Source organism: Halalkalicoccus sp. CG83 (assembly GCF_037081715.1).
Classification (GTDB): domain Archaea; phylum Halobacteriota; class Halobacteria; order Halobacteriales; family Halalkalicoccaceae; genus Halalkalicoccus; species Halalkalicoccus ordinarius.
Genome location: NZ_JAZDDH010000001.1, coordinates 2,155,721 through 2,267,579, shown reverse-complemented (window position 1 = coordinate 2,267,579; position 111,859 = coordinate 2,155,721). Strand labels below are relative to the sequence as shown.

The 111,859-nt window shown below is 65.0% G+C and carries 106 protein-coding genes, 1 tRNA gene and 3 pseudogenes; 51 read left to right on the top strand and 59 right to left on the bottom strand.

All coding sequences use genetic code 11. The features are described 5' to 3' along the window. The first annotated feature begins 98 nt into the window (after positions 1 to 98). The 3 genes from V0Z78_RS11765 to V0Z78_RS11755 are packed head-to-tail and all read left to right on the top strand — an operon-like array spanning position 99 to position 3,027. Positions 99 to 488: a response regulator transcription factor gene (locus tag V0Z78_RS11765; protein ID WP_336344825.1), complete on the top strand. Its 390-nt coding sequence runs from the start codon at positions 99 to 101 to the stop codon at positions 486 to 488. Between the two features lie 14 nt (positions 489 to 502). Further along, a complete protein-coding gene (locus V0Z78_RS11760; RefSeq protein WP_336344824.1) occupies positions 503 to 1,618 on the top strand; it encodes a HEAT repeat domain-containing protein in 1,116 nt (371 codons plus the stop codon). After that, positions 1,618 to 3,027 carry a glycosyltransferase family 2 protein gene (locus V0Z78_RS11755; protein WP_336344823.1) on the top strand — a complete coding sequence of 470 codons (1,410 nt, stop codon included), beginning with the start codon at positions 1,618 to 1,620 and terminating at the stop codon, positions 3,025 to 3,027. Before V0Z78_RS11760 ends, V0Z78_RS11755 begins: the two co-directional genes overlap by 1 nt. A gap of 34 nt (positions 3,028 to 3,061) precedes the next feature. Here the strand turns inward: V0Z78_RS11755 and V0Z78_RS11750 are convergent, their stop codons facing one another. Continuing rightward, positions 3,062 to 4,036, bottom strand: coding sequence for a transcription initiation factor IIB (locus tag V0Z78_RS11750; RefSeq protein ID WP_336344822.1), 975 nt, complete (start codon positions 4,034 to 4,036; stop codon positions 3,062 to 3,064). A 241-nt stretch (positions 4,037 to 4,277) separates the two neighbouring features. Beyond that, positions 4,278 to 4,562, bottom strand: coding sequence for a hypothetical protein (locus V0Z78_RS11745; protein WP_336344821.1), 285 nt, complete (start codon positions 4,560 to 4,562; stop codon positions 4,278 to 4,280). Positions 4,563 to 5,165: 603 nt separating this feature from the next. Between V0Z78_RS11745 and V0Z78_RS11740 the strand changes: the two genes are divergently transcribed. Continuing rightward, a complete protein-coding gene (locus tag V0Z78_RS11740) occupies positions 5,166 to 8,072 on the top strand; it encodes a hypothetical protein (protein WP_336344820.1) in 2,907 nt (968 codons plus the stop codon). 208 nt (positions 8,073 to 8,280) lie between these two features. On the opposite strand, the gene V0Z78_RS11735 is transcribed toward V0Z78_RS11740, so the two are convergent. After that, on the bottom strand, positions 8,281 to 8,700 hold the full coding sequence (locus tag V0Z78_RS11735; RefSeq protein WP_336344819.1) for a CoxS/CutS family dehydrogenase iron-sulfur subunit: 420 nt from the start codon (positions 8,698 to 8,700) through the stop codon (positions 8,281 to 8,283). A 398-nt stretch (positions 8,701 to 9,098) separates the two neighbouring features. On the opposite strand from V0Z78_RS11735, the gene V0Z78_RS11730 reads away from it, so the two are divergent. After that, positions 9,099 to 10,718 (top strand): carboxypeptidase regulatory-like domain-containing protein, encoded by a 1,620-nt coding sequence (locus V0Z78_RS11730; protein ID WP_336344818.1) that lies wholly within the window; start codon positions 9,099 to 9,101, stop codon positions 10,716 to 10,718. Positions 10,719 to 11,311: 593 nt separating this feature from the next. Beyond that, entirely contained in the window at positions 11,312 to 13,090 is a 1,779-nt protein-coding gene (locus V0Z78_RS11725) for an asparagine synthase-related protein (protein WP_336344817.1), read from the top strand. A 261-nt stretch (positions 13,091 to 13,351) separates the two neighbouring features. Here V0Z78_RS11725 and V0Z78_RS11720 read toward each other — a convergent pair whose 3' ends face one another. Beyond that, positions 13,352 to 14,302 (bottom strand): dihydrodipicolinate synthase family protein, encoded by a 951-nt coding sequence (locus tag V0Z78_RS11720; protein WP_336344816.1) that lies wholly within the window; start codon positions 14,300 to 14,302, stop codon positions 13,352 to 13,354. Positions 14,303 to 14,794: 492 nt separating this feature from the next. Between V0Z78_RS11720 and V0Z78_RS11715 the strand changes: the two genes are divergently transcribed. After that, positions 14,795 to 15,766 carry a Gfo/Idh/MocA family protein gene (locus V0Z78_RS11715; RefSeq protein ID WP_336344815.1) on the top strand — a complete coding sequence of 324 codons (972 nt, stop codon included), beginning with the start codon at positions 14,795 to 14,797 and terminating at the stop codon, positions 15,764 to 15,766. A 91-nt stretch (positions 15,767 to 15,857) separates the two neighbouring features. On the opposite strand, the gene V0Z78_RS11710 is transcribed toward V0Z78_RS11715, so the two are convergent. The 4 genes from V0Z78_RS11710 to V0Z78_RS11695 all read right to left on the bottom strand — a co-directional run bounded on the left by V0Z78_RS11710 (position 15,858) and on the right by V0Z78_RS11695 (position 20,019). Further along, positions 15,858 to 17,006 carry a GNAT family N-acetyltransferase gene (locus V0Z78_RS11710; protein ID WP_336344814.1) on the bottom strand — a complete coding sequence of 383 codons (1,149 nt, stop codon included), beginning with the start codon at positions 17,004 to 17,006 and terminating at the stop codon, positions 15,858 to 15,860. A 465-nt stretch (positions 17,007 to 17,471) separates the two neighbouring features. Next, on the bottom strand, positions 17,472 to 17,654 hold the full coding sequence (locus V0Z78_RS11705; protein ID WP_336344813.1) for a hypothetical protein: 183 nt from the start codon (positions 17,652 to 17,654) through the stop codon (positions 17,472 to 17,474). 315 nt (positions 17,655 to 17,969) lie between these two features. Then, positions 17,970 to 18,986: an ABC transporter permease gene (locus V0Z78_RS11700; RefSeq protein WP_336344812.1), complete on the bottom strand. Its 1,017-nt coding sequence runs from the start codon at positions 18,984 to 18,986 to the stop codon at positions 17,970 to 17,972. Positions 18,987 to 18,999: 13 nt separating this feature from the next. Continuing rightward, on the bottom strand, positions 19,000 to 20,019 hold the full coding sequence (locus tag V0Z78_RS11695) for an ABC transporter permease (protein WP_336344811.1): 1,020 nt from the start codon (positions 20,017 to 20,019) through the stop codon (positions 19,000 to 19,002). 139 nt (positions 20,020 to 20,158) lie between these two features. Here V0Z78_RS11695 and V0Z78_RS11690 point away from each other — a divergent pair, with 139 nt between their 5' ends. Beyond that, a complete protein-coding gene (locus tag V0Z78_RS11690; RefSeq protein WP_336344810.1) occupies positions 20,159 to 20,392 on the top strand; it encodes a hypothetical protein in 234 nt (77 codons plus the stop codon). Between the two features lie 49 nt (positions 20,393 to 20,441). On the opposite strand, the gene V0Z78_RS11685 is transcribed toward V0Z78_RS11690, so the two are convergent. Both V0Z78_RS11685 and V0Z78_RS11680 read right to left on the bottom strand, forming a co-directional pair. Further along, positions 20,442 to 21,080 carry an ABC transporter ATP-binding protein gene (locus V0Z78_RS11685; protein ID WP_336344809.1) on the bottom strand — a complete coding sequence of 213 codons (639 nt, stop codon included), beginning with the start codon at positions 21,078 to 21,080 and terminating at the stop codon, positions 20,442 to 20,444. A gap of 52 nt (positions 21,081 to 21,132) precedes the next feature. Continuing rightward, entirely contained in the window at positions 21,133 to 22,179 is a 1,047-nt protein-coding gene (locus V0Z78_RS11680; RefSeq protein ID WP_336344808.1) for an NAD-dependent epimerase/dehydratase family protein, read from the bottom strand. A 278-nt stretch (positions 22,180 to 22,457) separates the two neighbouring features. Between V0Z78_RS11680 and V0Z78_RS11675 the strand changes: the two genes are divergently transcribed. Together V0Z78_RS11675 and V0Z78_RS11670 are read left to right on the top strand one after the other, a co-directional pair. Beyond that, positions 22,458 to 23,192, top strand: a complete 735-nt coding sequence (locus V0Z78_RS11675; protein ID WP_336344807.1) for a fumarylacetoacetate hydrolase family protein — start codon at positions 22,458 to 22,460, stop codon at positions 23,190 to 23,192. Beyond that, positions 23,189 to 24,409 carry an aminotransferase class V-fold PLP-dependent enzyme gene (locus tag V0Z78_RS11670; protein ID WP_336344806.1) on the top strand — a complete coding sequence of 407 codons (1,221 nt, stop codon included), beginning with the start codon at positions 23,189 to 23,191 and terminating at the stop codon, positions 24,407 to 24,409. Before V0Z78_RS11675 ends, V0Z78_RS11670 begins: the two co-directional genes overlap by 4 nt. A gap of 12 nt (positions 24,410 to 24,421) precedes the next feature. Here the strand turns inward: V0Z78_RS11670 and V0Z78_RS11665 are convergent, their stop codons facing one another. The 3 genes and pseudogenes from V0Z78_RS11665 to V0Z78_RS19055 all read right to left on the bottom strand — a co-directional run. Next, complete coding sequence (locus V0Z78_RS11665; protein ID WP_336344805.1) at positions 24,422 to 25,243, bottom strand: PIG-L deacetylase family protein; 822 nt, start codon at positions 25,241 to 25,243, stop codon at positions 24,422 to 24,424. A 93-nt stretch (positions 25,244 to 25,336) separates the two neighbouring features. Continuing rightward, entirely contained in the window at positions 25,337 to 26,500 is a 1,164-nt protein-coding gene (locus V0Z78_RS11660; protein WP_336344804.1) for a hypothetical protein, read from the bottom strand. Between the two features lie 17 nt (positions 26,501 to 26,517). Further along, positions 26,518 to 26,697: pseudogene (locus V0Z78_RS19055) on the bottom strand (pyridoxal-phosphate dependent enzyme); the annotation flags it as partial. 185 nt (positions 26,698 to 26,882) lie between these two features. On the opposite strand from V0Z78_RS19055, the gene V0Z78_RS11650 reads away from it, so the two are divergent. Both V0Z78_RS11650 and V0Z78_RS11645 read left to right on the top strand, forming a co-directional pair. After that, a complete protein-coding gene (locus V0Z78_RS11650; protein WP_336344802.1) occupies positions 26,883 to 27,746 on the top strand; it encodes a GNAT family N-acetyltransferase in 864 nt (287 codons plus the stop codon). Positions 27,747 to 28,799: 1,053 nt separating this feature from the next. After that, on the top strand, positions 28,800 to 29,429 hold the full coding sequence (locus V0Z78_RS11645; RefSeq protein ID WP_336344801.1) for a cupin domain-containing protein: 630 nt from the start codon (positions 28,800 to 28,802) through the stop codon (positions 29,427 to 29,429). Positions 29,430 to 29,916: 487 nt separating this feature from the next. Here the strand turns inward: V0Z78_RS11645 and V0Z78_RS11640 are convergent, their stop codons facing one another. Continuing rightward, positions 29,917 to 31,101, bottom strand: coding sequence for a tyrosine-type recombinase/integrase (locus V0Z78_RS11640; RefSeq protein ID WP_336344800.1), 1,185 nt, complete (start codon positions 31,099 to 31,101; stop codon positions 29,917 to 29,919). A gap of 487 nt (positions 31,102 to 31,588) precedes the next feature. Here V0Z78_RS11640 and V0Z78_RS11635 point away from each other — a divergent pair, with 487 nt between their 5' ends. Both V0Z78_RS11635 and V0Z78_RS11630 read left to right on the top strand, forming a co-directional pair. Then, positions 31,589 to 32,206, top strand: a complete 618-nt coding sequence (locus V0Z78_RS11635; protein ID WP_336344799.1) for a hypothetical protein — start codon at positions 31,589 to 31,591, stop codon at positions 32,204 to 32,206. A 295-nt stretch (positions 32,207 to 32,501) separates the two neighbouring features. Further along, a complete protein-coding gene (locus tag V0Z78_RS11630; RefSeq protein WP_336344798.1) occupies positions 32,502 to 32,942 on the top strand; it encodes a hypothetical protein in 441 nt (146 codons plus the stop codon). Positions 32,943 to 33,072: 130 nt separating this feature from the next. On the opposite strand, the gene V0Z78_RS11625 is transcribed toward V0Z78_RS11630, so the two are convergent. From V0Z78_RS11625 to V0Z78_RS11580, 10 genes are all read right to left on the bottom strand, one after another. Next, positions 33,073 to 33,858 (bottom strand): hypothetical protein, encoded by a 786-nt coding sequence (locus V0Z78_RS11625; RefSeq protein ID WP_336344797.1) that lies wholly within the window; start codon positions 33,856 to 33,858, stop codon positions 33,073 to 33,075. A gap of 7 nt (positions 33,859 to 33,865) precedes the next feature. Beyond that, entirely contained in the window at positions 33,866 to 34,948 is a 1,083-nt protein-coding gene (locus tag V0Z78_RS11620) for a hypothetical protein (protein WP_336344796.1), read from the bottom strand. Beyond that, entirely contained in the window at positions 34,945 to 37,167 is a 2,223-nt protein-coding gene (locus V0Z78_RS11615) for a sensor histidine kinase (protein ID WP_336344795.1), read from the bottom strand. The genes V0Z78_RS11620 and V0Z78_RS11615 overlap by 4 nt, the downstream gene beginning before the upstream one ends. A 167-nt stretch (positions 37,168 to 37,334) precedes the next feature. Then, entirely contained in the window at positions 37,335 to 37,748 is a 414-nt protein-coding gene (locus V0Z78_RS11610; RefSeq protein ID WP_336344794.1) for a hypothetical protein, read from the bottom strand. 1 nt (position 37,749) lies between these two features. After that, positions 37,750 to 39,702: an AAA family ATPase gene (locus tag V0Z78_RS11605; RefSeq protein WP_336344793.1), complete on the bottom strand. Its 1,953-nt coding sequence runs from the start codon at positions 39,700 to 39,702 to the stop codon at positions 37,750 to 37,752. A 13-nt stretch (positions 39,703 to 39,715) separates the two neighbouring features. Then, positions 39,716 to 39,901, bottom strand: a complete 186-nt coding sequence (locus V0Z78_RS11600) for a hypothetical protein (protein WP_336344792.1) — start codon at positions 39,899 to 39,901, stop codon at positions 39,716 to 39,718. 2 nt (positions 39,902 to 39,903) lie between these two features. Continuing rightward, positions 39,904 to 42,021 carry a DEAD/DEAH box helicase family protein gene (locus V0Z78_RS11595; RefSeq protein WP_336344791.1) on the bottom strand — a complete coding sequence of 706 codons (2,118 nt, stop codon included), beginning with the start codon at positions 42,019 to 42,021 and terminating at the stop codon, positions 39,904 to 39,906. Positions 42,022 to 42,052: 31 nt separating this feature from the next. Beyond that, positions 42,053 to 44,194, bottom strand: coding sequence for an N-6 DNA methylase (locus tag V0Z78_RS11590; protein WP_336344790.1), 2,142 nt, complete (start codon positions 44,192 to 44,194; stop codon positions 42,053 to 42,055). 440 nt (positions 44,195 to 44,634) lie between these two features. Beyond that, positions 44,635 to 46,269: a DUF7845 domain-containing protein gene (locus tag V0Z78_RS11585; protein ID WP_336344789.1), complete on the bottom strand. Its 1,635-nt coding sequence runs from the start codon at positions 46,267 to 46,269 to the stop codon at positions 44,635 to 44,637. A gap of 577 nt (positions 46,270 to 46,846) precedes the next feature. Continuing rightward, positions 46,847 to 46,918, bottom strand: a tRNA-Ala gene (locus tag V0Z78_RS11580). A 191-nt stretch (positions 46,919 to 47,109) separates the two neighbouring features. Here V0Z78_RS11580 and V0Z78_RS11575 point away from each other — a divergent pair. From V0Z78_RS11575 to V0Z78_RS11555, 5 genes are all read left to right on the top strand, one after another. Beyond that, the gene (locus tag V0Z78_RS11575) at positions 47,110 to 47,574 is read left to right on the top strand and encodes a 30S ribosomal protein S15 (RefSeq protein ID WP_336344788.1); all 465 of its coding nucleotides are present in this window, start codon (positions 47,110 to 47,112) and stop codon (positions 47,572 to 47,574) included. Next, the gene (locus V0Z78_RS11570) at positions 47,574 to 48,683 is read left to right on the top strand and encodes an exonuclease RecJ (RefSeq protein ID WP_336344787.1); all 1,110 of its coding nucleotides are present in this window, start codon (positions 47,574 to 47,576) and stop codon (positions 48,681 to 48,683) included. Before V0Z78_RS11575 ends, V0Z78_RS11570 begins: the two co-directional genes overlap by 1 nt. Next, positions 48,680 to 48,919 (top strand): KEOPS complex subunit Pcc1, encoded by a 240-nt coding sequence (locus V0Z78_RS11565; RefSeq protein WP_336344786.1) that lies wholly within the window; start codon positions 48,680 to 48,682, stop codon positions 48,917 to 48,919. Before V0Z78_RS11570 ends, V0Z78_RS11565 begins: the two co-directional genes overlap by 4 nt. Beyond that, positions 48,916 to 49,563, top strand: coding sequence for a 30S ribosomal protein S3ae (locus tag V0Z78_RS11560; RefSeq protein WP_336344785.1), 648 nt, complete (start codon positions 48,916 to 48,918; stop codon positions 49,561 to 49,563). Before V0Z78_RS11565 ends, V0Z78_RS11560 begins: the two co-directional genes overlap by 4 nt. An 84-nt stretch (positions 49,564 to 49,647) precedes the next feature. Further along, positions 49,648 to 50,079 (top strand): hypothetical protein, encoded by a 432-nt coding sequence (locus tag V0Z78_RS11555; RefSeq protein WP_336344784.1) that lies wholly within the window; start codon positions 49,648 to 49,650, stop codon positions 50,077 to 50,079. A gap of 22 nt (positions 50,080 to 50,101) precedes the next feature. Here V0Z78_RS11555 and V0Z78_RS11550 read toward each other — a convergent pair whose 3' ends face one another. Next, a complete protein-coding gene (locus V0Z78_RS11550) occupies positions 50,102 to 50,515 on the bottom strand; it encodes a plastocyanin/azurin family copper-binding protein (protein WP_336344783.1) in 414 nt (137 codons plus the stop codon). A 101-nt stretch (positions 50,516 to 50,616) separates the two neighbouring features. Here V0Z78_RS11550 and V0Z78_RS11545 point away from each other — a divergent pair, with 101 nt between their 5' ends. From V0Z78_RS11545 to V0Z78_RS11535, 3 genes are read left to right on the top strand one after another with little or no spacing between them, the layout of a single operon-like run. Further along, entirely contained in the window at positions 50,617 to 51,321 is a 705-nt protein-coding gene (locus V0Z78_RS11545) for a protein sorting system archaetidylserine synthase (protein ID WP_409338738.1), read from the top strand. A gap of 24 nt (positions 51,322 to 51,345) precedes the next feature. Beyond that, positions 51,346 to 52,863 (top strand): HEAT repeat domain-containing protein, encoded by a 1,518-nt coding sequence (locus V0Z78_RS11540; protein WP_336344781.1) that lies wholly within the window; start codon positions 51,346 to 51,348, stop codon positions 52,861 to 52,863. Between the two features lie 49 nt (positions 52,864 to 52,912). After that, the gene (locus tag V0Z78_RS11535; RefSeq protein ID WP_336344780.1) at positions 52,913 to 54,544 is read left to right on the top strand and encodes a phospholipase D-like domain-containing protein; all 1,632 of its coding nucleotides are present in this window, start codon (positions 52,913 to 52,915) and stop codon (positions 54,542 to 54,544) included. 373 nt (positions 54,545 to 54,917) lie between these two features. Here V0Z78_RS11535 and V0Z78_RS11530 read toward each other — a convergent pair whose 3' ends face one another. Further along, complete coding sequence (locus V0Z78_RS11530) at positions 54,918 to 56,789, bottom strand: alkaline phosphatase D family protein (RefSeq protein ID WP_336344779.1); 1,872 nt, start codon at positions 56,787 to 56,789, stop codon at positions 54,918 to 54,920. A 400-nt stretch (positions 56,790 to 57,189) separates the two neighbouring features. On the opposite strand from V0Z78_RS11530, the gene V0Z78_RS11525 reads away from it, so the two are divergent. Continuing rightward, entirely contained in the window at positions 57,190 to 58,146 is a 957-nt protein-coding gene (locus V0Z78_RS11525; RefSeq protein WP_336344778.1) for a hypothetical protein, read from the top strand. Positions 58,147 to 58,502: 356 nt separating this feature from the next. Here V0Z78_RS11525 and V0Z78_RS11520 read toward each other — a convergent pair whose 3' ends face one another. The 4 genes from V0Z78_RS11520 to V0Z78_RS11505 all read right to left on the bottom strand — a co-directional run bounded on the left by V0Z78_RS11520 (position 58,503) and on the right by V0Z78_RS11505 (position 62,996). Then, entirely contained in the window at positions 58,503 to 59,297 is a 795-nt protein-coding gene (locus V0Z78_RS11520; protein WP_336344777.1) for an enoyl-CoA hydratase/isomerase family protein, read from the bottom strand. Between the two features lie 152 nt (positions 59,298 to 59,449). Then, positions 59,450 to 59,941 carry a hypothetical protein gene (locus V0Z78_RS11515; RefSeq protein ID WP_336344776.1) on the bottom strand — a complete coding sequence of 164 codons (492 nt, stop codon included), beginning with the start codon at positions 59,939 to 59,941 and terminating at the stop codon, positions 59,450 to 59,452. Between the two features lie 133 nt (positions 59,942 to 60,074). Next, positions 60,075 to 61,037: an esterase/lipase family protein gene (locus V0Z78_RS11510; protein ID WP_336344775.1), complete on the bottom strand. Its 963-nt coding sequence runs from the start codon at positions 61,035 to 61,037 to the stop codon at positions 60,075 to 60,077. A 66-nt stretch (positions 61,038 to 61,103) separates the two neighbouring features. Further along, a complete protein-coding gene (locus tag V0Z78_RS11505) occupies positions 61,104 to 62,996 on the bottom strand; it encodes a DHH family phosphoesterase (protein WP_336344774.1) in 1,893 nt (630 codons plus the stop codon). A 90-nt stretch (positions 62,997 to 63,086) separates the two neighbouring features. Here V0Z78_RS11505 and V0Z78_RS11500 point away from each other — a divergent pair, with 90 nt between their 5' ends. The 5 genes from V0Z78_RS11500 (at position 63,087) to V0Z78_RS11480 (ending at position 65,422) form a co-directional block, all read left to right on the top strand. Beyond that, positions 63,087 to 63,599: a Mov34/MPN/PAD-1 family protein gene (locus V0Z78_RS11500; RefSeq protein ID WP_336344773.1), complete on the top strand. Its 513-nt coding sequence runs from the start codon at positions 63,087 to 63,089 to the stop codon at positions 63,597 to 63,599. Continuing rightward, entirely contained in the window at positions 63,593 to 64,021 is a 429-nt protein-coding gene (locus V0Z78_RS11495) for an adenylyltransferase/cytidyltransferase family protein (protein WP_336344772.1), read from the top strand. Before V0Z78_RS11500 ends, V0Z78_RS11495 begins: the two co-directional genes overlap by 7 nt. Before the next feature lie 263 nt (positions 64,022 to 64,284). Further along, entirely contained in the window at positions 64,285 to 64,581 is a 297-nt protein-coding gene (locus V0Z78_RS11490) for a GYD domain-containing protein (protein ID WP_336344771.1), read from the top strand. A 189-nt stretch (positions 64,582 to 64,770) separates the two neighbouring features. Next, positions 64,771 to 65,112: a DUF7853 family protein gene (locus V0Z78_RS11485; RefSeq protein ID WP_336344770.1), complete on the top strand. Its 342-nt coding sequence runs from the start codon at positions 64,771 to 64,773 to the stop codon at positions 65,110 to 65,112. Positions 65,113 to 65,245: 133 nt separating this feature from the next. Continuing rightward, on the top strand, positions 65,246 to 65,422 hold the full coding sequence (locus tag V0Z78_RS11480) for a hypothetical protein (protein ID WP_336344769.1): 177 nt from the start codon (positions 65,246 to 65,248) through the stop codon (positions 65,420 to 65,422). Here V0Z78_RS11480 and V0Z78_RS11475 read toward each other — a convergent pair. After that, on the bottom strand, positions 65,419 to 66,072 hold the full coding sequence (locus V0Z78_RS11475) for an RNA ligase partner protein (protein WP_336344768.1): 654 nt from the start codon (positions 66,070 to 66,072) through the stop codon (positions 65,419 to 65,421). The two genes, V0Z78_RS11480 and V0Z78_RS11475, sit on opposite strands and share 4 nt — an antisense overlap. 108 nt (positions 66,073 to 66,180) lie before the next feature. Between V0Z78_RS11475 and V0Z78_RS11470 the strand changes: the two genes are divergently transcribed. After that, positions 66,181 to 67,287, top strand: coding sequence for an RNA ligase (locus V0Z78_RS11470; RefSeq protein ID WP_336344767.1), 1,107 nt, complete (start codon positions 66,181 to 66,183; stop codon positions 67,285 to 67,287). A gap of 2 nt (positions 67,288 to 67,289) precedes the next feature. On the opposite strand, the gene purM is transcribed toward V0Z78_RS11470, so the two are convergent. Then, entirely contained in the window at positions 67,290 to 68,264 is a 975-nt protein-coding gene (gene purM, locus V0Z78_RS11465; RefSeq protein WP_336344766.1) for a phosphoribosylformylglycinamidine cyclo-ligase, read from the bottom strand. An 85-nt stretch (positions 68,265 to 68,349) separates the two neighbouring features. Between purM and V0Z78_RS11460 the strand changes: the two genes are divergently transcribed. Both V0Z78_RS11460 and V0Z78_RS11455 read left to right on the top strand, forming a co-directional pair. Further along, a complete protein-coding gene (locus tag V0Z78_RS11460; protein WP_336344765.1) occupies positions 68,350 to 69,303 on the top strand; it encodes a M48 family metallopeptidase in 954 nt (317 codons plus the stop codon). A gap of 129 nt (positions 69,304 to 69,432) precedes the next feature. Further along, positions 69,433 to 69,594 carry a hypothetical protein gene (locus V0Z78_RS11455; RefSeq protein ID WP_336344764.1) on the top strand — a complete coding sequence of 54 codons (162 nt, stop codon included), beginning with the start codon at positions 69,433 to 69,435 and terminating at the stop codon, positions 69,592 to 69,594. An 84-nt stretch (positions 69,595 to 69,678) separates the two neighbouring features. On the opposite strand, the gene V0Z78_RS11450 is transcribed toward V0Z78_RS11455, so the two are convergent. Both V0Z78_RS11450 and V0Z78_RS11445 read right to left on the bottom strand, forming a co-directional pair. Further along, on the bottom strand, positions 69,679 to 70,293 hold the full coding sequence (locus V0Z78_RS11450) for a zinc metalloprotease (protein ID WP_336344763.1): 615 nt from the start codon (positions 70,291 to 70,293) through the stop codon (positions 69,679 to 69,681). Next, positions 70,293 to 71,588, bottom strand: a complete 1,296-nt coding sequence (locus V0Z78_RS11445; RefSeq protein WP_336344762.1) for a TraB/GumN family protein — start codon at positions 71,586 to 71,588, stop codon at positions 70,293 to 70,295. Before V0Z78_RS11445 ends, V0Z78_RS11450 begins: the two co-directional genes overlap by 1 nt. A gap of 111 nt (positions 71,589 to 71,699) precedes the next feature. Between V0Z78_RS11445 and V0Z78_RS11440 the strand changes: the two genes are divergently transcribed. Then, positions 71,700 to 72,683 (top strand): TackOD1 domain-containing metal-binding protein, encoded by a 984-nt coding sequence (locus V0Z78_RS11440; RefSeq protein WP_336344761.1) that lies wholly within the window; start codon positions 71,700 to 71,702, stop codon positions 72,681 to 72,683. A gap of 1 nt (position 72,684) precedes the next feature. On the opposite strand, the gene V0Z78_RS11435 is transcribed toward V0Z78_RS11440, so the two are convergent. Then, positions 72,685 to 73,125, bottom strand: coding sequence for an acyl-CoA thioesterase (locus V0Z78_RS11435; RefSeq protein ID WP_336345183.1), 441 nt, complete (start codon positions 73,123 to 73,125; stop codon positions 72,685 to 72,687). A 149-nt stretch (positions 73,126 to 73,274) separates the two neighbouring features. Between V0Z78_RS11435 and V0Z78_RS11430 the strand changes: the two genes are divergently transcribed. Then, on the top strand, positions 73,275 to 73,733 hold the full coding sequence (locus V0Z78_RS11430; protein WP_336344760.1) for a hypothetical protein: 459 nt from the start codon (positions 73,275 to 73,277) through the stop codon (positions 73,731 to 73,733). A gap of 39 nt (positions 73,734 to 73,772) precedes the next feature. Here V0Z78_RS11430 and V0Z78_RS19220 read toward each other — a convergent pair whose 3' ends face one another. The 4 genes from V0Z78_RS19220 to V0Z78_RS11415 form a co-directional block, all read right to left on the bottom strand. Next, positions 73,773 to 73,916, bottom strand: a complete 144-nt coding sequence (locus V0Z78_RS19220; protein WP_457852010.1) for a DUF7129 domain-containing putative zinc-binding protein — start codon at positions 73,914 to 73,916, stop codon at positions 73,773 to 73,775. A gap of 64 nt (positions 73,917 to 73,980) precedes the next feature. Further along, positions 73,981 to 74,532, bottom strand: coding sequence for a class I SAM-dependent methyltransferase (locus tag V0Z78_RS11425; RefSeq protein ID WP_336344759.1), 552 nt, complete (start codon positions 74,530 to 74,532; stop codon positions 73,981 to 73,983). Between the two features lie 523 nt (positions 74,533 to 75,055). Further along, the gene (locus tag V0Z78_RS11420; RefSeq protein ID WP_336344758.1) at positions 75,056 to 75,400 is read right to left on the bottom strand and encodes a hypothetical protein; all 345 of its coding nucleotides are present in this window, start codon (positions 75,398 to 75,400) and stop codon (positions 75,056 to 75,058) included. A gap of 4 nt (positions 75,401 to 75,404) precedes the next feature. Beyond that, positions 75,405 to 75,626, bottom strand: a complete 222-nt coding sequence (locus tag V0Z78_RS11415; RefSeq protein WP_336344757.1) for a hypothetical protein — start codon at positions 75,624 to 75,626, stop codon at positions 75,405 to 75,407. 102 nt (positions 75,627 to 75,728) lie between these two features. Between V0Z78_RS11415 and V0Z78_RS11410 the strand changes: the two genes are divergently transcribed. The 3 genes from V0Z78_RS11410 to cutA all read left to right on the top strand — a co-directional run bounded on the left by V0Z78_RS11410 (position 75,729) and on the right by cutA (position 76,737). Further along, positions 75,729 to 76,088, top strand: a complete 360-nt coding sequence (locus V0Z78_RS11410) for a cupin domain-containing protein (RefSeq protein ID WP_336344756.1) — start codon at positions 75,729 to 75,731, stop codon at positions 76,086 to 76,088. 153 nt (positions 76,089 to 76,241) lie between these two features. Next, positions 76,242 to 76,427, top strand: coding sequence for an HEWD family protein (locus tag V0Z78_RS11405; RefSeq protein WP_336344755.1), 186 nt, complete (start codon positions 76,242 to 76,244; stop codon positions 76,425 to 76,427). A 4-nt stretch (positions 76,428 to 76,431) separates the two neighbouring features. Beyond that, entirely contained in the window at positions 76,432 to 76,737 is a 306-nt protein-coding gene (gene cutA, locus V0Z78_RS11400; protein WP_336344754.1) for a divalent-cation tolerance protein CutA, read from the top strand. An 80-nt stretch (positions 76,738 to 76,817) separates the two neighbouring features. Here the strand turns inward: cutA and V0Z78_RS11395 are convergent, their stop codons facing one another. Next, positions 76,818 to 77,492 carry a phosphoglycolate phosphatase gene (locus V0Z78_RS11395; protein WP_336344753.1) on the bottom strand — a complete coding sequence of 225 codons (675 nt, stop codon included), beginning with the start codon at positions 77,490 to 77,492 and terminating at the stop codon, positions 76,818 to 76,820. Between the two features lie 91 nt (positions 77,493 to 77,583). Here V0Z78_RS11395 and V0Z78_RS11390 point away from each other — a divergent pair, with 91 nt between their 5' ends. From V0Z78_RS11390 to V0Z78_RS11380, 3 genes are read left to right on the top strand one after another with little or no spacing between them, the layout of a single operon-like run. After that, entirely contained in the window at positions 77,584 to 78,084 is a 501-nt protein-coding gene (locus V0Z78_RS11390) for a hypothetical protein (RefSeq protein ID WP_336344752.1), read from the top strand. Further along, positions 78,077 to 79,657, top strand: coding sequence for a sodium/proline symporter (locus tag V0Z78_RS11385; protein WP_336344751.1), 1,581 nt, complete (start codon positions 78,077 to 78,079; stop codon positions 79,655 to 79,657). The genes V0Z78_RS11390 and V0Z78_RS11385 overlap by 8 nt, the downstream gene beginning before the upstream one ends. Further along, positions 79,654 to 80,112, top strand: coding sequence for a hypothetical protein (locus V0Z78_RS11380; protein WP_336344750.1), 459 nt, complete (start codon positions 79,654 to 79,656; stop codon positions 80,110 to 80,112). Before V0Z78_RS11385 ends, V0Z78_RS11380 begins: the two co-directional genes overlap by 4 nt. Positions 80,113 to 80,131: 19 nt before the next feature. Here V0Z78_RS11380 and V0Z78_RS11375 read toward each other — a convergent pair whose 3' ends face one another. The 3 genes from V0Z78_RS11375 to glpK all read right to left on the bottom strand — a co-directional run bounded on the left by V0Z78_RS11375 (position 80,132) and on the right by glpK (position 83,942). After that, entirely contained in the window at positions 80,132 to 81,292 is a 1,161-nt protein-coding gene (locus V0Z78_RS11375; RefSeq protein ID WP_336344749.1) for a Cdc6/Cdc18 family protein, read from the bottom strand. 76 nt (positions 81,293 to 81,368) lie between these two features. Next, a complete protein-coding gene (locus V0Z78_RS11370; protein WP_336344748.1) occupies positions 81,369 to 82,400 on the bottom strand; it encodes a hypothetical protein in 1,032 nt (343 codons plus the stop codon). Positions 82,401 to 82,403: 3 nt separating this feature from the next. Then, the gene (gene glpK, locus V0Z78_RS11365; RefSeq protein WP_336344747.1) at positions 82,404 to 83,942 is read right to left on the bottom strand and encodes a glycerol kinase GlpK; all 1,539 of its coding nucleotides are present in this window, start codon (positions 83,940 to 83,942) and stop codon (positions 82,404 to 82,406) included. A gap of 260 nt (positions 83,943 to 84,202) precedes the next feature. On the opposite strand from glpK, the gene glpA reads away from it, so the two are divergent. From glpA to V0Z78_RS11350, 3 genes are read left to right on the top strand one after another with little or no spacing between them, the layout of a single operon-like run. Next, positions 84,203 to 86,017 (top strand): anaerobic glycerol-3-phosphate dehydrogenase subunit GlpA, encoded by a 1,815-nt coding sequence (gene glpA, locus V0Z78_RS11360; RefSeq protein WP_336344746.1) that lies wholly within the window; start codon positions 84,203 to 84,205, stop codon positions 86,015 to 86,017. Beyond that, entirely contained in the window at positions 86,007 to 87,287 is a 1,281-nt protein-coding gene (gene glpB / locus V0Z78_RS11355; protein ID WP_336344745.1) for a glycerol-3-phosphate dehydrogenase subunit GlpB, read from the top strand. Before glpA ends, glpB begins: the two co-directional genes overlap by 11 nt. Next, entirely contained in the window at positions 87,280 to 88,566 is a 1,287-nt protein-coding gene (locus V0Z78_RS11350) for an anaerobic glycerol-3-phosphate dehydrogenase subunit C (RefSeq protein WP_336344744.1), read from the top strand. The genes glpB and V0Z78_RS11350 overlap by 8 nt, the downstream gene beginning before the upstream one ends. A gap of 1 nt (position 88,567) precedes the next feature. Here the strand turns inward: V0Z78_RS11350 and V0Z78_RS11345 are convergent, their stop codons facing one another. After that, complete coding sequence (locus V0Z78_RS11345) at positions 88,568 to 88,816, bottom strand: hypothetical protein (protein WP_336344743.1); 249 nt, start codon at positions 88,814 to 88,816, stop codon at positions 88,568 to 88,570. A gap of 46 nt (positions 88,817 to 88,862) precedes the next feature. Next, on the bottom strand, positions 88,863 to 89,807 hold the full coding sequence (locus V0Z78_RS11340) for a DUF368 domain-containing protein (protein WP_336344742.1): 945 nt from the start codon (positions 89,805 to 89,807) through the stop codon (positions 88,863 to 88,865). Between the two features lie 158 nt (positions 89,808 to 89,965). On the opposite strand from V0Z78_RS11340, the gene V0Z78_RS11335 reads away from it, so the two are divergent. Then, positions 89,966 to 90,175 (top strand): ribbon-helix-helix domain-containing protein, encoded by a 210-nt coding sequence (locus V0Z78_RS11335; protein ID WP_336344741.1) that lies wholly within the window; start codon positions 89,966 to 89,968, stop codon positions 90,173 to 90,175. Positions 90,176 to 90,292: 117 nt separating this feature from the next. Here the strand turns inward: V0Z78_RS11335 and V0Z78_RS11330 are convergent, their stop codons facing one another. After that, positions 90,293 to 93,022 carry an oligosaccharyl transferase, archaeosortase A system-associated gene (locus tag V0Z78_RS11330; RefSeq protein WP_336344740.1) on the bottom strand — a complete coding sequence of 910 codons (2,730 nt, stop codon included), beginning with the start codon at positions 93,020 to 93,022 and terminating at the stop codon, positions 90,293 to 90,295. A 136-nt stretch (positions 93,023 to 93,158) separates the two neighbouring features. Here V0Z78_RS11330 and aglG point away from each other — a divergent pair. Both aglG and V0Z78_RS11320 read left to right on the top strand, forming a co-directional pair. Continuing rightward, positions 93,159 to 94,073, top strand: a pseudogene (aglG, locus tag V0Z78_RS11325) (glucosyl-dolichyl phosphate glucuronosyltransferase); the annotation flags it as partial. Beyond that, positions 94,053 to 95,231, top strand: a complete 1,179-nt coding sequence (locus V0Z78_RS11320; protein WP_336345182.1) for a glycosyltransferase — start codon at positions 94,053 to 94,055, stop codon at positions 95,229 to 95,231. The pseudogene aglG and the gene V0Z78_RS11320, both read left to right, overlap by 21 nt. Positions 95,232 to 95,330: 99 nt before the next feature. On the opposite strand, the gene V0Z78_RS11315 is transcribed toward V0Z78_RS11320, so the two are convergent. The 4 genes from V0Z78_RS11315 to V0Z78_RS11300 all read right to left on the bottom strand — a co-directional run bounded on the left by V0Z78_RS11315 (position 95,331) and on the right by V0Z78_RS11300 (position 98,726). Then, positions 95,331 to 95,477, bottom strand: a complete 147-nt coding sequence (locus V0Z78_RS11315; protein ID WP_336344739.1) for a hypothetical protein — start codon at positions 95,475 to 95,477, stop codon at positions 95,331 to 95,333. A 106-nt stretch (positions 95,478 to 95,583) separates the two neighbouring features. Continuing rightward, positions 95,584 to 96,576 carry an NAD-dependent epimerase/dehydratase family protein gene (locus V0Z78_RS11310; RefSeq protein WP_336344738.1) on the bottom strand — a complete coding sequence of 331 codons (993 nt, stop codon included), beginning with the start codon at positions 96,574 to 96,576 and terminating at the stop codon, positions 95,584 to 95,586. Further along, a complete protein-coding gene (locus V0Z78_RS11305; RefSeq protein WP_336344737.1) occupies positions 96,573 to 97,547 on the bottom strand; it encodes an NAD-dependent epimerase/dehydratase family protein in 975 nt (324 codons plus the stop codon). The genes V0Z78_RS11310 and V0Z78_RS11305 overlap by 4 nt, the downstream gene beginning before the upstream one ends. A 3-nt stretch (positions 97,548 to 97,550) precedes the next feature. Next, positions 97,551 to 98,726: an NAD-dependent epimerase/dehydratase family protein gene (locus tag V0Z78_RS11300; RefSeq protein WP_336344736.1), complete on the bottom strand. Its 1,176-nt coding sequence runs from the start codon at positions 98,724 to 98,726 to the stop codon at positions 97,551 to 97,553. 149 nt (positions 98,727 to 98,875) lie between these two features. Between V0Z78_RS11300 and V0Z78_RS11295 the strand changes: the two genes are divergently transcribed. Beyond that, positions 98,876 to 99,907, top strand: coding sequence for a glycosyltransferase family 4 protein (locus V0Z78_RS11295; RefSeq protein ID WP_336344735.1), 1,032 nt, complete (start codon positions 98,876 to 98,878; stop codon positions 99,905 to 99,907). Between the two features lie 71 nt (positions 99,908 to 99,978). Here V0Z78_RS11295 and V0Z78_RS11290 read toward each other — a convergent pair whose 3' ends face one another. Further along, a complete protein-coding gene (locus tag V0Z78_RS11290; protein ID WP_336344734.1) occupies positions 99,979 to 100,710 on the bottom strand; it encodes an FkbM family methyltransferase in 732 nt (243 codons plus the stop codon). A 31-nt stretch (positions 100,711 to 100,741) separates the two neighbouring features. On the opposite strand from V0Z78_RS11290, the gene V0Z78_RS11285 reads away from it, so the two are divergent. Further along, a complete protein-coding gene (locus tag V0Z78_RS11285; RefSeq protein ID WP_336344733.1) occupies positions 100,742 to 102,163 on the top strand; it encodes an oligosaccharide flippase family protein in 1,422 nt (473 codons plus the stop codon). 54 nt (positions 102,164 to 102,217) lie between these two features. Here V0Z78_RS11285 and V0Z78_RS11280 read toward each other — a convergent pair whose 3' ends face one another. From V0Z78_RS11280 to V0Z78_RS11270, 3 genes are read right to left on the bottom strand one after another with little or no spacing between them, the layout of a single operon-like run. Beyond that, positions 102,218 to 103,234 (bottom strand): alkaline phosphatase family protein, encoded by a 1,017-nt coding sequence (locus tag V0Z78_RS11280; RefSeq protein ID WP_336344732.1) that lies wholly within the window; start codon positions 103,232 to 103,234, stop codon positions 102,218 to 102,220. Further along, positions 103,231 to 103,803 (bottom strand): methyltransferase domain-containing protein, encoded by a 573-nt coding sequence (locus V0Z78_RS11275; protein ID WP_336344731.1) that lies wholly within the window; start codon positions 103,801 to 103,803, stop codon positions 103,231 to 103,233. Before V0Z78_RS11275 ends, V0Z78_RS11280 begins: the two co-directional genes overlap by 4 nt. Beyond that, positions 103,800 to 104,591 carry a glycosyltransferase family 2 protein gene (locus V0Z78_RS11270; protein ID WP_336344730.1) on the bottom strand — a complete coding sequence of 264 codons (792 nt, stop codon included), beginning with the start codon at positions 104,589 to 104,591 and terminating at the stop codon, positions 103,800 to 103,802. The genes V0Z78_RS11275 and V0Z78_RS11270 overlap by 4 nt, the downstream gene beginning before the upstream one ends. Before the next feature lie 115 nt (positions 104,592 to 104,706). On the opposite strand from V0Z78_RS11270, the gene aglJ reads away from it, so the two are divergent. Then, entirely contained in the window at positions 104,707 to 105,624 is a 918-nt protein-coding gene (gene aglJ, locus V0Z78_RS11265) for an S-layer glycoprotein N-glycosyltransferase AglJ (protein WP_336344729.1), read from the top strand. Positions 105,625 to 105,651: 27 nt separating this feature from the next. On the opposite strand, the gene V0Z78_RS11260 is transcribed toward aglJ, so the two are convergent. Both V0Z78_RS11260 and V0Z78_RS11255 read right to left on the bottom strand, forming a co-directional pair. After that, the gene (locus tag V0Z78_RS11260) at positions 105,652 to 106,062 is read right to left on the bottom strand and encodes an MPN domain-containing protein (protein WP_336344728.1); all 411 of its coding nucleotides are present in this window, start codon (positions 106,060 to 106,062) and stop codon (positions 105,652 to 105,654) included. Between the two features lie 38 nt (positions 106,063 to 106,100). After that, the gene (locus V0Z78_RS11255; RefSeq protein ID WP_336344727.1) at positions 106,101 to 106,781 is read right to left on the bottom strand and encodes a hypothetical protein; all 681 of its coding nucleotides are present in this window, start codon (positions 106,779 to 106,781) and stop codon (positions 106,101 to 106,103) included. Positions 106,782 to 106,905: 124 nt separating this feature from the next. On the opposite strand from V0Z78_RS11255, the gene V0Z78_RS11250 reads away from it, so the two are divergent. Both V0Z78_RS11250 and V0Z78_RS11245 read left to right on the top strand, forming a co-directional pair. Next, positions 106,906 to 107,583: a VOC family protein gene (locus V0Z78_RS11250; RefSeq protein WP_336344726.1), complete on the top strand. Its 678-nt coding sequence runs from the start codon at positions 106,906 to 106,908 to the stop codon at positions 107,581 to 107,583. A 42-nt stretch (positions 107,584 to 107,625) separates the two neighbouring features. Continuing rightward, a complete protein-coding gene (locus V0Z78_RS11245) occupies positions 107,626 to 108,903 on the top strand; it encodes an MFS transporter (RefSeq protein ID WP_336344725.1) in 1,278 nt (425 codons plus the stop codon). Here V0Z78_RS11245 and V0Z78_RS11240 read toward each other — a convergent pair. The 3 genes and pseudogenes from V0Z78_RS11240 to V0Z78_RS11230 form a co-directional block, all read right to left on the bottom strand. Then, positions 108,873 to 109,200: pseudogene (locus V0Z78_RS11240) on the bottom strand (alanine--glyoxylate aminotransferase family protein); the annotation flags it as partial. The gene V0Z78_RS11245 and the pseudogene V0Z78_RS11240 overlap by 31 nt on opposite strands. 86 nt (positions 109,201 to 109,286) lie before the next feature. Further along, positions 109,287 to 109,580, bottom strand: coding sequence for a DUF5779 family protein (locus V0Z78_RS11235; RefSeq protein ID WP_336344724.1), 294 nt, complete (start codon positions 109,578 to 109,580; stop codon positions 109,287 to 109,289). Between the two features lie 44 nt (positions 109,581 to 109,624). Further along, on the bottom strand, positions 109,625 to 110,077 hold the full coding sequence (locus tag V0Z78_RS11230; protein ID WP_336344723.1) for a ferritin-like domain-containing protein: 453 nt from the start codon (positions 110,075 to 110,077) through the stop codon (positions 109,625 to 109,627). 304 nt (positions 110,078 to 110,381) lie between these two features. Between V0Z78_RS11230 and V0Z78_RS11225 the strand changes: the two genes are divergently transcribed. Next, complete coding sequence (locus tag V0Z78_RS11225; RefSeq protein WP_336345181.1) at positions 110,382 to 111,608, top strand: LeuA family protein; 1,227 nt, start codon at positions 110,382 to 110,384, stop codon at positions 111,606 to 111,608. Positions 111,609 to 111,859: the final 251 nt, after the last annotated feature.

Genomic DNA, 111,859 nt, shown 5'->3' with positions numbered 1-111,859 from the left:
CGACAAGTACGGAGGCTACGACGCGCTCGACGTGCCGTCCCTCGATACCGACTCCGACCGTTCGCCGAAACGCTCCAGCCGACTCCATTCCACCAGACATGACACCCCATGTGCTCATCGCCGAAGACGACGAAGACATCAGTCGGCTGCTGGAGGCGAAGCTACGGAGCGCCGGATTCGAGGTCACCCTGTTCGAGGACGGCGAGGCGTGCTGGACGTATCTAGAGCGACTCGACTCCGTCGACGACGCCCCGCCGGATCTCCTCATTCTCGACGTGATGATGCCCAAGCTCGACGGGTTTCGGATCCTCGGTCGCATCAACGAGAGCGAAACGCTCCGCGATCTGCCGGTGTTGATGCTCACGGCCCGTTCGCGGGAGACCGACGTCGTCCGTGGGCTCGAGCTCGGCGCGACCGATTACGTTGCGAAGCCCTTCAGCGTGAGCGAACTCGCCGCCCGGGCGGACAAGCTGATCGGCCGGCCGTAGCCGTGGCCACCGTGATGCCCGTCGAAACGACGCTCGTCCCGGTTCTGGTCCGGATCGTGTCGGTTCTCGGGCTCCTTCTCGCCTGTATCGGCACGGTGACGATCGGACTCGCCATCGTGCAACACCGTTCGAGGAGGCGAGCCGCGGCGCTTCGGCCCGGGCTCAGATCCGCGCTCGTCGAGCGGCTGTCCGCGGATGAGCCGGCGTGGGACGGGTGGGTCGAACGTCTCTCGGGGCGCGAACGCGCGATCCTGCTCGACCTGGCGGAGGGGCTGCTGCGGAACGTCCGCGGGGTCGAGGGCGCGAAGCTACGGCGGCTCGTCGGCGAACTCGGCGTGGACGAGCGGTGGTTGCGTACCCGTATCGAGTCCGGAGAGCCGGCGGCACAGCACCGGGCGCTGGTGTGGTCGAGACTGCTCGACCACCGGCTTTCGCCCCCCTATCTCCTTGAACACGCCTCGCGACCCCGGCCGATACGGCTCGCGGCGGCTCGAACCCTCTACGGGACGAACGAACCGGCGGCTCTCGACGCTGCTCTCCGGTTGCTCGTGCGCGAGGGGACCGAGCCCCTGTCGCTGTCGGGCATCGATACGCTCTATCGAATCACCAACGACCGACCCGAACACCTCCTCGACGCCGCCCGAAGCGACGCGAACGGGTGGAGCCCCACGCTGCTCGTCCAGGTACTCCGGGTCGTCCGCCGATGCGTCTCCGTCGTCTCCCCGTCGTCCGTGGTCTGGATCGGAGAGCTCCTGGATCACGAGTCCGCCGACGTTCGAACGGCCGCCATCCTCGCGCTCGGCGAGTACGCGTGGCATCCCGACGTTCGCGAGCTGTTCGAGTTCGAGCGGCTGGTGGACGATCCCTCGGCGTCGATCCGCCGTGCGACCTATCTCGCGCTCGACTCGTGTGACGGGACCCGCGAGCGGGAGCTGTTGGCCGATGCGACGCGGAGCGAGGAGGACGACCGGGCACGCCTCATCGCGGTCCGTCTCCTCCATCGACGGAACGGAGATCCCTTCGCCGACCGGGTCGAGGCCCTCGTCCCGGCGACCACTCGCACGCTGGCGTGGGTCGTCGCGGAATCGGAAGTCCAGTCGAACGACGTCCGGCAGGCGGGGACGCCCTGATGGACGTGTTGAACGCGGTTCTGATCGCGTTCGGCGTCTTCGTCCTCGGCTACTTCCTCGTCGTCAACGCGACGTACGCCGTCGTCCATCTGGTTGCCCTCCGAGAGCTCAAAGCGGCGATCGAGGCGAGGACTCTCCAGGAGCCGTATCCGGAGTTCGGCTCCCCGTTCCTGCCCGGCGTCGCCGTCGTCGTCCCCGCGTACGACGAGGCGCCCGTCATCGTCGACAGCGTCCGATCCTTTCTCGATCTCGAGTACCCCGACTGCGAGGTCATCGTCGTCAACGACGGCTCCGAGGACGCGACGCTCGAGCGGCTCGTCGAGGCGTTCGATCTCGAGCGGATCGAGGCCTCACCTCCCTGGGAGCTCCCCTCGGAACCCGTCAACGCTATCTACCGGTCGCCGTGGGCCGATCTGACCGTCATCGACAAGGAGAACGGCGGCAAGGCCGACGCGCTCAACGCCGGCGTGTTCTTCACGGAGAAGCCGCTGTTCTGCGCGGTCGATGCCGATTCGGTGATCGAGCGCGACGCGCTCATGAGCGTCGCGCAGCCGTTTCTCGAGGAGCCCGAACGGACCGTCGCGACCGGCGGGGTCGTCCGCGTCGCGAACGGCTGTTCGATCTCCTCGGGCATCGTCGAGCGGATCGCCCTCTCCCACCACCCCCTGGTCGGGGTGCAGACCGTGGAGTACCTCCGGGCGTTCCTGGCCGGCCGGATGGGACTGAGCCGGCTCGACAGCCTCCTCATCATCTCCGGGGCGTTCGGCATGTTCGACACCGAGACCGTCCGCGAGGTCGGCGGCTATCGCACCGACAGCGTCACCGAGGACATGGAGCTGGTCGTTCGGCTCCATCGACGTCTCAGCGAGTGGGGCCGTGAGTATCGCGTCGTCTTCCTCCCCGAGCCGGTCGTCTGGACGGAGGTGCCGGAGACGGCCGCCGCGTTCAGTCGACAGCGACGTCGATGGAACAGGGGACTGTTCGATACCCTCTTCGAACATCGCGATATGATCGGGAACCCGAAGTACGGGGCCACCGGGACGTTCGCGCTGCCCTTCTTCCTCGTCGTCGAGGCGTTCGGTCCGCTCGTCGAGGGAGCCGGGTACGTCGCGATCCCGATCGCGGTCCTCCTGGGGGTCGTCAACGTCGAGTTTTTCCTCATCTTCCTCCTGCTGGCGATGGCGTTCGGAACGCTCCTGTCGTGGCTGGGCGTGCTGAGCGAGCTGATCGGCTACGGACGGTACGAACGACCCTCGGAGATCGCGAGGCTGTTGCTCTACGGAGTGCTGGAGAACGTCCTCTATCGCCAGTGGCGGACGCTCGTCCTCTGGCGTGGCTTCCTCGAGTTCCTGTGGGGTGCCGAGTCGTGGGGCACCATGGAGCGTGTCGGTTTCGATCGGGACCGATGAGACGACCCGTGGTCGCCTTCGCCGAGTCGGCCCGTCAGGTCCCGTGGATCTCCATGACCTCGATCTGTTCCTGGTAGCGGTTTCGGATGGTGACCTCGGTGACGTGAGCGACGTCGGCGACCTCGCGCTGGGTCTTCTTCTCGTTACACAGAAGCGAGGCGGCGTAGATCGCCGCGGCGGCGTAGCCCGTCGGGGACTTGCCCGAGAGCAGCCCCTCCTCGGCCGTCGTGTCGATGATCTCGTTGGCCTTGGTCCGGACCTCGTCGCTGGCCTCGAGTTCGGAGCAGAATCGGGGAACGAACTGTTTCGGATCGGTCGGCGTGATCTCGAATCCGAGCTCCTGTGAGACGTACCGATAGGTGCGGCCGATCTCCTTCTGCTCGACCCGCGAGACCTCGGCGATCTCCTCGAGGCTGCGCGGGATCCCCTCCCGCCGACAGGCGGCGTACAGACAGCCAGTGGCGACGCCCTCGATCGATCGTCCCCGGATCAGGTCCTCTGAGAGCGCGCGTCGGTACATGACGCTCGCGACCTCGCGTACCGAGCGGGGCACGCCGAGCGCCGAGGCCATCCGGTCGATCTCGCTCAGCGCGAACTGCAGGTTGCGCTCGCCCGCGTCCTTCGTGCGAACGCGCTCCTGCCACTTACGCAGCCGGTTCATCTGCGTGCGCTTCTCGGAGGAGAGCGACCGACCGTAGGCGTCCTGGTTCTTCCAGTCGATGTTGGTGGTCAGTCCCTTATCGTGCATCGTCTGGGTCGTGGGCGCGCCGACCCGGGACTTGCTCTGGCGTTCGGAGTGGTTGAACGCGCGCCACTCCGGGCCGCGATCGATGTTGTCCTCCTCGAGAACCAGGCCGCAGTCGTCACAGACGAGCTCTCCCTGGTCGCTGCTCTTGACCAGGCCGCTCGATTCGCACTCCGGACACACCCGCTCGCCCGTCTTCTTCTGCGCCGTCTGCTCCGTCTCGGACTCACGCTCGCGTTCGCGTTGGCGGGTGGGCTGGCTCATTGACGTTTTAATTATCGTTTCAGAGCTTATTAAGGCCTTGCTCGGGCGTCCACGTCGTTCATGCGCTCTGGTCGACCGACACGGAGGCTGGAGACGGGTCGAGAAGCGTTCTCGACCGTTCGTCCGTGGTCCCGTGGTTACGACCGACGAGAAGGCGTCGGTCTTCGGATCGGCAGGCTACGTAGTCGTCGGAACGGATCGGACGGAACGAGAATGCCAGATCGGGTCGGTCCGCGTCGGTTCAGGCGCACGGCCGTTTGGCGGAGCGAACCCAGACGGTCGCCGTTTGAAGGAGGCCCGACCAGAGTCGGAGGGCGGGGTTGGTCGGGCCATCCGGTCGCCGATCACGTTTCCGTTCAGTGATCCGGGCATCGCAGTCGGGACAGCGGTACTCCAGACTCGTCGCATGCGTGTGGACGACCCAGTCGCCATCGACGGGGCTGGCGTGGTCACAGCGCGGACAGAACAGCACGCTCTTGCGGTCGGGCGGGCCGTCGACGTCGGTCGCGGGGGCGGGTCGGCTCATCGAGTGAACGTAGGGAATCGAGCCGGATAACGGTGCTGAACGGCCCCGATCCGGACGATCGTTCACGAACGACGGATCGTCGCCTGGAAGACGCACGCCCAACGCGCTCGTCGACGGCCGCGGCGAGTTCATCGAGTCGAACCCGGACGTCACGACCGAGCACGGAGGATCGGCCGTCGCAGTGATTCTCTCTCGGACCGATTCCGAGGACTGACGGCCGTGCTCACCGTACCACGATCAGAGAGGGGTCGCGTGAGTAGGCCCGACGTCGTTCCGGAGAGGAACGAACTGAACGGTGAGAAGGAGGATCGATCGGGGAGCCCTCGAACGTGATCACGCGTTCTCGTGGTTTACCGTTTCTCGCTCAACGTCCTTTAACGACATTTCACAAGAGTAAAAACTACTACTGATACTAGAACCATAAGCATGATATATCGAATCTTAGTATCACGACCTAATGGTTGAACATAGTAACAAAAAGCAAAAAACAGCTCCTAACGGAGAAGTACTCGAACCACGACAGTCGAACTCGGAGGGGATGGAGACGGATTCCCGTTCCGTTGTCGCTTACCTCGGGAGTCTACACCACCGGAGGATCATCGGATGAGTTACTCCCCGGAGAACGTTTCCGAGGCCGTCGAGTCCTCCCCGATCGGCGGCGGAAACGGATACGGTGGAGGCCTTCATCCGTCGGACGCCGATACCGAGGTATCGACCGCCGATGGGCTTCTGAGCGCGCTCGACGGCTCCAGCGACGTCATCGCGATCGCGAACGACGCGGTGATCGACCTCACCGGCGAGAACCAGATCGACCTCGGTTCCAAAACCCTCGTCTCCTATCGCGGACGGAACGGACAGGAGGGCGCCCTGATCCGGACCGACAGTCGCGGCTACTACGGCAGGCGGCCGTATACCCTGTTCGATTCGGGAGGGAGTCCGCGCGTATCGGGCCTTCGAATCAGGGGAGCGCGCGCGACCGGCGGGTTCACCCGTTGGGACTACGACGACAACCTCGCTCAGGCCATCCGGCTTCGCGGTCCCGGCGGCGAGATCGACAACTGTGAGCTCTTCGGATGGACCTGGAACACCGTCCACCTCAAGGGTGACGGAGAGGGCACGGTCACCGAAGCGGAGGTCCACCACAATCACATCCACAAGTCCTACCAGCGTGGATACGGCTACGGCATCACCATCAGGCGTGGGTTCGGCGAGATCCACCACAACTACTTCGACGAGACCCGCCACACCATCGCCGGATACGGCTGGTGGAACTCGGGGTTCGTCGTCGAGAACAACGTCTTCGGGCCGCGCCACTACTCCCACCCCATTGACATGCACTGCCTCGAGGAGAACCAAGCTACCGCCCGGGTCGGTGATAATCCGAACGACCCTGACTACGATCTTCGCGCAGGCGGCGAGATGCGGGTCCGCAACAACACCTTCTGCATGGATCGGAGGACCCAGGGCGGAGGGATCAACGCGATCGCGATCCGTGGCGTCCCGTGGGATGGTGTCTGGGTCGAGAACAACCGGTTCGCACACTCCCAGCGGCCACCGTACAACAGCGGCAACGATCAGGAAGGGTTCGCCTGGCGCCAGGTCAACCTCAACCTCTCGGGGTGGGACCCCATCCCGCAGGATGACGAGGGTTATACGCGGAACTGGAACGACGCCGACAACCAGTTCGGTGCACCCGATACGCCCTGGGAATCGGGGTATGGTGCCCCGGTCAACCTCGTCGGAGGGGGTGGCGAGGAGCCGGAGGAAGACGAAGACCAGGAGGACGAAGAGGACGAGGAAGACGAGGAGGAAGAACAGGACGGGCGGGACGTGATCACGGTCTCCGGGGGCGGATCGACGACCTACTACGAATTCGAGTTCAGCGTCGAGGGCGACATCGAGAAGTCGGAGGAGTACGGCGCGACGATCAACTCCTACGACCAGATCAGCGGGTCGACGGTGTCGGGTCGAACCACCAACGAGCCGGATTCGTTCGCTTACACCGGCGAGATCGTCAGTTTCGAGGCCGACGACGGCATCGAGGTGCTGATCAACGGCGAAGAAGTCGATCCCGATACGCTCGGCGAAGACGGAGAGGACGTGGAGGACGTCGTCACGATCAACGGGCAGGGCGAGACGGTCTACTACACGTTCAGCGTCGACGGTAGCGTCGAGAAATCGAACGCGAACGATGCAACGATCAGCGAGTCCGACTCGATCATCGGCTACGACGACTTCGATACGATCGTTACCGGCCGGACGACGAACGAATCCGATTCGTTCGTTCTCGATGGTGAGATCACGAGCTTCAGCACCAGCAGCACCGGCGGTCCCGCCGCGATATCACTGGACGGCGAATCCATCACTCCCGACGAGTTCGGCGAGACGGTGATCACGATCGCCGGTCGGGGGTCGACGGCGCGCTACGAACTCGACTTCAGCGTCAATGCCGATATCGAGAAGTCGGAACGGTACGGCGCAACGATCAACTCCTCCGATCAGGTCAACGGCACGACGGTAACGGGCCAAACCACGAACGAACCCGACTCGTACGTCTTCTCGGGCGCACTAACCGAGTTCGGGGCGGACGAGCGCGTCGACGTGTCGTTCAACGGTCAATCCACCGGCATCTGGATCGAGAGTGATGAACGAGAAGTAGAAGAGGAGGAGGACGAGGAGGACGAGCGGGACGTGATCACGGTCTCCGGCGGCGGATCGACGACCTACTACGAGTTCGAGTTCAGCGTCGACGGCGACGTCGAGAAGTCCGAGGAGTACGGCGCGACGATCAACTCCTACGACCAGGTCAGCGGATCGACGGTATCGGGTCGAACCACCAACGAACCCGATTCGTTTGCTTATACTGGCGAGATCGTCAGTTTCGAGGCCGACGACGGTATCGAGGTGCGGATCAACGGCGAATCGGTCGATCCCGACACGCTCGGCGAGGACGAGGAAGACGAGGAGGACGAGGAGGACGTCGTCACGATCAACGGACGGGGCGAGACCGTCTACTACACGTTCAGCGTCGACGGTGACGTCGAGAAATCGAACGCGAACGATGCAACGATCAGCGAGTCCGACTCGATCATCGGCTACGACGACTTCGATACGATCGTTACCGGCCGGACGACGAACGAATCCGATTCGTTCGTCCTCGATGGTGAGATCACGAGCTTCAGCACCAGCAGCACCGGAGCCCCCGGTGACATCTCGATCAACGGTGATTCGGTCGATCCCGACGAGTTCGGCGAGACGGTGATCACGATCGCCGGTCGGGGGTCGACGGCGCGCTACGAGTTCGAGGTCAGGGTGGACGGCGACATCGAGAAGTCGACCGCGTACGGTGCGACGATCAACTCCTACGACCAGGTCAGCGGATCGACGGTGTCGGGTCGAACCACCGATGCACCCGACTCGTACGTCTTCTCGGGCGCACTGACCGAGTTCAACGCGGACGAACCCGTCGACGTGTCGTTCAACGGCCAATCCACCGGCATCTGGATCTAGCGTCCCGACCGTCCGCCGGACCGACTACCGCATCGATCGGACGTTATTCGAGTAACGGGACGGACGGTTCCGTTCCGAAGGAGTAGTCGACGGAGCGACTACCGGAGCGTTCATGCGAACGTACGATCGCCGTTCCGTCGGTCGTGACATCCGCGGTTCCCATCGTCGCTGATCCGTTTCCGAAGTTCTCGGAGGCTCGGTGGTCGTTCTACGGATCGATCTCGTTGGTGACGTACATGGGAACGTAGACTTCCTGGCCCGTCTCGTCTCGGACGATCGTTTCGGTCTTGTTCTGCCAGCCCTCCTTTTCCAGCGTTATCTCGGGAGAGTCGTCACTGGTCTCGAAGGTGACGCTTCCCGAGTCGTCCGTCGTCTTTCGTTCGTTCTCGTACTCCACGTGACAGTCGTCCAGCGGTCCGTCGATCTCGAAGCCGATCACGTTGATGACGAGAGCATCGCCCTCCGATTCCGCCGCCGTTTCGTCGGGTGCCGCGCTGGAAGCACCCGGCATCGCGAGCAGGCTCGCGCCGGCAGTGCCGGTCAGGAGGACGTCCCGTCTTGAGACTCGAAGGTCTGAATCCTCTCGTGAGGAACTAACTGTCTGAGTGGTATCTTCTGCGGAGTTCATCCGGTTCCTGCTATAGCCGTTTCGCCACCGCAATATACGTTCTGAAGTAGATGGATTAAATATAGTATCAATAGCATTTGAACTAGATAGGTTGTGCTCAGATATCGTCCCTGAACGGGACGCCATCCGGACGATCGGGTGACGGATCGGATTCGGTCTCTTGTTGAATGGAGAGACGACACGACGAACCACCGGGACGGTAGTCCGGTCACTCAACTCCGACCGATCGAGAGGCCGAGCATCGTCTCCTCCGTTCGGTACCCGAATCCGGTCGCCGATTTTCCGAGTCCCATGTGAATACTTTCATATTACCCTAGCCAAAATCTATTTTTCATACGTTGATCAGTAATATGGGAAGAAGAACGCGACCAAAGCCGCGGACGATCGTACTCTTAGTGGTGATCGGCTGTGTCCTCCTCGCCGGTTGTTCCGGGCTGGGCGGCGACGGCTCTCCGGAAGAAGACAACGAGACCACCGGAGCCGAAGAGGTGAACAACACGACCGCGGACCCGGCGGGGGCGAACGAGACGACCAACGCCTCCGAAGGGACCAACGAGACCGTCGACGACGACCGAGCAGACCAGCCGGATACCGGTGACGGCGGCGAGGCGAACGAGAGCGAACCGGATGTAGACGCGAGTCCGACACCGGAGGACGACTCCGGGACAGACGAGAGTAGCGAGACTGACGAGAACACGACGGACTCCGACGGAACGGACGAAACGGACGAGTCCAACGAGGGTAACGGGACCGACGGTACCGAGGAACCGAACGATTCCACCGAGACCGGCGACCCCGATTGGACGGACGAGACCGACTCACCGACTGACGAGGGTGAGGACGCCTCCCAGAGCGATGGGAACGAGGGCGCCACGGACACGGACGAGGCGGACGAGTCGGATAGTACGGATGGGACCGACATCTCGGGTAACGCTGACGAGTCCGACGCCTCCAGCAGTACGGACGGAACCGACGAGTCCGATGCGACTGGCGACTCGGACGGGACGACCGAGACCGACGAGTCGGACAGTACCGACGAGACCGGTGATTCGGACGGCACCGAAGGCTCCGACGATTCAGAGACCAGTAGCGAACCCGCTGAGCCGGATCAGACCGGCGAGTCGGACGAAACGGGTGACACCGACGAGTCGGACAGCACTGACGAAGCCGGCGACCCGGGTACTGACGATTCCGACGACTCGGATACCACCGATGAAGCCGACGAGTCGGACAGCACCGACGAACCCGTTGAGTCGGAGGACTCCGACGACTCGAATACCACCGACGAGTCGGACAGCACTGACGAAGCCGGCGAAACCGAGGAGTACGCGAGCCCCGACGAGATCCGCATCGACGAGGTAACCCACATGGAAAGCGACGCCGATCTCGATCGGGATCGGATAACGGTTACCAACACAAACGACGAACTCGCGCTTCCGATCGGTGGCTGGGAGGTCGTGAGCGAGGGGACCGATCAGCGCGTCACCATCCAGGAGGGAACCGTCCTCGAACCGGGAGAGACCCGGACGATCTCGCTCGGAAACGGGGAGAAGGTGCTCAACCCGGACGGGGGAGTCGCTCAACTCTACGATGCTGACGGGAACCACGTCGGCTCCTGGGATCACGTGGGCTCGCCGAGTCATCCACCCGACGCGTCCAGTGATCCGGCCGAAGTGAACGCCGGAGACGAGGAGGGACACCTCCAGCTCGAGATCGTCGATGCGGAGAGCGGCGAGGGCGTCGAGGGTGCAGAAGTCGCCGTCGAGAACGGCGAGACGGTGCTGACCGGCTCCAGCGATGGCGCAGGAGTAGTGACGATCCGTGAGGTTCCGTACGGAGAGTACGAACTGACGGTCGAACACGAGCAGTACGCGACCCATTCGGAGACGGTCACCATCGACGAAGCGGGAACCGAGATGACTCGCGAATTGGAGGCCTCCGGGGAATCGGCGGCTACCATCCGGACGGGAGCTACCGGCACGACCGGTAACACGGCCTCGGTACCACGGTTGGTCTAAACGAGCAGCCCTCCCCGTCATCGATCCCGACCTCGGGGATCTCGAACGGTGGCGGTCAGCTGTTCGTTGTGAGACTGCTTACATCGATACGACTCCTACCGCTGGCCCGAGAGGGGTTCTGGAGGTCCTACCGGAGAGCTCCACCCACACGAAGGTCACAGTTCCCTCCCGACAACCGATCTCCGGATTCGATCGACGTATCGAACGTCAAGAGAGCGGAGCCCGGTAAGGACGTATGGCGGACCGTCGTTACGTGTCTTCGGACGTGTGACCCTGTGAGTCGAGGAAAGACGGGGCTCTACTCTCGCGTAGCGATTCACTATTCTCGGAGCGATATGATAAAGGTAATATGACTTCGAGCACGGATATAATCGCAAGACTGCGTCGACTTATTTCGTTTACCATCCGTTAGATATATACGGTCAGTGCAGCAAGACCGAGTAGATCCGCTCTGTCGATCACGCCGTTCGAGCATTGAAACGGCTCCCAAACGGACTGTAACAGCCGAGAACTCCATGGCAGTATATCACTCCTTGAGACGCTCGCTGGGCCGACACGAGAGCGACGGCCGTTCCCGTCCTTCTCGGTCGTCGATGCACACCAACAAGGAGTTGTTCGGCGTGTTCGGCGATCGCGCTGAATTCGACCGACTGCGTCCGGACCAGGCGTTCGACGTCGTCGTCGACGGCGAGTGGAGTACGATCGGAATTCGGGACCCACACGTCGGCGTCCCCGGACGCAGTGCCGTCGCTACCGACGAACACAACGCCTGCGTCGTCTGGGGCGAGGCGCACGTTCCTGAGGTCGACACGCCCAACGTCGCCCGATGGGTGCTCGATCGATGTGCCGATCGTGGAGTAGAGGCAGTTTCGGCGTTGAGCGGCTCCTATCTCGTGTTCCTCGAGTACGGGGGGGACGCTCGTCTCATCTCTGATCCGATTCGTTCGTGGGAGTGTTTCTACACCGACGACCCTGGAAGTCGCGTGTTCGGGACCGACGCGGCCGCGGTCGCTCGACTCCTCGACGACCCGTCGATCCAGCGCCGTGCGCTCACCGAGTTCCTGCACATCGGAACCGTCCTCGGCGATAGAACGCTGTTCACCGAATTGCATCGCGTCCCGTTCGACGGAGGGATAACCGGCTCCGACACCGAATCGTATCAGCGGTTCGTCTACGACCCTCGATCGTTCGACTATGCCGCAGAACTGTCGGCCCGTCTTCAGCGAGCGATCGACCGGCGTGCTCACTATCCCGGACGAAAGGGCCTACTGCTGTCAGCCGGATACGACTCCCGCACGCTCTTGGCGTGTCTCCCCGACATCGACCATTGCTACAGCATCGGGATAGCGGACAGTCGCGAGATGCGGGTTGCCAGACGGATCGCTGCCCAGTACGAGACTGCCCATACCGTCCTGGAACCGAACGGCCGCTATCTCCTTCCGACGGTGGACAAAGTACGGTACTCCCAGACGACCAAGGAGTCGCTCCACATCCATCACGCTGGCTACACCGACGAAATCGATGTCGATACGATCTATCACGGGCTGCTCTACGATACGTTGTTCAGAGGCTACTACAACACGCCAAGTAGCACGACCGTTCTCGGAAAGCGGATCCCGCTTCGCAAGCGCAGTCGACCGGACGATCTGGTCGGAACGATACTGGACCAGTTGCGAGACGTCACGGACGACGATGCGCTCGTTGCACGTGCCAGCGACGTCTTTGCGGAACTCGAGGGTGCAGACGCCAGGGCGATCATTCGCGATAGCGTGGCGGACGAACTCGAGAGCTGTGTGGCGCGAGCCGACTCGATCTACAACCAGATGGCGCTCTTCGCCGTCCGCAATCAACCCGCGAAGGCATCCCGGACCCACCTCGCCGACAACTATCTCGAAGCGCTCGTCGCAGCCGACGCCGAGCTCCTCTCGTGGCATCTCCAGACACCACCGGAACACCGGTCGACGGAGACGTTCCTGCGGGCGATGCGTCGACTCGATTCCACCATCCTCCAGCATCCTCCCCCGGACCGACCACACGATAGACATACGCTGAACCAGCTCGAACGGTTCGCTCGACGCAAGCTTCCCTACGTCGAAGCGTTCGAACACGCGTGGCCTGATCGTGACTCGCACTACGACGAGTGTCGTCTGGATGAGCGGTTGTTTCCCGACACGCCGTCGGTCCACCAGCTTCCGACCCGGGAGAAGCTACGCATAAACGATGCACAGCAGTGGATCCAGTGGGTCAGGAAGCAGGACGACGCTACTCGGTCGGTTCGTCCGACGAACGGCCGTGCTCCGTATCACCCGCGCAGTCTCCTACGCGTGATTCGGAACGTCGTTCGAGGGACTCCGCCCTCTTCCCTGCTGTAGTAGTCCTTCGGCCATGGTCTTCGAGAAGGATCGCTCGCGGGTGGCCGTCGAAAGAACGCCGTGAACACGAGAGACATCAAAGTCGTTCTCGAATAGAGGCGGAGACAAATGGACGATCAACTACGTAATAAATGGATCCAAATGTCATTTACTACTATACAACAACCGTAGCTGTGGACGAGATATCATCGGGTGACGAAGTGCATGTGTTGAACTTCCCCGTTCCGGGTCTGGCTGATCGGACATCGGTCCGAGTTCGTGCTACTCCGTTCTGACGGCCGTATCGGACGCGATCCTGGCGTTTTCGATCGCTGAGACGTGATCGACGACGCGGTCTCGGTCTTCGGCGGAGAGGGCGACCAGCGGCTCGCGTACCGGTCCACCGTACAGCCCTTGGCGATCCAGACCGGCCTTCACCGACGGGACGTTCTTCGCGGAGCCGAACGGGGCGCCCCCGCCGTCCTCCTCCCGGAGGTCCTCGAGCGGCCGGAGGACGGTCCGGATTCGCCCGGCCCGTTGCCAGTCCTCCGCGGAGAGGGCCTGATCGAGTGCCAGCACGGGGTGGGGAACGAAGTTACCGATCCCGGTGGTGAACCCCTCGGCTCCCTCGAGAGCGTACGCCGGCGCGAACCGCTCGGCGACGCCGTTCAGCCAGACGACGTCCCCAGGGACGTTCTCGACCAGCGCCGAGAACGTCTTCACGTCGTTGATCGCGTACTTCACCGCGACGACGCTCTCCAGCGATGCGACGCTACTGAGGACGCGTTCCGTGAGCAACGGGCCACGCTTGTAAACCACGATCCCGAGTCCCGTCGCGGAGGCGAGCGTCTCGTAGTAGTCGATCAGACCCTCCTCGTGGAGGTAGGTGTGTCGCGGGTACATGATCATCCCCGCGTCCGCACCCGCAGCCTCGTAAGCCTCGAGGAGGTCGACCGCGGTCTTCGTACTCCCGCCGGCACCGCCGATCACCGTCGCGTCGGCGGGCAGGGCGTCGACCGTCGCCTCGACGACTCCCACCCGCTCGCTCGTCGAGAGCGAGTAGTACTCCCCTGTGTTCCCACACGGAATGAAGACGCGAGCACCCGCGTCGTACAGCGTTCGAACGTTCGATTCGATCGCGTCGTACCGGACCTGGCTCCCGTCGTCGGTGAACGGGGTGGTCGTCGTGAACGCGACGGTTCGGAGCTTCTCACGTAACGCATCGTAGGTCATCGGCGGCACCCTCGTTCACTCGCGACACCGGGTCATTACGTTTCTGGCAGAACTGCTCGACTCGGGTTCTCCCTCGACGGTCCCGACGGCGAGACGGCCGTCTCCTGGGACGGGATACGGGCCGACGAGCGACGCCACGTGGCCGGCCGCTGGGACGGCCGGGAGCGCCTCACGCTCGCGGTCGACGGCCGATCGGTCGACGACGCCCGCTTCGACGGGTCGATCGAATTGGGACCGAGTGGGCCGGCTGGACGCTGTTGAAGGGACGGTACCTCTTCGAAAGCGGGTACGACGGGATCGTCGAGGACGTTCGGCTCTCCGATCGGCCGCTCTCGGCGGCGGAGCTACGACTCCGCTCCGAGTGACGACGAACGCCGACGTCGAGGGACCTCGTTGTGGACCTCCGTCCCGAATTACATTCAAATAATATAGACTAAAATATAAAGCTTTGTTGCCGAAGCATACAAGTGGCGTTTCCCCGGAGTAGCGGGTATGAACGTCGGATTCATCGGGGCCGGGAAGATGGCCAGTACGTTGATGCAGAAGGTCGACGAGAGCGACCACGCGACGATCACCGGCGTCTGCGACGTCGACGAGGAGGCCGCCCGGAGGGCCGCCGACCCGCGCGGGGCGTCGGCGTACACGGATCACGCAACGCTCTACGAGGCGGAGCCGCTGGATGCGGTGTTCGTCGCCATCCCGCCGTTCGCGTACGACGACCAGGTGACGCTCGCCGCCGAGCGCGGGATCGACGTCTTCGTCGAGAAACCGGTCGCGTTGGAGTGCGGACGGGGCCGAGAGACGCTGGCAGCGATCGAGAGCGCCGGGATCGTCACCGGCACGGGCTACGTCTTTCGTTACGACGCGATCACGGAGCGAGCCATCGAACTGCTCGCCGACCGCGAAATCAGCATGCTCGTCGGGCGCTACTGGAGCGGACTGCTCGCGAGTTCGTGGGGAAGCACGCTCGAGCTCTCCGGCGGCGAGATCGTCACTCGAACGACCCACCTGTACGACCTGGTTCGGTATCTCGGCGGCGACGTCGACCGCGTCACGGCCGCGAGCACCGATCGCCCCGGTACGCCGGAGATCGACTACCCGGCCGCGACGACGGCCACGTTGACCCACGAGAACGGCATCGTCAGTACGGTCTCCTCGGCGGTGACGTCGCCGAAGTGGACGGCCGAACTCGACGTCGTCGGTGACGACGTTCACCTGCTGCTGGACTACACGACCCAGGAGCTCTCCGGCACGATCGACGACGAGGGGATCGACCTCGACCTCTCGACCGATCGGTACGGCCGCGAGGTCGAGAACTTCCTCGAGGCCGTCGACCGAAACGATCCCGGTCACGTCCGTTCCGATTACGCGGACGCGATCCGGACGCTGTCGCTCAACTGGACCGTCATCGACGCGGCCGAGTCGGGGGCGGTCGCGACCGTCGGCGAGACCCCCCGTTCGTGAGCTGGCGGATCGACGTTGGGAACGCACGGCGCTCTCGTCCGTAAACGAGCCCCGAGACGAACCCGGTGCTGGCGGTCCCACGGTCGGCGACTCAGATCGTCTCGGTTCGCCAGAAGTAGTACTCCAGCGGGAGAACGGTCCGCATGAACGGTCGTGAGCGTCTGACCGGCCAGCACGCATCGGGCGAACCGAAGAGAAGCCGGGTCATCGTCGATCGATCCAGCGTCACGTCCGGCTCTCGAGTCGTCCGTTCGACGCGAACGCCGGCGTCATCGTAGCGTATCGTCGCCGCCTCCGTCGTGGACGACTCGTCGATCGCGAGCGTCACCGACCCGGAGACGGTACCGAAGTCGTCGACCACCGTCGACCACCGATCCGCGAGCAACGGTTCGTACGCCTTGAGGGTCCCGGGGAGGTCGAGGACGTTGAGCTTTCGATGGGGGAGGGTCTCCCAGCCGGTCGCCACGTCACAGAACAGCGAGACGAGCGGATGGTGGGGATGGGCGTACACCTCTAGTTCGGTGGCCGACTCGAGAACGGCTGCCAGCAGCGTCGCTACCCCCTCCCGCGAACCGCCGAACTCGACCACCGAGGCGGGATCCGTTCCGCGGTAGGAGAGATACGCCGGCCGGTCGCCGTCGGCGATGAGCGTCTCGAGGTCCTGCTGATCGAACAGCCGTTCGTACCGCCGGCGGTCGCGGACCACGCGGTAGCGTTCGCGCTCGTGAATCTCCGTTATCGGTTCGAGATCCGGCGGACCTCGATACCGACGAACCGTCGCAGTCCCGACGGGTTCCACGCCGAACGAGCGGTCCGTGATCCGGTATCGGTCCTCTCGACCGGCGTTCTCCCAACCGAACCGCCCGTAGCCGAGACGATCGCCCTCGAGCTCCACGAGGGGGACGTCCCGGGAATCAAGGCGGTCGAGCCAGAACTCGAGCAGTCGTTTCATGTACCCGCTGGCGCGGTGGTCGGGATCCGTCGCGACGCCGGCGATACCCGGACACTTTACGGTCGCGCCACCGGCCCGAAGCGTGGCCGGAACGCAGGCGACGTGGCTCACCACCGCGCCGTCGCGTTTGACGATCGCGTGTCGATCGGGCCGTGTCTCGTCGAAGCAGTGGGGCATGCGCCGCTCCAGGCCGCCACGGTCGAAACCGAAACAGCGCTCCGTGAGCGTCATGGTCTCGCGGAACTCCTCCGACCGAGCCAGTCGCGGACCGTCGATCGCTGAACTCACGCCGGTGGTACTCACCGGGATCACAACACCGTTTCGGCCCCTCGGCCGCGTTCGGACCGATCCCGCGGCGCGGACGGCCGGCGACCGTCACCACTGACTCGGAAACTCGACCGTTTCGCGCGTACGTCGTTCGCTCGCGCCTTCGTGCGGCCCGGCTGATATCCTGGCCCCGTTCCAGACCGCTCTACCCGACCCCTCTCCTCGAACGTCACGCACCCCCACGACTCGATCGGAACCCGACCGCTCCGCCGAGTACGCCCGCCGTTAGTTACGAACGCCGGTCGAATCCACGGGTCGGAAGGACTGATCGACGGTGCGGCGGCCCGCGACGGTCCCGGGTCGGACGGTTACGAGTGTACGTCTGTAATGAGCGAGTTCCTCGTCGTCGGTATTCGACGCCACTGGCGGGAGACGTAACCGAACGGTCGTTCGGGTTTGAGCGTTCGAAACGCCGTAGGCGTCGGTTCACTGGTTGCGTCGCAGTACCGCCAGAACGGCGTAGGTCGTCGCCGAGACGAAGACGACGGTCGAACCGTAGATGCCGAACATTCCCGCGACGGCACCCTCCGCCAGAAGGGCCCCGGCGCCGATCAGGGCGACGCCGAGCAACACACCCAGCAGCGGTGTCGAGTCTCGTACGGTCTCCATCCGCTGTACGACTCTGGACGAGGTCCCATGTGTTTCGTCGGTTGTCTCCATTGACATCGGAATTCACCCGACGTTGGCGTGACGAACGTATAAACTTTCACCTATTTAACTATAGAATATAGTCGAGCGAGCGGCCCGTTTGACCGCCCCAACGGCGCCACACCGGACCACGAGCGTCCTACGATGTTCGAATCGAGGGAGGCCGTGGTGTCGAACGGGAGACGATCGGCTCCCTCTCGTGATCCGGGTCCGATCACCTTCCCCTACGGGTGTGAAGAGGAACGTGGATCACGCGGTGTGCACCGCCGGACCGATTCAGTTCGGGAGGTCCTCGCTGTCGTCGACGGTCTTGGAGTGGCGGGCCCGCAGCCGAGGGTTGAACACCTTATCGAGTCCCTGCGACAGCAGGACCAGCGCGAACGAGAGGAGGACGAGCGCCGCCATCGGTGGGTAGAGCCAGTGTGCGGCCCGCGCCGGGTTCGAGAGGGCGCCGCCGGTCGCGTACGCGTCGTTCATCATCACGCCCCAGTTCACCTCCGAGTACGGCAGGAACCCGAGGAAATACAGCGCGACGGACGCGAAGATCACGCCTCGGGCGGCCTGTGCGGAGTTGATGAGTATGTAGGGCATGAGCGGCGGGATGATGTCCTTCTGCAGGATCGACGGGGTCGAGACGCCCATCGAGCGGGCCGCCTCGACGTACGACTCCTCGCGGAGCGTCAGCACCTGTGATCGGATCGTTCGCGCCAGCCCGGGCCAGCTGTCGATGGCGAGGATCACTCCGACCTCGAAGGGGTCACTGGGCTGGTAGATCGCGGCCAGTACGACGACCAGCGGGAGACCCGGAATCACCATCAGGATGTCGGAGATCAGCATCAGGACGTAGTCGGTGGCTCCGCCCTTGTACCCCGCGACCGTCCCGACGACGACCGCGACGCCGGCAGCGAAGATCGCACCGGCAAGGCCCATCTTGAGCACCGCGGGCGTCGCGTGGACGAGCTGTTTGTGGATCGGACGACCCATGTTGTCGGTGCCCAGCGGGTACTCCATCGACTGGAACCAGGTCATGTAGGTCTCCGCCTCGTTGATCGACGCCTGGGGGACGACCTGGACGCCGACGGTCCCCACGAGGACGAAGAGTCCCAGGACGATGATGCCGAATCGGGTTCGCCAGTCGGTCCAGGCGATGCGAGCCTGCGTCAGGAAGTATCGGTCGATCGTTCGGGAGTAGCGTTCCCAGCCCGACGCCGGAGACGCCGTCGACTCCGACATCCCCGTCAGGAAGTCGGGGGTCGACCCGCCGTCAGTCCGTTTCTCGTTGGTGTCGTTCATGGTTCTCTTTCCCTCAGTATGACTCCTGGTCGCCGGTTCCGGCCCGCGGATCGATCATTCCGTACGTCATGTCGGCGATCAGCACACCGAGGATGGTGATCGTCGAGAAGAAGACGAGCAGTCCCATCAGGAGGGGATAGTCCCGTTGGGAGAGCGCCTCGAACGTGTACCATCCGATTCCGGGATAGGTGTAGATCTGCTCCATGATGATCGAACTGCTGAAGATGGCCGCGATGCCGATCATGAAGCTCGTATAGAGGGGAAGGATCGCGTTTCGACCCACGTATCGGATCGCGATGCGGTTGTCGCTCAGACCACGGAGCCGGGCGACGCGGAGGTAGTTCTCGCCCATGATACGGATACAGTTCCCCCGCATGGCCAGCGCGGACCCGCCGAACCCGACGATGATCCCCGACGCGATCGGAAGCGCCGAGTGGTGGAGCACGCTCAGCATGAACGGGAGGTTGAAGCCGGGCGTCGTCGTGGGATCGAACCGACCGCGCGTCGGGAACCACTCCAGCTGGAAGCCGAGAAACGAGAGCATCAGAATCGCTCCGACGTAGTAGGGAACCGAGTTCAGGAGGGTCGCGCCGATCGAGGCGACGTTGTCGAAGTACGACCCCTCCTTGTAGGCCATGAGCGCTCCCAACAGGATGTTGGCGGTGAAGCCGATGAGCAGTCCGTAGACGCTCACGAAGATCGACCACGGCATCGCTCGAAAGAGGATGTCGAACACCGGCTCGTTCCGCCAGATCGAGACGCCGAAGTCCTGGTAGACGATGACGTTCACCATGTACTCGTAGTAGGCGACGTGGATCGGCTGGTTCGGGTCGACGTTCGTCCGCAGTTCGATGAGGCGGTCGATCTGGTCGACGTTGACGTTCTGTCCCTGCTGGACGGCGTCCTGTATCATCTGGTTGCGCATGATCTCGATCGGCCCGCCCGGCATGAGACGATACAACGCGAACGTTATGGTCACGACGCAGAACAGCGTGATGATCGCCTGCCCTATTCGTTTCACATAGTAGTTCATGAGGTGAAGATTGCGTTAATTACTATAAGTCTTCGGCTGATTATTAGTGCGTGGTGACGACTCGGACCGCCCGTCGAACGCGCCGTCTCCTCGCCTCGCCCGAACGCTTATGCGGCTGTCCTCGGTCTGCTCCCGCACGATGGGAACCTCCTTCAGGCAGGCACTCGGCGAGGAGATCTGTGCCCACAAACCCCAGTTGGTCCTCGGCGTCGCGGTGACGGTCGTTCTGCTCGTCCTCTCGTTCGTCTCGCTCCTGGTCGTCGGTCCCTCGAGTCCGACGTACGTCATCGTGGTGTTGAACATCGTGACCCTAAGCTGTGTCGTGGGCGTCTTCTCGGCGGCGATCGTCCTCTGCAGTCGGCGGGGTCACTGACCCACGATACGCTTCGACGGCGCTTCGAACGACGATCCGGGAACCGGACTCATTCCGGCAACGGCTCGCTATTCCAGTACTCGTGGTCCCGCTCCGCTCGGAAACACGCCACCTTCGAGTCCTCTCGATCGGCCGACCGTAGCCGCGGGGTCGTTCCCGTACACACCTCCCGAGCCTTCGGACACCGGGTGTGGAACCGACAGCCGCTCGGAGGGTTCTTCGGGTCCGGGATGTCGATTTTCCGCATCGGAACCTCCATGGTTGCCTCCCTCGCGGCGTCCGGATCCATCACCGGCGTGGCCCAGCGGAGCACCTTCGTGTAGGGATGTCTCGGGTTCCGGATGATCTCCTCGGCGGTGCCGATCTCCACCAGCTTTCCGAGGTACATGATTCCGATGCGCCCCCCGACCTTCCCCGCGAAGTAGTACGCGTTCGCGAGGTCGTGAGAGATGAAGAGGTACGACGTGTCGAACGCCCGCTGCAGGTCGTGCATCAGGTCCATCATCTCGATGCGCAGGGAGACGTCCAGTGCGCCGAAACGGTGTGGAGACGAGCGCCCGACCCGGCAGTGCAATCCGGGGAGAGGGTCAGCAGCCCGAGCAGTGACCGCTCGCCGCCCGGAACCCTCGTCGTGGACGGAAGCGATAGCCGCTGGGATCCACCCAGTCGCGGACAGTGAGAAGCGCATCGGATCGTCGAACGTCGATGGAACGTCACGAAACGCCGCCGACGAGCGTCCCTCAGAACGCCCCGTCGCGGACGTGGAACTTCGTCGGTTTTCCGATCGTGGTGCCTCCCCGTTCGACCCACGACGCCACGAGGTCGACGACCCGTTCTGCCGGCACCTTCGGCTCCCCGAAGAGCTCGTGACAGCGGCCGGCGTCGTTGAGCAGCGCCGTCTCCGCCGGTTCGTCCTTGAACGTCACGTCACGGTCGAACGCCTCGGCGAACCGCTCGGCGAGACGACGCACCGAGAGGACGTCTGCTCCCGTCATGTTCAGTATCTCCGCCGGCGAGTCCGCCAGCTCCAGCGACCGGAAGCAGATCGAGTTGGCGTCGCCCTGCCAGATCACGTTGACGTGTCCCATCTCGAGCGGAACCGGCTCCTCGGCGTAGACCCGCTTCGCGAGGTCGATCAGGACCCCGTAGCGTAGCTCGACGGCGTAGTTCAGCCGCAGCAGACACGAGGGCGTCCCGTTCTCCTTCGCGAAGTGCTGGAGGACGCGTTCGCGCCCCAGACACGACTGTGCGTACTCGCCGACCGGCCCCGTCGGATCGGTCTCGGTGGATCCCGCCGAATCGACGGGGACCGGCGGGTAGACGTTGCCGGTCGACAATGCGACGATCCGCGAGTCGTCGAACCGGCTGGCCACCCGTCCCGGGAGGTAGGAGTTGATCGCCCACGTCCTCGGCTCCTGGCCGGTGGTTCCGAACTTCATGCCGACCATGTAGATCACGTTCTCGCACTCGGGCAGGGCGGCGAGTGCGTCGTCGTCCATGAGGTCCGCCCGTATCGTCTCGGCTCCCGCAGATCGGAGGTCGGCCTCCACCGAGGAGTCGGAGTATCGCGAGACCGCGTACACCGTCGTGTCGGCGTCCGCCTCCCGAACCGCGCGCAGGACCCGCTTGCACAGCGTCGGCCCCATCTTCCCGGCGGCACCCAGGATCATGACGTCTCCGTCGAGCTGCCGGGCGAACTCGACGTCCTCCGGGTACGGATCCGAGAGCGCGTCCTCCAGTTGCTCCTCGGTCGAGATCGGTTCCGTGCGGATGTCTTTATATTTCATATGTTTCGGTCGAGTATTCAACCCGGATCGGGAGTACAGTGAGATCCGACATAAGGCTGTTGCCCCCTCGAGGACTCGGCGAGACGGAAGCCGTACCGGGCGCGTGACCGACCTCGGAGCGAGAACAGGGGACGGTTCGAGTACCGCCGGAGCTCCACCGTCCTTCCGAGCCGACGGCCATCGAGCCATCGGAGGGCGTGGAGTCCCCGCGTCGTTGTTATCAGCGGAGTGTCTAGTGACCGAAAGAGCGTTAACGCCCGGGGGATTCCCGAGTGCCAATGCGAACCGTGCGATTTACCGATCAGACGGGGTACGTCCGGCGTGGCGAGTGGACCGATAACGGCATCGTCGTGAACGACGCGACGTACGACCCCGCGAGCGTGGACGTCCTCCCGCCGTGTGAACCGACGAAGATCGTCTGTCAGGCGGGCGGCTACATGGACCACCGCGAGGAGTCCGGTCTCGACGACAGACCCGAGCGCCCGGAGCTGTTCCTGAAGACGCCGAACTGCGTCGTCGCCCACGGCGACGCCATCGAACTGCCGCCAGGGAGGGAACGCGTCGAGTTCGAGGCGGAGTTCGGCATCGTCATCGGCGAGCAGTGTCGGGCGGTGTCCGAGGAGGACGCGATGGACGTCGTCGCCGGCTACACGTGCGTCAACGATATCTCGAACCGTGACGACCAGGAGCAGGAGCGCAACTGGGTCCGTGGAAAGGCCTTCGACGCCTCACTGCCGATGGGACCGGTCGTCGCGACGCCCGACGAGGTTCCCGAGGACGCGACCCTCTCCCTCAGACTGAACGGCGAGACGAGACAGGAGACCACCCGCGAGCACATGATCTTCTCGGTCCCCGAACTGGTCGCCGACGTGACGGAGCTGATCACGCTCGAGCCCGGCGACGTCGTCGCCACCGGCACGCCGTTCGGTCCCGACGAGCTCGGCGAGGGCGACGTCGTGGAGGTCGAGTTCGAGGGCGTTGGCGTCCTCGAGAACCGTGTGACGACCCGATGACGGCGAGCCGAGAGACGATCTACGACGAACTCGGCGTCCCCTCGGTGATCAACGCGACCGGCACCAAGACCCGGATCGGCGGCACGCTCATCCGCGAGGAGGCCCTCGAGGCGATGAACCGCGCCGCGGAGGCGTTCGTCCGCCTCTCGGACCTGCAGGCGGCGGCCTCAGAGCGTATCGCCGAAGTGACCGGCGCCGAGGCGGGCTACGTCACCAACGGCGCGAGCTCCGCGCTCGTGCTCGGGACGGCCGCGTGCATCGCCGGCGACGACCTCGAGGTCATGGCGCGACTGCCCGACACCGACGGGATCCCCAGCGAGGTGGTCATGCCGCGAACCCACCGAAACGGCTACGATCACGCGATTCGGGTCGCCGGCGCCGAGATCGTCGACGTGGGCGGGAACGACCACCACCTCGGTACCGGCTCGGAGAACACGGAACCGTGGGAGCTCGAGGCGGCGATTACCGAGGAGACGGTCGCCGTCGCCTACATGGAGAAACCCTTCACGCGGCCACCGCTGTCGGCGGTCGTCGAGATCGCCCACGCACACGACGTGCCGGTGATCGTCGACGCCGCCGCCGAGTTACCGCCGACGGAGAACCTCTCGCGCTTCGTCGAGCAGGGCGCGGATCTCGTCGCGTTCAGCGGCGGGAAGGCCATTCGGGGTCCGCAGTCCTCGGGCATCCTCGCGGGGCGCGAGGAGCTGATCCGATCCGTCGCGCGCCAGCACCTCGACATGCACGCTTCCGAGCCGGTGTACGACCCGCCGGAGTCGCTCGTCGCCATCGACGAACTGCCCGGCGTCCCCCGACAGGGCCTCGGTCGGTCGATGAAGATCGGCAAGGAGGAACTGGTGGGTCTCATCGCCGCGCTCGACGCGTTCGCCGAACAGGACGACGAGGCCGTCCTCGCGGAGTGGCACGACCGCGCCGAGCGGATCGCCGCCGCCCTCGAGACCGTCGACGGCCTGGAGGTCGAGCTAGCGAACGCGGGGAAGACCGACGCCGTCTCGACGGTCGTCGTGGGGGTCGACGAGGAGCGATCGGCGATCGATACCGTCGAACTCGTCTCGAACCTCCGCCGGGAGAGCCCGCGCGTGTTCGTGGGTGCCGACGACGTCCACCGGTCGTGCTTCACGATCAACCCGCGCTGTCTCCTCGACGAGCAGGTCGAGTACGTGGTCGAACGCATCGCCGCACACGTCGATCCGGAGTAGGCGAATCGAGGACTAGAACGAGAACAGGTCGTCGGCGAGCGCCGGCGTGAGCTCACCGCCGTACTCCGAGATCTCGAACGCCTCGGCGTACTCGATCGCGTGACCGCGGTCCTTGCCGTAGCGGTCGACCAGCCGATCGCGGAACCGGTCGGCCGTGCTTCGCATCTCCTCGAGCCCCGAGATCGGGTCCGTCGCCAGCCAGTCGCGTCGCTCCTCGGGATCGTCGGGAACCGCGTCGAGTTCGCCCTCGGTGTACGGTAGCCACTCGTACATCTGGGACTCGTGGCAGTCGAGCATGTCGTACTTCCGCTCGACCATCGCCTCGCCGATCGGAACGAGCACGTCGGGCGTGAACGGGTAGGGCCGCTCGAACGCGTCGGAGAGGTAGGCGAAGACTGGGTTCGACTCGAGCGCCGGCACGTCGGGACGGACGGCCGGAACGGTGACCATGTACGCCGCGTCGCGAACGAGCCGCGACGTGTAGCGGTGATCGGGGTGGTAGTCGTTCGTCCGGTGGGTGAGGACGACGTCGGGGTCGTACTCGCGGATCAGCCGGATGACCCGTTCGCGGTTTTCGAGCGTCGGTTCGAGACGTCCATCAGGGGTATCGAGGATCCGATACTCGATGCCGGCCACCTCGGCGGCGGCCGCCGCCTCCCGCCGCCGCCGGTCGACGAGTTCCGGGCCGTATCGTTCGTGGTGTCCTCCGCGTCCATCGGTCATCGAGACGAACCGGACGTCGTGTCCGGCGTCGGCACACGAGCAGGCGAGTCCGCCGGCCCGGATGTCGGGATCGTCAGGGTGTGCGCCGATGACCAGCAGCCGACGAGACATAGGTGCCGGACTACGACGGACGATGAAAGTCTTCCGACCGACGGGATCGAAGCGGGCTTCGAGGGCCCGGTCGGAGAACGGAATGAAGGCCCGTCAGGCGAAGAGGTCGGCCAGCCACCCGAGATGCGTCTCGCTCGCCAGCGAGTGGTGGTAGAGGGCGATCGTCCCGTCGGTGGTCGAACGGACCGCGCTGACGAGCTCCTCCAACCGTTCGCGCCGATCGACGACGGCGGGATCGAGCGTGAGCCCGGCGTCGACCGGGAGATCGACGGCACGCTCGAGCGCCGTGAGCCGCTCGCGAACGAGGTCCGGATCGGAGACGTAACAGAGGCCGGTCACTCGGTCGAGGTGCGACTCGAGCGCGTCGGTCCGCACGCCCGATAGCGAGAGTTTCGGCGGCGTCGATCCGTACGCCTCCTCGACGTAGTAGTTGAGCGGCGTCGACCCCGAGGCGTCGGCGAGCCGTTCGAGCAGCCGTTCGACGACGGCCGCCCTGAAGTCGAGGAGCTCACTCACTAGCGGTTCGGTCTCGCGGAGTTCGTCGGGCGAGGGCGTCGAAGCCGTCGGGTCCGCGAACGACCGCCGGAGGAGCTCTCGGACGCGTCTCCGCGCCCGCTCGAACTCGACCGGATGGGACTCCGAGGCCGCTCGACAGCCGCCACAGAAACACTGCGAGAGCAGAAGCGTCTCGGTATCGGTCGTCGCTACCTGGCGTTTGTCGTGACCGAACGCCGAACCGTGGCCGTGAAGGACGCTCGGAAACCCGACCGACTCGAGGTGGATCTCGTCGACGTTTCGCTCGTGGATCGAACCGACGACGGCGGCGAAGTAGTCCCGCACCTCGGGACGGGAGGGACAGAGCGAGTGGTCGTGCGCGTCGCCGAACGCGCTCTCGATGCGGTAATCGGGGTTGGTCGCTCCGAGTCGCGTGTTGTGCAGACAGACCGTCCACGCGTTGACGGCCAGTCCGTGATCGCGAGCGCCGTCGACGATCGCCGCCAGCGGATCGTCCCACGAGCCGACGCGGTTCGTCGACGGCACGATAGGGATCCCGTCGAACGCATCATCGGGCTCGAAGTAACAGCCGCCGCCGTACGCGCGAAACAGGTCGTCGGGAGACCGGGGCTGCATCGATCGGACGGAGTGGTAGTGGCTAGCCACGTTCAGCCCGTCGATCCCGCAGTCGACGATCCGCTCGCAGGCGTCGTCGATCCCCTCGTTGTGTAGCGTCCACGGATACGTCCACAGCGTCGGCATGTTCCGTCCGATCGACGAGCGGCGCCATAAGTCTCGTCGGCCTGCACACCGACGATCCGCACGTTCGGTCGCGTCTCGGCGAGCGCCGCCGCGACCCCGTCGATCAGCCCGCCGCCGATCGGTACGACGACCGCGTCCACGTCCGGGACGTCCTCCACGAGTTCGAGCCCCAGCGTTCTCTGACCGGCGACGATCGGATGGGTCTCGTCCTCCTGGGTACCGTCCGAATCCACCGAACGTGGGCGAAGGACCGATCGCGGAAGCGGACACGCTCGCCGAGGGTCAGGCCAGGAGGCAGACGCTCCGAGGAAGCGCGACGAACGAGACCGCGGAGCGGCCAGCAGAGCTATGAGTCGCCCTGTGGAACCGACCGTCGATCGAGATGCTCGACGTACGGCCACTGACCGCGGACGACCTCGACGCTGCACGAGGCCTGTCGACCCAGGCCGGCTGGAATCAGATAGCAGCCGATTGGAAGCGGTTTCTGCGGCTGTCCCCGACGGGCTGTTTCGCCGGCGTCGTCGACGACGAGGTGGTCGCGACGACGGCCGTGATCACGTACGGCACCGACGTCAGCTGGATCGGCATGGTGCTCGTCGATGAACGCCACCGGGGTCAGGGGTACGGGAGTCGGATCTTCGAGCGCGGCCTGGAGTACGCCGAACGGAAGGGAGGCAGCGTCATCGGTCTCGACGCGACCCACCTCGGAGAGCCGATCTACCGGAACTACGGCTTCGAACCCGTCGAGCCCGTGTCTCGGTGGCAGGGCACGCTTCGTCGAGCCGAGCGTCCGGCCGAGGATCGAGCCGGCCCGGAGCGAATCGAGCGGATCTCGGCGGAGGACGTCGACCCCGTCCGTGGCTTCGATCGCGAACGGGTGGGTGTGGATCGGAGCGTGCTGCTCCGGGAACTGCTCGAGGAACCCGACGTCTACGGGTACGTCGCACGCGAATCGACGGCGATCACGGGCTATGCGGTCGTTCGTCCGGGCCGAACCGACCGGCAGATCGGCCCGGTCGTGGCCGGGCGAGCGGAGACCGTCGACTCCCTGCTTCGTGCCGTCGGGGCGGACTTCGACGGGGAGGACGTCATCGTCGACGCACCGGACCGGACCGTCGTCTCCGACTCGCTCGAGAGGGTCGGACTCACACGGGATCGGGAGTTAGTCCGTATGACCTATCCACGGCCCGAATCGGCACTCAGTACTGACGCCGTCTACGCGCTTCTCGACTTCGCGTTCGGCTGATTTGCCGTTGCGGACACCGAGCGAGTGCAACGAGAAACGTGTCGATATCGCTGTCTCCATATTGAAATCCCCCGGGTGGGTGACCAGCAGTTAATGGATGCCCGTTTTCGTACTTGGTCGGATGCGCACCGAGCGGGAACGAGGTACGACCGCAGACGGAGCAAGGTATGGCGGGATGACGATCCACGAGGTCACTCCTGTGGAAGAAACAACTATAGAGCCTGGTGTGCTATGGTCACACATGGCCACTGAACAACAGCCCCGATCCCGGTGTCTGACCTGCGGGTTCCAGGCCGATTCAGGTGGAGACGAGTGGCTTTCGGTTGACGTGCCGAAGCTGGGCCAGCTAACCCAATGCCCCGAATGCGAGAGCACTGACATCGTTACAGGGGTATCGATTCGATAGGAGTAGTCGGTGCATCGGACGGCACGACGGGTTTAGCTTTTCGGTAACCACTCCTCGGAGAGTGCAGCCGCCTCCTCACGGGTTTCCGAACCACGCTCGTATCCGTTGGAGGTGATTCTCCATTCATTCCGTTATACCAGATGTTGTACCATCTACGCATCAATTCACACGAAATTCGCTCCGTTCAATTCTGATCGTGACAGCCACCTGATTTGACGGTTTCCGGTATCAGATATTCAGTCCTACTAGCCAGCGCTCGTTCCCGACGAAAAGGATCCACCGTCTACGGTCGAAATCAGACCGCCTCGATTCATCAGAAGCTCGTACTGCCGAGAAATATAACACCCATCGAAGAGGTCAGGAAAGGCGTACTGAAGAGGTAGCGCGTATTCAGTAGCACCAATACCCACTCACAAAGAAGTGGTGATCGGTTGGTACAGAGAAAAGGACACAAGGGCATTACCATGGTATATTATACCATAACTATATCTATGATTGGGTTGACAATACATGCGTGGTGGGGGAGAAGCAGCGACTGGGACTCGCTGAGCGGGTTCTCCTACACATCGCAATGAAGACCGGTCTCAGTGACCGAATCGCTTCTCCCTTGAAAAGGGACTAAGCACGGAGCGAAAGTTTAGAAGACAATGACAGAAGACGATCCATTAGGAAAGCGATCTGAGAATCGTATCGAGACCCTATACGGCGTAAGTCGCCGCACCATCATGAAGGCGGCCGGCGTAGTTGCCCTGGGTGGCGGAGCGCTAACCGGGACCGCAGCCGCCGCCCAACATGAAGACGACGATGACGACGTCGACATCGATGACGAGTACGGAGACGTGGAGGACGAAGAACCCGAGGTTGACGAACCCGATGGCTTCGAGGTTGACGTGATTGCCCCACATGCACCGTTTCCCGATGAGCTGGCGGCGACGTTTGACCTCACGTTTGCCGACGATAGTGATGAGTGTCCCATCGTCGTCGAATTGGACGATGCGTCAACCGTTATCGTCGCCGAGGTGACCTGGACGGAGGGTGGAACGTCTGGTTGGCACCGGCACCCAGGGGTCGTCATCGTCAACGTGGTCGAGGGTGAAATCGAGGTCACGTGGGAACATGATTGTGTCCCTCGTACCTACTCGGCGGGCGAGTCGTTCTTCGATCCTGGAGAGATCCACATCGCAGACAGTGACGACGGAGCGGTGGCCTATGCGACCTTCTTAGGTATCCCCGATGGGGAACCCGCAACGGAGTGGGTCGAGCCGGTCGACTGTTGACGGTTCGACTCCCTTATTATTCGTGCTGCTTGAGTAGCCTCGAACGCGAGCGGTAGGCAGTGGTCATCGCTGCAGACGTCCTCTATTCAACACGCGGTTCCTGACAGGGGGTAGATCACAGTTCGTAGCGTTACTTCCCTCTACAGCGAACACATCAACCCCATACGATTTGGTTCGAGGGCTGGACGACACGGGAAGCGCAGCAAGAGAAGGTCGCGACATCGATTGGATGACAGTTGTCACGAAGAGAGGGAAACCCTTGCAGAAAATTCGTATTTCTACGAGCTAAAACGCCAATCTATCGCTCTTGTAGGAGTGAACCCTCTATGAAAAACAGGCCGTATAACGTGGCTATCGCTATGCCGTCTACGGGATGGCGGAGAACGCGCGAAGCGCATGGACTCGCCGGGGCTACGTCAATACGAGTGCCTGCCGAGGCTACGGTAGAACGTTCACCGTGCTGCAGTGGAGTGGAGTTCGCCATTGTCTACGCTCCCTCGATAAAGTCGCGACGAATCTGCATCTTCTCGCGCTCGGTACGCTCATCGTAGTGTAGATCAAGAACATCCTTCGAGACGTTCGCGCGATCTGAAACCACCTCTTGAGGCGTTCCCTCGCGCAGATGGTTCGTAATGGATCCGCGCCGGATCCCATGCGGCGATCGCGAGGATGGGCACCCGGCTCGCTTCCCGTGCGTTCGTACCTCGCAAGTGTCGGGATCGCGGTCGTGGGGACACTCGCCCATCTCGCATGGTTGGGTGACCCGGTAGACCGTCTCGCGGATCGCGCCCTCGCGCAGATGGTTCGTAATGGATCCGCGCCGGATCCCATGCGGCGATCGCGAGGATGGGCACCCGGCTCGCTTCCCGTGCGTTCGTACCTCGCAAGTGTCGGGATCGCGGTCGTGGGGACACTCGCCCATCTCGCATGGTTGGGTGACCCGGTAGACCGTCTCGCGGATCGCGCCCTCGCTCAGCCGTCCCTGCGAGCTGCTGATGAGCGGTCGCCGTCCGTGCTCATCAGTCACCTTCTCTCTGCTGTGGTCGAGGTAGTCCTCGATCACGTCGCAGTAGTGCGGCCCGACAGCAATCGACCGTTCGGCCGCCTGCTTGTTCTTGAGGGGCGTCCCCGTCTCCGGCCGGTGCCGGAGGTCAAGACACATTGCGTCCGGATCGAAGTCTCCAACATCGAATGCGCGGAGACTCCCTAATCGGATACCCGTGTGCCAGAGGATCGCGACGAGGACGTGATCCCGACTCGCATAGGCAAACCGATCGAGGTGGCCAAGAATCGTCTCGGCACGATCGGTCGCGAGGTGTTCATCGCGGGCTTCGTCTATCGGATCAATCTCAGGGAGATGCACCCGCTCGCGCAGCCCCGGTTCGACGGCGTCGATCGCCGCGCAGAATTCGAGGAACACGCGGAGCGTCTGCAACTCGCCGCGGAGCGTGACAGTCTTGATGTCCTCGTTGCGCCACACTCGAAACCGATGGAGATCGCGTCCGGTAAGCGGATTCAGGTTGTCTATCTCGTGCTTGTCGCAGAACTCAAGAAACTGCGAGAGGCGATACCGGTGGTTCTGCAGCGACTTCTCAGTGAGTTCGGGGTCGCGTTCGGCCAGATACCACTCCACTGCCTCGGCAGGCGCCGTGGGTTCGAGGCCGTCGTTCATAGCACCCCGTCGGTAGCGTGTCCGCGCATTAGGGAAAGTACTTCGCCGATCGTCGGTACTCATGCAATCAAGTCACCTCCGACGACCTGGATTGCGGTTGACCGGGCGCAGGGAGTAAGAGTATTCAACCACGGGAGTCTACATCCCAGTAGAAGGCCTACTCCAGCGCCTTCGTCCGTGCGATTCACTTTGACCGCGATAGGAGCGAAGTCCTGCCAGACTCGTGCGCTCCCGCGGTCATTTGTCCAATTATTTTTCAGTGACATCATTGTCTATCAGATTATATGCCTCAATCTTGCCGGCCGGAATACTCCTCAAGCAGTGCGTTGATTGCTGCCTCGTAGTGTGGGTGACCTTCTGCATCCCGGTAGTCTGCGAGTCGGTCCCGCGTGTCGGGCGTAACTGGCCCGATCGTCGTGCCGGCAATGGGCATACTCCTTCCTATGAGGTCGGTAAATATATATCCCCTGGGTTCGCTATAGCGAACATGCCTGACGAGAACGGAGAGATACCATTTCGAACTTTTGGTGAAGCATACCATGACTCACCCGCATCAGTACTTACGCCAGCACAACGGGAGTATTTTTTCGGGGAGCGTGACCTCACCGGCAGTAGTGAACGTGCCTTGCTCAGACGAATCCGCCATCGGATCAGGGCGGCGTCTTGGGACTTCTTGTTGCTGGTCCATACGTTCCCCCACAAAGAGATGGAGAAAATCCGAACCGATGACGAAGATCGAGTAGAGCCATTACACTCCTTAGCTGGATTTTTATATGCTGCACAACCCGAGAATCCACTCATCGCTTCAGATCTTGTAAAGGATGGTCCAGGCACTGAAGCCGAGTCTCCCGACCGACGTGCTCAGCGGCTGCAAGGGACTATCTCTCGTGGTATAGAACAAGCAATATCAAGTCGCGAGGGTGTAGAAGCAGATGTTGACGTGTCCATTACCGTAGACCGGGGGGAAGACCTCGAATCACTTGCAGAAGGCGATTTGAGCCGTCTTTCTCGTGATCAACTCGACCTCCTGCTTCACTCCGGAACTATTAGTAAGAAAGAATATGGTGATGCCAATGCCCGGCGGCTTGAACGAACCTTCGAATAATCAATGAGAGCCGGCCAGGATACGCCAAATAGAGGATATAGAACAAGAGAACGTAGACATTCTATTGAAATTCCTATAAGTAGAATCCGTGTTCAGGAGTGCGCTTAGTCGGCGCGCCTACTGGTGCCCCTCTGTGCGCGCCGCATGAGGGAGGGATCCTGTTTTAGACCCAGCAGGTTTTATCGAGAAACGGGGTCAAACCGATGTTACTTGTCGATATCGTCCATTAACTCCCCCCAAATTCGTCGAAAGACAGATGGTTCTCCCGAGATTAGAAACAAACACTTCAGACACCATGCCAGCACCTGAAGGTAATGACTTTGCGAAGGGGAATGCAGGTGGTGGAGCGCCGTCTGAGAACCAGAATGCGATGAAACACGGCCTGTATAGCCAGCCCGATAATCTCCTTGAGTACCTCGAACGCGAGGAGCCCGAGAACTACCAGTGGGTCCAAGCGAAGTTCGAGAGCTATCTTGAGGACGCCCCATTCGAAGATGGGACCGCCAAGGCCAACAAACTCCTTGAAATCTGCGTCTCGGAATACGCCGTGTGGCGAGCGCGAGGGATCCAAGTCCGTAATGGGATTGTGAAGAAAACTCACACTAAGAGCAGCGACGGTGAACTCATTGAGATTGAGGTAGAACGACCTGAGAATCAGCCTGTCAACAGAATCGACCGACAGATCATGAGTGAACTGAACAATTTGGATGTTTTCGATAAATCAGATAACGTCTAAGTTGATGCTAACAAGCATCAGGACATGAATGCTGAAGAGTCTTCTAATACTATTTTGCAGTGGAAACTGAATCAGATCGTATGATCTTTTCTATTAATACGGAGACTCATATTGATCGTTGTATATTGTACTATCGATCAGTGCATCGTACATTAATGATGGCCTCAGGAACGTGAGGTCCCCCATCGGCATGGACGTACCACCACTCCGGAATCATCTCATTCCCGGCTTGGGGATTCGGATCGAAACACCATTTCGGAAACGTCGGAAGATCCCGCAAGAACTCTAACACTTTATTTGGCCACGTCGCGTTCTCTCCCTGCTCGTGATCCTTAATAATTAGATAGAGGATACCGGCGAAATCCATCGGCGGAGACGGAATACGCGGGAAATCCGGGTGTTCGCCCGCTATCTCGTTCGCATTCATAACCTCGTACTCCTCGCTGAGCATTCCTGGATCGATCGCTGTCGGATCATACTGCACGTGGAAAATCGGATGCCGTGCGTCCGGCTCTGCCTCGAAGTCGTAGTGCATTCCCTGTTTGATCTCAGCCCGGAACCGGCCATCGGCTTGCCGGTTGCCTTGCCTCCGGATATACGAGACCCGCGTGGTTGACTTCCCGATCTCATACCGGAGACCACCATCGTATTCTCGACCATGGATAAGTAGCTCCGGCTGGAAACAGACATCGCACAGGTCATCAGACCTGTCCCGCCGGTACTGCAGTTCACTGATCTTGAAATAACCCGGGATCTCGACTCGAACATCTCCGTCATCCAACATGACCTGGATATCGTCGGAGTTCCCCTCGGCTTTCACGCCTTGCGAACTCTGGAACATATCCCAGAACGACCCGTAGGCTTGCTTAATCTGATATAAGTCCTCACTCTCCAGATTGACGGGTTCTCTAGACATTGTAGGGTTAGCTCAGCGTCCAGGGTTCCAGTCTGGCAAGCTCATCCCGCGAAATTCGCGAACGGGTAGCACCCATCGGGATCCATCCTTCAGGATTCTTCGAATGCTCCTCGCACACTGGTTCTTCTTTGATTATACAGTAATACCGGGCGCCACCGTGGTTTTCCGATTCACCGTCGTGACAGATTGCCCGCCCGATTTCTGGCAACTTCAATCGCTCGAAGATGACCTGACCTAGCGGCATCTCCGTATCATCTTCAGTCATATGCAATGCCCGAATTTCGTCGATCTTCGGCGTCCACCACCACCGACCGAGCTCTGCAAACGGGCCGTTGTACAGGGCATCGTTGAACGGCTCTTGGTACTGCGGGTCTTCGCGTAATGCGTCGTGGTCGACATCCAAGTAAGCAGCCAGAGCGACCGAGTTGAGCAGGGCGCCCGGGAACTCGAGGAGTTCGTTGCGGATCCAGTACCCTAGATGGGTGGTCGACCGGCGGATGAGAGCGTCCTGGTCCATGTTCGGGCCACCGCCCATCAATGCACCGGGATTCCCCCATGAATACTGGTCCAGTTTTCCACGGACATTGCGTGGCGCATCCAGAATCTCCGGTATGGCTGGCCGGGACTCGTTTCCAAGCGCTTCGGCCAACGAGTGCCTAATCTGGTCAAATCCTTTGGCGATGTTCGCCGCGTCGCGAGCGACCTCCTCCGCACCCTTGCTGGGATTGATCTTGATCCGGTCCTCCTCGTATTCCTGTACCTGCAGTCTGTCCTCGGGCGTGGAGTTGATACGGTGGTAGATACAGAGTGGTAGATCGTGGTCTTCACAGAGCTGCCGTACGTGTTCCCGCCGGATTTGGTTATACGCCACTGTCAAATCATAGTCAAGGATGATGAGTAAAGGAAAATGTGGGTCTTTGACCCGATCTTCTAGTTCATGTAGGACTTCGTTCGATTCTATCGGCATATCATGGTTGAACCGTTCGAGCGTCAGTCCGTCCGGCAATGTCCTTTCGAGGGGTGCCCGGATCTCCTCGTAATTATCGTCTCGGTCTTCAAACACCAGGACCCGGTCGTCGAATGCTGTCATCGTGGTAACCTCACCTCGAACGCAGTTTCAAATCCGTTCGGTGGCTCAACCAAGGCGATTTCGCCGCCAGCGCGTTCAATTACCTGTTGCACGATGTATAGACCGAGCCCTGTGCCAACACTCGTCGGTCCTTCCACGTTAGTTGTTGAATACATTGGCTCGAAGATCCGGGTCCGTTCCTCTTCTGAGATGCCGACGCCGTTATCGATTACCCGAATCTTGTGCCAGTTACTAGTGTTCTCAGCTTCGAACCGTACATGACGACCATCGTCCCCGATTCCGTCCTCTACGACGGCTTTGATAGCGTTAGTATATAGGTTGATCAGAACGCCGGTGTAGAGCCCGACGTTCACTTCGGGCGTCTCCAGCCCGAACGGAATCGCGTTCTCTACCTCGATTCTGCGTTGATCGGTATACCGTTCGAAGTTCTCGATAATCTTGGTAACCTGCGGCTTTGGCTGGAACTGAGAGTCCTCGCCCTCCGAAATCTGCTGGAGGAACATCTTCGCATAGCGTAGATGGTTTTCGAAATCTTCGACCGCTTGCTCTGTCTGCTCGATCCGCTCCTGAAACTCGTCGCTCCGGTTCTCTGAGGGGACCTGCTTCCAACGATCCAGCATATCTCGGGCCGAATCCAGGATCAGGGTCGTCTCGTGACTCATGAACGCGGATACGACACCGAGCAGGTTCATCGACTCGACGGCTTCCCGTGCCTCTTTCTGGGCTTCGTGGGTCTCCTCCACCTGAGACTCGATGTCCTCAACCTGGTAGAGCAACTCCTCCCGCGCAGATTCCTCGATATCGTCGCTTTCCTGGACGTAATCCCTGGTCGAATCGATCACCGACTTCGTCTCGTCCTTTTTTTCCTTGGCTTTCTCCGTCTTCTGCTTTTGTTGTTCGAGCCGGTCGATTACCCCGAGGATTTCGAGGCTGCCCCGCGTGATGTCGACGAGTTGTTCGTAGGCGTCGTTCTCGACGAATCCCTGTCGGTCCATCGCCGGCATAAGCCGGTCTTTCAACATCGCGCTGGCAGCTTCCTGGGACCGGTAACTGGAGACTTGGACCGCGCCGAGAAGCTGGCTTTTTCGCGGCAGCTGCAGCATGGCCTGGCTTTCAGAGATTTCTCGGTCACCTTCCGGAAACAACGCCTTGGTGACAGGTGACTCCCAGTTCCGGGCGCGTCGGGCCTGCGACTGGGAGAGACCGAGCCAGTCGTTGCCTTGGTCTCCATACGGTGGCATACGAAAGTTGTTGTCGACGACGCGGACGCCGCCGTTATCTCTTAGCCAGCTACGGGCTTTTCGTCCGTCGGCGGTCCTCATCTCAGCTAATACGCCTTTCCGGTTTGGTATCCACCGGATTTCGCCGTCGATGTCGCCGACGAGATTCTCATCGAGTTCATATTTGTAGGTGCGGAACTCGCCATCCTTGTAGTCATACTCATAGGTTAGCGTGTTGTGGTCGATGCTGATCTCGATCTTGGCGACGTACCGGTCGTAAATCTCCTGTGCCACGCTGGTTCGCGGTGAGCCTTTGCCAGGCGGGGCGAAGTAGACGTTGAAGCCGGGGTCTTCATCGCCGCTTCCCTCAATTTCTGAGGGTGAGGATTCGTACGGGGCCGAGACGATGTCAAGTACCTTGTCCGAGACTTCTTTGAGTTCCTTGTCGGTCCAGTCGTCCTGTAGATCGGAGATCTGGAGGGTTGTTCCTTCCTCTTCTGCGGTTGCGTCGACCTCGATCCGGTAGCGGATTTCCATTTCCTGGAGTCCGGTCCCGCTTTCAAACTCTTCCCAATCGAAATTGGCGACGAGGCGGCGGTACTCGTCAGCGTCTTCGTCATAAGCGACGGTCCGGAGTTCGAGGAACAGTCCGAGATTCCGTACGGCGAACCGGCCGACACCTTTAGAACCCTGGACTTCTCGGCCGTATCGCCGTGATTCGGGGTTTCTATCCCGGTTCGAGGTGGCAATGGTCATCCAGAAGTCCTCGAATTCCGCCTCGGTCATTCCGTGGCCGTCGTCTTTGATAACGAGTTCGTTGTCATCGTTTTCGAGCCAGATGTTGCATCGTGTTGCGTCAGCATCGTAGGCGTTCTTGATAAGTTCGGCGAGGGCAACGTGGCGGGTGGCGATCAGACGTTCTCCCAGCTCTGACAGGAGTTGGCTGTCGCTGGAGAATCGCGTTTGCTCCTGCTTGATGATTTGCTGGGACTCAGACATGGTAGTTGCGTAGTCTACGATGGCCGTAGCTAATAAATATTGTAGTCGGCCGTTCGAGGGTAGACTCACCAGATAGCGAAGTGGTTGTCACAGCAAGAACTAGATATCCAACTGCCGAACATCGACAGCCAATCAGAACGGAACGAATAGCAGTAACACGCCCTCAGTCAGAGTTCAGCGCCGGAAATTTCGTCCGACAGATACTGCTCGTAGTCGAAGTATCCGTTCTCCTCGATCTCTTCCGAGATCACTTGCAATCCGCCCTCGAAATATTGTATCATCGCCTCCTGCAGCCTATTCGCATCCCGATCTGGATGCCGGATCTCAATTAACGTCTTCAGCGCATCGTACGGATCGACCGACTCCGTCGACGTCCGATATGGATCTGGCCCACTCGACTCCCGCATCTCCTCCTCAGCAATCCCGACTGCGATCGCCGCATCTACAACCCGGCCAGTATTGATGCTCACGTCCTCGCCCTGAAACTCTTCGAAGATATCCTTCCGAACGGTCTCCCAGGCATCCCGACTGGCACGGATCGTGAACCCGCCTTCGATATCGTCGAAACTCCCGTTCGGCATCCTACTTCACCTCCAGTTTCGAATTCATCTCTGCATCTGGCCGGATCCGATAGTGCTTTCCGATATCTGCTTTGATCGCCGGCCGCAGCTTCTGCAGCTCCGCGTCCGTCACGAGCAGGATCAATCCTTCATCCAACGTGGTGAAGAAGTCACCCTGTGCCTTACTGTTCTGCAGGTCAAGCCGGCCAGCCACCGTGTCAAAGACGATTGTGGTCGAATACTTAGCCCACTCGTTCAATCCAAAAATAAAACTCAGGGCTGTGAGTTGGGCCTCACCGGCGGACGGCGGTCGGTCGTCCATTGCTTTGCGTTCCCCGCCTTGCTTGATTAGCTCCAGCACGAAGGAATCCTCATCCCCGGGTTCGCCCCGGAAATCGATACCCTCGTACCGGCCCTTGATGAACTCCGACTGCGACACCTGCTTGAACACCGCGTTCATCTCCTCCTTGATGTTATCGCGTTTCTGCTGGATGTGCTCGTGGCGGATCGCGTCGAGATGGTCGATCGCCATCTCGGCCGCTTTGATCTTCGCCCGGATCCGCTTATACGCCTGTTCGCCGTCCTTTCGCTGCTTCTCATTTCGCTTCTGCTCGATTTCGTCGTCCAGTTCTTGGATGCGTCCACGGACCTCGTCCCACTCCTCGTCGAGATTCTCCTGCTTTCGGTTCAGACTCCGCAGCATCTCTTCGTATTGCTCCTTTTGCCCTTCCTGCGGCCGGCCACCGTACTCCTGCAACAGTTCGTCCTGTTCCTGCTCTTTCGTCCGGATTTCCTCCCGGAGTTCTTGCACCCGGTTGGCCGCCTTGACCGGGGAGACATCCGGTCGCGGCGCATTTGCCAGCCGCCGATGCTTCTCTCGGCAGTCCGTAATCCTCCGCGTCAGCTCTACCTCCGACTCCTCAATTTCGTCTTTGAAACTGACATCAGGAACATCCTGGACGTGGTCGTTTCCGCAGATCGGGCACTCACCTTCCTTCTGAACCTGCTGCTGCAGTCGTTGGACGAGATCTTGTTTCTGGAGCGTCGACCGCAACTCCTCGTAGTGTTCCTCCTGTTCCCGCAGCTGCTCTTGCGCTTCTTCTATCGGCCTGGACAGGATGCCGACATGGATCTCCTCCCAAGACTCCTTCATCTGCTCTGCGGTCTCACGCTGTTCGCGTTCCAGATCTCGGATCTCCTCGTCGTACGTATTCAGCTCCTCAATCAACTCCTCGTTGTATTGCTCCAGTTCCTCTCGGGTCTCTTCAATATTGTCCGCAACCTCTTGCCTTTCTTCGCGCAGTTCCTCGCGGCGCTCCCGGAGCTCGCGGCGTTCCCCCCGCAAATCACTGATACGGTCGTCAAGTTCGCTGCGCTCATCACGCTCGTTTTCGATCCGGTCACGTTCCGGCTCGTACCGATCCTTGATCAGTGACTGCAGATCCTCACGGGCATTGATGATTGCCTCGTGTTTCAGAACCGTCTCGATGTCCTCCTTTACCTCAACCCCGGTGTCGTCATCGATCAGGTTCTGGATCATCTCACCGTCCAGAAAGAAGAAATCCTTCAGTTGCTCGGGCAGCAGGTCACGGATGTATTCGTCCGCATTCTCGCCTTCCCGTCGGGTAGCACCGTCGATGATCAGCACCCGTTTCTCATGAGCTTCCTTGCGGTTATGGTTGAACCGATCTATCTCTCGGTGAAGGATGTGATCGCGGCCCTCCTCTTCGAACTTGATCCGGACACCCATCCGCTCGTTGCCTTCTTCCCGGGCGGTTTCGTTCCAGTTCGTCTTGTAGTTCGTAGTCGGGCCTTCACCGCCGTACAGCCCCCACTGGACTGCCCGATGGAAGCTGGTCTTTCCAGCGCCTTGTGGTCCCTCAATGATGTGGATATGGCCGTCCGCATCAGTCAAATCGACTTCGGCTGCCCGGTACGGCCGGAAATTGGTGATTTCGATATGGCGAAGCTGCATCGACAATACCTCGCTAAATATCCTCAGCGTCGTTGAGGTACTCCTCAATATATTCGTCCATCTGGTCCAATTTACCGTACCGTGGTTGCTGGATCTTGTCGACCTGCCAGTCCAATATATTTTTCAGAAGATTCTGTTCGCTCATATCGGTGATTTTCTCGTCAATAAGACGCTCTAGATCCGGGTCTATACTGGGCATAATTATTGGTACATCGCTAATGCATTTTGTAACCTAATAAGCGTCAGGTCATTATATTCCCAATTATACGCTTCCTCGTTCATCCGCCGTACCCGGTTGATCTCTTTCTTGATCAATCCGATTTCGTAGCCTGAGAGTTTAGCATCGCTGCTTTCCAGCAGTTCCCGTGGAACCGGTAGTGTGACGAAATCGTGGATGACCGCTTTCCGACCATCTCCGGACTTGCGGAGCACCCGTCCGCGGCGCTGAACCGCTTCGCGTTCTGACAGTGAATTTGCCACCAGGATGGCAGAATCGCATTCCGGGACGTCCACTCCTTCCGTTAGGACGTCGATCGACGCTAAGGTATCAATTGTCCCGTTCTCGAAATCTTCCCGGAAGTTATCACGGTCCTCCGACGACAGATTCCCGAAAAACAGTCCGACGCGACGTGTGGAGTTTTCGTCGATCGCACGTTTGATTCGCCGCGCATGTGCCCTGGTATTGCAGAAGACCATCGTCTTCTCCCCAACATCATCAATCACGTCGGCAACGATCGGGTCTTTCGCCGCTGCTTCCTTCGCGATGTTCGCCCGCTTCATAATCTTCCCGCGGAGCGGCTGGTGCTGGTCCGCCGTCTCCAGCAGCGGCTGGTCGTCGTAGTCCCGATTCTTCTGGTACATGTTCATGATCTGTTGCGACAGTTTGAGGTACTCGTCGCGTTCGTACCCGGTCAGGGACACAACGTGGATGTAGTACCGGTACTCGCTCAGCACCTCGTAGTCATGGATCGCCTCCTCTAGCGTGATCACATCCCGCACCGACCCGAAATAGGACTCAATGAACTGGTCACCCTCATCATCCCGTTCCGGTGTCGCGCTCAGTCCGAGGCGGCCGCCGGCCGCGTTGAACCCACTTAGTGCTTCACGTCGTTGTTCCGCTCCCATATTATGAACCTCGTCAGCAATGAGGATCCGCTCTCTTGGTGCAGTGTGGTCTTCCACGATATCGAACAGGTCACGCATTGTCGTCGGATGCATCGTCGAGACCGCGACCAGCGCTGCCGACTGCTCCGAAACCAACGCCTGGTAGAGCAGTTTCCGCCAGCTCGGGTTCTCGCCGACACACCGGATGACCCGGGACTCAGGGAAGAACTGCCCGACGTTATCCCGGCTGTCCCACTGCTCCACCAAGTCCGTGGTCGGTGCCAAGACAATGACGACGCTGTCCGTGTCTGCGATGTCTCGTGTTGCAAATAGGGAAGTCCACGTCTTTCCCGCGCCCGTCGCGTGCTCCAGCAGGATCCGGTTTCCGTTCTCTTTGAACCGGTCTATCGCCTGCTGCTGATAGTCGTACGGGTCAGGCAGCTCTCCATCACTGTCGGCGTCCTCATTACCCCGAAACTCCTCGTTGATTTCGGCCACGACTGCTTCCCAGTCTGGTTCAGAAGCAGGCTTGTACTGGAGGAGGTCTTGTTCGATCGCCTCCGGCAGTTCGATTACTATCGAGTCCGGGGCATTGTCACGCCACAGCTGCTCGAACTCCTCCCGATGACTGGCAACCCGCCGCTGCTCATCCCATTCCTCGTCTGCGTTCGCCACCCAGTTCCGGTTGACGCTGATTGACTCCCGGTTTCGACGTAATGCCTTGAACGACTCGTTCGGCGAGCCCACGATCGAGATACTGTCGCCGTCGGTATCCGTGAACACGGCCATCTTCTGGTGCCACGCACCGTACTCGTTGCCACGGACATTCCCGTCCTCGTCACGGACCGCCCCGAGCTTGAACTCGAGATATCCTTCGGCGACCAGCCAGGCTAACGCTTCCAAGACCGCGTCCGAGTGCCCGTCTTGGACGGCATCCCAGTTGATCGCATCAACCAGAACATCATCGGCCTGCCCACGTTCGATCGCGTCCACGTCCTCTTCGAACAGCTCGACCCCCGTCATGATCCGCACCACGCCGCCATTGTCGACGAAGGTCTCCAGTCCGTTCGCGAAAATCGAGAACACTGCAGAGCTAAAGTCACCAGTGATGCGGTCATACTGGATACTGCTCTCCAGCGCCGGAATGAACACGTCCTGCAGATGATCACGGTGACCGGGATAATATCCGTCCCATTGTCGATCGCGAAGCCCCATCTAATCGCGCTTATATTCGATATGTGGGGTCTTAATCAGTTCCCCGCCGCGGCAGATCCAGCATCTGCTGTCCGGGACTGATTACCTCAATCACCTTTTCGTCAAGTTCCCGTATCACCGCCTCAACATCACTGTCCTCATTGCGCGACGCCTCACACAGGTCCCGGAACTTCTGAGACAGCGTCATCGCCTCGCTTGTGGAGAGGTCGTTGGGATCGACTACTGGAAGATCTTTCAGCTCGTCCGGCTCGATCTTGTGCAGGCCACGAGAATAGGTGCGGCCACTCCGTTTGGCGATTTCGTTCGCCACACTACTGTTCAGATAGGCAAGCAGGGCTTCGACCTGCCAGTCCTCGTAACCATCGAGGAAGACGTTGTGTAGATTGTTGAGGCTGACCACACCGGCTTTGTTGTAGATGAATCGGAATCCATCTTTGCTCATGTACGTGACTAGAACCGATGCTGGATCCCGCTGGTCGACGACGTACCAAGGCGACCGATTCTGCGCCAGATAACTATCGGCGGCTCCGACATCCTCACCGTGCTTGAGATAGTCCTGTAGTTCCGGATTGTCAACGTTGATGATCGGTTCCCTGTCCTCATCATAACAGTATAGCAACCACGCCTCATCACCGTCACGCAGCCATTGCCGCCAGTCCTCGTATTCCTGGAGATCGTAACCAGAGACGCCCTGCATCCGCCGGATCAATGGGACAAGATACTTTTCGTCAAGCCCCCATTCGTCGACCTCGTCTTGTGTCAGGCAGAAGTAATCGTTCTTCCCAGTCGCGATCCCGCGCTTGATATCGGCGATTTCCCGGAACGATTTCAACCCGGGAATGGCGTCGACTGATTGGGGGTTCAGGTACTCGGTCCAGTTGTACTCGGCCACGAGCTCCTGCTGAGCGACCTGATTTACAAACCCGTATGACGTCTCGCCCTGCACGCCACCGGCTACCGCGTCAAACAGACGTTCGGCATCCGGCCATTCCTCGGCTTGTACGAATGTTGTCGTGCAGTCGCTCTCCCCGCCGTCGCGTTTCTCCAAGAACGTGATGCACGGATCCGTGTCGGCATCCTCGAACACCGGAATATCACTATCCAGTAGGATCATGCCGTGGATATCGAAATGGTTTAGCAGAAACGTCCGCAGGGTGATACCGTAGTTCGTTTCTAGGAACCGAGCCGGAGTGACGAACGCCATCCGGCCGCTGTCACTTAGGAACTGCGTCGCGTGGACGAAGAAGTAGTGATACATCGGCGCTTTCTGTGGGATTTCCATCGCGGCCTCGGCTGCGGCGATCCGGTTGATCCGGTTCTTCTCTTTACTACACAATTCATGGCTGCGAGAGTACGGCGGGTTGGAGACGACGGCATCCATCTTCGGGAGGATCTTCGGGTTCTTTTGATCGATCCGCTGTGCTTGACCTTCCGCTAGAATGTCTATAAAATTGTCCTGAATAAAATTTGGTGATCCCTCGCCGTTGGTGAGTTTCAACGCCGTCGACGACATCACGACTGCCAGCTCACTCAGGTCCACGCCCCACATGTCGTCGATATGGGCCTGGCCGTCGGCAGCATGCTTGGCGTCATACATCGCCGCAGTCAACACACCGGCCCCAATCCCGGGGTCAAGGACGCGGTCGTCACCGCGCTGGATGGCCCAGTTTGCCATGAACTCGGCTATGTACATCGGGGTCCGGAACTGACCGAGACGACGTCGTGCCTCCTGCGGCACTAGTGATTCGAAGATCCGTCCAATCTCTTCAGTCGAGACCTTCTGGGTGATTAGATTCTGCCGGACGTCAAGCAACGGAACAAATACGTTGTCGGGAACGGCTTCGATGATGCCGTCAAGTACGTTCTCGTCGAACGCCTGGTCCCCAGTTTCGGTAAACGCCTTTAACAGCTGTGCGTAGATGTCCGTGTCACCGGAGAGCGGTGGCAGGTCGTCGTTCCCGTCGCGGTAGATCTTGTAGAGCGTGGTTTTAAGAAGACGGTTGTAGGCGGCCAATTTACAGACGGTTCGTTCTGGGTCGACCAGCCGTGTGAGGCCGTGGTCTTCCATCCATTTCTCGACCTTTCGGAAGAGCGGGAAATCAGAATCGAGCTCAGTCTGGATATCTTCGGCAACATCCTCGATGACAGAAATTATGGTTATAGCCTCGCTCATATGTAGAGTGGAAGGTTACTTCTTGGTAGTACAGTCAGCACCAGCCATATTAAGATAGTGTCGATAGAGGTCTGACTGCGTTAGACGACAGGCCAACATCATTGCCGTGTTATTGTCCTTTAGTAGAACGATAGGAACGATTTAATGGACTAATGCTGCGGCAAGAGTCTATTAGACGAATATAATCAAATAATCATATACCTTCGTCTCGACTGCATAGGCTGGAAAGCCATGTGGGGAGGGTATTTTGATAGTGTGCCTTTAGGCACACCCCTAATAGGAATCCAAACCCCCCGGGTTGGATTCCAGCCAGGTGGTAGTCCTGTGTGACGCAAGGATTGTCCTCAAAGAATCGAAAACTGACCGTTGGGTGGTTAATTACCACCGGAAAAACTGGAAAATAGATGTTCAGATAGTGTTGCCACTCGCGAACCGTCCTGCTATCCCGGGTTCAGATACCGCCACGCATCCGACAGCCCACCGTCTCTAAACCGAATTTTTGCCATCCGGAAGCGCTCTTCTGGGAGACCAGCCTCTTTCCAGATGCGGAACCCTTCTTTGATCGCCCGGCGTGTCTCTCTCCCGGGCTCCCCAACGCGAAGCTTCATCCGCGCCTCGCGCCGACTCAGCGCGTCGTCCACGTCGATGCCGTGGCGAGCGGCCCAAGCGATGAAGACGCTCATCGTCTCCTCCATCCCCTGCTCGGCGACCCGAATGGCCTTCGCTCCGGTCTCAGCAGCTCGTTTGACAGCTTCCTCCGCTTCCTGCACGGCGTCGTGGACGAGCTCAGCAACGTAGGTCGACCGAAGGCTCACCTTCGCGTACTCGCGAACCACGAGGTCCTCGATACCGCGCAATGCCCGCCTGACACTCTCAACGTGACGGTCGTGCTCGTCTGCGATGTTGGCCGGCGAAACCTCACCGCCGTCAGTAACGAGCGTCTGCAGACTCTCCCACTGGACGGGGCCGAGACCGTCGACAAGGTAGCGAATGACGACGCTCTCCTGGGTGCTCCGGATGTGTGTCAGATCGAGCCCAATCGGGTCAGGTCCGTCCTCGGTCGTCTCCACCTCGAAGTACGTATCTCGAACGAACGGACCGGTCCCTCGTAACGGTGCCACGTCAAGGCCAGCGTCAGCGAGGACAGACAGGACCGTCTGGTCGAGCTCGTGCTCCAGTTGGTTCAATTCTTCTGAGGTCACTCCCAACTTCTCGTCCCATCGATTCACCTGATAGGATGCGCCGATCTTTGGATGGGCGAGAGGCGAATCGTCGCCCTGGCTCAGGGCTTCTCTCGCGTAGTAGTGCTTAATCTCCTTGGGTAGCGAGTGGTCTGGGAATGCTTCGCGGATGCGACGGGGGCCGAGCGTCACAGTGTGATAGTACCCCGGGAGATTCCGGCCGTGATCGTCGTCGTCGTTCTGCACTACTTTACGGTAGCCTTGCCGATCTGATTCGAGCAGGTGTCCCATCGACGCTATTGGACCATCACGAGCGTGTACCGGACCACTGGCGTCCTCATGGACGCGTACGTACCGTTCAGCGTCCTGAACATTGCTGTACTCATGCGGTTCTTCGAAGTAATCGGCCCGGATTCCGACGGCTAACGCAGCCGACTGGAGTAGCTGCAGATAGCGACTGAAGTCGATATTCGACCCCTGAACCTTCACGTTGACAGCTTCGCGAATCCCGTCCGGAACCGAGTAGCTGGAGACTGTCCCGTCGCGCTTCTCGACTTTCATGCCCTGCCACCGGGGCGTGATGTGGGCATTGAAGCTCTGTTGTCCGACCGGGTCCTCCTCTTCGTGACGCTTGACTTTCAGCCGAAACTCGCGCATCTCCTCGAGTCGCCACTCGGTGCCGGTTAGCAGCTGAGAACCGGGATGGACGATATTGCTATCCTGATAGTACAGCGTGACTGTCCATCGCTCTCCCCGGTCGTAGAACTCGGAGCACTGACTTCCACCGCCGGCTTTCACTTGTGAGTCGGCAGCGAAGAAGGGCGCCAGCCCGTTCGCGTCGAAGAGGTAGTTTGCTGCGAACTCGTGGGGTACTGGCTCGACGTAGCCGGTCACGCCGACCACCCCGGACACGCCACGCTCACTACCAACTGATTGGGCGTATACGTGTACCTGCGACGTTTGAAACGAATCGGCGATCCAAGCTGATTGCTGGATGCCGCAATAGTATCGAAACCGAGTGGGTATAACCGAGCGCCAGAATCTTCGCAGATTCCGGCGAAACGCTCAACTCGGTTGGCCGACTCGTCAGGCACGCCCGACCACCTCCGGTCGGGGTATGGAGCCGAGGAGGGCCTGAACTTTGGAACAGTTGGGGGCCCTCTGGTTCGGCTTTTGCGTCACGGCTGACACCTCCCGTCCTCAAGCGCCGAGCAGCGCTTTTCGAGACAGTCGATTGCGCAGCCGCAGAACTCGCAGATGGGCGAAGTTCGGCCAACGGCGTTCTGGTGAACGCTCACGTTGACCACCTCCGTTCCCTCACAGAATTGCAAGCAAGCGACGACCCGCGCTTACAATTCTGTTGAACTCCCCTCTGCGAGGGAGCAATCACTAACCCAAAAGTGGCGAATCCGTCCGCATCAAGGTCCGTACCTTGCGGTCTGGAACCCTGGGTATGACGGAGGAATGGTAGTGGACTCGCCGGGATTTGAACCCGGGGCCTCTCCCATGCCAAGGGAGTGATCTACCACTGATCTACGAGCCCTCGCACTTTCAGTTCCCCGGGTGGAATGATAAACGCTTCGAACCCGAGTAGCAACCCTTTAGTCCGACGCGCGGGTTACGGCGAGTGGGAACGGCACGGCCGTAAATCCGACTCGTCCGATCTGCGGACTTGGGATTGCGGTAGTGCATCGGAAGTGCTGTCTGCGGTTCGTGCGGTTCCTATCCTCAATCATGGCACGAATGCATACTCGCCGCCGCGGTTCGTCCGGTTCGGACCGCCCGGCGACGGACGAACCACCGGAGTGGAGCGACGTCGACGCGGAGGAGGTCGAATCCCGCGTCGTCGAACTCGCAGAACAGGGCCACAGCGCCAGCGAGATCGGCATGAAACTGCGCGACGAGGGCGTGAAGGGCACGCCGGTCCCGAACGTCAAACTCGCGACCGGAAAGAAGGTCGGCGAGATCCTCGAGGAGAACGACGCGTCCCCGGAGTTCCCGGAGGACCTTCGCAACCTCCTCGAACGCGCGGTCCGCCTGCACGAGCACGTCGACGAGAACCCGCAGGACGCCCAGAACAAGCGCGCGCTGCAGAACACCGAGGCGAAGGTGCGCCGGCTCGCGAACTACTACCGCGGCGACGAGATCGACCGGGAGTTCCGCTACACCTACCGGAACGCCAAGGAGCTCCTCGAGTAATGGCCGCCACGGGTCGATCGGCCGGCGATCTCGCCGCCAGGCTCGCGGATGCGCCCTTCGTCCGGGTAGCGCCGCGAGCCGACGGCGACGCGATCGCCGCAGCGGGGCTGCTGCTTCGAGCCCTCGCCGACCGATCGATCCCGTTTCAGGCCCGCGTCGTCGCGCCGACGGCCGATCCGCCGGTGGACGACGCGACGATCCCGATCGGCTTCGACGACGGCCCCGCTCCCGGCGACCGTCCGGCGAGCGCCGTCGTGGCCGAGGCCGTTCGCGACCTCGACTGCGAGCCGGACCCGGCGCTCGCGCTCGCGGGCTGTTATCTCGCGGGTGCGTCGCCGAGCACGCTCGACCTCGACGTTCCGTTCGAACGGCGAGACGGCGTCGGGATCCCCACGGCCGACCTGGCCGACGGACTCGCCCATTCGACGCTCGTCCACGCCGGGTTCTCGGGCGACGAGGAAAGGGTCGCCGCGGCGCTCGCCGAGCTGTCGAACGACGACGGCCGATCGGTCGCCTCGCTGCTCGCGCTCGAGACGGTCGGTACGGAAGGAGCGACCTCCCGCGCCGCCGAGCGGGTCGAGCGGGCGCTGCGTCCGCACGCGACTCCCGACGGGCCGTTCGAGAGCCTGGAGGGCTACGCGGACGTGCTCGACTGTCTCGCCCACGAGACGCCGGGTCTCGCGCTCGCGCTCGCGATGGGCCACGACGTCCGCGTCGAGGCCCTCGAGACCTGGCGTGCACACGCGAAGGCCGCCCACCGCGGCCTTCGCGAGGCGACGACCGACCGGTACGACGGCCTGTTCGTCGCACGCGTCGACGGGCCGGTTCGGGATTCGGCGTCCGACGCCGACGGCCCGCGACCGAGCGTCCCCCTCGAGACGATCGCCCGGCTGTCCCTCGAGTTCCGGTCACCGGAGCCGATCGCGCTTGCCGTCGCCGGCGGCGAGGCCGCCGCAGCGAGCGTCGAGGACGCCTCGATCGGCGAGACGATGGAGGAGGCCACGAACGCGGTCGGCGGTATCGGCGGCGGCACGGCGAGCCGCGGGACGGCCGAGTTCGACGCGGAGCCGTCGGCGTTCGTCGACGCCGTCCGGGGGGCGATGGCGTGAGCCGGCGCCGTGCGGAGATCCGGACGAGCCACGACGATCCCGAGGTCGTCGCGCGGGCGCTGCGCCCGGACAACACCCCCGAGATGGACACCCGCGTTCGAGACGAGCAGGTCGTGACGACGATCGAGCGCGAGACGACCGGCGGGCTCCGAACGACGGTCGACGACTACGTCGTGAACCTCACGGTGGCGAGCGAAGTACAGCGAGCGAACCAACCCCACGAAACCCAATCATGAGTGAACGATCAGTTTCCAGAAAGCAGAGAGAGAAGCGGTGGTACACCGTACTCGCGCCCGAGCAGTTCGACCGGGCCGAGCTCGGACGGAGCCCCGCGAACGAACCAGAGCAGCTCCTCGAGCGTAACCTCGAGACGACGCTCGGCGAGATCACGAACAACGCGAGCGAGAACAACATCAAGCTCACGTTCAAGATCAACGACGTCGGCAGCGATACGGCGTACACCGAGTTCACGAAGCACGAACTCACGCGCGACTACCTGCGCAGCCTCGTCCGCCGGGGCGCCTCGAAGATCGACGCCTACGTCACCGTCCTGACGACCGACGACTACCGCGTGCAGATCCAGCCGGTCGCCTTCACCACTAAGAAGGCCGATCACAGCCAGGAGCACGCCATCCGCAAGAGGATGATCGAGATGGTCCGCGAGGCCGCCTCGGAGCGCACCTTCGAGGGACTCGTCGACAGCGTCGTCGAAGGTCGCCTCTCGAGTGCGATCTACGGCGAGGCGAAGACGATCTACCCGCTTCGACGCGTCGAGATCAAGAAGCTCACCCTCGAGGCCCGACCCGAGGAGGTCGCCGAGGAGGAGGAGACCGCGGTCGACGTCGACGAGACCGACGTCGCGGTCGACGAGGAAGCGTAGGCAGACCCTCGAGCGGTCCCTTTGTGGCTCGCGGTGAGGAGCCCCTGCCGAAAGATACAACATCCGACACGTAGCTAATGCCGCATGGCACGGGCCCTCCGTCCGACGCTTCTCGGCGACCACCGAGGCCAACCACGCCACCTCGCGTTCGTGGTCGGCTCGTTCGTGGTGGCGTTCGTCGGGTACGCCACCGGCGCCTTCGAGGTCGGTGGTGGCGTCGTCTTCGTGCCGGTCCACGCCGCGTCGGTCGGGGCGATCGTCGGCGCGTGGATCGGCTATCGGACAGGCGCGCTCCCGATCGCGTGGGCTGCCGTCTACGCTTCATATTTCGGCTTCCACGCGGAGTGGGCCGTCTTCGGCCTTTCGGGCCGTCCGCTCGCGGACAGGATCGCGTTCCTCGTCTCCCCGGACGGGCTCGCGTTCTTCGGGGTCTCGGCGCTCGTCCTCGGGACGGTCGCGTTCGCCGGCGGTCGCGCGGCACGGTTCGTCTCCACGTCCGTCGCTTGGCGCGGGTAGCGAACCCGACGGGGCCGATCGGCTATTCTTCGATGACTATCTCCCCGATCATCCCGCCGCGCTCGTGTGGGATGCAGTAGTACCGGTGGGTGCCCGCCACCTTGAAGGTGTGTTCGAACCGGTCGCCGGTGTAGATCGACCCCGCGCGGTCCGCGTACCACGCCTCGCGCGCCTCGGCCTCGCTCTCGAAGTCGCCGGTTCCGAAGTACGTCGCTCCTTCGGGCTGGCCGCCGTCGTAGGCGGTGACGGTGTGGGCGCGCGAGCCGGTGTTCTCCCAGATCACGGTGTCGCCGACCTCGACGACCAGCGAGTCGGGGCGGAAGGCGTGGGCGCTCATCCCGACGTCGTGGTCCGCCGTGCGGTCCGCGAGGGCAGTACAGCCGGCGAGGCCGGCCGCGACCGCGCTCCCGGCGGCGAGAACGGCACGCCGATGCATGGCCACGGGTAGGTGCGTGAGGCCTATAGCTCCGCTGGTTTCGGGCGGAGGCGCGGATCCACAACAGGTAAGAGCGACCTGTACGACCCGCGGATATGGAGCTGGCTCCGCGGTTCGTCGGGCGGCTCGGCGTCGCCGACGCCGTCACCGCCGGCAACGCTGCCCTCGGCTTTCTCGCCGCGGCGATCGCGATCGTCGACGTCCGGGTGGCCGCCCAGTTCGTCCTGCTCGCTGCGGTCGCCGACGGTCTCGACGGCGTGCTCGCCAGACGCTTCGGCGGCACTCCCGCGGGCCCGTATCTCGACTCGCTCTCGGACGTCGCCTCCTTCGCGGTCGCGCCCGCCATGCTCGTCGTCGGCGTCGTCGAGGGGACGTCGTCGGGTGCGATCCACGCCGCGCTGGGGTTCGGTATCCCGGCGCTGTTCGTCACGATGGCCGTCGTCCGGCTGGGGCTCTACACCGCCTACGACACCGACCACACCCGGACCGTCGGCGTCCCGACGACGCTCGCGGCGACGACGCTCGCCGCCGGGATCCTCGCCGGGATCGACGAGCCGGTCGCCGTGCTGGCCGTCACCGCCGCCTTCTGCTATCTGATGGTCTCGCCGATCCAGTACCCCGACCTGCTCGCGCGCGACGCCCTGCTGATGGGCGTCGTCCACGTGCTGGCCGTTCTCGTCCCCGACTACCAGGGCGGGATGTTCCCGGTCGCGCTGGTGACGCTCGCGCTCGCGTATCTGGTCCTGGGCCCGCGTTTCTACTGGGGTGAGACCGAGCGACACGGCCTGGAAGGGAAACGCTCATAGGTCGTTCCGCCGGACGTATGATCCATGAGCGAGGACGAGGAGCACGCCGAGGACGCACCCGAGGCGGAAGCCGACGCGTCCGACGAACAGCCGGCGGACGACCCGAGCGATCCGTCCTCGGAGGGAGACGGGGAGCCCGAAACCGAGGAGGCCGAGGACACGCCCGACGACGCGGACGGGGAGTCCGAGAGCGAGGAGTCCGAAGCCGAAGACGGCGAGGGTGAGGACGGGGAACCCGACCCGGAAACGGAGGGAGACGACGAGTCGGCGGAGTCCGAGGAGACCGACGAGGAATCCGAGGACGAGGTCGACGACCCCGACGAAGCGGAGGAGTCGGACGAACGGCTCCCCGAGCAGACGCTTCCGGACCGTCTCGACGGCGTCGAAGCCGCCCTCGAGGAGGCCGAAACCGAGGACGACCTCGACGACGTGGAGGCGTCGCTCGACTCGATCGAGGCCGACCTCGAGGATGCAGAGCTCCCCGAACCGGACGAGGACGACGAGGACGCGGAGGACCCCCGCGAGGAGCTCGAATCACGGCTCTCGGAGCTGCGCGACGAGCTCGAGGAGCAGCGCGGCCCCTACGCCGAGGACGTCATCGAGGGGATCGAGGAGGCGGGGACGACCATCGACGGGACCGAGTGGACCGAGAAGGGAGAGGGAGAGCTCGTCGCACCCGTCGAGTCGTTCGTCGAGTCGCTGAACGCGGCGCTCGGGACGGACGTCGATCTCGACGGGCGCGAGCCCGAGGCCCTCGTCTCCACGCTCGAGACCGCCGCAAAGCTCGTCGGCGACGCGGAACTCCACCCCGATGAGGACGAGAAGACGATCGCCGAACTGCTCGAGGCGGTCGACGAGCTCCAGACGGGGATCGACGACGCGGAGGAGTGGGACGACCTCACCGTCCGCGAGAAGCTCGACGCCCACGGCTTCTACGACGTCCTCGACCATCGCAAGGACTACCCGCCCGAGTGGCAGGCGCTCAAGATCTACGAGAAGCGAAACGAGCCCGAGCCGATCCTGCTCGCGCTCGAGATGCTCGGCTCGGACTTCATGGAGGAGCACTGCATCCACGCGCTGAAGCTGATGGGCCACCCGGCCGCGCTCGACGCGATGACCCAGCGTGCCGACAAGCGCGACAAGGCGGCGATCGAGGTGCTCGGAAAGATCGGCAGCGACGAACCCCTCGAGATGCTGCTCGAGTACGCCGAGGCCGACAGCGACCCGCAGCTCCAGCTGACCACGCTCACGGCGCTCGGCGAGATCGGCAGCGAGGAGGCGACCCAGGGGGTCGCGGACCGGCTCACCTCCGATAACCCCGAGGTACGCAGCCGCGCGGCCCGCGCGCTCGGGATGATCGGCGACACCCGGGCCATCGCGCCGCTCTCGGACGTGCTCGCCGACGACGACTCCGATACGGTTCGGGCGAGCGCCGCGTGGGCGCTCAACCAGATCGGGATCGAGGAGGCGCTCGAGGAGGTCGGGAAGTACGCCGACGACCGAGCGTACCTCGTCCAGTCCGAAGCCGAGAAGGCCGGCTGATCGCGCCGGCAACGAACGTTCATATGCGATACCGGCTCCAGCACGGGTCGTGTCGCGATCCGTCCGTGTGTCGTTCGTCCTCGCGCTCTGTTGTGTCGTGTTCCTCACGGCCTCGCTGGGAGCGACGGCAACGACCCAAGCAGCGGTCCCGGTCGAGCCCCACATCGTCGAGCTTTACCCCAACACGTCGGTCCCGAACGACGTCGGGGAGTACGTCACGCTGTCGTTTCCGGAGCCGACGACGCTGACGGGGTGGACGCTCACGGACGGGGAGACGACGACTCGACTCGGGGACGAGACCGTCGCCGGGCGGGTCGCGTTCAGCCGGGACCCGGCGGTCGCCCGGGAGAAGGTCGACGATCCCGTATTGGAGCTCCGTGATCACTTCGTGCTCGCCCAGACGGGCGAGACCGTTCAGCTTCGCTACGAGGGTCGTATCGTCGATCAGACCACCTACGAACGCGCGCCGCGCGCCCAACGGTGGCTCCGCACGGACGACGGCTGGGAGTGGCGTCCCCGTGGTGCGACGACGTTCGAGGCCCGCGACCTGCCCGCCCGGAGTGCGCTCGCGTTCGTCCTCCCCGACTCGCCCGGCGTTCCGATCGAGACGATTCGCGGGGCCGACGAGCGGGTCCTGCTCGCCGGCTACACCTTCAGCTCCGAACCGACGGCCGAGGAGCTTCGAGTCGCGGCCGAGCGCGGCATCGAGGTCCGCGTACTGGTCGACGGGACGCCCGTGGGCGGCCAGACCACGGCCGAAGCGAACGCGCTCGACTCGCTGGCCGACGCGGGAATCCCGGTTCGGGTCTTCGACGGGCCGGTGACGCGCTACCGGTTCCATCACGCGAAGTACGCCGTCGTCGACGACCGCGTGATCGTCCTGACGGAGAACTGGAAGCCCGCCGGAACCGGCGGGCGCGCCAGTCGCGGCTGGGGCGTCGTCGTCGAGAGCGCACCCGTCGCCGACGCGGTCGTCGCCGTCTTCGAGGCCGACGCAGGTTGGGAGGACACCGTTCCCTGGGAACGGTACCGCGAGGGGCGGGAGCGCCGGTTCGTCGAGGACGACCCGGCGACCGGTTCGTACCCGTCACGGTTCGATCCCGAACCCGTCGAGGTCGACTCGGTACGCCTGGTCACCGCGCCCGACAACGCCGAGAGGGAGATCATCGCCCTGCTCGAGGGTGCGGAGGAGTCGATCCGTATCGAGCAGGTGGCGATCCACCCGGATCACGCCTTCCTCCAGGCCGCGATCGACGCGGCTGAACGCGGCGTTCACGTCCGGATTCTGCTCGACGACTCCTGGTACGTCGAACGGGAGAACCGCGCGCTCGTCGAGCGACTCGAGAGCCGTGCGGAACGGGACGGACTGCCGATCGAGGCGCGGCTGGTCGACTCACGCGGGGAGTTCGAGAAGATCCACGCGAAGGGCGTCGTCGTCGACGACCGCCGGACGCTCGTCGGAAGCGTCAACTGGAACGACAACTCGGTGCGGAACAACCGTGAAGTGGCGGTAATCCTCGAGAGCGAGGCGGCCGCCGCCTACTACGCCGCTGTGTTCGATGCGGACTGGCGGGGAGGGCGGCCGTCGATCCCGGTCGGCGTCGGCCTCGCCGTCGCCGGTGCGATCGGCGGGGCGGCGTTCGTCGGTTCACGACTCATCGAGTTCGAGGCCGGAGACTGAGTTCGGAACGACCGACTCGACCGTCGCCCTCGTCCGGACCCGTCGATCACGCGTTCCTCCTCTGCGTTCATCTCTCGAATCTAGAGACGAGCCTGAGCAACGACAGGGTCGCTCTTCGAAGGCCGAACACGACCCGATATCGGGGTTTCATCGGGAAAACGGGATCCATCTCGGACGAGAGGAACCCGAGGAAGTTCGAGAAGCCGCACCACTCCTCCCGCCGCGGTGGTGGGATCTGATGAGCGGTCCGAAGACGGCCGAAGGAACGTCTCCGTCAGCGACTGAGTCGTCTTCATCGTAGGCCCTCCCGGACTCGGTCGTTTCGCCTCTCTACCTCGAACGACTGCGACCGACGACCAACACCCGGCGATACTCACGCGACCTCCTCGATCGCTATCTCGCCGTTCGGAATCCGGAACTCCTTGAACAGCTTCCGTTTCGCGTCTCTCGCGTTCGTCCGCTTGTCGACGCTGTAGGTCCGGTGGATGCAGTAGTCCGGCGTGAACTCGACGACCGAGTAGCCCCATTTGCGGCTGTCGAAGGACACGATGTAGCGGAGGTTTTCGATGACGACAGGGAGTACCAATCCGATGACCCAGGCGAACGCGGACCGCATCGCGTCGCCGACCGGACCCTCCTTCTTCACGACCGTCTCCGCGGCCTTTTCGCTGATGTTGCCGCTCGTCACCGCCGGCGTCATCAGTTCGACCCCGACCCGGTTCTCCGACCTCGGCCTCCTGAGCAGGTCGCGAACCGGATAGCGCCGACACTGGTAGCCGGCGAGATGTGAGTGCATGTCGCCGGTGAGCGTCACGAAGTTCTTCACGTCTCCGTTTCTACGCGCGTTCGCTACCGCGTCCATGATCGCCCGCCGCTCGCTACGATAGCCGTCCCAGGCGTCATGCATGTACTCCTCTAAAGGAACGGGTAGTGGCACCGGAATGGGTATCGGCAGCGTCAGTACTTCGTTGGCCCAGACGGTCCAGATCGACCCCGGTTTCGTCACTTCCTTGAGGAACCACTCTTGCTGTGTCTCGCCGAGCATGGATCGGTGATCCTCCTCGTCAGCCGGGCTCGACGCCAAGCGCCGCAATAACTGCTCCAGCAGCTCTGAGGGGGCGTGTTCGATCCAGTACTCCGTCCAGTGGGGCTGCGTCCAAGACTTGTAGAGCCGCTCGTCGGTCCTAATCAGGGCGAGAAGGTCGCCGAACTGGAACCGCCGATAGAGTTTGATTCGCTCGTTGAGTGGTCCCGTCTCGGAACCGCACTCGAAGCGGGCGGGCGTATACTCCGACCACGCCTGGATGGCGCCCGCAATGAGGGCGAGCATGAACGCCGTGTCGCTCCTTTTTGGGTGGCTTGCCGAGTGCTCCCTCGCTCTCGGAACGACGATCCTGGACTCCGGATCCTCCTCCCAGTAGATGTCGTTCACGAACTCGTGGTCGTCCCAGACGTGGATCCGGGTGTGTCGCTCGAGCGCCTCCTGGAAGAAGCGGTTCGATCGATAGGTGCGGTAGATTCCGCGGTAGTCCTCAAGCGTGTTGACGAACCTCTGCTGGCTCTCGAGATCGACTCGATGGCCGGCGTACTTCTCCCGCGTTCCCGGCAGGTCGCCGACCTCGTAGATCGAGTCCCCGAGGTCGAGGAGGAAGTCGACGTCTTCCCGTGCGAGGTGGTGGTGGGCACCGAAGTAGCCGTCCAGGTAGTTCTGGCAGGTGAAGACGCCGAATCGAACGCTCTCCGGGCTCGACTCCGCTGCTGGGAGCGTTCGGCACCGGCCGGTCTTGCTTGTCGTATCGTCGTACCCAAACCGGTAGTAGTACCGTCGATCGGGTTCGAGCGTCCCGTCGAGGTCGACCTTGACCGTGTAGTCGTGTTTCGGTGTAATCTCCCCGACTCCGATCTCGTAGCAGCGCCGTCCCCGCGCGAACCGCCCGTCCTCCGCGACCTCGAGGAGCAGGGACGTCCCCGCATCGTACGCATCGGGGGCGATCCGCGTCCAGAGGACAACGCCGGTCTCTGAGGGGTCGCCACTCGCGACCGACTGGGGGAACGTCCGACGGGTCTTCGAGTCGCCCACCAACCGCGTCGCCAACCACCGTTCATCGGCCGGTTTGAGATCCGCCACTCGTACTGGCTGGCGTAGCTCGAGCGTCCAGTCGACCGCTTTCCCCCGACGTCTCCACGCCTGGAGTTCGCCCATCGTTTGCTCCATCCGTCGCGAAATGCTTTCTCCTCGATTCATACCCTAATACGATCCTCCGAAATCGATGTACCATTAGTAACTATAATAATAAAAAGTTATCTATGGGATCGTACCCTTCCATCGATTTATTGTTCGCGGCTCTCCTGGCCTCGACTCAGCTGGCGAGATTGTATCAACTGAGTCATATTTGATCGAGTTCCGGGTCCGTCCATCGGTGACCTTGACGAAACCCGTAGCAAGTACTCGCCAAGCCCTGCCCTTCCTGATCCGAATCCCGATACCCATTACGAGTGCCGTCCCGTCGATGATCGGCCGCTCCACCGTCGAACCGATCCCAAACTGTTTCCTAAAACACATCTCTTGGTGAAGTTTTTGAGGAAGAGATAACTCGTGACACGGCGTCGAGGCACGGTATCCCCTTCCGGGGAGGACGACGACCATGAGACGACCAACGTTCGGCAGGCGACGCGTGCTGTGGGGAATCGGAGGGATGATCACGGGCAGCGCGCTGGCGGGATCCGCAAACGGGGAGAAACACGAGCGCGGCGTGGAAGGCGACTCCGGTGATACGCTCGGAACCGACGGAACGCAAACGACCTACGAGGGGAGGCTCGACGAGGACAACCAGCGGGATACGTACTCGGTCGAGGCGACCGCCGGGGAGGGAATCGAGCTCGAGATGACGGTCCTGAACCTCGAGCCGGGTCGCGACGCGAGGATGACGCTCGTCGATCCCGACGGAACGGAGATCGGCGAACTCCCGACAGACAACCCGAACCGGGGTGCGTACGTAACCAACGCGGAGAACCCCGATCTCGGTAACTCGGTCGTCGGTGGCGACGTCGCCGAACTGACGGGCGGCTACTGCGTCCGCGTGACCGGCGCCGACGGTACCGTCGACGAACCGATCGAGTACGCGCTGACGATACGGACGGTCGAACTCGACCGGTTCGACCCGAACGAGGGCCGGGAGAGCGCCACTCCGATCGAATCGGGCGAGACCGTCGAGGGCGTCATCGCCGGCTACGACCACGACTGGTTCGCGATCGAGGCGAGTGCGGGCGACGAGTTCACGATCGACTACGAGGTCGTCCGGGAGGTCAACCTGTTCGATCAGGCGCTCGTCCTGTACACGCCAGACGACGAGACCGTCGAGATCGACGGCTCGCAGGCGACGGTGGCGGCACGGACGAGCGGCACCTACCTCCTCCACGTCGGCCCTGACGATCAGACGACGGCCGCCGACTTTCTCTCGAAGGAGACCTATCGGCTGACGATCAACGTCGCGGAGGACGGGTCCGGGGACGACGAAGACGGGGCGGAGACCGTCGATGGAGGTTCCGCGTCGTCCGAGACCGCGCAAACGACGACCGAAGGCTGCGGGATCGACGACTGATCGCTCTCGGCGTTCGACGTCGACGTGCAGTACGGCTGGGTCGGGACGTTCACGCCGATCGGAACACGACCGACGGCTCATCGTCCTCCACGACCTGGCCGTGTCTCCTGTTCGAGCGTCGTCGCGGCACTCGAGAACTCCTCGTCGATCTCGGCGTTGCGAGCGCAGCCGGCGGGGCCGTCCTCGTCGGTAAGCGATCGGTCGAGTTCGAGCCTCCGTGAGCGTCGAACGGATCGGTCGACGATCGTAACCCGCCGCCCGCCCCGGACGATGCGACGCGTGGTACCGTTACGAGGGTCGTCGACGAGGCGTCGGTGACGCGACCGTCCGTATGAGCGGGACGTCCGCTGGGACGATCACTCGCCGCGAAACTTCGGTTGACGCCCCTCGAGGCGTGCGTCGAACCCCTCGCGATAGTCGTGGGTGTCGTCCAGCTGGCGGGCGAGGCTTCGCTCGTAGCGCAGCCCCGTCTCCAGGGGCGTCTCGAGCGCTGCGTCGAGCGCGCGCTTACCCTGACGGAGCGCGAGGGGGGCGTTCTCGCAGAGGCGGTCGGCAAACGCCCTCGCCCGGTCGTCGACCTCGTCGGGTTCACACACCTCGTGGACGAGGCCGATCCGCTCCGCCTCCTCGGGATCGATCGGCTCGCCGGTGAGCACGATCTCCTTTGCCCTCGAGAGCCCGACCAGCCGGGGGAGCCGCTGGGTGCCGCCGCCGTGAGGAAAGGTGCCGAGTCCGACCTCGAACAGGCCGTAGGTCGCGTCCCGTCCGATGACCCGGAGGTCACAGGGAAGGGTCAGCTCGAACGCGCCCGCGGGCGCGGCCCGCTTGATCCCGGCGACGACCGGCTGACGGGTCGTCTCGATCGCGGAGAGCAACTCGGGGAATACCTCCATCGTCGGATCCACGGCGGCGCTCGACCCCGATCGGTCCCGCATCATCTCGAGGTCCATCCCCGCACAGAACACGGACCCCTTCCCGAGTAGCGCGACGGCCCACACGTCCTCATCGGCGTCGATCCGTTCGAACGCCTCCGTCAGGTCACGCATGAGCTCGACCGTCATCGCGTTTCGCTTCTCGGGTCGCGAGAGGTAGACGTCCGCCCGGCGGTCCTCCCGATCGATCCCAACCAGCCCCGTGCCGACTCGTTCCATACGGGGGCGATCCGCGTGAGGGAACATAACTCCGGGTGACGAGGTCTTCGCCGACCGAGCGGCGGGTCGGCCGCCAGGGCCGCCGTCGCCCGGGCGCCACGGGAGCGCGTCGCGTCGGGACCGGCCGAGCGAAGTGCCGCGTCGAAGCGGGCTCAGGACGCGTCCAAGAACCCGGATCGGGACGAGAGCATCGACTCATCGAGGGAGAGGCGCTCGAGGCCGGCCTCCCGGGCGTGGTCGACGACCTCGCGGTACTCCTCCTCGGTGCTCCCGCGATCGATCTCGTCGTAGAACTCCTCGCTCCTGGCCCTGGAGTAGGGTTGGTACTGCGCTATGACGTCCACGAACGTGTCCTCGGAGAGCCCCGCGACGTACTCCATCACGCCGTTCGCGCTCTCGACGTGGTTCGGCATGACGAGATGACGAACGAGCAATCCACCGGTAGCCAGGCCGCGGTCATCCATCCGGAGATCGCCGACCTGTCGGTGCATCTCTCGGAGCGAGTCCGTGACGTTCTCCCAGTACTCCGGCGCCTTCGAGTACGTGGCCGCGGCCGCGTCGTCGGGCCACTTGACGTCGGGCATGTAAATGTCGGCGATGCCATCTAGGCGTTCGAGGATCTCCACCCGTTCGTAGCTCCCCACAGTTCGCGAGGAAGATCGTCCCGCTTCCGTTCCACCCTGACGCCGAACCTGGGGACGGCTCCTCGGTCGGTCGTGGAGGAGGCCGAGTCCCCGTCGCCGGAGCCCGTTCGATCGTCGTGACGGTCCGAACCGATCAGTCCTGCCGGCGGGCATCGGGCGAGAGCGGCGTCGAGAGCCACTCGTAGGCGAGCTGCTTCGCGGCCTCCTCCGTTCGAACGCCATCGTGGTCGGTCGCCATTTCGACGTTCTCCGCCCCCTCGAGCGTCGGGCTCTCCGGGCGGACGAGGAAGAACTCGTCGGCGCTGCCCCGCAGCGTGTGGTAGTCGATCTCCTCGTCGTGGGGCGTCTCATCGGGCGTGTTGAGCTCGTAGAGCGGCTCGCCGGGCGTGTCCGCACAGTCGTGGGAGATGAACTGACAGACGCGGGTGTTGTCCGGCCCCTCCTCGCAACCCGGACCGCAGGTCCAGGTGCCGTCGTTCGCGCCCGCGAGGCCGACGAGCGTCTCGACGCGGTCGTACCGGTCAGGGTAGTCGTCGAGTCCGTCCATCCAGTAGCGCAGGCCCGTCACGCCGAGGCTGTGGCCAAGGACCTGTACCTTGTTGACGCCGGTGTACTCGAGAATCTGCGTCACGAAGTCCTCGAGCTGGTTTCGCATCTCGTCGTGGGTGCTTCCTTCGCGGCCGAAGGTGATGGCCCACAGCGCGTCGCCTCCGAACCCCCGTTCCATGAAGTACTCCGCGTGGTCGAGGAAGTCACACGCGTCGCGGGTGTTGCCGTGGGCGAGGACGACGGGGTAGTGATCGAGCCCCGATTCGGTGTCGAGAAACTCGTGGCCGCCCCAGCCGCCGTAGCCCTCAGTCTCGAACGGGAGACGGGAGTCGTCGGTTCGCTCCCACTCGCAGGGATCGCCCGTCGCGAGCTGTAGGCCCGCGAGCTCGTCGTCGCCCTCCTCCTCGGGGTCGGCGCCCGTGACGCCCGTTCCGGCGACCCCCGCCGTACCGGCCGCGGTCGCGGCCCCGATGGCCTCGAGTACGCGCCGACGGCTCGGCCGCCGTCCGTCCCGGTCGTCCGCGTCGGCCGTCCGATCGCGTTCCATGGGCCCGGTTCACGGTTCCCGGGCGGTAAAAGAATCGACTGTACGGGCCGGGTCCTCAAGTGAGGTCTACTGTTCGGGCACCACCGCGGTGCTCGAGAGCTCCTCGTCGATCTCGGCGTCGCCCATCTTCTCGACCAGCGCGTCGAGCACCTCCTTGCGCATCCCCTTGACGAACTTGATCGACCCGACGACGAGGTGACCGCCGCCCGAGACGCCGCCACCGTCGATCTCCTCGACGAGCTCGCTCACCATCGTCGGGATGTCCAGACGGACGCCGTCGCTTCGAAGGACGGCGAAGTCGGGGCCGTAGCCGATCGTGATGACGGGGTCGCCCGTCTCCTCGACGACCCGGTCGTGGATCGCACCGGTCGTGTTACCCGGCGCGGGGAAGGTGAAGCGGTGGGCGTGGTTCTCGACGTCGATCCGACAGAGGTGGGCGCCGTTCTCCAGTCGATCCCGTTCGACGTGGGGCATCGCGGCCTCGAGCTGTTCGTCGATGTCACGGCGCGCGCGCTCGGCGAGGAACTCGCCGCGCGCGGGGTGGCGCTCCTCGTCGCCCGCGACGTTGAGCACGTCGGCGATGACCCGCCGGCCGGCGCTGTACTTCAGCCAGTGGGCGGCGTAGTCGAGCGCCTCGCTGATCTCGCGGAGGTCGTTCTCGTCGTACCCCTCCTGCCGAGCCAGTTCGAGGTAGTCGTCCATCGCGTCGGCCTTCGAGCGGTCCGCGATGCCAGCGACCGCGGGAACGTGACGCAGTTCCTCGGTCACGGTCGGGTCGATCATCCGCGCGAGCTCCACACAGAGCATGCCCGTCGTGATCCGGTAGTCCTCGCCGTGGAGGTAGGGATTGACGTGGGCATCGAGCAACGGCTCGACCGCCTCGGGGTCGGGGTGGTGGTGGTCGACCGTCGCGATCGGGATGTCGTAGTGGGCGAGCGTCTCGTAGGCGGGGACGTCCTCCTCCGTCGAGCCGTTGTCGAGCATCAACAGGAGCGGCAGCTTCTGGCCGTGGCGCGCCCGGTCGCCGAGCGCGTAGTTGAGGTCGCGGGTGGCGTCCTCCATCTCGTAGAACGGCGCCTTGCTCGGGAGGCGCTTGAGCAGGTGTTGCGAGTTCTCGGAGTCCTCGTGAGTCTGATCGATGAACCGTTCGATCGCGAGTTCGACCGGCACGCTCGCGCACATCCCGTCGCCATCGGCGTGGTGGCGCATCCGGATTGGGCGTCCCTCGATCACCGTACGACGGATCAGCCGAGCGACCTCCTCCAGCCCCTCGAACATCGGCTCCATCGCGGGCCACTCGATCAGCGGCTCGATCTCGTGGGGCTCGGCGCACTCCTCGATCGCGGCCTCCAGCCGCTCACGTACGTCCGACGCGGCCTCGCCCTCGAGCCGTTCGAGGCTCCCGACCTCGACTTGGCGCGCGCCCTCGCGAAGCTCGACGGCCCCCGAGACGCGGACGACGTCGCCGACCTCGATTCCGGGGTAGGCGCGCACGCCCGCCTCCTCGAACGCCGTACAGGGAACGACGCCGGCCTCGTCGCTCAGCTGGAACACCGTCGGGCCGCCGGTCTGTTTGATCTGGACGACCTCTCCCTCGAGGTGGACCTCATCGTTCTCGACCAGGTCCTCGCTCCGGGTGACCTCGTAGCGGTGCTCGACGGTCTCGACCGTCGCCTCTTCGGGGTCGACGTCGGCCGGCGAGAACGACAGATCGCCGTTCTCGCGGATCTGATCGAGCGTCACCACGAGCCGGTCGCCGACCGCGTAGTCCGTCGAGAGCGTCGACTCGTGGACGAGCCCCGAGACGTGCTCCGAGAGGTCGACGAACACGCCGTACTCGACGACGCCGTTGACCGTGGCGAGATAGCGTGCGTCCTCGTCGACCTCCTCGACCGTACACTCGGACTGTAGCTCGTAGACGACGCGATCGTCGCCGTCCGAGCCGGAGTTGGCTGTCATTGCCCCCCATTTGGGTGGGGGCCGTTTAACCGTTATCAAGCGAGTCAGGGGTTCCGCAACGTTTAGCATCCGGAGGCGGCGATGGTGAGTATGGGACTGTTCGGGTCGCTGTTCCGAGCCGACGAGGTCATCGGTATCGCGGCCGACACCCTCACGTTCGCCCTGGAGGCCTCCGCCGAGACGCATCCCGACGAGTACATGGGGATGCTCCGGGGTGAGAAGGCCCGAACGCTCGGACTCGATCGTGACGGCACCGTCGTCACCGACGTGCTCGTGATCCCCGGAACCGAGTCGAACCCCGTGAGCGCGACCGTGCGGACGAACATGATCCCGAACGATCTCACGGGGGTGGGCTCGATCCACTCCCACCCCAACGGCGTACTGGAGCCAAGCGACGCCGACCTGCAGACGTTCGGCCGCGGATCGGTCCACGTGATCCTCGGCGCGCCCTACGAACGGGACTGTTGGCGGGCGTTCGACCGCCGGGGCGAGCCCCGCGAGCTCGAGGTGCTCGACGTCTCGCTCCCCGAGGAGTCCTTCTTCGACTTCGACCAGCAGGACATCGACCGCGAACTCAAGGACGAGGGGCGGCCGCGATGGTGAGGGCGCTCGCCCAGGGTACGTTCGACCTGTTGCATCCGGGCCACGTTCACTACCTCGAGGAGGCCGCCGACATGGGCGACGAGCTCTACGTCATCGTCGCTCGCCGCTCGAACGTCACCCACAAACGGCCGCCGCTGCTCGACGGTCGTCAGCGCCGGGACGTGGTCGCCGCCCTCGAGGTCGTCGATCGCGCCCTGCTGGGCCACGAGGAGGACATCTTCGTCCCCATCGAGCGGATCGAACCCGACGTGATCGTGCTCGGCCACGACCAGCACCACGACGACGAGGGGATCGAGCGCGCGCTCGCCGAACGCGGGATCACCTGCGAGGTCAGACGCGCCTCCCCGCGGGAGCCGGACTACGACGACGAGCTGCTCTCGACCGGCCGGATCATCGAGCGGGTCTGCGAGCGGCGGTGTTAGATGTGGTTGTATCCGTCCTCGCCGTAATCCCTTCTCAAACCGATCGTAGCCGCCGGCTCGACTGAAGCCTGCCGTCGTTTCGTCGTAGTGACGGGATATCATACTCTCGTCGACGTTTCACGGTCCCTCACCGATTGGTCGTCTCCGTCGTCACCTCCAAACGTACATAATTATAAGTAATATAACTTCGTCTATAGGTTCATACCTTGAGCGGTGCGGCGGTGAGAGCGCCGACAGGGTACAATCCCGGGGAGGACGAGACAATGCCAACGTACATCACGCTCACGAAGTGGACATCAGAGGGGATAGGGAACGTGGACGAGAGTCCGGAGCGGCTTGAACAGGCTAAGCAGGTGTCGGAGAAGTTCGGCGGTGAGTTCAGGGACTTCTACCTCACGTTCGGCCAATACGACCTCGTTTACATCGCCGAGATGCCCGATGACGAGGCGGCGGCCCAGGCCGTCCTCACCATCGGCCGCGGCGGTGCCGTGGAGACGGAGACGTTCAGGGCCTTCACGGAAGATGAGTACCGCGAGGTCATCGGCGGTCTGTCGGAGTAGCCAGACCTCCCACCTTCGGTTCTCGAACGGCGATCGCATCGTTCCGCCACCGGTACGGCTCGCGTTGACGTTCGCGTCCCGCTTACGACACCTCGCCTGACTCCTGGCGTCCGAACTGTCTCGGTTGATGTGATCTGTTAACAAGGCTTATGATGGATAGGTGCATACGGCCACGACGTACACCCCGACATGTCCACCCACCCCCGATCGGACCGTCCGACCACGCTCTCGCTCCCGCCGGAAGAGCTCTGGACGCTCCATCACGTGCTCCTCCACCGAATCGAGCAGGAAGGGACCGCAAGCGACACGACCGGAATCGAGCCGCCACCCCTCGAGGTCTTTCAGGCGTTCGACGCGCTCGACGGGGGCGAGAGCCGGTTCACCGCCGCCCAACTCGAGGCGATTCGGGACGTCCTCGCCACCCACCATCCCTCGAACGACTGTTGGGAGACCGAACGGCCCCGAGTCGAGCGACTCCTCCAGCGCGTCTCGACGGTCCTCGAGACGATCTCCCCCGAGCCGGCCCCCTGAGAACCCCCGTCTCTCCCGACGGATCACGGGCGACGGGCCGTCGCCGTTGCGCCGCTATCCTCCGAGCGCCTCCCCGTCGAACCGGCAGGGCGACGGTGGTAGCTTGAAGTACGTGGACGATCAGTCATCTAGTATGTTCCGTGCAATCCTCCCGGACGGAGAACTCGACTGCGAGCGCTACGAGGAGACCGACTTCGGCGTCGAACTCTACACGGACGACGACGAGATGATCGCGTTCGTCCCGTACGGGAACCTCATCGCGGTCATCAACGAGGAGGTCGAGACCAACAGGGACCGCTCGATCATCTAGCGGTCGGCGGTACGCAGATACTCCTCCAGCAGCGCCGGGAAGTCACGTCCCTTCAGGTAGCGAAGCCCGAAGTCCTCGGCCCAGCCGACGATGCCGGTGTCCTCGGTGACGACGCCCGCTTCGAGCTCGCGTGCGAGGATCAGCAGGTCGAAGTCCTCCCGCGAGTCGAGCACTCCCTGTCTGAGCGTCCGGCGGTACTCCTCGCGCAGGTCGCTGATCACCTGGTCCACCTCGGTCACGTGATCGCGGTCCTCGACCGGCTCGGATCGGGACTCCTCGGCCTTGCGGACGGCCTTCTCCGAGACGCGTAGCCCGCGATCGACGCGGTCGCTCATCTCGTCGATGAAGCCGTAGACGATCTCCGCGGGGATCATCAGCTCGAAGCGCGCGGGGTTCTTCTTGATCACCCACGTGTTGAGCTTCGAGAACACCTCCTCGTCGACGTCGCGTCCCTCGAGCATCGTCGTGAGCTCCGTGTGGATCGACGGCGGCATGTAACAGGAGATGTTGAGCTCGAGCTTCGCCGCCGCGACCAGATCGAGCAGTCGGTGGAGCGTCTCGTCCAGCTCCTCGTCCTCGCGGCGGATCTCGTTGGTGAGAAACGCCGACGTGTCGAGGACGAACCGCTGTTTGAGCGGGTGATCGGGCATACCCGTGGTATTCGGGCCGATCCACAAATAGCTACCACCGCGAACCCGATCGAGAGGGCCGCCGCGACGGCGCCGCAGGTTTTTGGCGTCCGCGTGCTAATTGATCCCATGGGAGAGCACGAACTCCTCGGCGTCTCCCGGGAGACGTTCGAGGAGCTCCGCGATGAGTTCACCGAGCGCCGCTACGACGGCCTCGAGTACCGCCACCTCCCTGACGGTCGACGGGGGCTCGAGCGGGGGACGGTCCTGATCGCCGACACCGCCGTGCGGGGCTTTCCGAAGGTGCCCCGGACGCTCGTGATCGATCCCGGCGTCCCCGAACGGTTCGACGGTCGGATCGCCGTCGAGGAGAAGTTGAACGGCTACAACGTCCGGATCGCCCGGATCGAGGGTCGGACGCTCGCGTTCACGCGAAGCGGGATCGTCTGTCCGTACACGTCGTGGTTGGCCGACGGGCTGGGGCTCGAGGGGTTCTTCGAGGATCACCCCGAGCGGATGCTCTGCATGGAGGCGATCGGCCCCGAGAACCCCTACACCGCCCACGACTACCCCGGGGTGAACTCGATCGCGCTCCGGGCGTTCGACGTCCGCCACCGGGAGACCGGCGAGCCGCTGTCGGTCCGCGAGCGCCGCGAGCTCTGTGAGGAGTACGGGATCGGCCAGACGCCGTTGTTCGGAACCTACGAGCAAAGGGAGGCCGTCCGCGAGCTCCCGGCGATCGTCGAGGCGCTCGACGAGGAGGGCCGTGAGGGGGTGGTGATGAAGTCGCTCGACGGCTCCGAACAGCTCAAGTACACGACCTCGGCGACCCATCGGAGCGACCTCGCGTTCGCCTTCTCGCTGCCGTTCGACTACGGCCGCGAGTTCCTCTTCCGGCGGCTGATCCGCGAGGCGTTCCAGTCCGTCGAGTTCGAGGAAGGGGCCACGACCCGCGAGGAGCGCGCCCGGGCGCTCGGTGAGGCGATCCTGCTCCCGATGGCCGACGCCGTCGAGACCGTCGAATCCGGCGGGCGGGTCGGCGAGCGTCACACGGTTCGTGGCGATAGCGGCGTCCTCGACGCGCTGCTCGACCACCTCCGCGATCAGGGGCTGACGGTCGAGATCGAGGAGGACCGCCGCGAGGACGGCGAGCGGGTCGTCACCTTTCTCAAGCGGACCCAGTCGACGAACGATAAGATCCGCACGTATCTCGACGGAACGATCGTTCGCGAGTAGGCCTACAGCGAGAGCCCGCGGATCTCGACGCCGTCGCCCTCCTCGACGCGGCCGATCACCCGGCCGTCCGTCTCGTCGGCCAACGACTCGGCGGCGTCCTCGGGAAGCGCGGCGACGAAGCCCGTCCCCATGTTGAACGTTCGGTGCATCTCCGCCTCGGAGACGTTGCCCCGCTCCTGAACGTACTCGAAGACTGGCTGGGCCGGAAAGGGGTCGTCGACGACGTAGCGGTGTTCGCCGAGCCGTTCGAGGTTGGTCCACCCGCCGCCGGTGACGTGGGCGGCCCCGCGAACCCCGTGGGAACGCATCGGTTCGAGCAGGTCGGCGTAGATCCGGGTCGGCTCCAGGAGGATCTCGCCGACGCTTCGGTCGTCGTCGGAGCCGGGGAACGGGTCGTCGTACCCGCCCTCGCGGGTCGCGGCCTTCCTGGCGAGCGTCAGCCCGTTCGAGTGGATTCCGCTCGATGCCCAGCCCACGAGCGCGTCGCCGGGCTCGGCTCGCCCCTCGAAGACCGCGTCCTTCGGGGCTAGCCCCGCACACGTACCCGCCAGGTCGAGCCCCGAGATCACCTCGGGCATCACCGCCGTCTCGCCGCCGACGAGTTCGACGCCGGCCGCCGAGGCGCCCGCGGAGAGTCCCTCACCGATCTGCTCGGCGTCCGTCTCGTCGGGCGCCTCGACCGCGAGGTAGTCGACGAACGCGACCGGTCCGATCCCCGCCGCGACGAGGTCGTTCGCGTTCATCGCGATGCAGTCGATGCCGATCGTCGAGTAATCCTCTAGAGCCTCCGCGACCAGTAGTTTGGTGCCGACGCCGTCGGTCGCCAGCGCGAGATACCGATCGCCGATGTCGAGCAACCCCGCGTAGTCGCCCGCCGACTCCCCGACGGCCGAGACCAGCGCCGCGGTCGCCGCCTCGCTGTCGGCGATGTCGACCCCTGCGTCCGAATACGTGAGTTCGTCTCCGTCCTCGGTCATGGCCGAGTGCGCGCGCGGTGCGGGCAAAAGCCCACCGTTTCGGCCGTCCGACAGGCGTTTCGGTCCCCGATCCCTACTCGCCACTATGGGACGCCGCACGCTCGCCGTCCTGATCGGGCTGTTCGTGCTGGCGGGCTATCTCGTCGCCGCCTCCCTGGGCTATCTGCTGCTCGCCACGATCGTCGCCGGCCGGCCCGATCCGGCCGTGCTGGTCACGGCGTTGGTCCTCGGAACCGTCCTTTCGGGTTATTTCAGTTACCGCTTCGGCACCGTCGGACTGCTGCGGAGCCTCGACGCCCGGGCGCTCCCGCGCGGGCGGGCCCCGGGGATCCACCGCCGCGTCGATCGGCTCGTCGAGCGCATGGACCTCGATCGGCCCGACCTGCTCGTGGCGTCGCTCGGCGCGCCGAACGCCCTCGCACTGGGTAGCTCCCGACGCGGTGCGCTCGTCCTCGACGTCTGGCTCTTTCAGCTGCTCGACGGCAACGAACTGACCGGGATCCTCGCTCACGAACTTGCCCACCTCGAGAACGACGACGGTCTCGTCAGGGCGATGGTCTACGCCACGGTACAGACCCTCGTGGGCGTCGCGCTGGTCGTCGCAGCCCCGGTCGCGCTCGCGCTGACCGGCATCGGCCGCGGGCTCGTCTGGATCACCGGCCGGCCCGACAACCTCGCGCTGCGGATTCGTGCGGCGATCGGCGCGGTGGTCGGCCTCGGGGTGTTCCTGGTGACGGCGTTCGCCCGCTCTCGCTCGCGTCGTCGTGAGTTCGCGGCCGACGACCGTGCGGCCGAGGTGACCGGCGACCCGCTCGCGCTCGCGCGGGCGTTGCGAAAGATCGAGCGCGCGTCGATGCCCCGAATCGGTCCGTTCCGGATTCCCGTCGAGCGCGACGAACACCCCCTCGAACGCATCCTCTCGACCCACCCGCCGACCGACGAGCGCGTCGAGCGACTGGCCGAGCGGGCGAAGGGTCGGCGGGTGCCGGTCGAGCGAGGAGACGACCGACGATCGCCGGCTCCCGCCCGAAACCGTTGACGGCGTTCGTCCGTTCGCCGAAAGACGGGAGGCGCGAACGGTCCGCCGAGCGCGAGGCTGGCGCGGACTCGGCCCTCGTGGCTGATTCGCGCCGAAAGGACTTTGATGTGTCATATGGTAACACTACATATGGTGGCGAAATGCACGCTCTGTCGACGTGCGATCCCGGAGCGATCGCTACGCCACTGGTGTGAGTGTGGGTGGTGTATGGATCCCAACTGTAAGCGGAACCACGAGTCGTTCTGTCCGGCCCACGGTAGCGACCGCTGGATCGGGACGTTCGAGTTCTGATCCGGCGGCCGCCGCTTCTCGTCCGGCTCCCACTACGCCTGTAGAGTCGTGAGCACCTCTCGTCCATCGTACGGGGATTCCCGCTCAGAACAGGAACACGGAGGCCGCTCCGAGCGCGAGCGCGACGCTGACGCCGAACGCCGCGAGGAAGACCGGTAGGCTCCAGGAGAGCACCGTCTTCCCGTCGAGGGGGCCGAACGGGATCATGTTGAACGCCGCGAGCAGCAGGTTGATACCGACGCCGTAGAGCCCCAATCGGGCGAGAAAGCCGCCGCCGAGCAGCAGCGGCACGAACGCGACGGCGAGAACGAGGTTCGTGACGGGTCCGGCGAGCGCGATCAGCCCGTTCTCGCGTTTCGTGATCCGCCCGCGGTGGTGGACCGCGCCGGGCGCGGCGAAGATGAAACCCGCCATCGCGCTGACGATCGCGATGAAGAGCATGCCGTAGTCGGCCTTGAACGCCGCGCGCTGGCCGAAGCGGACGGCGACGACCTTGTGTGCGATCTCGTGGAGCAGGAAGCCGACGCCGGCGGTGAGCATGCTGATGAAGAGTAGCGGAAGGAACGCGCCTCGGGCAACGCCCTCGGCGCCGCCCGCGAAGAACAGCGCGAAGGCGACGCCGAGGGCGAGCCACGCGAGCAGGAGGTCGCGGAGCTCTCCGCCGCTGAAGCGGATCGAGCCGACGGTGACGACGCTCATCAGACCAGCCCCCAGATGAGCTCGGCGCTGTTGCGTGCGCCCGCGAGCATTCGATCCGCGACGGCACCGACGCCACCGATGTCCGCAGCGAGCCACGGCAGCACGACGACCGGGAACAGCAGCGTCGCGATGATGCTGCCGACGTTCGTCGCCGCGACCACCGCGATCAGCCGGAAGAGGGGTACCTCGAGCATCCGCCCGAACAGCTCCGTGATCGGGCTCTCCTCGTCGGCGATGATCTCGTTGAGCCGGCCGATGTCGGCGACGTTCACCGAGATGTGACGCAGCTCGACGTAGCCCGCGAACCAGCCCGGCGCGAGCAGCGGGTTGACGCTGGTCATCCAGGCGATCGCCCCGCCGACGCCCGCGCTCGACCAGTGGGCGCCTGCGACCTTCGCCAACGTGAACGCGAAGACCCCGTTGAAGAGGAACCACGCCGCGAACAACCGGAGGAGAAAGCCGTCACGAACTCCGGCCATCGCGAGCAGGAAGAAGAAGGCGAGAAAGCCGAAGGCGATCAGATAGCCGATCAGTTTGTACCACGAGAAGCGTCCTTCTCGGGCGGTGCCGACGAGCGACTCCATCGGGGGGAGCCGCTCGGGCTCCTCGAGGTAGCGTTCGATCCCCTCGCGGTGGCCCGCGCCGACGACCGCGAGCACGTCGTGGCCGCGCTCGCGAAGCGCGAGGAGTTCGTGAGCGATGTAGGCGTCGCGCTCATCGATCAGCGCCTCCGCGCCGCCCGGGGAGAAGCGGCGGAACTCGGCCATCATCGCGGTGACGACGTCGGCGTCCGTGAGCTCCTCCACGTCGAGGGGTTCCTCGTCCGTGCCCCCGATGCCGAAGACGCCGAGGAAGAGCCCGCCGACCAGCTTCAGCTTCTCGAGCAGCGTCATCCGCGCCCAGAAGCGCTGCATCGTCGTCTGGATCTCGCGGTCGACGAGCGCGACGCCCAGCCCGAGCGATTCGGCGGTCTCGACGGCCGCGCGCATGTCCGCGCCGGGTTCGATGTCGAAGCGCTCGCCCAGGCGCGTCTGGACGTACGAGAGCATCCAGTAGGCGAGGAACTGGAAGACGGTGTTGCCACGCAACAGATCCCCGGCGTCGAGGTCATCGGGAAGCTCGCCCTTCAGCTGTCGGTAGCGTCCCTCGTCGAGTTCGACCGCGACGACGTCCGGACGATCGGTCTCGATGGCCTCCTCGACCTCGGTGACGCTGTCGGCGGAGACGTGGGCGGTCCCCAGGAGCCGAACCGAGCCCTCCCGCTCGCGCTGCATCGACGCCGGACGGTCACTCATCACCGGCCTTTGTTCGCCACGTGGTTTAGCCGTGTCGAAGCGATCGACTGTCCGTCCAACCGGAGAGAAACGCACGTTCATGTGGGTCCGGGAGAACGTACCGACCGAGCCATGGTCTCACCAGGGGAGCTGCGATTGGTTGACAGTTTGACGGAGGACGGCACGGAGTTCGAGCCCGAGATAGCCGAGAGCGGCGCGGTCAGTTATCCCGAGGCGGCGCGGCTCCTCGACGACGCCGACGGCGATCCGGCCGACGTCCTCGAGCGGTTCGCCGCCCGCGGCGTACTGGCCAACGAGTTCGTCTCGAAGGTGTACGTCTGTCCGGAGTGTTCCGCGGAGGGGATGCAGTACACCACCGTCTGTCCGGCATGCGAGGCCGCACACGCCGTCGAGAGGACGGTCGTCGAGCACGTCTGCGGCTACGTGGGCACCGAGCAGGAGTTCGAGGCGGACGGCCGCAGCCGCTGTCCGAACTGCGAGGAGCGCCTCCAGCCGGAGAACGTGACCGAGGCGGACCGTTACGTCTGCGAGGAGTGTACGGAGGTGTTCGATACGCCCGACCACCGGCTCTGGTGTCGGGACTGTCTCTACATGTTCCCGCCCGACGAGACGATCGAACGGGTGCTGTATCGGTACGCTCTCACGGCCGACGGCGAGCGCTGGCTCGACCGACAGCGGACCGCCCGGGAGACGATCGCGGAGAGCCTCGAGGAGCGGAGCTTCGAGACCGAAATCGATGCGACCGTCGACGACGGGACCGGCAATCCGGTTCCGGTCCACGTCCTCGCGGAGGACGACCTGATGGGCGATCGGCGTCTGGTGGCGATCCACGAGACGCCGAGCACCGAGCGCATCGATTCGTTCTGCGCGTTCGCGGAGTCCGTCGACGCGCATCCGATCGTCGTCACGACCTCGGGTACCGTCGAGGAGGGCGTCGCGGCGCGCGCGGAGACCTCGGAGGTGACGCTGCTCTCCTTCCGCGAGGGCGGCACGCTCGAGGCGGACTACGACGTCGTCGAGAACGTACCGGATCAGCGGGGGTTCTTCCGACGAATCACCGCCGCCGTCGACGTCCCCGCCTGGAAGGGCCAGTAGGTCAGTCGCCGTTCTCGCCGGCGAGCGCCTCCTCGCGCAGGCGTTCCGCCTCCTCGCTCTCGACCGTCAACTCGGGAACCGTCGTCGGCGTGCGGTCCTCGTCGATCGCAACGTAGACGAAGTACGACTCGGTGGTCTGTTCGTGCTCGCCGGTCCGGAGGTCCTCGCGGAACGTCTGGAGCCGGACGCGGACGCTCGTCTCGCCGGCCTCGTAGACGTACGCTCGGATCAGCGCGACGTCCCCGACCTGGATCGGCCGCTCGAAGTTCACCTGGTTGATCCGGGCGGTGACGCAGGTCTCGCCGGCGAACCGCATGGCCGACATGGCGCCCACCTCGTCCATCCAGTGGAGCACGTTCCCACCGTGGGCGGTGTCGAGGCTGTTTGCGTGGTTCGGCTGGACCATCTCGCGGTTCTCGATGCGGGTCTTCAGCAGCTCCATGCCCACGATTCGCGGCTGGGGGAGAGAAAGCTGGCGGATCCGGTCGCCGCCACGGTCGCCAGTCCACGTCATCGTCCCCGTGGACCGCGCGAGCGCTCACGACCGATCGGGAGCGAACCCTTATCGGCCGAGCGGTGCTACCGGAGGACATGAGCCTGAACGTGGAGATGCCCGAACCGCCCGAACTGCGCGAGATCGATCCCGCGGAGTACGACGACGCCGAGGTGGTGGGCGACACCGACTACCGGCGCGACGAGCTCGAGGGGTTTCTCCGCGACGGCGCCTGGGATCAGGCGTGGGACGAGTGGGCAGCACACACCGACGTCGACGAGGAGGAGTTCGCGATCGTCCGGGACCTCGAGCTGATCCGGCGTTTCGACTTCTTCTGGGACGCGTTCGCCGAGCGCGTGGGCTATCACGCCCCCGGGCTTCCGGAGGACTGGAAGGAGCGGGACCTCCACCCCGAACTCGACAGCTGGAGCACCGTCTCCTCGATCAACGCCGGAATGACCGAACTCGGCCAGATCGTCTGCGACGTCCTGAAGGACGAGTACATCGACTGGGAGTCCGACTACGAACCGCCCGACGATCTCCCGGACTTCTCGTAGTGCTCGCGGCCGATCGGGCGCCGGGGTCCCCGGTTCGGTTCACTCCCGTCCGACCGCGAGGTTACGGACCGTCTCACCGCGGTCGGGACATCGACCGCGGTGGTCGGAGCTGACGGTTCTCGACTGACAGACCGTACGTTCGTAGGACGATTCGGATGGATCGTACGGATCCCGTCCCGTGATAGTCGGCGTTCGGAACGTAATCCTTGTCCCGATACGGAGGGTATGATTTCATAGCATACAGGACTCAGCGAGCGACCAGCAGGAACGTCTCCGGACGTTCGTCCGCCCGCTCGATCGAGAACCCCGCCGTCCGGAGCTGGTCGCGGGCGGTCGCGAGGTCGTAACGCTCGTCGGTCGGCGGGCCGTCCTCGCCGGTCCCGGCGGCCGACCAGTCCGCGACGACGAATCGACCGCCCGACCGGAGGACGCGCCGGACCTCCGCGAGCGCGTCGGGGCTCTGGAACTCGTGATAGGTCATCGTCGTCATCGCAGCGTCGAAGGCGCCGTCCGGAAGCGGGAGGGCGGCGACGTCCGCCGTGACGAGCGTGACGTTCCCCGGCACCCCCTTCTCGCGATAGCGCTCGTGCATCTCCGCCTGGAGGTCGACGGCGTGGATACGCCTCGCGAAGGGCGCGACGTCGTCGGTGTAGAAGCCGGTGCCGCTGCCCAGATCGACGACCTGCTCGTCACCCCGCAGGTCGAGGGTGGAGAGCAGCTCCTCTCGCGAGAGGTAGCGATAGCGCGAGGGCTCCTCGAGACCGGGAGCACGCTCGACCGGATAGGTGTGAAATCCCATGGGACGACTACGCGTGCGGACCGCTTAGCTGGTCCGGACTCGAACGCGGGATAGCGAAGCCGAACTGCTCGGATCGCGGAAGATTGACGCTCGTCGGCGGTCCGTAAGCGGTAGCCATGCCGTCCTCGGTCGAGAAGCGATTGCGGCGGCTCGGACGGCAGATCGACGTCTACCGCCGGCGCGTGGACGGCTGGCCGTGTAACGGTTGGATCTCGGGGGAGGGGGACGCCCTCCGGTATGACGTTTGTGCCTGCGGGACTCGATCGGGAGCCTACGCCCGAGGACTATCTGAAGGCCTCGCCCGTATCCCCCTCCCGACCGCCGCGAGCGACGCTCCGGGACGCGACCGCGACCGCTCGAGACGGCATGCGAACGGGTCGACGAGCGCGGTCACTTCCGATCGGAGGAAATCGTTCGCGGGTGGAGCACTCGGTACCGCCCTCCATCGAGGCTACGGGTTCGAACGGGTCTGCGTCGGCACGACCGGTCGAGGGCGATCCATGCGACGAGGACGTCTACGTCCTCACCGGATGAGACGGCGACCGAGCGCACGCACGATCGCACCCGGCCGGACCCGTGCCGGCGCGATCCCGAGCGCCCGTGAGAGGGCGTCGGGTTCGACGAACGGACCCAGTCGGGCGACGGTGACTCCCTCGAACGTGACGTCGACCGACAGTCCCGAGTCGCGCGCCCGTGTTCCCGCCGTCGCGAACTCCGTCGGTAGCGCGTCGAGCGCTCGCAGCGTCCGCCGCCCCGCGGCGACGGTCGGCACGGCGACCGTCAGATGGTTGTCCACACCGGAGACCGTGATCTCCTCTCCGTCGACGGTAAGCCGGAGGTCCGCCTCGACGGCGAGCGACCGTGACATTCGGTTACTCGTTCTCGCGGGTGGTGATGCGGAGGGTTCCGTCGACCCGCCAGTGGGCGTGGTCGGCGTCGTCGCCGGTCTTGCTCGGCACGTCGACCTCCATCTCCTCGAACTCGTAGGTGATCTCGGCGCCACGGCCGGTCAGTCGATCGTACAGTCCGATCGCGAGGTCGGGCCACGTCTCCGTCTCCTCGATCCGTTCGCTCGCCTCGTCGTTAGTACCCATGATGCGTTCGGGAGTAGGACGGGCGTGACCTCATTGTTAGGTCCTATCCGATCCGTTGATACGAGGGTGGATCTTTTTGCGTGCTCCGGGCGATGATCTCCCATGTACGAACGCCGTGCCATCGACGAGGTCGAGCCCCGGGAGATCGACGGCATCGAGCCGAGGCTGCGGGCGATCGGCTACGAGCTTCGACCGAAGGAGATGCGCCCCGGCGTCTGGGAGTACGAGGAGGGCGAGTCGAACAACCGCCACCGCCACGAGCAACAGGAGGAGCTCTACGTCGTCCTCTCGGGGCACTTCGAGATGGAGGTCGAGGAGGACCGTCTCGACCTCGAGACCGGCGACGTGGTCGTAGTGGAACCCGACGCCTGGCGCCGACTCACCGCTCGTGAGGAGTCCCGAATTCTGGTGATCGGTGCGCCGAACGTCAAGGACGACGGCGTCGTCGAGGACGAACGGTAGCTCTCGAAGACGACGAGTAGTCGATCTTCGAGTTTCGGTAAGGGAATATACCAGATCATCCAGATCTCTTTCCCTGGATTTTTCGCCGTGTCGTCCCCTCTCTCGCCGTTCGAAGTCGCTACGGTTATCTGCATGGGGTCCGTCGTCACGATCATGTTGACACGTACCGAACTCAGAACGCCACGGCAGCGCGGTTGCGAACGCTGCGAGCGACGGGAGGTATGGAACGAGCGAAACGGCAGCTGGCGGATCGACGTCGAGGACGACGACCGAAAGGTCGGCAACCCTCACTGCATCCACGAGTGGGACATCGACGGCACCTTCAGCCCGTTCGAGTGACGCGATGCCGACGGTCTACGTCACCGCTCCCAACGAGGTAGCCCCGTCGCTCGCCCGCATCCTCGTCGAGGAACGCCTCGCCGCCTGCGTCAACCGGGTCCCCTGTCGCTCCACGTACCGCTGGGACGGCGAGGTGATCGACGACGACGAGGAGATCCTGCTCGCGAAGACGACCGACGAGCGCTACCCCGACCTCGTCGAGCGCGTCGAGGCCGAACACCCCTACGACGTCCCCTGTATCGAGCGCTTCGAGGAGGACGACGTCCTCCCGGCGTTCGCCGACTGGATCGAGGAGTCGACCGACGGTTAGCGGTTGAACGTCCGTACACGAGAGACCGCACGACCGGATGGATCGATCCACAGGACGGTTTCCGTGACGGCTCCTATGAGCTACGAACGGATCGCCGAGAGCGCCTCGAGGGCGCCCTCCGAGTAGGAACGTTCGGTGATCTCGTCGGCGCTCGTCCGGGCGAGTTCGTCCGCGTTCGCGACCGCGAACGAGCGTCCGACGACCGCGAACGTCGAAACGTCGTTCTCCGAGTCGCCGATCGCGGCGAACTCCTCGGGGTCCCGATCGAGGACCGTACAGATCGCGCGCAGTCCCTCGCCCTTCGTGATCGCCGGGTCCTTGACGTGGTAGGCGTAGCCGGTGTCGACCACCTCGAGGCCGTAGTCCTCGGCGAGCGCCTCCAGGGGTGCAAGCGGCGACGCGCGGTCGACGGCGACCTCGGTCTCGCGCCAGCGGTTCACGAGGTCGGTCTCCCCCCAGCCGAGGTCGTAGCCGGCCTCGCGGTACTCCTCGCTGACCGCGCGGGCGGCGCGGGCGTCGCCGGTGATCCGCACTTCCTCGTCGACGAGCACGATCCCCCCGTTCTCGGCGATCACCAGCGCGGGAATCCCGACGAACTGACAGAGCGCCACCGGGTAGGGGAACGCCTTGCCGGTCGCGATCACGACCGGCTCGGGCCACTCGCGCAGCTCCTCGAAGAGGCGTGGATCGATCGCGCTCGATCCGTCCCCCCGGGTGATCGTGCCGTCGATGTCGACGACGATCGGCGGAACCATGTCCTCCGGTTCGCCCGCAGACGAATAGGCCCCCCGGTTCCGGGGCCGGTTGGATCAATAGTTATGTATCTCGAATCTGTTGGGACGGGCGATGGCACGAAATACGATCATGGGACTGGTCGGACTGCTCTCGGCCGCCCTGTTGGTGACGGCCGCGATCGGCACCTACCGGCTGTTCTCGTATCTGGCCGCCCTGCTCATTCTCGGAACGATCGCTACAGCGTCGATCGAGACGAACGAGCGTGAATGGTCGCTCGCGCCGTACACCGGCATGATCGCCGGGCTGACGGCGGTGTTCCTGATCGGGCTCACTGGAATCTGGCTGCTCTGGGACCCGAACGCGGCGGAGATCACCTACGACTCCTACGTACTGGGCGTTCCGGTGTCGACGTTCGTCTACTTCCTGTTCCTCTGGCTGCTGCCGCCGGTGGGGGCGATCTACTACTCGCTGATCTTCGATCGGATCGGGAGCGAGGAGATCGTCGACAGCATTCTCGAGGACGCCCGCGAGGCTCAGCAGGGTGCGAACCTGCCGCTGACGCCCGAACGGGTCGAGCGAACCACGGACATGGAGGTGGAGGCCGATGATTGAGACGCTACTTCCCCTCCAGGAGGGGGGGATCCCGGTCGCGGACGACCCGGTCATCCTCGCGTTCGGGTCGATCTACCTGCTGATCGTCGTCCTGATCGGCGTCTGGGGCTACCTCCAGACCAACTCGACCGACGACTTCCTTATCACCGGGAAGAGCGTCGGGACGTGGGTACTAGCAATGACAGCCTTCTCCGTGATCCAGTCGGGCTTCGGCTTCGTCGGTGGGCCCGAGCTCGTCTTCGAGTTCGGCACCACCGCGCTGTGGATCTTCTTCACCGCGCCGCTCGGCTTCCTGATCACGTGGGTCGTGCTCGCGAAACGGATGCGCGTACTCGCGGACATTCGCCACACGCTGACGCTCGCGGACGGCATGTACGTCCGCTACGAGAGCGACTGGGTGCGCGGGCTGACCGGTCTCGCGGTCGCGGTCGGCGTGATCGCGTACCTCGCGACCAACCTCGCGGCGCTGCAGTTCGTCATGCGGGCGATCTTCGGCATCCCCGTCATCTGGGGGCTATTCGGCGGCGCGTTCATTCTGCTGCTCTACAGCGTGCTCGGCGGGATGATCGCCGGCGTCTGGACCGACTTCATCCAGGCGATCACGATGATCATTGGCGCGGTGTTCGTCTTCGCCTACGCGCTGTCGTTCGGCGGCGGCATGGAGGGGATCTCGCGGAACCTCGCGACCGCCGACCCGACCCTGATCTCGCCGTTCGGCGGACTCGGAACCCCGACCGCGGCGATCTTCGTCGCCATCGGTTGGTGGATCCTCTTCTCGATCGGCACGGCCGGCCAGCCCCACCTGATCACGAAGTTCTACATGAGCCGTAACCTGACGATCCTGAAGTGGGGCGCGCCGATCGCCGCGTTCTCCTACGCGATCTCGAGCCTGATCGCCTTCTCCGCGGGGCTCTCGATGCGCGCCCAGGTCGAGGCCGGCGCGATCGAGCAGACCTTCAGCGCGAGCGAGGTCGGACCGGTGTTCGTCCTCGAGTTCACCCCCAGCATCGTCGCCGCACTGATCCTCGCGGCACTGCTCGCGGCGATCATGTCGACGAGCGACTCGTTCCTCAACATCGGCGCGGCGGCGATCTCGCGTGACATCCCGCGGGCGATGGGCAGGCCTATCACGGACGACAAGACGGAGCTGCGGGTCACCCAGGGTGCACTCACCGGCCTCACGCTGCTCTCGACCGGCGTCGTCTACTACTCCGAGACGCTCGTGGGCATCCTCGGGACGATCGGTTGGGGCTTCTTCGCCGCCGCGTTCGTTCCGATCGCCGTCCTCGGGCTGAACTGGAAGGGTGCGACCAAGGAGGGCGCGATCGCCGCCATCGTCGGCGGACTCGTCGTCAACATCCTCTACAGCGCCGTTCCGATGGCCGCCGAGGTCGCGGGCTTCGGCGGGTTCGCGGCGGGCGTCCTCGCGCTCTACCCCTTCAGTGAGGGGTTCCCCGTCGGAACGGTCGCGTTGCTCGTGGCGATGATCCTGTTCATCGGCGTTTCGATCGCCACGCAGGATCGTGCCGGCAACGAACTCCCCGCCGACCTCCACGCTCTCCTCGAACGATGAGCGAGCAGCGACTCGGGCGCCTCACCGAGTGGTTTCGGCGGCGCCCGAGCTCGCTCGAGTTCTGGGAGGTGTTCGTCACGAGCGATCGGCTGCTCTGGTGTTTCGTCGGCGAGACGTTCTCCTCGGCGCTCCTGCGTGCCGACATGGGCGAGCGCGACCGGGCGGCGCTCGGCGACCAGACGCTCGAGGAGGCCGCCGCGTACGATCCGAAGAACTTCTCGGTCCCGCTCTCGACGCTCGAGGGCGTTCGGCTGGTCCGTGGAACGCGCTTTCGGCGCGCGCGAGTCGAGATCGAGTGGGTCGACGAGGACGGCGAGCCAACCTCGATGACGCTCCACAACACGAAGGCCGGCGCCGATCAACGCGAACTGTTCGAACGGCTCGCCGAGGAGCCCGCGCTCGAGGACGTCTCGGTCGGAATCGATCCCCCCTCCTCGATGTTCCGCCGATCCTGAGACGTTCGCCGGTCCGTGCTCAGTGCTCGCCGTCGAACAGCCGCCTGAACACGCGCGTGGGAAACCGGGTCTCGAGCCGGCTCGGCGGCCGACCGATCCCCTCCGAGTTCCGGGTGACTCGGCGGATGATTCCCGCCTCGGAGAGTTCGTAGAGGACCCGCTTCACGGTCGTTGCCGAGAGGTCGACGCTCCCGCCGGCGGCGATCGCGTCGGCCGCGCTTCCCACGGAGTCGCGCTGGTCGTCCTCGAGGTCGATCAGCGCCCGCAGCACCCGCCTTCGGTTCTCCGGAAGCGCGAGCACGCGCCCGAGCGAGACGCAGGGACGGGGGACCGCCGCCATCCCCTCGTCCACGTCGTCCGGGAGGACGCTCCCGTGGCCCGCGAGGAGCGCGGCGTCCGCGGCGCCGAACGTCGCCGCGAGCGCGTCGTGGGCGTCGCCGTCGGCCCACTCGGCGAGTTCGCGAACCTGCTCGTGGGTCAGCGCGTGTCGGGCCAGCCCCGAGGAGACCCGGCCGGTCAGGACGTCGACCAATGCGTGGTGACGGTACGTGGCGAACTCGAGCGTTCGGACGTCGGGCGCGACGTCGTCGGGGTGCTCGCGTCCGATGCAGAGCCACGACAGCGACGGTAGCGGCGAGAACAGCGCCGCAACGTCGGTCGCCTCGTGGGTCTCGGGTTCGCAGACGTGATCGACCGCCACCATTACGCTGCGGTCGTACGCGCGGAGCTCCTCCCGGAGCCGCTCGCGCAACTGGGCGGTGCCGAGTCCCTGTTCGGGCACCGACTCGTCGCTCAGCGCGTCCAACACCGCGTGGTGAAGCCCGAAATCGCTGTTCGCGCCGCGCGCGTCGACGTAGACGAACTCGGCGGGCGAGGCCGTTCCGCCGCGGGTGGTGGTGAAGATCGCGGAGCGGCCCGTCCCGGTCATCTCGGTCAGCTGTGAGAAGAGCGCGGAGACGACCGCCGACTTGCCCGATCCCTTCGGACCGTATACGTAGCCGTTCGAGGGCAGTACCCCCTCGAACGCCGGTTCGACGTGATCGAGCAGGCGTTCGAGCGCCGGCCCGCGGCCGATCGGCTCATCGAGGTGGACGACCGGGTTCAGTGCGTCGTAGTCGTGGACGAGCCGCGGCGCGTGGTCGGTCCGTTGGCGTCTGGCGATGCGTTCTCTGAGGTTCATCGGTCGGAAACGGGGGGACGTTCGGATCGTCACGGGAACCGGACGTCCGGTTCGCCGCATCGTCGAGCGACGCGAATCAGAGACCGAGCGTCGGCACCCACACCGACTGCGGGAGCACGCCCAGGATCGTGAGGATCGCGATGACGAACGTGCTCACCGCGATAGAGGCCGCCGGCGGGTCGAAGTGCGTATCGGAGTGGGCGTAGAAGACGCGCTGGATCACCTCGCCCGCGAGCGCGCCGAAGATCCCGAACGCGGCGCCCACCAGCAGCGGAACGAGGCCGAGCGTCGGCTCGGCGCCGCTCGCGAACACGGCCAATGCGGCAGTGCTCGCCGGCAGCGAGATGTGGTGGGTGACCGGGATCTTCTCGACCCCACAGTTCAGAAACAGCAGGCTGGCCGCGCTGATGCCGAACGCGAGGAAGGCGCTACCGGTCGCGAGCCCGATGTACGCGCCGACCAGTCCGACGACGAGCCCGATCATCAGGACCCCGCTCCAGCGGTACTGGTGTGGGAGCCACGGCTCGACGACGAACCGTCCGAGGGGTTCGGTCGTCCCGCCGTCGGTCGCGTGGTCAGTCATGACGCGCCGTTCCTCGGCCTCGAACGGCTCCATGTTCAACAGCCCCTCCTTCGCGGGGCCGATCAGCGGGTAACCGAAGACGACTCGGTGGGCGACCGCCGAGACCGCGACGGTCATCGCGATCGGGTCCCACGGCATCGCGAGTTCGGCGAAGGCGAAGAAGACCAGGTAGCCGAAGATGCCGAACGCGCCGCCGACGGCGAGCACGTCGGGTTTGGTGCCGTGGGCGTAGAGGATGTTCTTCGCCTCGTGGAAGTCGAAGCCGGTGTCCATGTAGCCCCGCTTCGCGGCGTAGGCCGCCGCGGCCGCGCCGCCCGCGAAGCTCACGTGCGGGCCGAACATCGGCCCGAAGGCGATCAGGCCCGTGATGGCGTCGAACTCGCCGTCGACGTAGGCGGCCGTCTCGCCGGCGATCACCATGAATCCGGTGAAGATGAACGCCGGCAGCGCGCCGAGGGCAGCGCCGAACGCGCCGCCCGCGAAGGCGGCGATGACGTTGACCAGCAGCGTGCTCACGTCGACCATCGATCACTCACCACCGTCGCGGGCCCAGTCCTTCGACCGTTCGACCGCCTCGCCCCAGCGGGCGTAGCGCCTGTCGACGTCTTCGGCGTCACCCTCCGACTCGAACTCCCGATCGATCTGCCAGTTGTCACGAAGCTCGTCGATCGTCTCCCAGTAGCCGACCGCGAGCCCCGCGGCGTACGCCGAGCCGAGCGCGGTCGTCTCGTCCACCTCGGGACGGAGGATCGTCGTGTCGATGATGTTCGCCTGGAGCTGACAGAGGAAGTTGTTCTTCACCGCGCCGCCGTCGACGCGGAGATCGCCGAGCTCGATGCCCGAATCGGCCTCCATCGCCTCCGCGACGTCGCGGGTCTGGAAGGCGATCGACTCCAGGGTCGCCCGGACGACGTGTTCCTTGCGGGTGCCGCGGGTCATGCCGAGGACGGTACCGCGGGCACGCTGGTCCCAGTGGGGCGCGCCCAGCCCCGTGAACGCCGGGACCACGTAGACGCCGTCGGTCGAGTCGACGCTGCGAGCGAGCTCGGCGGTCTGGGCGGCGTCGTCGATGAGATCGATGTCCTCGAGCCACTCGATCGCCGCGCCGGTGATGAAGATCGCGCCCTCGAGCGCGTAGTTGACCGGCTCGCCCGAGCGCTGGAAGCCGACCGTCGTGAGCAGGCCGTGTTCGCTCTCGACGGCCTCGTTGCCCGTGTTCATCAGGAAGAACGACCCGGTCCCGTAGGTGTTCTTCGCGTCGCCCTCGTCGAAGCAGGTCTGGCCGAACAGCGCGGCCTGCTGGTCGCCGAGCGCCCCCGCGACGGGTACCTCGCTTCCGAGGAAGCCGTCGGGGTCGGTGGAGCCGTAGTGGTCGTCGTCGCTCGACGGCCGTACCTCCGGCAGCATCGCCATGGGCACCGAGAACTCCTCGCAGAGCTCCTCGTCCCACGCCATCTCGTGGATGTCGAACAGCATGGTCCGCGAGGCGTTGGTGACGTCGGTGATGTGGTTGCCGGTGAGCTTGTAGATCAGCCACGTGTCGATCGTGCCGAAGAGGATCTCGCCGTCCTCGGAGCGGTCGCGCACGTCCTCCGGTCGCGAGCGCTGGAGCTTGATCGGATCGGCGTTGTCGAGGAGCCACTCGGCCTTCGTCGCCGAGAAGTAGGCGTCGGCCTCGAGGCCGGTCTTCGAGCGGATCCAGTCCACCTTGTCCTCGCTCTCGAGTCGTTCGACGCGGTCGGTCGTCCGGCGGTCCTGCCAGACGATGGCGTTGTGGATCGGTCTGTCGGACTCGACGTCCCACAGCAGCGTCGTCTCGCGCTGGTTGGTGACGCCGATCGCCGCGAGCTGGTCGGGCCCGAGGTCTGCGTTCGAGAGCGCCTTCTGGATCACCGACTTGGTGTTCTCCCAGATCTCGGCAGGGTCGTGTTCGACCCAGCCGGGCTCCGGGTAGATCTGTTCGTGTTTCTCGTACGCGTTGGCAACGACCTGTCCGCTGTGGTCGAACACCATGAACCGCGTACCGGTCGTCCCCTGATCGATCGCACCGACGTATCGTTCTGACATGTGCGTTCATCCCTACGGTCGCCCGTCGGTTCTTTACCGATAGCACCGTATTGCTGGTAAACAATACGGACGTCCATTATAAAGATTGCCACCGTCGCCGAGGGCGCGAATCGGATCCCCCGCGTGCGCGTCGCTCGCGGGATCGCCCGCTCGACGGTGACGTCGACGGCTTCATCTCACCGTCGAGTGGCTAGTAGTTTACTACCGTCGACGGGTGATGGGTAAAGTGAAGTAGTCCGCGACCAGAGTCGAACCAGTCGATGACACACACACCGACCGCCCTCGTGATCGGGGGCGGGTCGACGGGCTGTGGTATCGCCCGGGACCTCGCCATGCGGGGAGTAGAGGTGACCCTCGTCGAACAGGGTAACCTGACGCACGGGACGACGGGACGGATGCACGGACTGTTGCACAGCGGCGGCCGGTACGCCGTCTCCGACCAGGCGAGCGCGCGCGAGTGCATCGAGGAGAACCGCGTACTACGGGAGATCGCCGGCCACTGCGTCGAGATGACCGGCGGGCTGTTCGTCCAACTCGAGGACGACCCCGACGAGTACTTCCAACGGAAACTCGAGGGCTGTCGCGAGTGCGACATCCCCGCGGAGGTCCTCTCCGCCGAGGAGGCTCGTGAGCGCGAGCCCTACCTCACCCGCGAGGTCAAGCGCGCCATCGCGGTTCCCGACGGTGCGGTCGATCCGTTCCGACTCTGTGTCGCGAACGCCGCCGACGCCGAGGAACACGGCGCGCGAATCGAGACCCACGCGCCGGTCACCGACGTCCTCGTCGAGGACGGCGAGGTCGTCGGATGCGAGGTCGAACACGAGTCAGGGCCGGGAAAGCGCGTCCACCGGGAATCGGGGACGACCGAGGAGATCCGCGCCGACCACGTGATCAACGCGACCGGCGCGTGGGCCGGGCGAGTGGGCGAGATGGCCGGCGTCGACGTCGAGGTCCGTCCCTCGAAGGGCGTGATGGTGATCATGAACGTCCGGCAGGTCGACACGGTGGTGAACCGCTGTCGGAAGAAGGGCGACGCCGACATCATCGTCCCCCACGAGACGACCGCCATCCTCGGCACCACCGACGTCGAGGTCGACGACCCCGAGGACTACCCCGAGGAGCGCTGGGAGGTCGACATGATGATCGAGGAGCTCTCGGGGCTGGTGCCGATCCTCGCCGACGCGCGGACGATTCGCTCCTTCTGGGGCGTCCGGCCGCTGTACGAGCCGCCGGGGACCGGCACGACGGACCCGACCGACATCACGCGCGACTTCTTCCTGCTGGACCACGACGAGCGCGATTCGTTGCCCGGCATGACCAGCATCGTCGGCGGGAAGTTCACCACCTACCGGCTGATGGCCGAGAAGATCTCGAACCACGTCTGTGAGAAGCTCGACGTCACCGCCGACTGTCGAACCGCGGAGGAGCCGCTGCCCGGCAGCGAGGACTTCTCGGTGCTCCGGGACTACATGGACGAGTTCGGGCTCCGATCCCCGATCGGCCGACGGAGCGTCCAGCGGCTCGGATCGCGGGCCGACGAGGTGCTTAAAACTACGGATCCGAACCCGGTGATCTGTGACTGCGAGGCGGTCACGCGCGCGGAGATCCAGGACGCGATCAAGGGTGCCGGCTCGGACCTCAACGCCGTGCGGATCAGGACGCGCGCATCGATGGGCAACTGCCAGGGCGGCTTCTGCTGTCACCGGATGGCGAGCGAGCTCCACCCGGAGTACGACGAGCCGACCGTCAGCGCCGCGTGGGACGAACTCGTCCAGGAGCGCTGGAAGGGCGAGCGCCACGCGCTGTGGGGCGAGGGGCTCTCGCAGGCCGCGCTGAACTACCAGCTCCACGGAACGACGATGAGCCTCGACCGCGAACCCGATGTGTCGGAGTTCGAGGCGTTCGATTCGGGGGCGGAGACGGCGACGGACGGCGGTGAGCGAACCCACGGTGAGCGCGAGCGAGACGAGCGCGATCCACATCGGACCGTCTCGCGGTCCGAGGATGGTTCGCGATCCTCGTCGGATCCTCGATCCGACGGTGGACGGACGAGGAGAGGTCGGAATGGCGATTGAGGACGACGTGCTCGTGATCGGCGGCGGGCTCGCGGGCGCGACCGCCGCGATCGCCGCCGCCCGCGGCGGGGCGGCGGTTCGGCTGGTGACCTACAAGGAGAACACCCTGCGCAACGCCAGCGGGCTGATCGACGTGCTGGGTTACCACGGGAGCGACGAGCCCATCGCGGAGCCGTTCGAGGCGATCCCCGACCTCCCCGACGAACACCCCTACCGAAAGGTCGGCGTCGACGCGGTCCGCGAGTCCCTTGCCCTGTTCGACGAGATCACCGAGGACTTCTACGAGGGGAGCCACACCGAGACGAACGCGCTCTCGCCGACCTACGGCGGGCGGGTCAAGCCGACGAGCAGGTATCCCGCGAGTGCGGCGGCGGGACTCGCGAGCAGGCTCGAGGAGACGCTGCTCGTCGGATTCGAGACGGTCACGACCTTCGACGCGCCGCTCGCGGCCGAACGGCTCGACTCGTCGGTGCCCTTCGACGTACGCGGCGTCACGATCCCGTTTCCGGGAGACTACCGGGCCGACGCCCGGATCACCCGGCTAGCGGGGGCACTCGACGCCGACGACGTCCTCGATCGCCAACGTCGAATCGGAACCCGCGAGGTCCTCGCGGCGCGGGTCGCCGAACACCTCGGGAACGCCGAGCGCGTGGGATTTCCCGCGATCCTCGGCGATCACGAGCCCCGCGAAGTGCGGGAGAGCCTCGAATCGGAACTCGGCGTTCCGGTCTTCGAGGTGCCGATGGGGCCGCCGAGCCTGCCGGGGATGCGCCTCGAGGACCGACTCGAACGGGCACTCGACGAGGAGGGCGTGCGCGTCGAGGCGGGCAACCCGGTCGTCGGCTACGACGAGGACGACGGCCGGATCACCGCGGCGTACGTGGACCGTGGACGCAGACGGGTCCCCTATCACGCCGAGCAGGTCGTGTTGGCGACCGGCGGCCTCGTCGGCAAGGGGATCGACTCCGATCGCGAGGGCGTTACCGAACCCGTCTTCGACTGTCACGTTCCCCAGTCCGAGGACCGCTACGAGTGGTTTCACGACGAGGTCTTCGACGACCAGCCCTACGCCCGGTTCGGCGTACGGGTCGACGAGGACCTCCGGCCGCTCAGTTCGAATGGAAAGCCGGAGTTCGCGAACCTCCGGGCGACGGGCGCGGTGCTGGGCGATTACGACTTGGCGCGCGAGAAATCGGGAAGCGGCGTCTCGCTTTCGACCGGACTGGTCGCCGGCCGAAGAGCGAGCGAGGATCTACAACACAATGAGTGACGCAGAGACATCCGACGAGTTCGAACCGGTAGAAGTGTTCCCCGAGGCCGAGTCCGGGGGGATGGACCTCCGGAGCGGGGCCGACGACTGTTACAAGTGCTCGACCTGCGACAGCGAGTGTCCGGTCGCGGCCGTCGACGACGACTTTCCCGGCCCGAAGTTCCAGGGACCCGAACAGTGGCGCCTCAAGCGCAAGGGTGACCAGGACATCGACGACTCGGTGATGAACTGCTCGAACTGCATGCGCTGTGACTCGGCGTGTCCCTCGGACGTGCCGCTCAGCCAGATGCACAACACCGCGCGGGGCACGTTCGTCGAGAATCGGATGGAGAAGTTCTCGCGCGAGTACGTCCGGAACCGGATCCTCTCGAACTACGGGACGCTCGCGTGGTTCGGCTCGAAGGCTCCTCGATTGGCGAACGCCGTGATGAGTAGTTCGGTAGTCCAGACGATAAACGAGAAGGTCATGGGAATCACCGCCGAGCGGGAGTTCCCCGAGTTCGCCGAGCAGACCTTTCGAGCGTGGTGGGAAGAGCGGGGCGGCGCACGGGTCCAGAGCGACGAGAAGCGCGTCGCGTACTTCCACGGCTGCTACTCGAACTACAACACGCCCGAGGTCGGCAAGGCGATGGTCCGCGTCTTCGAGGAGTTCGGCTACGAGGTGATGGTCCCGCCCCAGAAGTGTTCGGGGACGCCGATGTTCGCGAACGGGATGCTACCCGACGCGCGGCGCGCCGCCGAGACCAACGTCGCGGAGCTTTCCACAGCGATCGAGGACGGCGCCGACGTCATCGCCTCCTGCACGTCGTGTTCGCTCTCCCTGCGCCAGGAGTATCCCGAACTGTTCGACTTGGAGGGCATCGAGGACGTCTCGGCACACACCTACGAGGCGCTCGAGTACCTGCGGATCCACGAGGACCTCTCGGGTGCGCTCGCCGAGAGCGAGGTCGATTCTCGAAAATTCGCCTACCACGCGCCGTGTCACGCGCGCAACCAGGGGCTCGCGGGCCAGGCGCTCGAACTGCTCGAGGGCGTCGAGGGCGCGGAGGCGGAGGACGTCGGCGACTCCTGCTCGGGGATCTCCGGCACCTACGGCTGGAAGACCGAGAAGTACGACACCTCGATGAAGATCGGCGCGGAGATGTTCCACCACATGGAGGACGCCGAACCCGACGCGGGCATGACCGAGTGTCCGACGTGTGCGATGCAGATGGAACACGGCACCGGCTACGAGATCCGCCATCCCCTCCAGGTCGTCGAGGACGCGCTACTCGGGTAGCTCACTCGCGCTCGTCCCACCAGTCGAGCCACGCGAACAGCGGGCCCGACAGCCCCTCGGAACTGATCCTGACGGTGCCGTTGAACCGCACGGTCGCCCGGGGTTTCTCACCGAACTCGGTCGGGACGTCCACCGTGAGGTCCTCGGCGGTGAGTTCGATCGTCTCGTCGCGCGCGAGGTTCCGATCGATCACCGAGTCGGCCGCGTCGAACCAGGTGGTCTCCTCTCGCTCCGTATCGGCGTCTCCCATACCGTAGCTACGGAGCCGAAGGCTACTGTAGTTTCGGCGTCCGAAGTCAGACGGCGGTGTCCTCGGTGTAGTCGAGCGACCCGCCGAACCGGTCGAAGGCGAGGATGACGCCGACCCCGACGACCGCGGCGAGGACGATCGCGACGAGCAGGCCCGTCGTCAGCGTCCCGGTGGCGGCGGCGGCCTCCTCGACGGGGAGGCGAAGCGCTCCGACCATCAGCCCGACGAGGAAGCCGAGCGTCGCCATCCGGTTTCGCTCGAGCGCGCGCTTCACCACCCGAGCCATCGTCAGCAGGCCGACGGACGCGCCCGCGAGGAAGACGACGACGGGGATTCCCGGGGTGACGGCGGCGTCGACGCTTCCGCCGCTCGGGATCGCGACGAGCGCGTCGGTGAACTCGGTGAGCGCCCCGAGCATGTACTGGTACTGCCCGAGGATGTAGAGGAAGGCGGCGCCGGAGATCCCCGGCAGTACCATGGCGGAGATGGCGATCGCACCCGCGAGGAAGACGAGCGCGAGGCTCGCACTTCCGCCGGACTCGGCCGCGCCGCTGACGAGAAACGCGAGGACGCCACCGCCGAGCAGGGCGGCGATCCGCCCGGGCGTGTCGACCCTGATCGCCCGGTAGATCACCACGGCGCTCGCGGCGATCAGGCCGAAGAAGAAGCCGTTCAGCACGGCGGGATAGGCCTCGAACGCGGCGTGGATGACTCGCGACATCAGCACGAAGGCGGTACCGATACCGGCACCCAGCGCGAGGAGAAAGGGCACGTCCATCGCCAGCAGGTCCTCGCGGAGTCGGGCCCGTCCGTCCACGCTTCCCACCTCCGGCAGCCCGGCGAGCACGCGCGGGTCGATCGCGGCGATGGCGGCGATCAGCCGGTCGTAGATGCCGGTGATCAGCGCGATCGTCCCTCCCGAGACGCCGGGGACGATGTCGGCGGCGCCCATACAGACTCCCTTCAGATAGATCACGACCCACTCTCTCATCGACTCGCCGTTTCGGACGGAGGGGGAAAACCGTTCTCTCTGACGACGACCCGCGCCGCAGTTCGTGACGGAGTGTCTTCCCCACGAGCGACGCGACCGACGTCGACGCCGTCCCGCGGGGCACAACCGCTTTGGGTCCGCAGTGCTCACGCCCGCACGTGACCGAGTACACCACCGTTTCGATCCCGAAGGACCTCGCCGAGCGCGTCGAGGAGACCATCGAGGGGACGAGCTTCCAGAGCACGAGCGACCTCGTGCGGTTCCTGCTCCGCAGCATCGTGATCCAGCACCAGAAACGGGGCGAACTCACCGAGGCGGAGTTCGAGGAGATCGCAGACCAGCTCAGGGACCTGGGTTATCTCCGCTGAGCGGGATCGGCGGGGCCACGCGACGTCGCTTCGGTAGGTCGTGTAGACTGGCCGATCGAACGCCACGCCGGTGGCGTTTTCGTCCCGTCGCCGTCGGCTCCGTCCGCGCCGGCCGAGCTAGATCCCGACGGTCTCGCCGTCGTAGATCGCGCTCTCGGGCACCTCGGCCGTCCCGACGGACTCGTCCTCGCTCCCGGCCTCCGACGTGTCCGTGGCGTCGACCCGGATCTCGTAGGGGCCGTCTGCGGCAACGTCGCTGTCGGTGTAGCCCTCCTCGACGCTGCGGTCCTCCTCGGTTGCGTACGGCACCCGCATCGCGAACTCCCCGTCCTCGTCCACGCGCGCCGTCTGCGTGTACGTGAACGTCCGGCCCGTCCCCTCGGCGGTAAGCTCGACCTCGGCGGTGACGATCGACCCCTCGGGGGCGTCGACGCTGCCGGTCAGCCGGGCGCCCTCGACGCGCTCGTAGGTCTTCACGCTCGAGGTCTCGCGCTCGTCGTAGACGGCGACGTCGACGTTCGGATCCTCCCGGAGCCGGGAGATCGAGCGTTCGACGCTCGGCGTCAGTTCCCGATTGATCCGTCTGGACTGCCAGCTCTCGCCGTCGTTACGCGAGACGGCGACGCTGGCGAACCGGGTCGTCCCGTCGCTCTCGTGGACGAGACGGTAGCGTTCCATTCCGTCCGCGTCGTCGTAGTAGAGCCGCGAGAGGGTGGTGTCGGCGTAGGCCTGGTTGCGTGCCGGAGCCCTGATGATCTCGCCCTCGCGCGTCTCGACCTCCCGGTAGCTGGCGTACGGGCCGTTCCCGCCGCCGGCGTAGGTCGTGATGGCGCCGAACTTGAAGCCGGCCATCTCGTCGTCGATCATGACGTAGCGAACCTCCTCGTTCTCCTGTTGGGCGGTCCGCTCGTCGGCGAGCGCCGCGAGTTCCTCGTCGCTGCGGGTGTAGAGGGGGTCCCCACCCCGGGCAACGGGCAGCGCTTCGAGAACGAGTTCGGCCCGCTGCTCGGAGTCGGCAGTGAGAAAGGCGGCGGCGGAGCTGGCGTTCTGCTGGAACGGATTGGAGTGGGGGATGCGTTCGGCCTGGACGGTGATCAGGTGGCCGTAGTCCCACCACGACATCACGCCGTAGCTCCCCTCCGGATACGCGAAGTCGCGGTCCTCGGGGACGTCGTAGGTGCCGTAGTACGCCAGTTCGTCCTCGTTGTCCGCGCCGCCCCACGCGCCGGGCGCGGGGCTGTTCATCTCGAGCCACGCGTTCGACCCCTCCCAGCGTATCGCATTGTCGTTCGGACCCGTCGCCTGGCCGGCCTCGACGACGGTCGTACTCGGTACGGGGCCGATCAGCGGGACCAGCGGGGCGAAGAACACGAACAGGAGTGCAACGAGCAGCGTCAGGTGAGCCCCCCGGAGGGCCCGAGGGTCCGGCAGAATCGAGCGGTCGATCCGGAAGACGAGACCGATCAGCCGCGCGTTGCAGACGGCCACGACGACGGCGAGGTAGTAGTTGAACCGGATCTGCGTGAGCGCCATGCTCGTGACGAACGCCGCCCAGATCACGACGAGGAGGTACTCGGACCGGCGCCGTGGATCGAGGACGTACTCCCCGATCATGAGGACGAGCGCCGCCACCGCGGTGAAGAACGCAAGACCGTACTCGTCGACCATTCGGTCGACGGCGTCGTCCGGGGGCTGTGCCTCGCTGACGGTGAGCGTCGACTCGGTCGCGCCGATCGGGACGACGCGCGAGAGGTTGGTCGTGAGCGTATCGACGAGGTTCGGGAGCGCGGACGCGGTTACGCCGAACGCCACGACTCCGATGGCGACGATCGCGACCGGATAGAACGCCTTCGCGATCCCGCGGCGCTCCCACTGGCGCCCGAGCCACGCCATGAACGCACAGCCGAGCGCGACGGCGAACGCGAGCGTCGGCTGGAGGAGGCTCTGGGTCGTCGATCCGGCGAAGCCCCAGACGCTCGTCGTCGGGAGGACGAGCAGTCCCGCGAACCCGAGGCTGACGACCCCGACCAACGCGACGCCCTCGGGATCGTCGCCGACGAGGACGCTCGCGGTCAGCGCCACCGCGAAGAAGAGGCCGAGGACGCCCACCAACAGGACGGCCGAGGGCCACGTCCAGACGTAGAGCGCCACGGCGAAGCCGGCGAGCAGCGAGCAGGTCAGCGGCGTCCGAAGGCCGTCGAGGTCGCGTCGCACGACCTGCTCGTAGCTCGGTTCGTGGGCCTCGGCCGCGCGCAGCGCGACCACGTACGCGAGCACGGCGATCGCCATGAACAGCGTCTCGGCGACGTGGTGGTCCGTGAACCCGACGAGGCTCCGCCGGAGGAACGTCCCCGGAAACAGCGCGAGGAGCGCGACCGACGAGAGGCCGCCGAGACGCCCGCCGAGGCGCTCGCCGAGGAGGTAGGTCGGAACGCCGACGAGCGCCCCGAAGACGGCGGGCGCGAGCACGAAGACGACGTTCACCGTCGCCAAGGAGGGATCGCCGAGGCCGACGACGAGGGCGGCGGTGGCGATGAGCAGGTCGAAGAGGGTGCCGAAGTGATCGACGTGGGTCCCGAACGGGTGACCCGACCAGACCTCGTAGGGCATGCTCCACGGCCAGTTCACGACGGTGTAGAGGGTCGTCCGATAGTGGTACCAGGGATCGACGCCGTCCAGAACGATCGTCCCGTCCGCCCGGACGAACCGGTCGTACGCTCGCGTCCGCGTCCACAGCATGAACGCCAGGAGCGCGGCGAGCACCGGAACGTGGTACCACCGCTCCAACGCGGTCGGGACGGTCGCGGGACGTTCCGACCCGGGCTGCCGGGCGGTCTCGTCACGCATTGGCTCGGAGAGGTCCAATCTCTCTATAAGCCTTATGTAATCGGGGCGTACGGAGGGGCGCGATCCGTACGCTCGCCCGTTCGATCTCCACGGAAGTAACGGAAGGAATAACCCACCACCGGGCGGAGCCCCGGTGATGAGAGTCTCCGTCGTTCTCTGTACGTATGCGATGGACATGTACGACGAGTTCAACGAGGCCGTAGAGAGCGTCCTCTCCCAGAGCCACGACGACGTCGAACTCGTCGTGGTCGTCGACGGAACCGAACCGGTCTACGAACGCGTTCGCGAGGAGTACGGCGATCGCGAGGACGTCGTGGTCCACTGCAACGCGGAGAACCGCGGATTGCTCGAGAGTCGAAACACGGGCGCCGAACTGGCCTCCGGTGACGTCGTTGCCTTCATCGACGACGACGCCGTCGCGGACGAACGCTGGATCGAGGAGCTGGTCGAGCGCTACGAGACGCGTGACGTCCGCGCGGTTGGCGGGCGGATGGTTCCCGAGTGGGTCGCCGGACGACCGGCCTTCCTCCCGGAGGAGTTCCACTGGCTGGTCGGCGTCACGCACGCCGGCTTCGCCGACGGCGAGGGGTACGTCCGGAACACGTTCGGTTCCAACATCTCGTTCGACCGCGAGGTCTTCCTGGAGCTCGGCGGGTTCGACGCGAGCATCGGGGGACGAAAGGGTGACGAGAACCTTCAGGGAGGGGAGACCGAGCTCTGTGCACGATTGCGCGAGCGCTACGGCGAGGGCGTCTGGTACGTCCCGAGCGCGACGGTCGCACACAAGGTCTACGACTACCGCACGGTGCCCGACTGGCTCCTCGACCGGGCGTTCTGGCAGGGGTACTCGAAGCGGGCGATGGAGGTGCTCGTCGACGACGAGGGCGGCGAGGAGGCCGACTTCCTCGGCTACCTCCTCACGAGCGCGACGCCGCGGCGTCTCAGGGGGCTGGTTGACTCGCCCTCCGTGGCGAAGGCGCTGCAGCTGGTGGCACTGTACGTCTTCACCGCCGCGGTCGCCGCGGGCTACCTGTACGGGTTCACGAAGTGGCGAGCGTCGGACGGCGACGTCGGCGAACGGGGCGTCTGCGTCGTCACCCATCCGCTGAGCTCGTCGGGCGAGAACGCGACGAGGACGCTGCTCGACGTCCTCTCCGCCGTCTCGCCGGTCAGTCTGGTGACCGCCGACCTCCCGGCGAACTCGACCATCAGAGAGGAGTACGAACTCGTCGAGATCACGTCGAAGGGCGCCGGCGACAGCGTTCCGGTGGCGGCCACGCGGTTTCTGGCCAACCAGCTCCGGATGTGTCGCGTCGTCGTCCGTCGCGACGAGGACGTCGTGCTGTTCTTCGGCGCGACCTCCTATCTGCTCCCGGTGCTCGCGGCACGGCTCTACGGCAAGACGGTCCTGATCGAGCCACGGGGGGACGTCCCGCTCACCCTCCGGCTCAACTGGGAGCAGCGTCTCCCCTCGCCGGTGGCGAGAGTGCTCGCCGGGGCCGTGAGGGCGCTCGAGCGGGCCGGGTTCCGGAGCGCGAACGCCGTCGTCACCTACACGCCGAACATGGCCAGACAGCTCGGACTGGACCCCGACTCGCCGACCGTCCACCCCGAGGGCGCGCGATACGTCGACGTCGATCGGTTCTCGCCGTCGGTCCCGTACGAGGAACGCGAGCGTGTCGTCGGCTTCCTCGGCCGGCTCGACGAGGAGAAGGGGATCCGCGAGCTCGCCGCGGTCGCCCGGTCGCTTCCGGAGGGAGTCACGTTTCGGTTCATCGGCGACGGCGATCTACGGCCGTGGCTCGAATCGGAACTCGCCGACGAGATCGAACGGGGCTCGGTCGAGGTCACCGGCTGGATCGACCACGAGGACGTCCCCGCAGAGCTGGCCCGACTCCGCTTGCTGGTCATGCCCTCGCAGCCGACCGAGGGACTTCCGACGACGATTCTGGAGGCGCTCGCCTGCGGAACGCCGGCGTACGCGACGCCCGTCTCGGGCGTGCCGGACGTCGTTCGACACGGCGAGACCGGCTTTCTCATGCGGAGCAGGGATCCTGAGGCGATCCGCCGCGATCTGGAGTCGATCCTCGCCAGGGACGACCTGTCGGACGTCGGCGCGAACGCGCGAGCGCTGGCCGAGCGCGAGTACAGCCACGCCGCGGCGGTGGAGCGATACCGTTCCATCCTGCGTGCCGTCCGCGGGGAGTGAGAACGGCGGAGGCGTTCTGGGTCACGACGGCTCGGACGGAGCGACTCTCGATCCCCGCAGTCCGAGCCGCTAGGTGCTGGCCGAGGGGGATTCCCTCCGTCAGTCCTCCGTTGACTCCGCTCCCGACCGGCGTTCGCTCAGCGCCTCCCAGATCTCGACACAGCCCGCGCCCTCTTCCAGACCTTCCAGGTCTTCCAGCCGCTCCGGGCGTTTCCGGTCCTCCTCCGAATCGATGTCGAACGTCATGTAACGAAGTACACAGGTAATCGATATGAACCTTCGGGATGCGGGACCTGCCGGCGGGGCCGGGAGGAACGACGTGCCGTCCTGGCGTCCGGACGGCGATCGGGCTTCAGTCCTCGCCGCGGAGCAGGTCCCGAACGGTCGACTCGACGCTGTGGGTCGGCTCCCATCCGAGCTCCGAGCGCGCCTTCGAGGTGTCGACGGAGAACTCCTCGACGAGCGTCTCGTCGCTGCGTGGGTTCTCGACCAGCGTCACCTCCGGCGCGTCGCCCAGCTCCTCCGTGGCGACGTCGCGGACGAGCTCCGCCACCCGTCGGACGCTCATCTCCTGATCGCTCGCGAGCTCGTACTTCCAGGTCCCCGTCTCGCCGGCCTCGCGCTGCTCGAGCAGCCGCTCGACGCTATGGACGTACGCCTCCGCGATGTCCTTGACGTGGACGTAGTTCCGCGACTGGGTTCCGGGCTCGTACACCGTGAGGGGCTCGCCAGCGAGCGCCCGCTCGACGAAGAAGTTGATCACCGTCCCCTTCGAGACGTGCCGACCCTCGGTGACGTGTTCGCCGTAGAGGTTCGACTTCATGTAGAGGTGGGCGGGGAAGGCGCCGTCGGCGAACGTCTCGATGTCGCGCTCGCTCGCGAGCTTCGTCCGTCCGTACCAGTTGAGCGGTTCGCGCTTGGCGTCGACCGTGATCGGGAACGACTCGGGAGTGCCGATGACCGCCATGCTGTAGGGGAAGACGAGGCCCGCGCCGCTCTTGCGGCAGAACCACGCGACGTTGCTCGTCCCGACGACGTTCGTCTCGTAGGCCAGGTCGGCGTTCTCGTCGCAGTCGTCCACGCCGCTCACCGCCGCCAGGTGGAGGACGACGTCGGTCCCCTCGAGGGCGGCCTCCAACTGCGACCGGTCCCGGACGTCGAGATACGTCACGGGTTGGCCGTCGAGCGTGCGGAGTCCGTCCTTGTAGAAGTTGTCGAACGTGCGGACCTCCCAGTCCGGGTGGACCTCTCGGAGGCGGGTGACGACGCGGCTTCCGATGTAGCCCGCCGCACCCGTGACGGCGACGGTCGGTCGCGTCGTCTCGTCGGTCGAGGCCTCGCTCATGGCTCGATCATCCCCTTCCCCTCGAGCGTTCCCTTCCGGCTCTCGGAGAACGCCTCCGCCAGTTCGCGAACCCCCCTCGGGAGGGTGTATCGCGTCTCGAACCCCGTCTCGGCCAGCCGATCGAAGTTGATGTGGTACGACGGACCGGGGTGTTCGTCCTGGAGGTAGGTGACGTCGAGGTCGGCGTCGATCTCGTCGCGGACCACGCGTGCGACCTCGGCGATGCGGTAGTTCTCGTCGTTCGAACCGACGTTGTAGACGAGGTGTGACCACCGCTCCGGCGAGAGCGCGGCGTGGGCGAACGCGCGTGCGGCGTCCCTGACGTGGATGAACGGGCGCCAGTTGCTGCCGTCGCCGTAGACGGTGAGCGGGCGTCCCGTCAGCGCACGGAAGACGAAGTGGTTGACCACGAGGTTGAATCGGATCCCGGGAGCGAGCCCGTAGTTCGTGCTCATCCGCAGCGCCGTCGCGTCGGCGCCGGTCGAGGAGACGAACTCGCGCAGCAGCGACTCGGAGTCGTGTTTCGTCTCCGCGTAGGGGTTGATCGGCGCCGGCTCGACGCTCTCGTCGATGTCCTCGCTCGCGGCGCGCCCGTAGCTGTTACAGGAGGAGGCGAAGACGACGTTTCCGATGCCGAACTTCTCGGCGGCCGTGAGGACGTTCTTCGTCCCCTCGTAGTTGACCGCGCGGGTCTCCTCGGGCCGGTCGTGCGTGCTCGCCGCGCCGGTGATCGCCGCGAGGTGGATCACGGCGTCCGCATCGCGGACCGCGTTCTCCACGTCGCCGTAGTTGCGGACGTCGCCCGATCGGAAGGCGAACCCGTCGGCGACGTCGAGGCCGAAGAGGTTTCGCGGAGTGCCGGTAGAGAGGTCATCGAGGACGATGAGCCGATCGACCTCCTCGGACGCCTGCAGGTGTGGGAGGAGGGCGCTTCCGACGTAGCCACAGCCGCCCGTAACGAGGACGTTCATCGGCTAGACCCGCTCCGCGAGGACCGACGGTAGGAAGCGATCCTCGTAGGCTGTGACGGTGTCGCGGTGGCGATCGAGCGTCTCGAAGACGTCGTCGACGCCCTCGGAGAACGACTGGCGCTGCTCGTCGATGAGGTCCATGTATCGATCGTTCTCGATGACCATCTTGTGGGTTTCGTCCTCGTCGCGGGGGTTCTCGAAGTGTTCGACCTCGACGTCGAGGTCGAAGTCGGCCCCCGTCTCGGCGATGGTCTCGGCCACCTCGACGATGCTGATCGCCCGCGTGACCTGGTTGTAGACGACGTGGTCGTCCGGGCGGTCGTCGGGGTCCGCGAGCGCGAGTCGAGCCAGCCCCTCGACGGCGTCCTCGAGGCTGACGAACGGCTTTCGCTGCTCGCCCTTCCCGTAGACCGTCACCGGATAGCCGGCGACCGCCTGCGCGCAGAACCGGTGGGTGACCGTCCCGAAGTAGTAGTCGAAGTCGAACCGGGTCTTCAGGCGCTCGTCCTCGCGGGTCTCCTCGGTCTCCGTTCCGTAGACGATCGCCGTTCGGACGTCGCTCGTCGGGATGCCGAACTGGTCGTGTGCGAGACGGACGTTGGCCGCGTCGTGCGCCTTGGTCAGGTGGTACCACGAGCCCGCCATCGCCGGGAACGGCACCTCGTCGCGCTCGCCGCCGTGTTCCATCGTCGCGCCGCCCTCCGGGACGGGGAAGTTCGGCGCGCCGTAGATCCCCGTGGTCGTCGTCTCGATGAAGTGCGTGTCGGTCAGACCTGCCTCCTCGAGTCCCCACAGGAGGTTCCGGGTCGCCTGCATGTTGTTGTGCTGGGTGTAGTTCGCCCGTTCGCCGTTTATCTGCGAGTAGGGCGCAGAGGGCTGGGCGGCCACGTGGACGACGGTCTCCGGTTCGTGGACGTCGAGCAGTTCGTCGACGAACGCCTTCTCCGTGAGATCGCCCTCGACGAACGAGAGGTTTCGAAGCCCGTGGACCTCCCTCGCCGCCGTCAGTCGAGTCTCGACGTCGCCGATCGGGGTCGCGCTGACGCTGCCGACCTCGTCGACCCAGCCACGCCGGCTGAGGTCGTCGACCATGACGACTCGGTCGTCGGTCCGGTCCGCGATACGGAGGGCCGTCGGCCACCCGACGTAGCCGTCCGCTCCTGTAAGCAGAATTGGCATGGTTACTAGAGATCAGGTGTCGTCATGCGGTTAAATACTTACCGGGGTACGGTCGAAACGCCACCCGGGTGGGCCCGACGCCCGCTCTCGGTCGTCGACCGGTAACGGATACGGCAGGACTTTTGCTCCGCTGTGGCGTAGCCGCCGGCATGAAGGTCGGCTACTTCTGCTACCGTCTCTCGGGTAACGGTCCCCGCACGCGGGCCCGCGACGTCATCAACGCGATCGCGACCCGGACGGACCACCACGTCGTCGTCCTCACCGGCGAGCCCGAGAAGGTCGACGAGGCGGCCGAGATCGTCCCCGTCGCCGTCGACAAGCCGATCGACGCGCTGCGGAAGGTCCGTCGGCACCTCTCCGACGCCGATCTCGTTCACGTGCCGATCAACGTCTACCAGGCGGCCTTCGTCCGTGCGGCCTACTCCGGTCCGATCGTCATCGGCGTGGGGCCCGGCACCCAGCCGACGCACTGGCACGGCCTCCTCGGGCGGGCCATCGGCGTCGACGTGAAGATCACGACCCACCGGTACATGACCCGCTGGAAGCGCTACGGGTACGAGACGCCGCTGTGTGCCGCGACGATCGACCGCGACGAGTTCTACCCGTACGACGACGAGCGGGTTCGGGCGCTCCGCGACTCGATGGGCATCGCGCCGGAGGCGAACGTCCTCCTCTACGTCGGCCGGCTGACCGAGTACAAGGGCGCCGCCCTCGTGAGCGAACTCGCGGAACTGCTCGCGGACGACGAGGAGACGGTCGTCATCGTCGTCGGCGACGGCCCGCTCGAGGAGGAGTTCGAGGACAGGGACGACCTCCGGTTCGAGGGGTTCGTCGACAACGAGAAGCTGCCCGACTACTTCAACGCTGCCGACGTGACGTTGATTCCCCGGGAGACCGACGTCACGTGCAACGTGGGCCTGGAGTCGATCGCCTGCGGAACGCCCGCGATCACGACGGCGGACGGCGTGATCCGACTCCTCTTCGAGGACCACGGCACGTACGTCTGGGCCGATCGGGACGCGGCCTCGGTGCGCGACGCCGCGTTCGAACTCCTCGAGGACGAGGATCTGTACCGAGCGCAGGTCGAACGCGGGTTCGAGACCCTCTCGAAGATGAACATGTCGCTCGAGGACGCGATCCGGACGCACTCCGAGGTCTACGAACGCGTCGCGAGCGCCTGATCGCGTTCCCCGCCTCGGGTCACACGACCCCGTCCGCCACAGGCACGGTCCGGTCAGTGCGGCGCGGCGATCTACGTGTCCGAGGACTTCGTCGCCGTCACGACGTCCTTCGAGCCGCCCTCCTTCGTGGTGACCGGGGTCGTCTCGATCGCGTACCCCTTCGAGGAGAGCACCTCGACGACCGCGTCGGTGGGGGCCCCGTGCGTCGGGTGGGTTTCGACGACGATCGTGCGCGGCTCGACCGAGAGCTCCCGCAGAACGTCCAGTTCGGCCCCCTCGCAGTCCATCGTCAGTACGTCACAGTCGGGGAGCGCCGCGGGCTCGACGCGGGCCGCGCCGGCCATCGAACCGTATGTCTCGAGGTCGGAGCCGACGAGCGCCTGCTGGACGTCGACCCGATCGAGGAGGTCCTCGCCAGCGACCTGTCCGGTCAGCTCGAGCGCCTCGCGTACCACGCGCGTCTGTTCGGCGTTCGCCTCGAAGCTGAGCACGCGACCCTCGGCTCCCGCCTCCCTCGCGGCCCAGACCGTACAGACGCCGAACCCCGCTCCGATCTCGACGACCGCGTCCCCGGGGTCGATCGCCTCCCGAACGCCCTCGACGAGCGCCTGCTTGTACGCCGGCTCGTTGGTGGACTGCGTGAGATCCAGAAGGTAGTACCGCCGGGTCACGACCCCGTTGTAAACGCCGAGCACCCGCGGCAGTCGGCGACGGATCGTACCGTCGTAGACCTCCCGGAGGAGGTCGAGCGGGCGCTCGAGCGGGAGATCGTACGCGCCTCGACCTCGCTCTGTATCAGTCATGCTTTATATACGCATCACCACCACCGAGTAAATGCGTTTTGGACGAACTGCGGCCGTCTACTTCGTCTCACAGGTCGTTCTCTCGCTCGCCGGGTTCCTGGCGACGTTCTTCATCGCACGACTCCTCGGCGCCAGCGCGCTCGGGACCTACATGGTGGCGATCGCGCTGCTGTTCTGGCTGAAAGTGCCCGCCAACGGCGTCAGGGCGGCGATCGAGAAACGCGTGAGCGAGGGGCGCGAACGGGGCGAGTACCTCTCGGCCGGGTTCGTCGCCGCCGCGACGATCGCCGGCGTGGCGACGGCGCTCGTCCTCGGCTTCAGCGACGCCGTGAACGCGTACGTCGGCGCCTCGGTGAGCGGCATGCTCGTCCTGCTCGTCTGGTCGAACGTGTTCTTCGACTCGATCGCCGCCGGGCTGACGGGACAGAAGAAGGTGGCCCACGAGGGGGCCGTCAGGGTCATCGAACGGGTCGGACGGCTCGGCGGACAGGTGGGGCTGATCCTGCTCGGCTATGGCGTCTCCGGGCTGATCGTCGGTCACACCCTCTCGCTGTTCGTCGCCGGACTCGTCGGTCTGGCCGTCTTCGACGTCCGGCCGAAGCTCCCGTCGCGCGACCACCTGCGCAGTCTGGCCGACTACGGGCGCTACTCCTGGCTCGGCAGCCTCCAATCGCAGATGTTCGGCTGGATGGACACCACGGTGCTGGCGTTCTTCGTCGCGTCGTCGTTGATCGGCGTCTACGAGGTGGCCTGGACGCTCGCCTCGACGCTCGCGTTGATCAGCGTGGCCGTCCAGCAGACGCTCTTTCCCGAGCTCAGCGACCTGGGCGTCGACGAGCGCTACGACCGCATCCACCACTACCTCAACGAGGGGTTCGTCTTCGTGGGCATCTTCGCGATCCCCGGACTGTTCGGCGCGGCCGTTCTCGGGCCGGACATCCTCCGGATATACAGCCCCGAGTTCACGCGCGGTGCGACCGTCCTCCTCGTCCTCATCGTCGCACGGACGATCGCCGCCTTCGGCTCCCAGCTCCTCAGCGCGATCAACGCCATCGACCGGCCGGACGTCGCGTTCCGGATCAACGGCGCGTTCGTCGCGACGAACCTGCTCCTCAACGTCGTGCTCGTCTCGCGCTACGGCTGGTACGGTGCGGCCGTCGCCACCGCGCTCTCGGCCGCGCTCTCGTTGGTCCTCGGGTACTACGCGCTCTCGACCCTCATCGGTCGCCCGCGGATCCCGGCCGCGGAGATCGGCCGCGAGGTCGCCGCGAGCCTCGTCATGACGGTCGTGCTCCTCGGACTCGTCGGACAGGTCCCGCGCAACCACGTCGTCACGGTGCTGCTCGTGGCCGTCGGGGCGGGCGTCTACACCGTCGTTCTGGTCGCCATCTCGACGCGGATCCGGCAGAAGGCGCTGTCGCTGCTGCCCGCTCGAATCGGGACGCGGGTCTGAGCGGCTGAGGCGGCGTCGGGGCCGTCGGGACGACCGCGAGACGGCCACGGACCGTTACAGGTAGCCCATGTCCTCGAGCTGGTCGCGGACGTCCCGTGCGTCGCGGCGTTCCACCTCGCTCTCACACCGGTAGGCGGGCCGGACCTCGGGGCGCGTCGTCGGCTCGTGGCGGTCGGTCACGCGCTCGATGCCCTCGCGGACGTCGAGCACCGACTCGACCCCCGCGATCGCCTCCTCGCTACTCGCGCCGACGTACGCGTCGTGGGTGTGATAGCCGTCGCGGAGCCCGTGGTCCGAGACACAGAGCAGCACGTCCTCCCCCGAGAGCTCCTCGCGGACCTCGTCGGTCAGCCGGGCCGCGAGCCGATAGGCGCGCTCCTGCCAGCCCGTCTCGTCGACGGTCGGCGCGAGGTGACCGACGGTGTCGAGATAGCCCAGCCAGACGAATACCAGGTCGTACTCGCGCTCGATGCAGGCCCGGACGGCCCCGAGCTTCCGCGTCGCCTCGCTCACCAGCCGTTCCTCGAGCTCGGGGAGCGGGACGCGTGCGGAGTAGTCGCCCTCGGCGCCCTCGCCGTCCTCGATGTCGAGGAACTCGCCTAGATCGGCGCCCCGGTCGACGACGAACCCGAGCCGGTCGTCGCGCTCGACGCGGTAGTTCGGCACCGCGATCGCCCGTGACCTGCGGCCGTCGAACACCGTCTCGACGCCCGCCTCCCGGTAGTAGTCGGCGGACTTGAAGTCGAGACCGGCGCCGCCGCTCCTGAGCGCCTTTCCGACCTTCGTCCGGACGGACTCCGGGAGGAACGATCGGGAGGCTCGCGCGGCGAACGCGATCGCCGGGTTCTCCCAGGCGACGCCGCCCCCTTCGCTCGCGGCGTGGATGCCGTGTTCGTCGGGTTCGACGCCGGTGATGATCGACGGCCACAGCTCGAAGGTGTGGGGCTTCTCGAGAGCGGGATTGTCGAACGTCGACAGCTCCCGGTTGTGCTCGCCGAACGCCTCCGTGAGGTCGAACGCCTCGGCCAGCCGGTGGTCGAGCCCGTCCCACCCGAGCACGACGGTCGTCATTTCCGCACCTCCAGGGTGAACTCGACGGGGCGGGACTTCCAGAACTGCACGCGGCGGATCCGTTCTACCTCCCGGACGCGGAACTCCGCGTCGAAGTAGCCCCGCTCGCCCATCCCGGTCGTCGGGTCCCAGAAGTCGAACGTCCGCTCGTCGAACCCGCAGACCAGCGTCGCGCGCGGCTCGAACCCGTCGTAGTAGGCGTCGACGAGTCCCGAGAGCGGCCACGGGTACGTCGTCTCCGTGCCGTCCGGGAGCTCCCCCAGCACGCGCCCGACGTGGGTGGGGTCGGTGTAGGCGTTGCGGTCCTTCCAGTGGGGGACCTTCCCCTCGAGGAGCGCCCCGTGTTTCGAGATGCGGTGGATCTCGCCCATCACCGCCGGGAGGTCGGGGACGTGCTCGAGCACCGAGTAGGCGAGCACGCGCTCGAAGCGGTCGTCCTCGAACGGCCAGGGGGTGTCGTTGAGATCGTGGACGACGTCGACGTCGTCGTACTCCCGGATGTCCATGCCCACGGCCTCCGGGTGGCGCTTGTTGTTGCCGCAGCCGACGTCGAGGATGCCGGCACTCATGCGTCGATCCCCTCCGCTCGGATCGATGCCGCGCCGCGGCGGGCCCGTCCGGCGACCCAGCCCAGCGCGCGTTCGGCGTGGGGTGCGGGCGATCGCCCGCTCGCGAGCGAGAACGGGACGTTGAGCGCGACGGTGTGGAACTGCGAGAGTCCGTACTTCCCTCCGAGATACCCCTCCCGCCAGCCGATCGGGTGGCGCTCCTGGCTCGCGTGCTCGAACCGCGCGCGGTGGTTGAACACCCAGAGGTAGCCGTCGTCCTCGACGTGCCGCCTGGTGTACTCGTCCTCCAACACCAGCAGGTCGTCGGGGTACGAGAGGTCCTCGACCGTCGAGCGACGGACGAGCGTCGCGTGGGTACCCCCCCGTCGCGCTCGCCTGCGCACCCAGTCGGTGTTGCGTTCGTCTCGCGATCCCTTCCGACCCTGGACGGCCCCGACTGCCGGCGCGACGGCCCCGACGACGTCGGCGAGATAGGACTCCGAGAGCCGGACGTCGTCGTCGAGGAAGAGGAACCACTCGCTCTCTACGCGATCGATCGCGAGCTCTCGCGCCTCCGGCAGCGTGGAGGGACGCGACGTTACGACCGGTTCCCAGTCGTTCACGTCGGCCGCCGTTCGCGCGATCTCCCGCGTGTCGTCGTCGCTCTCGTTGTCGACGACGACGAGCCGTGAGACGGTGACCGGAGCGGCCTCCTCCGCGCGAGCGAGGCGCTCCAGCGTCCCGTCGAGGACGGCCCCGGACTCGTAGGTGGGGATCGCGACGTCGATCGTCTCGGGACCAGCGCACATGCGTCGCCCTTCTCGACTGGGACTAATAAATCGATCAGCTTCGGACGACGCTCGCGTCGTTCGCGTGCCGGGCGAAACGCGCCTTTTATGCGGCGGCCCGGCCGACCTTTCGCCGATGGTCGACCGAGACGACGTCTGCGTTCTCATTCCGACGCTCGACGAGGCCGAGACGATCGGCGACGTCGTCGATGGCTTTCGTGAGCACGGGTTCACGAACGTGCTGGTGGTCGACGGCGACTCGGACGACGAGACCCGCGGGATCGCGACCGAACGGGGCGCGCGGGTGGTCGTCCAGACCGGAGCCGGAAAGGGGCAGGCGGTCCGCGAAGCGCTCGAGCACATCGAGGCGCCGTACGTGTTGATGGTCGACGGCGACGGCACCTACCGCCCCGAGGACGCGGACACGATGCTCGAGCCGCTGGTCTCGGGCGAGTACGAACACGTCATCGGCAACCGGTTCGCCGACATGGCCCCGGGGGCGATGTCGCGGGTCAACCACGCCGGCAACCGGTTGATCAATTGGGCGTTCGGGCTCATGCACGGTCCGGAGTTCCGGGACATCCTCTCGGGCTACCGCGCGTTCACCCGGAAGTCAGCCGAGCGAATGACGCTCGACGCCACCGGGTTCGGCATCGAGACCGAGATGGCCGTCGAGTGCGCGAAGCGCGACATCTCGACCGGCGTCGTTCCGATCAGATACGAACCCCGGCCCGACGGCTCGGAGACCAATCTCCGGCCGCTTCGCGACGGGAGCCTCATCGTCGTCACGCTCTACCAGCTCGCGCGCACCAACAACCCCCTGTTCTACTTCGGAAGCGTCGGCCTCTCGACGATGCTGCTCGGCGCGTTCGTCGCGAGCTACGTGGGCTATCGCTGGTTCGTCCACGGCGTCGGCCACGAGGTGCTCGCGCTGGTCGCCGGCGTCGCGATCCTGCTGGGCTTTCAGATCGTGATGTTCGGGCTGCTCTCCGATCTGATCGTCACGCTGCATCGCGAACAGATGCAACGCTTCCACGAGGAGCGCGAGCGCTGATCCGAGTCCGCCCGCACGAACGGCGGACTACAGCTCCTCGATCGGCGGTTCGGCGTCGACGACCTCGAGCGAGCCCCGCCGACCGCGCCGATCGAACACCGCGACCGACTCCCGTCTCCACGGCGGAATCGCGACGAGCATCGTCGCGTGCAGGTCGTCGGTGAGCGAGACGGAGAGTTCGCCGTCGGGGTGTGAGACGAACCGCCCGCGAGTCCGACCCATCGGCGTCGAGAGGTCCATCCCGAAGACGGCGCTGACCGACTGGCTCGCGTCGGGGTGGTAGAAGTGGGTGAAGACCGGCGTCTCCGGCGGGAGGTCGAGCATAGCGTCGAACTCCTCCGCGAGGGTGACTTCGAGACCGGCGGTGAACCGTTCGGGCTCCGCCTCGGCCGCGAACTCGAGCAGCGCCTCGATCAATCCTCGCGTGACGTAGACCACGCTTGCGTTTCGTCACGCATCTATAAAAATACTGTCACCTATAGCGGGAGGTAGTTCTTGAGGGTACTCGTGTAGAGCTTCGCGGCGTTGCGCCGCGAGCCCGAGAGCGCCTCCCGGAGCGCGCCGGATGCGTCCTCGGTGATCCCCTCGCCGTGGCCGACGAGGATGCGTTCGGGGACGAACCCCCGAAGCGGCGTCGGCGGCACCAGTCGGCGGGCGGGGTGGACGCCGAGGCGCTCGCCGGGCGCGCGGAAGAACTCGGCGGTCCCGACGCTCTCGGGGACCAGGAGCGTGGCGCTCTCGTCGTCGTACAGCGCGATTTCGGTCCAGACCGGCGTATCGAGCAGCGTGATCGTCCGGTAGCCCGTCCCCGGGAGCTCGTCGCCGAAGAGCTCGACGCGGGCGTCGAGTTCCTTGCGCGCCGAGGAGAGCGGTTCGGGCAGGTAGACCGGGACGTCATAGCGGTTCGCCACCTCGGCCGCGTCGCGGGTGTGGCGGCCGACCAGTGCGACGACGCCCGCCACCTCGCCGAACTCGGTCAGCCACTCGTCGAGATCCGGCACGTCGACGGGGTCGATCAGCCAGACCCCCTCGTCCGTCGCGAGCGCGTGGCTCGCGCGCAGCATCTCCTCCTCCGGGTGGGCGATCCACCCGAAGCCGCCGTCCCACTCGTCGATCTTCCGTGCGTGCGTCGGCGGATCGTCGGCCTTCATCGTCATGGTCCGGAGTACGTCCCACGCGGGGATAAAACGCCGCCCGGCACCCGTCGGCTCGCGACGCGGTCCCGACCGGTCGTGGCGGCCGCGGCCGACGATATATGTGGTCCGCGCACGCAGTGGTGCCATGCTCGACACGCTGGAGTGGCTCGCACTCGAGGTCAAGCATCTCGACCGGGCCCGTGCGTTCTACGTCGAACACCTCGACCTGGCGATCGAACGCGAGACCGACCGTGAGGTCGCCTTCGAGGCGGGCAAGACGACGCTCGTGGTGCGCCGGCCCACGGGGGTGCCCCGCGGCGGCCTCCACGTCCACTACGCCTTCTCGACGCCCGCGGCGGCGTACGACGGGTGGTACGACCACCTCTCCGAGTCGTTCGAGCTCGAGGAGCACGTCTTCGGCTCCGCGAAGTCGCTCTACTTCGACGATCCCGACGACCACTGCGTCGAGATCGGCCAGTCGAACGACGAGGGCGAGGGGATCACCGGGATCTTCGAGGTGGTCCTCGAGGTGACGGACCTCGAGCGTGCGGAGTCGTTCTACGCCGATCTCGGATTCGAGGTCGCGGACCGCGGGAGCGAGCGGCGTCGGATCCGCCTCTCGGGGCCGACGGACCTCGAACTCTGGGAGCCCCAGTTGGGACTCGCCGACGCGCGCGGCGGCGTCCACGTCGATCTGGGGTTCGGGGTCGAGGATCCCCAAGGAGCCGCCGACCGGGTCGCCGATCGGGCGTGTGCGGTCGAGGAGGTAGAGGACGGCGTTCGGGTTCGGGACCCCGACGGCCACTACCTGACGTTCCGATAGTCGCTTCGAAAGGGCTATTCGGGAGCCATCGCCACGACCGGTGTGGACGACGAGCGAGCCCAGTTTCTCACCCTGTACGCCGCGCGGTTCGCCGAGGGGTTCGGCTTCATCACGCTGATCACGCTGCTCCCGTACTACATCAACGCGCTCGATCCCTCGGCGACGAGCGTCCTCGGCGTGACCGTCGGCGCCGGGTTCGTCATCGGGATGTACACCTCCGGGTTTACGCTCGCGCAGACGGCCGCCGTCGTCCCGCTCGCGTGGGCCGGCGATCGCTTCGACAAGCGCCTCGTTCTGCTCTGTTCGCTCGGGCTCGGCGCGGTCGCCTACGCGCTGTTCCCGCTGGTCGACTCGAGCGCCTCGCTCGTCCTCGCGCGCGGGCTTCAGGGCATCGCGGTGACCGGCGCGGGACTGATGAGCCTCTCGCTGGTCGGTCAGATCGCCGCGGGCGGCACCCGGGCGAACCACATCGGAAAGGCCAACGCTGCGAGCTTCGCCGCCTCCATCCTCGGAAGCCTCTCGGCGGGCGCGCTCTACGAGGCGTTCGGCTTCACCCCCGTCTTCGCCGTCATCGTCGTCCTGACGACGGTCGCGTGGCTCGGGAGCGTTCGCTACCTGGAGCCCGACGAGACCCGGGTCGGGGGGTTCCCGTTCGCCGATCTCGCGCTCAACCGTCGGATCCTCACGCTCACGAGCTTTCGCGTGCAGTACGCCTTCGCCGTGACGCTCGTCCGGACCTGGGTGCCGATCTACGCCGGGGTGACGGCCGCCCAGGGCGGACTGGCCTACGGCGCGCTCGCGGTGAGCCTCACCGTCGTCGCCGAGAAGTTCACCAACATGCTCTGCCAGCCGTTCACCGGCCGGCTCTCCGACGGGTACGGCCGGGCCGCGTTCGTCTTCGTCGGTGGTGGCCTCTACGGCGTCGTCGCGCTCTGCGTGCCGTTCTCGCCCGCCATCGGCGCGTGGCTCTCGCTGCCCGCGGGCTACCCGCTCGTCGGCGAGCTCTCGCCCGCGTTCGTCCCGTTGGTGGCCCTCTCCGGGCTGCTCGGCGTGGCCGACAGCCTCCGCGAACCCGCGAGCATGGCGCTGTTCGCCGACGAGGGCACCTCGGAGGGCGGGGTCGCCTCCAGCTTCGGGCTCCGAGAGCTCGTCTGGCGGCCCGGCAGCGTGATCGCGCCGCTCCTGGGCGGGTGGCTCATGACGACCGTGAGCATGGCGTCGGTGTTCTACGTCGGCGGCGCGTTCGCGATCACGGGCGTGGCGACCCTCCTCGCGATCCTCGTCCGCTCCCACGGCGCCGCCGCGCTGATCGAGTGGTGAGCTGGTCGTTCGCGACCGGCGCGTCGGGCCATGCCCGTCATGTGCCCGCCGAAGTAGCCGTTCGCCGGCACGAGCACCGTGTCACCGGGTCGGCCGCGTTGCCGATGGCGGCCTCCATCGCCGCCGATCCGGTGCCCGAGACGGGCCGCGTCCACCGGTTGTCGGTACGAAACGCGTAGCGTAATAGTGCCCGTGTCTCATCCATGATCTCGACGAACGAGGGTCGAGGTGGCCGACGAGCGGAGTGCTCATCGCGCGCAACACGCATGGATGGACGTTGCTCGGGCCGGGCCCCATCAGCGTCAGGTTCGGCGGGGAGAGCTCCCCTACGCCGGGTCGATCCGTGTCGCCGGTACGTAAAAAGCGACGCGTTCGGCGCTCGATCAGAGGCGCCTCGTGTCGACGCTCACGCCCGGCGGCGTGACGACGAGGAACTCCCGGAAGTGGACGAGTTCGCCCCCGGACTCGCTGATCTCGCGGGCGAAGCCCGAGGCGAGCTCGTTCAGCTCGCCCTCGACGGCGAGCACGAGCACCTCGCCGCGGTCGACCGCGGCGATCCACTCCTCCGATGGGGTCGTCCCGTCGAGCACGCCGAGCGAGACCCGTCTCGTGTCGCTCTCATCGTCGGTGTCGATGTGTTCCTCCACGGTCCTGAGATCGAGCCCGAAGTCGGCCATACGCGGGGGTGGATCCCCGACCGCAAAAACCGTTCGGCTGTCCGCTAGTCCTTGTACTCCTTGCGGAAGCCGCGGAACTCACCGCGGTGGGCCTCCTCGTCCGCGAGCAGCTGGACCGCCAGGTCCTCCGTGACGGGGTCGTTCGCCTCCTCGGCGGCGTCGATCAGCGAGCGGTAGGTCTCGATGGCGTCCTCCTCGGCCTCGATCACGCCGTCGATCACGGTGAGGATGTCCGTGCTGTCCTCGGGGGGCTGGAGCCCCTCCTGGCGCGCCTCGAACTCGTAGGAGCCGCCCGGACGGGCGTCGAAGTACTTGAGCCGCTCGCCGAGCATCCGTGCGTGGTTGAGCTCCTCGTCGATGTCCTGTTCGAGGCTATCCTTGATCTCCTCTGCGTGGACCCCGTCGAGGACGATGGAGTTAGTCATGTAGTTCATCACCGTCTCCATCTCGTCGTTGTACGCCTCACGCAGGATCTCGAGTACTTGATCGTTCGTCATGCGTTCGTCCTTGGTTCGCCGGCCCCTTCAGTGTACACCCCGGCCGTACGTCCGTCCAGTTTCGAGCGCGCGCTCCAGCCTCGGAAGTACGTTTCAATCGATTCGGGACGGAATTTTCACGAGCGTCGACGCGAACGGGCCCGGCGTCGCGATCGCGTAGGTATCCGTATAATGTGATTGTACACCTTAAACGTCGCTTCAGTCGTGCGATTGCGGCGTTCGTGACGCGGATCGTGAACGACGATCCGGAGGGAGGGCACGGCCGGACGGACAGGTTTATATACTGGGCTGGCCCTGACTCCAGATACCATGTCCGATCACACCATGGGCTCCTCCGACACCAGTCGGGGGGGTCGAGTTCTTCCAGGGCACGTTAGCTTCCAATAACGAGATCGAGACCGCACGGGTCTTCGATACTACGCTCCGGGACGGCGAACAGACGCCTCGAACTTCGTTCTCGTACGACGACAAACGCGAGATAGCGGCGGTGCTCGACGAGATGGGCACCCACGTCATCGAGGCGGGCTTCCCGGTCAACGGCGACGCCGAGTTCGAGGCCGTCCGGGACATCGCCAAGGCAACGCACACGACCACCTGCGGGCTGGCCCGGGTGGTCGAGAAGGACATCGAGGCAGCGATCGACAGCGGCGTCGACATGGTGCACACGTTCGTCTCCACCAGCGACGTCCAGATCGAGGACTCGATGCACGCGACCCGCGGGGACGTCACCGAGCAGGCCGTCGAGGCGGTCCGCCGGGCCAACGAGGCCGGCGTCGAGGTGATGTTCTCGCCGATGGACGCCACCCGAACGGACACCGCGTTCCTGATGGAGATCGTCGAGGCCGTCGACGAGGTCGGCGTCGACTGGATCAACATTCCCGACACCTGCGGGGTCGCGAGCCCCAGCCGAATGGGCTCGCTGGTCCGCGAGGTGAAGGAGCACACCGACGCGCGGATCGACGTCCACGCCCACGACGACTTCGGGATGGCGAGCGCGAACGCCATCGCCGGCTTCGAGGCCGGCGCCGAGCAGGCCCAGGTGAGCGTCAACGGCATCGGCGAGCGCGCGGGCAACGCGGCCTACGAGGAGGTCGTGATGGCCGCCGAGGCGATCTACGGCGTCGACACCGGCATCGACACGACGCGCATCACCGAGCTGTCGCGGATGATCGAGGAGAAGAGCGACGTCCCCGTCCCGGCGAACAAGCCGATCGTGGGCCAGAACGCCTTCTCCCACGAGAGCGGGATCCACGCCGCCGGCGTCATCGAGAACAGCGACACGTTCGAGCCGGGCGTGATGACCCCCGAGATGGTCGGCGCGCGCCGCGAACTGGTGCTCGGAAAACACACCGGCACCCACTCGGTCCGGCAGTTCCTGGACGAGGCGGGCTTCTCCCCCACCGACGACGAGGTCAAGGAGATCACCCGGCGGGTGAAGGACCACGGCGCGGAGAAGAACCGCGTCACCAGATCCGACGTCAAGCGCTTCGCGCGCGAGATCGGCGTAAGCCACGAGGAGGTACGCGCGTAAGATGAACACGCCTCGGTCAGCCCCCCGCCAGCCGCGGGTCGGGCCCGGCAACGCTTGCGGCTCGCGGAAGGTTTATGCGGGCCCGATGCCCACCGATCGAGTAGATGAACACGGCGACCGCTGGTCGGGGCACACAGGCGTCCACCAGCGACGCGACCGTGGCACGCGCGCTCATTATCGTAGGGGTCTAGCCCCTACACCACCCACCTCCCCCGATCCGATCGCACCGTTCTCCCGAACCACAGCACGCG

Excerpts from the sequence above, each read along its gene's own strand:
- V0Z78_RS11540 (WP_336344781.1), top strand. The coding sequence starts at position 51,346 with ATGAGCGAGGACGAGGAGCACGCCGAGGACGCACCCGAGGCGGAAGCC.
- V0Z78_RS11720 (WP_336344816.1), bottom strand. The coding sequence starts at position 14,302 with ATGACCTACGATGCGTTACGTGAGAAGCTCCGAACCGTCGCGTTCACG.
- V0Z78_RS11520 (WP_336344777.1), bottom strand. The coding sequence starts at position 59,297 with ATGGAACGAGTCGGCACGGGGCTGGTTGGGATCGATCGGGAGGACCGC.
- V0Z78_RS11385 (WP_336344751.1), top strand. The coding sequence starts at position 78,077 with ATGATTGAGACGCTACTTCCCCTCCAGGAGGGGGGGATCCCGGTCGCG.
- V0Z78_RS11445 (WP_336344762.1), bottom strand. The coding sequence starts at position 71,588 with ATGAGTGACCGTCCGGCGTCGATGCAGCGCGAGCGGGAGGGCTCGGTT.
- V0Z78_RS11295 (WP_336344735.1), top strand. The coding sequence starts at position 98,876 with ATGAAGGTCGGCTACTTCTGCTACCGTCTCTCGGGTAACGGTCCCCGC.
- purM (WP_336344766.1), bottom strand. The coding sequence starts at position 68,264 with ATGACCGAGGACGGAGACGAACTCACGTATTCGGACGCAGGGGTCGAC.
- V0Z78_RS11285 (WP_336344733.1), top strand. The coding sequence starts at position 100,742 with ATGCGTTTTGGACGAACTGCGGCCGTCTACTTCGTCTCACAGGTCGTT.
- V0Z78_RS11645 (WP_336344801.1), top strand. The coding sequence starts at position 28,800 with ATGACAGAAGACGATCCATTAGGAAAGCGATCTGAGAATCGTATCGAG.
- V0Z78_RS11350 (WP_336344744.1), top strand. The coding sequence starts at position 87,280 with ATGAGTGACGCAGAGACATCCGACGAGTTCGAACCGGTAGAAGTGTTC.
- V0Z78_RS11650 (WP_336344802.1), top strand. The coding sequence starts at position 26,883 with ATGCTCGACGTACGGCCACTGACCGCGGACGACCTCGACGCTGCACGA.
- V0Z78_RS11690 (WP_336344810.1), top strand. The coding sequence starts at position 20,159 with ATGGGAACCTCCTTCAGGCAGGCACTCGGCGAGGAGATCTGTGCCCAC.
- V0Z78_RS11250 (WP_336344726.1), top strand. The coding sequence starts at position 106,906 with ATGCTCGACACGCTGGAGTGGCTCGCACTCGAGGTCAAGCATCTCGAC.
- V0Z78_RS11550 (WP_336344783.1), bottom strand. The coding sequence starts at position 50,515 with ATGCATCGGCGTGCCGTTCTCGCCGCCGGGAGCGCGGTCGCGGCCGGC.
- V0Z78_RS11395 (WP_336344753.1), bottom strand. The coding sequence starts at position 77,492 with ATGGTTCCGCCGATCGTCGTCGACATCGACGGCACGATCACCCGGGGG.
- V0Z78_RS11235 (WP_336344724.1), bottom strand. The coding sequence starts at position 109,580 with ATGGCCGACTTCGGGCTCGATCTCAGGACCGTGGAGGAACACATCGAC.
- V0Z78_RS11630 (WP_336344798.1), top strand. The coding sequence starts at position 32,502 with ATGCCAGCACCTGAAGGTAATGACTTTGCGAAGGGGAATGCAGGTGGT.
- V0Z78_RS11370 (WP_336344748.1), bottom strand. The coding sequence starts at position 82,400 with ATGGTCGACGTGAGCACGCTGCTGGTCAACGTCATCGCCGCCTTCGCG.
- V0Z78_RS11595 (WP_336344791.1), bottom strand. The coding sequence starts at position 42,021 with ATGGGGCTTCGCGATCGACAATGGGACGGATATTATCCCGGTCACCGT.
- V0Z78_RS11415 (WP_336344757.1), bottom strand. The coding sequence starts at position 75,626 with ATGGGTACTAACGACGAGGCGAGCGAACGGATCGAGGAGACGGAGACG.
- V0Z78_RS11230 (WP_336344723.1), bottom strand. The coding sequence starts at position 110,077 with ATGACGAACGATCAAGTACTCGAGATCCTGCGTGAGGCGTACAACGAC.
- glpK (WP_336344747.1), bottom strand. The coding sequence starts at position 83,942 with ATGTCAGAACGATACGTCGGTGCGATCGATCAGGGGACGACCGGTACG.
- V0Z78_RS11495 (WP_336344772.1), top strand. The coding sequence starts at position 63,593 with ATGGTGAGGGCGCTCGCCCAGGGTACGTTCGACCTGTTGCATCCGGGC.
- V0Z78_RS11760 (WP_336344824.1), top strand. The coding sequence starts at position 503 with ATGCCCGTCGAAACGACGCTCGTCCCGGTTCTGGTCCGGATCGTGTCG.
- V0Z78_RS11750 (WP_336344822.1), bottom strand. The coding sequence starts at position 4,036 with ATGAGCCAGCCCACCCGCCAACGCGAACGCGAGCGTGAGTCCGAGACG.
- V0Z78_RS11695 (WP_336344811.1), bottom strand. The coding sequence starts at position 20,019 with ATGAACTACTATGTGAAACGAATAGGGCAGGCGATCATCACGCTGTTC.
- V0Z78_RS11340 (WP_336344742.1), bottom strand. The coding sequence starts at position 89,807 with ATGAGAGAGTGGGTCGTGATCTATCTGAAGGGAGTCTGTATGGGCGCC.
- V0Z78_RS11575 (WP_336344788.1), top strand. The coding sequence starts at position 47,110 with ATGGCACGAATGCATACTCGCCGCCGCGGTTCGTCCGGTTCGGACCGC.
- V0Z78_RS11640 (WP_336344800.1), bottom strand. The coding sequence starts at position 31,101 with ATGAACGACGGCCTCGAACCCACGGCGCCTGCCGAGGCAGTGGAGTGG.
- V0Z78_RS11740 (WP_336344820.1), top strand. The coding sequence starts at position 5,166 with ATGAGTTACTCCCCGGAGAACGTTTCCGAGGCCGTCGAGTCCTCCCCG.
- glpB (WP_336344745.1), top strand. The coding sequence starts at position 86,007 with ATGGCGATTGAGGACGACGTGCTCGTGATCGGCGGCGGGCTCGCGGGC.
- V0Z78_RS11270 (WP_336344730.1), bottom strand. The coding sequence starts at position 104,591 with ATGTGCGCTGGTCCCGAGACGATCGACGTCGCGATCCCCACCTACGAG.
- V0Z78_RS11530 (WP_336344779.1), bottom strand. The coding sequence starts at position 56,789 with ATGAATCGAGGAGAAAGCATTTCGCGACGGATGGAGCAAACGATGGGC.
- V0Z78_RS11430 (WP_336344760.1), top strand. The coding sequence starts at position 73,275 with ATGAGCCTGAACGTGGAGATGCCCGAACCGCCCGAACTGCGCGAGATC.
- V0Z78_RS11450 (WP_336344763.1), bottom strand. The coding sequence starts at position 70,293 with ATGAGCGTCGTCACCGTCGGCTCGATCCGCTTCAGCGGCGGAGAGCTC.
- V0Z78_RS11425 (WP_336344759.1), bottom strand. The coding sequence starts at position 74,532 with ATGGGATTTCACACCTATCCGGTCGAGCGTGCTCCCGGTCTCGAGGAG.
- V0Z78_RS11440 (WP_336344761.1), top strand. The coding sequence starts at position 71,700 with ATGGTCTCACCAGGGGAGCTGCGATTGGTTGACAGTTTGACGGAGGAC.
- V0Z78_RS11490 (WP_336344771.1), top strand. The coding sequence starts at position 64,285 with ATGCCAACGTACATCACGCTCACGAAGTGGACATCAGAGGGGATAGGG.
- V0Z78_RS11615 (WP_336344795.1), bottom strand. The coding sequence starts at position 37,167 with ATGTCTGAGTCCCAGCAAATCATCAAGCAGGAGCAAACGCGATTCTCC.
- V0Z78_RS11330 (WP_336344740.1), bottom strand. The coding sequence starts at position 93,022 with ATGCGTGACGAGACCGCCCGGCAGCCCGGGTCGGAACGTCCCGCGACC.
- V0Z78_RS11300 (WP_336344736.1), bottom strand. The coding sequence starts at position 98,726 with ATGCCAATTCTGCTTACAGGAGCGGACGGCTACGTCGGGTGGCCGACG.
- V0Z78_RS11475 (WP_336344768.1), bottom strand. The coding sequence starts at position 66,072 with ATGCCCGATCACCCGCTCAAACAGCGGTTCGTCCTCGACACGTCGGCG.
- V0Z78_RS11560 (WP_336344785.1), top strand. The coding sequence starts at position 48,916 with ATGAGTGAACGATCAGTTTCCAGAAAGCAGAGAGAGAAGCGGTGGTAC.
- V0Z78_RS11675 (WP_336344807.1), top strand. The coding sequence starts at position 22,458 with ATGCGAACCGTGCGATTTACCGATCAGACGGGGTACGTCCGGCGTGGC.
- V0Z78_RS11665 (WP_336344805.1), bottom strand. The coding sequence starts at position 25,243 with ATGTCTCGTCGGCTGCTGGTCATCGGCGCACACCCTGACGATCCCGAC.
- V0Z78_RS11500 (WP_336344773.1), top strand. The coding sequence starts at position 63,087 with ATGGGACTGTTCGGGTCGCTGTTCCGAGCCGACGAGGTCATCGGTATC.
- V0Z78_RS11380 (WP_336344750.1), top strand. The coding sequence starts at position 79,654 with ATGAGCGAGCAGCGACTCGGGCGCCTCACCGAGTGGTTTCGGCGGCGC.
- V0Z78_RS11635 (WP_336344799.1), top strand. The coding sequence starts at position 31,589 with ATGCCTGACGAGAACGGAGAGATACCATTTCGAACTTTTGGTGAAGCA.
- V0Z78_RS11470 (WP_336344767.1), top strand. The coding sequence starts at position 66,181 with ATGGGAGAGCACGAACTCCTCGGCGTCTCCCGGGAGACGTTCGAGGAG.
- V0Z78_RS11620 (WP_336344796.1), bottom strand. The coding sequence starts at position 34,948 with ATGACAGCATTCGACGACCGGGTCCTGGTGTTTGAAGACCGAGACGAT.
- V0Z78_RS11610 (WP_336344794.1), bottom strand. The coding sequence starts at position 37,748 with ATGCCGAACGGGAGTTTCGACGATATCGAAGGCGGGTTCACGATCCGT.
- V0Z78_RS11590 (WP_336344790.1), bottom strand. The coding sequence starts at position 44,194 with ATGAGCGAGGCTATAACCATAATTTCTGTCATCGAGGATGTTGCCGAA.
- V0Z78_RS11755 (WP_336344823.1), top strand. The coding sequence starts at position 1,618 with ATGGACGTGTTGAACGCGGTTCTGATCGCGTTCGGCGTCTTCGTCCTC.
- V0Z78_RS11485 (WP_336344770.1), top strand. The coding sequence starts at position 64,771 with ATGTCCACCCACCCCCGATCGGACCGTCCGACCACGCTCTCGCTCCCG.
- V0Z78_RS11345 (WP_336344743.1), bottom strand. The coding sequence starts at position 88,816 with ATGGGAGACGCCGATACGGAGCGAGAGGAGACCACCTGGTTCGACGCG.
- V0Z78_RS11290 (WP_336344734.1), bottom strand. The coding sequence starts at position 100,710 with ATGACTGATACAGAGCGAGGTCGAGGCGCGTACGATCTCCCGCTCGAG.
- V0Z78_RS11310 (WP_336344738.1), bottom strand. The coding sequence starts at position 96,576 with ATGAGCGAGGCCTCGACCGACGAGACGACGCGACCGACCGTCGCCGTC.
- V0Z78_RS11715 (WP_336344815.1), top strand. The coding sequence starts at position 14,795 with ATGAACGTCGGATTCATCGGGGCCGGGAAGATGGCCAGTACGTTGATG.
- V0Z78_RS11420 (WP_336344758.1), bottom strand. The coding sequence starts at position 75,400 with ATGTCACGGTCGCTCGCCGTCGAGGCGGACCTCCGGCTTACCGTCGAC.
- V0Z78_RS11460 (WP_336344765.1), top strand. The coding sequence starts at position 68,350 with ATGGGACGCCGCACGCTCGCCGTCCTGATCGGGCTGTTCGTGCTGGCG.
- V0Z78_RS11625 (WP_336344797.1), bottom strand. The coding sequence starts at position 33,858 with ATGTCTAGAGAACCCGTCAATCTGGAGAGTGAGGACTTATATCAGATT.
- V0Z78_RS11275 (WP_336344731.1), bottom strand. The coding sequence starts at position 103,803 with ATGAGTGCCGGCATCCTCGACGTCGGCTGCGGCAACAACAAGCGCCAC.
- V0Z78_RS11670 (WP_336344806.1), top strand. The coding sequence starts at position 23,189 with ATGACGGCGAGCCGAGAGACGATCTACGACGAACTCGGCGTCCCCTCG.
- V0Z78_RS11605 (WP_336344793.1), bottom strand. The coding sequence starts at position 39,702 with ATGCAGCTTCGCCATATCGAAATCACCAATTTCCGGCCGTACCGGGCA.
- V0Z78_RS11480 (WP_336344769.1), top strand. The coding sequence starts at position 65,246 with ATGTTCCGTGCAATCCTCCCGGACGGAGAACTCGACTGCGAGCGCTAC.
- V0Z78_RS11570 (WP_336344787.1), top strand. The coding sequence starts at position 47,574 with ATGGCCGCCACGGGTCGATCGGCCGGCGATCTCGCCGCCAGGCTCGCG.
- V0Z78_RS11375 (WP_336344749.1), bottom strand. The coding sequence starts at position 81,292 with ATGAACCTCAGAGAACGCATCGCCAGACGCCAACGGACCGACCACGCG.
- V0Z78_RS11255 (WP_336344727.1), bottom strand. The coding sequence starts at position 106,781 with ATGACGATGAAGGCCGACGATCCGCCGACGCACGCACGGAAGATCGAC.
- V0Z78_RS11705 (WP_336344813.1), bottom strand. The coding sequence starts at position 17,654 with ATGGAGACCGTACGAGACTCGACACCGCTGCTGGGTGTGTTGCTCGGC.
- V0Z78_RS11680 (WP_336344808.1), bottom strand. The coding sequence starts at position 22,179 with ATGAAATATAAAGACATCCGCACGGAACCGATCTCGACCGAGGAGCAA.
- V0Z78_RS11410 (WP_336344756.1), top strand. The coding sequence starts at position 75,729 with ATGTACGAACGCCGTGCCATCGACGAGGTCGAGCCCCGGGAGATCGAC.
- V0Z78_RS11405 (WP_336344755.1), top strand. The coding sequence starts at position 76,242 with ATGTTGACACGTACCGAACTCAGAACGCCACGGCAGCGCGGTTGCGAA.
- V0Z78_RS11660 (WP_336344804.1), bottom strand. The coding sequence starts at position 26,500 with ATGCCGACGCTGTGGACGTATCCGTGGACGCTACACAACGAGGGGATC.
- V0Z78_RS11725 (WP_336344817.1), top strand. The coding sequence starts at position 11,312 with ATGCACACCAACAAGGAGTTGTTCGGCGTGTTCGGCGATCGCGCTGAA.
- glpA (WP_336344746.1), top strand. The coding sequence starts at position 84,203 with ATGACACACACACCGACCGCCCTCGTGATCGGGGGCGGGTCGACGGGC.
- V0Z78_RS11700 (WP_336344812.1), bottom strand. The coding sequence starts at position 18,986 with ATGAACGACACCAACGAGAAACGGACTGACGGCGGGTCGACCCCCGAC.
- V0Z78_RS11600 (WP_336344792.1), bottom strand. The coding sequence starts at position 39,901 with ATGCCCAGTATAGACCCGGATCTAGAGCGTCTTATTGACGAGAAAATC.
- V0Z78_RS11505 (WP_336344774.1), bottom strand. The coding sequence starts at position 62,996 with ATGACAGCCAACTCCGGCTCGGACGGCGACGATCGCGTCGTCTACGAG.
- V0Z78_RS11280 (WP_336344732.1), bottom strand. The coding sequence starts at position 103,234 with ATGACGACCGTCGTGCTCGGGTGGGACGGGCTCGACCACCGGCTGGCC.
- V0Z78_RS11455 (WP_336344764.1), top strand. The coding sequence starts at position 69,433 with ATGGTGGCGAAATGCACGCTCTGTCGACGTGCGATCCCGGAGCGATCG.
- V0Z78_RS11315 (WP_336344739.1), bottom strand. The coding sequence starts at position 95,477 with ATGACGTTCGACATCGATTCGGAGGAGGACCGGAAACGCCCGGAGCGG.
- V0Z78_RS11745 (WP_336344821.1), bottom strand. The coding sequence starts at position 4,562 with ATGAGCCGACCCGCCCCCGCGACCGACGTCGACGGCCCGCCCGACCGC.
- V0Z78_RS11765 (WP_336344825.1), top strand. The coding sequence starts at position 99 with ATGACACCCCATGTGCTCATCGCCGAAGACGACGAAGACATCAGTCGG.
- V0Z78_RS11390 (WP_336344752.1), top strand. The coding sequence starts at position 77,584 with ATGGCACGAAATACGATCATGGGACTGGTCGGACTGCTCTCGGCCGCC.
- cutA (WP_336344754.1), top strand. The coding sequence starts at position 76,432 with ATGCCGACGGTCTACGTCACCGCTCCCAACGAGGTAGCCCCGTCGCTC.
- V0Z78_RS11685 (WP_336344809.1), bottom strand. The coding sequence starts at position 21,080 with ATGCGCTTCTCACTGTCCGCGACTGGGTGGATCCCAGCGGCTATCGCT.
- aglJ (WP_336344729.1), top strand. The coding sequence starts at position 104,707 with ATGGTCGACCGAGACGACGTCTGCGTTCTCATTCCGACGCTCGACGAG.
- V0Z78_RS11305 (WP_336344737.1), bottom strand. The coding sequence starts at position 97,547 with ATGAACGTCCTCGTTACGGGCGGCTGTGGCTACGTCGGAAGCGCCCTC.
- V0Z78_RS11555 (WP_336344784.1), top strand. The coding sequence starts at position 49,648 with ATGGCACGGGCCCTCCGTCCGACGCTTCTCGGCGACCACCGAGGCCAA.
- V0Z78_RS11735 (WP_336344819.1), bottom strand. The coding sequence starts at position 8,700 with ATGAACTCCGCAGAAGATACCACTCAGACAGTTAGTTCCTCACGAGAG.
- V0Z78_RS11525 (WP_336344778.1), top strand. The coding sequence starts at position 57,190 with ATGAGACGACCAACGTTCGGCAGGCGACGCGTGCTGTGGGGAATCGGA.
- V0Z78_RS11510 (WP_336344775.1), bottom strand. The coding sequence starts at position 61,037 with ATGGAACGCGATCGGACGGCCGACGCGGACGACCGGGACGGACGGCGG.
- V0Z78_RS11435 (WP_336345183.1), bottom strand. The coding sequence starts at position 73,125 with ATGGAGCTGCTGAAGACCCGCATCGAGAACCGCGAGATGGTCCAGCCG.